104 protein-coding genes, 1 pseudogene and 1 riboswitch (1 of these 106 only partly in view) are annotated in these 114606 nt (G+C 70.5%); of the genes and pseudogenes, 31 read left to right on the top strand and 74 right to left on the bottom strand.

From position 1 onward, the window contains the following. The 3 genes in view from OOK40_RS34365 to OOK40_RS34355 are tightly spaced (each overlapping or abutting the next) and all read left to right on the top strand, a layout consistent with a single transcriptional unit that may run on beyond the window. Nucleotides 1-744, top strand: the 3' portion of a protein-coding gene (locus OOK40_RS34365) for a LamB/YcsF family protein (RefSeq protein ID WP_266489523.1). The gene continues 21 nt to the left of window position 1, outside the view; the window shows 744 of its 765 coding nt (coding positions 22-765); the start codon falls outside the window, past its left edge; its stop codon occupies nt 742-744. Then, nucleotides 741-1358 carry a 5-oxoprolinase subunit PxpB gene (gene pxpB / locus OOK40_RS34360; protein WP_266489522.1) on the top strand — a complete coding sequence of 206 codons (618 nt, stop codon included), beginning with the start codon at nt 741-743 and terminating at the stop codon, nt 1356-1358. Before OOK40_RS34365 ends, pxpB begins: the two co-directional genes overlap by 4 nt. Next, nucleotides 1355-2218 (top strand): biotin-dependent carboxyltransferase family protein, encoded by an 864-nt coding sequence (locus OOK40_RS34355; protein WP_266489521.1) that lies wholly within the window; start codon nt 1355-1357, stop codon nt 2216-2218. Before pxpB ends, OOK40_RS34355 begins: the two co-directional genes overlap by 4 nt. On the opposite strand, the gene OOK40_RS34350 is transcribed toward OOK40_RS34355, so the two are convergent. The 6 genes from OOK40_RS34350 to OOK40_RS34325 form a co-directional block, all read right to left on the bottom strand. Then, nucleotides 2219-5815 carry a hydantoinase B/oxoprolinase family protein gene (locus OOK40_RS34350; protein WP_266489520.1) on the bottom strand — a complete coding sequence of 1199 codons (3597 nt, stop codon included), beginning with the start codon at nt 5813-5815 and terminating at the stop codon, nt 2219-2221. Next, nucleotides 5812-6954 carry an SGNH/GDSL hydrolase family protein gene (locus tag OOK40_RS34345; RefSeq protein ID WP_323136145.1) on the bottom strand — a complete coding sequence of 381 codons (1143 nt, stop codon included), beginning with the start codon at nt 6952-6954 and terminating at the stop codon, nt 5812-5814. The genes OOK40_RS34350 and OOK40_RS34345 overlap by 4 nt, the downstream gene beginning before the upstream one ends. Continuing rightward, nucleotides 6951-8111, bottom strand: a complete 1161-nt coding sequence (locus OOK40_RS34340; RefSeq protein WP_266489517.1) for a glycosyltransferase — start codon at nt 8109-8111, stop codon at nt 6951-6953. The genes OOK40_RS34345 and OOK40_RS34340 overlap by 4 nt, the downstream gene beginning before the upstream one ends. Then, the gene (locus OOK40_RS34335) at nt 8108-9232 is read right to left on the bottom strand and encodes a glycosyltransferase family 1 protein (protein ID WP_266489515.1); all 1125 of its coding nucleotides are present in this window, start codon (nt 9230-9232) and stop codon (nt 8108-8110) included. The genes OOK40_RS34340 and OOK40_RS34335 overlap by 4 nt, the downstream gene beginning before the upstream one ends. A gap of 105 nt (nt 9233-9337) precedes the next feature. After that, entirely contained in the window at nt 9338-10756 is a 1419-nt protein-coding gene (locus OOK40_RS34330; RefSeq protein WP_266489513.1) for a HEAT repeat domain-containing protein, read from the bottom strand. A gap of 512 nt (nt 10757-11268) precedes the next feature. Beyond that, a complete protein-coding gene (locus tag OOK40_RS34325) occupies nt 11269-11661 on the bottom strand; it encodes an ankyrin repeat domain-containing protein (RefSeq protein WP_266489511.1) in 393 nt (130 codons plus the stop codon). A 299-nt stretch (nt 11662-11960) separates the two neighbouring features. Here OOK40_RS34325 and OOK40_RS34320 point away from each other — a divergent pair, with 299 nt between their 5' ends. Next, entirely contained in the window at nt 11961-12155 is a 195-nt protein-coding gene (locus tag OOK40_RS34320) for a hypothetical protein (RefSeq protein ID WP_142215972.1), read from the top strand. A gap of 55 nt (nt 12156-12210) precedes the next feature. Next, complete coding sequence (locus OOK40_RS34315) at nt 12211-13812, top strand: hypothetical protein (protein WP_266489508.1); 1602 nt, start codon at nt 12211-12213, stop codon at nt 13810-13812. Between the two features lie 9 nt (nt 13813-13821). Here OOK40_RS34315 and OOK40_RS34310 read toward each other — a convergent pair whose 3' ends face one another. After that, nucleotides 13822-15321, bottom strand: coding sequence for a PLP-dependent aminotransferase family protein (locus OOK40_RS34310; protein WP_266489505.1), 1500 nt, complete (start codon nt 15319-15321; stop codon nt 13822-13824). 64 nt (nt 15322-15385) lie between these two features. On the opposite strand from OOK40_RS34310, the gene OOK40_RS34305 reads away from it, so the two are divergent. The 4 genes from OOK40_RS34305 to OOK40_RS34290 all read left to right on the top strand — a co-directional run bounded on the left by OOK40_RS34305 (nt 15386) and on the right by OOK40_RS34290 (nt 18858). Further along, on the top strand, nt 15386-16078 hold the full coding sequence (locus OOK40_RS34305) for a YitT family protein (RefSeq protein WP_266489504.1): 693 nt from the start codon (nt 15386-15388) through the stop codon (nt 16076-16078). Further along, a complete protein-coding gene (locus OOK40_RS34300) occupies nt 16075-16839 on the top strand; it encodes a glycerophosphodiester phosphodiesterase (RefSeq protein ID WP_266489503.1) in 765 nt (254 codons plus the stop codon). Before OOK40_RS34305 ends, OOK40_RS34300 begins: the two co-directional genes overlap by 4 nt. A gap of 42 nt (nt 16840-16881) precedes the next feature. Further along, nucleotides 16882-18228 carry an MFS transporter gene (locus OOK40_RS34295; protein ID WP_266489502.1) on the top strand — a complete coding sequence of 449 codons (1347 nt, stop codon included), beginning with the start codon at nt 16882-16884 and terminating at the stop codon, nt 18226-18228. Nucleotides 18229-18483: 255 nt separating this feature from the next. Continuing rightward, the gene (locus OOK40_RS34290; protein WP_142215978.1) at nt 18484-18858 is read left to right on the top strand and encodes an RNA polymerase-binding protein RbpA; all 375 of its coding nucleotides are present in this window, start codon (nt 18484-18486) and stop codon (nt 18856-18858) included. 90 nt (nt 18859-18948) lie between these two features. Here OOK40_RS34290 and fxsA read toward each other — a convergent pair whose 3' ends face one another. The 4 genes from fxsA to OOK40_RS34270 form a co-directional block, all read right to left on the bottom strand. Further along, nucleotides 18949-19545, bottom strand: coding sequence for an FxsA family membrane protein (gene fxsA / locus OOK40_RS34285; RefSeq protein ID WP_266489501.1), 597 nt, complete (start codon nt 19543-19545; stop codon nt 18949-18951). Nucleotides 19546-19635: 90 nt separating this feature from the next. Further along, entirely contained in the window at nt 19636-20403 is a 768-nt protein-coding gene (locus tag OOK40_RS34280; RefSeq protein WP_266489500.1) for a polyprenol monophosphomannose synthase, read from the bottom strand. A 546-nt stretch (nt 20404-20949) separates the two neighbouring features. Beyond that, complete coding sequence (locus tag OOK40_RS34275) at nt 20950-22590, bottom strand: amidohydrolase (RefSeq protein WP_266489499.1); 1641 nt, start codon at nt 22588-22590, stop codon at nt 20950-20952. A gap of 243 nt (nt 22591-22833) precedes the next feature. Continuing rightward, complete coding sequence (locus OOK40_RS34270; RefSeq protein WP_142215982.1) at nt 22834-23274, bottom strand: Lrp/AsnC family transcriptional regulator; 441 nt, start codon at nt 23272-23274, stop codon at nt 22834-22836. Nucleotides 23275-23478: 204 nt separating this feature from the next. Here OOK40_RS34270 and OOK40_RS34265 point away from each other — a divergent pair, with 204 nt between their 5' ends. Further along, entirely contained in the window at nt 23479-23886 is a 408-nt protein-coding gene (locus OOK40_RS34265) for a hypothetical protein (protein WP_266489496.1), read from the top strand. Nucleotides 23887-23890: 4 nt separating this feature from the next. Here OOK40_RS34265 and OOK40_RS34260 read toward each other — a convergent pair whose 3' ends face one another. After that, the gene (locus tag OOK40_RS34260; RefSeq protein ID WP_266489495.1) at nt 23891-24964 is read right to left on the bottom strand and encodes a phosphotransferase family protein; all 1074 of its coding nucleotides are present in this window, start codon (nt 24962-24964) and stop codon (nt 23891-23893) included. A gap of 34 nt (nt 24965-24998) precedes the next feature. Further along, the gene (locus tag OOK40_RS34255; RefSeq protein WP_266489493.1) at nt 24999-26123 is read right to left on the bottom strand and encodes a hypothetical protein; all 1125 of its coding nucleotides are present in this window, start codon (nt 26121-26123) and stop codon (nt 24999-25001) included. A gap of 146 nt (nt 26124-26269) precedes the next feature. Between OOK40_RS34255 and OOK40_RS34250 the strand changes: the two genes are divergently transcribed. Continuing rightward, nucleotides 26270-26605: a hypothetical protein gene (locus OOK40_RS34250; protein WP_266489490.1), complete on the top strand. Its 336-nt coding sequence runs from the start codon at nt 26270-26272 to the stop codon at nt 26603-26605. Here the strand turns inward: OOK40_RS34250 and OOK40_RS34245 are convergent. Next, nucleotides 26602-27774, bottom strand: a complete 1173-nt coding sequence (locus OOK40_RS34245; RefSeq protein ID WP_266489488.1) for an acyl-CoA dehydrogenase family protein — start codon at nt 27772-27774, stop codon at nt 26602-26604. The two genes, OOK40_RS34250 and OOK40_RS34245, sit on opposite strands and share 4 nt — an antisense overlap. A 341-nt stretch (nt 27775-28115) precedes the next feature. Here OOK40_RS34245 and OOK40_RS34240 point away from each other — a divergent pair, with 341 nt between their 5' ends. After that, on the top strand, nt 28116-29369 hold the full coding sequence (locus tag OOK40_RS34240) for a glycoside hydrolase family 18 protein (RefSeq protein WP_266489486.1): 1254 nt from the start codon (nt 28116-28118) through the stop codon (nt 29367-29369). 55 nt (nt 29370-29424) lie between these two features. Here the strand turns inward: OOK40_RS34240 and OOK40_RS34235 are convergent, their stop codons facing one another. Continuing rightward, on the bottom strand, nt 29425-30105 hold the full coding sequence (locus tag OOK40_RS34235) for a TetR/AcrR family transcriptional regulator (RefSeq protein WP_266489484.1): 681 nt from the start codon (nt 30103-30105) through the stop codon (nt 29425-29427). Between the two features lie 110 nt (nt 30106-30215). Next, on the bottom strand, nt 30216-31586 hold the full coding sequence (locus OOK40_RS34230) for a peptidase C39 family protein (protein WP_266489481.1): 1371 nt from the start codon (nt 31584-31586) through the stop codon (nt 30216-30218). Nucleotides 31587-31769: 183 nt separating this feature from the next. On the opposite strand from OOK40_RS34230, the gene OOK40_RS34225 reads away from it, so the two are divergent. Beyond that, complete coding sequence (locus OOK40_RS34225; protein ID WP_266489475.1) at nt 31770-32399, top strand: uridine kinase; 630 nt, start codon at nt 31770-31772, stop codon at nt 32397-32399. Nucleotides 32400-32754: 355 nt separating this feature from the next. Next, complete coding sequence (locus OOK40_RS34220) at nt 32755-34650, top strand: AAA family ATPase (RefSeq protein ID WP_266489472.1); 1896 nt, start codon at nt 32755-32757, stop codon at nt 34648-34650. Nucleotides 34651-34783: 133 nt separating this feature from the next. Here OOK40_RS34220 and OOK40_RS34215 read toward each other — a convergent pair. From OOK40_RS34215 to ribD, 10 genes and pseudogenes are all read right to left on the bottom strand, one after another. Beyond that, a pseudogene (locus tag OOK40_RS34215) lies at nt 34784-35830 on the bottom strand (hemolysin family protein); the annotation flags it as partial. Beyond that, nucleotides 35827-37167: a hemolysin family protein gene (locus OOK40_RS34210; protein ID WP_266489469.1), complete on the bottom strand. Its 1341-nt coding sequence runs from the start codon at nt 37165-37167 to the stop codon at nt 35827-35829. The pseudogene OOK40_RS34215 and the gene OOK40_RS34210, both read right to left, overlap by 4 nt. Nucleotides 37168-37379: 212 nt before the next feature. Beyond that, complete coding sequence (locus tag OOK40_RS34205; RefSeq protein WP_266489559.1) at nt 37380-37838, bottom strand: PH domain-containing protein; 459 nt, start codon at nt 37836-37838, stop codon at nt 37380-37382. Between the two features lie 15 nt (nt 37839-37853). Further along, a complete protein-coding gene (hisG, locus tag OOK40_RS34200) occupies nt 37854-38702 on the bottom strand; it encodes an ATP phosphoribosyltransferase (RefSeq protein WP_266489467.1) in 849 nt (282 codons plus the stop codon). Between the two features lie 44 nt (nt 38703-38746). Continuing rightward, nucleotides 38747-39019: a phosphoribosyl-ATP diphosphatase gene (locus tag OOK40_RS34195; protein ID WP_142215995.1), complete on the bottom strand. Its 273-nt coding sequence runs from the start codon at nt 39017-39019 to the stop codon at nt 38747-38749. Between the two features lie 34 nt (nt 39020-39053). Beyond that, complete coding sequence (ribH, locus tag OOK40_RS34190) at nt 39054-39539, bottom strand: 6,7-dimethyl-8-ribityllumazine synthase (RefSeq protein ID WP_266489463.1); 486 nt, start codon at nt 39537-39539, stop codon at nt 39054-39056. A gap of 40 nt (nt 39540-39579) precedes the next feature. Beyond that, on the bottom strand, nt 39580-40869 hold the full coding sequence (locus OOK40_RS34185; RefSeq protein WP_266489461.1) for a bifunctional 3,4-dihydroxy-2-butanone-4-phosphate synthase/GTP cyclohydrolase II: 1290 nt from the start codon (nt 40867-40869) through the stop codon (nt 39580-39582). Beyond that, nucleotides 40866-41519: a nicotinamide mononucleotide transporter family protein gene (locus tag OOK40_RS34180; protein ID WP_266489459.1), complete on the bottom strand. Its 654-nt coding sequence runs from the start codon at nt 41517-41519 to the stop codon at nt 40866-40868. Before OOK40_RS34180 ends, OOK40_RS34185 begins: the two co-directional genes overlap by 4 nt. Beyond that, nucleotides 41516-42142, bottom strand: coding sequence for a riboflavin synthase (locus tag OOK40_RS34175; RefSeq protein WP_266489456.1), 627 nt, complete (start codon nt 42140-42142; stop codon nt 41516-41518). Before OOK40_RS34175 ends, OOK40_RS34180 begins: the two co-directional genes overlap by 4 nt. 2 nt (nt 42143-42144) lie before the next feature. Next, the gene (gene ribD / locus OOK40_RS34170; RefSeq protein WP_266489454.1) at nt 42145-43239 is read right to left on the bottom strand and encodes a bifunctional diaminohydroxyphosphoribosylaminopyrimidine deaminase/5-amino-6-(5-phosphoribosylamino)uracil reductase RibD; all 1095 of its coding nucleotides are present in this window, start codon (nt 43237-43239) and stop codon (nt 42145-42147) included. Nucleotides 43240-43393: 154 nt separating this feature from the next. Further along, a riboswitch (FMN riboswitch) is annotated at nt 43394-43524 on the bottom strand. A 229-nt stretch (nt 43525-43753) separates the two neighbouring features. Here ribD and OOK40_RS34165 point away from each other — a divergent pair. Continuing rightward, nucleotides 43754-44491: an SDR family oxidoreductase gene (locus tag OOK40_RS34165; RefSeq protein WP_266489452.1), complete on the top strand. Its 738-nt coding sequence runs from the start codon at nt 43754-43756 to the stop codon at nt 44489-44491. 19 nt (nt 44492-44510) lie between these two features. On the opposite strand, the gene OOK40_RS34160 is transcribed toward OOK40_RS34165, so the two are convergent. Further along, nucleotides 44511-45680 carry an ROK family transcriptional regulator gene (locus tag OOK40_RS34160; RefSeq protein WP_266489449.1) on the bottom strand — a complete coding sequence of 390 codons (1170 nt, stop codon included), beginning with the start codon at nt 45678-45680 and terminating at the stop codon, nt 44511-44513. An 89-nt stretch (nt 45681-45769) separates the two neighbouring features. Between OOK40_RS34160 and OOK40_RS34155 the strand changes: the two genes are divergently transcribed. Beyond that, on the top strand, nt 45770-46981 hold the full coding sequence (locus OOK40_RS34155) for an MFS transporter (RefSeq protein ID WP_266489447.1): 1212 nt from the start codon (nt 45770-45772) through the stop codon (nt 46979-46981). Nucleotides 46982-47229: 248 nt separating this feature from the next. Here OOK40_RS34155 and OOK40_RS34150 read toward each other — a convergent pair whose 3' ends face one another. Continuing rightward, nucleotides 47230-48516 carry an alginate lyase family protein gene (locus OOK40_RS34150; RefSeq protein ID WP_266489445.1) on the bottom strand — a complete coding sequence of 429 codons (1287 nt, stop codon included), beginning with the start codon at nt 48514-48516 and terminating at the stop codon, nt 47230-47232. A gap of 225 nt (nt 48517-48741) precedes the next feature. Between OOK40_RS34150 and OOK40_RS34145 the strand changes: the two genes are divergently transcribed. Then, nucleotides 48742-49446: a DUF5995 family protein gene (locus OOK40_RS34145; protein WP_266489444.1), complete on the top strand. Its 705-nt coding sequence runs from the start codon at nt 48742-48744 to the stop codon at nt 49444-49446. Between the two features lie 83 nt (nt 49447-49529). Here OOK40_RS34145 and OOK40_RS34140 read toward each other — a convergent pair whose 3' ends face one another. From OOK40_RS34140 to OOK40_RS34110, 7 genes are all read right to left on the bottom strand, one after another. Beyond that, the gene (locus OOK40_RS34140) at nt 49530-51227 is read right to left on the bottom strand and encodes an NAD(P)/FAD-dependent oxidoreductase (RefSeq protein ID WP_266489442.1); all 1698 of its coding nucleotides are present in this window, start codon (nt 51225-51227) and stop codon (nt 49530-49532) included. A 72-nt stretch (nt 51228-51299) separates the two neighbouring features. Next, nucleotides 51300-52097, bottom strand: a complete 798-nt coding sequence (locus tag OOK40_RS34135) for a carbon-nitrogen hydrolase family protein (protein WP_266489439.1) — start codon at nt 52095-52097, stop codon at nt 51300-51302. 209 nt (nt 52098-52306) lie between these two features. Then, the gene (locus OOK40_RS34130; protein ID WP_266489437.1) at nt 52307-52762 is read right to left on the bottom strand and encodes an Lrp/AsnC family transcriptional regulator; all 456 of its coding nucleotides are present in this window, start codon (nt 52760-52762) and stop codon (nt 52307-52309) included. A 10-nt stretch (nt 52763-52772) separates the two neighbouring features. Next, on the bottom strand, nt 52773-54164 hold the full coding sequence (locus OOK40_RS34125; protein ID WP_266489557.1) for an amino acid permease: 1392 nt from the start codon (nt 54162-54164) through the stop codon (nt 52773-52775). A 319-nt stretch (nt 54165-54483) separates the two neighbouring features. Next, nucleotides 54484-54852, bottom strand: a complete 369-nt coding sequence (locus OOK40_RS34120; RefSeq protein ID WP_266489435.1) for a DUF742 domain-containing protein — start codon at nt 54850-54852, stop codon at nt 54484-54486. A gap of 3 nt (nt 54853-54855) precedes the next feature. Continuing rightward, the gene (locus OOK40_RS34115; protein WP_266489433.1) at nt 54856-55278 is read right to left on the bottom strand and encodes a roadblock/LC7 domain-containing protein; all 423 of its coding nucleotides are present in this window, start codon (nt 55276-55278) and stop codon (nt 54856-54858) included. Beyond that, on the bottom strand, nt 55271-57535 hold the full coding sequence (locus tag OOK40_RS34110) for an ATP-binding protein (protein ID WP_266489431.1): 2265 nt from the start codon (nt 57533-57535) through the stop codon (nt 55271-55273). Before OOK40_RS34110 ends, OOK40_RS34115 begins: the two co-directional genes overlap by 8 nt. A 173-nt stretch (nt 57536-57708) precedes the next feature. Between OOK40_RS34110 and OOK40_RS34105 the strand changes: the two genes are divergently transcribed. Then, nucleotides 57709-58710: a GDSL-type esterase/lipase family protein gene (locus OOK40_RS34105; protein ID WP_266489429.1), complete on the top strand. Its 1002-nt coding sequence runs from the start codon at nt 57709-57711 to the stop codon at nt 58708-58710. A 33-nt stretch (nt 58711-58743) separates the two neighbouring features. Beyond that, nucleotides 58744-59127, top strand: a complete 384-nt coding sequence (locus OOK40_RS34100) for an ATP-binding protein (RefSeq protein WP_266489427.1) — start codon at nt 58744-58746, stop codon at nt 59125-59127. 132 nt (nt 59128-59259) lie between these two features. On the opposite strand, the gene OOK40_RS34095 is transcribed toward OOK40_RS34100, so the two are convergent. The 4 genes from OOK40_RS34095 to rpe form a co-directional block, all read right to left on the bottom strand. Continuing rightward, entirely contained in the window at nt 59260-60135 is an 876-nt protein-coding gene (locus OOK40_RS34095; RefSeq protein ID WP_266489425.1) for an RNA polymerase sigma factor SigF, read from the bottom strand. 368 nt (nt 60136-60503) lie between these two features. Continuing rightward, complete coding sequence (locus OOK40_RS34090) at nt 60504-61946, bottom strand: GuaB1 family IMP dehydrogenase-related protein (protein WP_266489423.1); 1443 nt, start codon at nt 61944-61946, stop codon at nt 60504-60506. 167 nt (nt 61947-62113) lie between these two features. Continuing rightward, entirely contained in the window at nt 62114-63148 is a 1035-nt protein-coding gene (locus tag OOK40_RS34085) for a sugar-binding transcriptional regulator (RefSeq protein ID WP_266489420.1), read from the bottom strand. A gap of 75 nt (nt 63149-63223) precedes the next feature. Continuing rightward, a complete protein-coding gene (rpe, locus tag OOK40_RS34080) occupies nt 63224-63910 on the bottom strand; it encodes a ribulose-phosphate 3-epimerase (protein WP_266489418.1) in 687 nt (228 codons plus the stop codon). Between the two features lie 157 nt (nt 63911-64067). Here rpe and OOK40_RS34075 point away from each other — a divergent pair, with 157 nt between their 5' ends. The 3 genes from OOK40_RS34075 (at nt 64068) to OOK40_RS34065 (ending at nt 68911) form a co-directional block, all read left to right on the top strand. Continuing rightward, complete coding sequence (locus OOK40_RS34075) at nt 64068-66281, top strand: MMPL family transporter (protein ID WP_266489415.1); 2214 nt, start codon at nt 64068-64070, stop codon at nt 66279-66281. A gap of 46 nt (nt 66282-66327) precedes the next feature. Next, nucleotides 66328-67443 (top strand): CapA family protein, encoded by a 1116-nt coding sequence (locus tag OOK40_RS34070; RefSeq protein WP_266489414.1) that lies wholly within the window; start codon nt 66328-66330, stop codon nt 67441-67443. 244 nt (nt 67444-67687) lie between these two features. Next, the gene (locus OOK40_RS34065) at nt 67688-68911 is read left to right on the top strand and encodes a branched-chain amino acid ABC transporter substrate-binding protein (protein WP_266489412.1); all 1224 of its coding nucleotides are present in this window, start codon (nt 67688-67690) and stop codon (nt 68909-68911) included. 80 nt (nt 68912-68991) lie between these two features. Here the strand turns inward: OOK40_RS34065 and OOK40_RS34060 are convergent, their stop codons facing one another. Together OOK40_RS34060 and fmt are read right to left on the bottom strand one after the other, a co-directional pair. Beyond that, nucleotides 68992-70425, bottom strand: a complete 1434-nt coding sequence (locus OOK40_RS34060; RefSeq protein ID WP_266489406.1) for an RsmB/NOP family class I SAM-dependent RNA methyltransferase — start codon at nt 70423-70425, stop codon at nt 68992-68994. 96 nt (nt 70426-70521) lie between these two features. Beyond that, nucleotides 70522-71454, bottom strand: coding sequence for a methionyl-tRNA formyltransferase (gene fmt, locus OOK40_RS34055; protein ID WP_266489397.1), 933 nt, complete (start codon nt 71452-71454; stop codon nt 70522-70524). A gap of 251 nt (nt 71455-71705) precedes the next feature. Here fmt and OOK40_RS34050 point away from each other — a divergent pair, with 251 nt between their 5' ends. Next, nucleotides 71706-72242 carry a hypothetical protein gene (locus OOK40_RS34050; protein WP_266489396.1) on the top strand — a complete coding sequence of 179 codons (537 nt, stop codon included), beginning with the start codon at nt 71706-71708 and terminating at the stop codon, nt 72240-72242. 66 nt (nt 72243-72308) lie between these two features. Here the strand turns inward: OOK40_RS34050 and OOK40_RS34045 are convergent, their stop codons facing one another. From OOK40_RS34045 to pyrR, 14 genes are all read right to left on the bottom strand, one after another. Beyond that, complete coding sequence (locus tag OOK40_RS34045) at nt 72309-74453, bottom strand: primosomal protein N' (RefSeq protein ID WP_266489395.1); 2145 nt, start codon at nt 74451-74453, stop codon at nt 72309-72311. Between the two features lie 112 nt (nt 74454-74565). Further along, nucleotides 74566-75774, bottom strand: coding sequence for a methionine adenosyltransferase (gene metK / locus OOK40_RS34040; protein ID WP_266489394.1), 1209 nt, complete (start codon nt 75772-75774; stop codon nt 74566-74568). A 242-nt stretch (nt 75775-76016) separates the two neighbouring features. Continuing rightward, the gene (gene coaBC / locus OOK40_RS34035) at nt 76017-77219 is read right to left on the bottom strand and encodes a bifunctional phosphopantothenoylcysteine decarboxylase/phosphopantothenate--cysteine ligase CoaBC (protein ID WP_266489393.1); all 1203 of its coding nucleotides are present in this window, start codon (nt 77217-77219) and stop codon (nt 76017-76019) included. A gap of 136 nt (nt 77220-77355) precedes the next feature. After that, nucleotides 77356-77628 carry a DNA-directed RNA polymerase subunit omega gene (rpoZ, locus tag OOK40_RS34030; RefSeq protein WP_005319902.1) on the bottom strand — a complete coding sequence of 91 codons (273 nt, stop codon included), beginning with the start codon at nt 77626-77628 and terminating at the stop codon, nt 77356-77358. A gap of 43 nt (nt 77629-77671) precedes the next feature. After that, on the bottom strand, nt 77672-78235 hold the full coding sequence (gene gmk, locus OOK40_RS34025) for a guanylate kinase (protein WP_266489392.1): 564 nt from the start codon (nt 78233-78235) through the stop codon (nt 77672-77674). A gap of 38 nt (nt 78236-78273) precedes the next feature. Beyond that, nucleotides 78274-78597, bottom strand: coding sequence for an integration host factor (locus OOK40_RS34020; protein WP_005319887.1), 324 nt, complete (start codon nt 78595-78597; stop codon nt 78274-78276). 277 nt (nt 78598-78874) lie between these two features. After that, a complete protein-coding gene (gene pyrF, locus OOK40_RS34015; RefSeq protein ID WP_266489387.1) occupies nt 78875-79714 on the bottom strand; it encodes an orotidine-5'-phosphate decarboxylase in 840 nt (279 codons plus the stop codon). Next, nucleotides 79711-80820, bottom strand: coding sequence for a quinone-dependent dihydroorotate dehydrogenase (locus tag OOK40_RS34010; protein WP_266489384.1), 1110 nt, complete (start codon nt 80818-80820; stop codon nt 79711-79713). The genes pyrF and OOK40_RS34010 overlap by 4 nt, the downstream gene beginning before the upstream one ends. Nucleotides 80821-80875: 55 nt before the next feature. Then, a complete protein-coding gene (carB, locus tag OOK40_RS34005) occupies nt 80876-84184 on the bottom strand; it encodes a carbamoyl-phosphate synthase large subunit (protein ID WP_266489381.1) in 3309 nt (1102 codons plus the stop codon). Beyond that, the gene (gene carA, locus OOK40_RS34000; RefSeq protein ID WP_266489378.1) at nt 84177-85313 is read right to left on the bottom strand and encodes a glutamine-hydrolyzing carbamoyl-phosphate synthase small subunit; all 1137 of its coding nucleotides are present in this window, start codon (nt 85311-85313) and stop codon (nt 84177-84179) included. The genes carB and carA overlap by 8 nt, the downstream gene beginning before the upstream one ends. Then, nucleotides 85310-85930, bottom strand: coding sequence for a hypothetical protein (locus OOK40_RS33995; protein WP_266489375.1), 621 nt, complete (start codon nt 85928-85930; stop codon nt 85310-85312). The genes carA and OOK40_RS33995 overlap by 4 nt, the downstream gene beginning before the upstream one ends. Then, complete coding sequence (locus tag OOK40_RS33990; protein ID WP_266489372.1) at nt 85927-87213, bottom strand: dihydroorotase; 1287 nt, start codon at nt 87211-87213, stop codon at nt 85927-85929. Before OOK40_RS33990 ends, OOK40_RS33995 begins: the two co-directional genes overlap by 4 nt. Nucleotides 87214-87215: 2 nt before the next feature. Then, nucleotides 87216-88202: an aspartate carbamoyltransferase catalytic subunit gene (locus tag OOK40_RS33985; protein ID WP_266489370.1), complete on the bottom strand. Its 987-nt coding sequence runs from the start codon at nt 88200-88202 to the stop codon at nt 87216-87218. A 142-nt stretch (nt 88203-88344) separates the two neighbouring features. After that, nucleotides 88345-88923 carry a bifunctional pyr operon transcriptional regulator/uracil phosphoribosyltransferase PyrR gene (gene pyrR, locus OOK40_RS33980; RefSeq protein ID WP_266489367.1) on the bottom strand — a complete coding sequence of 193 codons (579 nt, stop codon included), beginning with the start codon at nt 88921-88923 and terminating at the stop codon, nt 88345-88347. A 221-nt stretch (nt 88924-89144) separates the two neighbouring features. On the opposite strand from pyrR, the gene bldD reads away from it, so the two are divergent. After that, a complete protein-coding gene (bldD, locus tag OOK40_RS33975; protein WP_266489365.1) occupies nt 89145-89645 on the top strand; it encodes a transcriptional regulator BldD in 501 nt (166 codons plus the stop codon). Between the two features lie 171 nt (nt 89646-89816). On the opposite strand, the gene nusB is transcribed toward bldD, so the two are convergent. From nusB to rpsD, 15 genes are all read right to left on the bottom strand, one after another. Beyond that, a complete protein-coding gene (nusB, locus tag OOK40_RS33970; RefSeq protein WP_266489363.1) occupies nt 89817-90245 on the bottom strand; it encodes a transcription antitermination factor NusB in 429 nt (142 codons plus the stop codon). Between the two features lie 2 nt (nt 90246-90247). After that, the gene (efp, locus tag OOK40_RS33965; RefSeq protein WP_266489361.1) at nt 90248-90814 is read right to left on the bottom strand and encodes an elongation factor P; all 567 of its coding nucleotides are present in this window, start codon (nt 90812-90814) and stop codon (nt 90248-90250) included. Nucleotides 90815-90876: 62 nt separating this feature from the next. Beyond that, complete coding sequence (locus OOK40_RS33960; RefSeq protein ID WP_266489360.1) at nt 90877-91983, bottom strand: aminopeptidase P family protein; 1107 nt, start codon at nt 91981-91983, stop codon at nt 90877-90879. Nucleotides 91984-92061: 78 nt separating this feature from the next. Beyond that, a complete protein-coding gene (locus OOK40_RS33955) occupies nt 92062-93108 on the bottom strand; it encodes an AAA family ATPase (RefSeq protein ID WP_266489358.1) in 1047 nt (348 codons plus the stop codon). A gap of 123 nt (nt 93109-93231) precedes the next feature. Beyond that, nucleotides 93232-93672: a type II 3-dehydroquinate dehydratase gene (gene aroQ, locus OOK40_RS33950; protein ID WP_266489356.1), complete on the bottom strand. Its 441-nt coding sequence runs from the start codon at nt 93670-93672 to the stop codon at nt 93232-93234. Continuing rightward, on the bottom strand, nt 93669-94760 hold the full coding sequence (aroB, locus tag OOK40_RS33945; RefSeq protein ID WP_266489354.1) for a 3-dehydroquinate synthase: 1092 nt from the start codon (nt 94758-94760) through the stop codon (nt 93669-93671). Before aroB ends, aroQ begins: the two co-directional genes overlap by 4 nt. After that, entirely contained in the window at nt 94757-95239 is a 483-nt protein-coding gene (locus OOK40_RS33940) for a shikimate kinase (protein ID WP_266489555.1), read from the bottom strand. Before OOK40_RS33940 ends, aroB begins: the two co-directional genes overlap by 4 nt. Before the next feature lie 29 nt (nt 95240-95268). Further along, nucleotides 95269-96453, bottom strand: coding sequence for a chorismate synthase (aroC, locus tag OOK40_RS33935; protein WP_266489352.1), 1185 nt, complete (start codon nt 96451-96453; stop codon nt 95269-95271). Between the two features lie 138 nt (nt 96454-96591). Beyond that, nucleotides 96592-97431 (bottom strand): shikimate dehydrogenase, encoded by an 840-nt coding sequence (locus OOK40_RS33930; RefSeq protein WP_266489350.1) that lies wholly within the window; start codon nt 97429-97431, stop codon nt 96592-96594. Next, nucleotides 97428-99167 (bottom strand): endolytic transglycosylase MltG, encoded by a 1740-nt coding sequence (mltG, locus tag OOK40_RS33925; RefSeq protein WP_266489349.1) that lies wholly within the window; start codon nt 99165-99167, stop codon nt 97428-97430. The genes OOK40_RS33930 and mltG overlap by 4 nt, the downstream gene beginning before the upstream one ends. Before the next feature lie 104 nt (nt 99168-99271). After that, nucleotides 99272-99736: a Holliday junction resolvase RuvX gene (gene ruvX / locus OOK40_RS33920; RefSeq protein ID WP_266489347.1), complete on the bottom strand. Its 465-nt coding sequence runs from the start codon at nt 99734-99736 to the stop codon at nt 99272-99274. Beyond that, on the bottom strand, nt 99736-102405 hold the full coding sequence (gene alaS / locus OOK40_RS33915; protein WP_266489345.1) for an alanine--tRNA ligase: 2670 nt from the start codon (nt 102403-102405) through the stop codon (nt 99736-99738). Before alaS ends, ruvX begins: the two co-directional genes overlap by 1 nt. Then, nucleotides 102405-102740, bottom strand: a complete 336-nt coding sequence (locus OOK40_RS33910) for a DUF6167 family protein (protein ID WP_266489343.1) — start codon at nt 102738-102740, stop codon at nt 102405-102407. Before OOK40_RS33910 ends, alaS begins: the two co-directional genes overlap by 1 nt. A gap of 6 nt (nt 102741-102746) precedes the next feature. Then, nucleotides 102747-103175, bottom strand: coding sequence for a DUF948 domain-containing protein (locus tag OOK40_RS33905; protein WP_266489342.1), 429 nt, complete (start codon nt 103173-103175; stop codon nt 102747-102749). Nucleotides 103176-103389: 214 nt separating this feature from the next. After that, nucleotides 103390-104004, bottom strand: coding sequence for a 30S ribosomal protein S4 (gene rpsD, locus OOK40_RS33900; protein ID WP_266489341.1), 615 nt, complete (start codon nt 104002-104004; stop codon nt 103390-103392). A gap of 188 nt (nt 104005-104192) precedes the next feature. Between rpsD and OOK40_RS33895 the strand changes: the two genes are divergently transcribed. Further along, nucleotides 104193-104876 (top strand): DUF2470 domain-containing protein, encoded by a 684-nt coding sequence (locus OOK40_RS33895; protein ID WP_266489554.1) that lies wholly within the window; start codon nt 104193-104195, stop codon nt 104874-104876. A gap of 12 nt (nt 104877-104888) precedes the next feature. Here the strand turns inward: OOK40_RS33895 and OOK40_RS33890 are convergent, their stop codons facing one another. Further along, nucleotides 104889-106238: a replication-associated recombination protein A gene (locus tag OOK40_RS33890; RefSeq protein ID WP_266489340.1), complete on the bottom strand. Its 1350-nt coding sequence runs from the start codon at nt 106236-106238 to the stop codon at nt 104889-104891. A 45-nt stretch (nt 106239-106283) separates the two neighbouring features. Next, the gene (locus OOK40_RS33885; protein ID WP_266489338.1) at nt 106284-106916 is read right to left on the bottom strand and encodes a vitamin K epoxide reductase family protein; all 633 of its coding nucleotides are present in this window, start codon (nt 106914-106916) and stop codon (nt 106284-106286) included. A 137-nt stretch (nt 106917-107053) separates the two neighbouring features. Here OOK40_RS33885 and OOK40_RS33880 point away from each other — a divergent pair, with 137 nt between their 5' ends. From OOK40_RS33880 to OOK40_RS33865, 4 genes are read left to right on the top strand one after another with little or no spacing between them, the layout of a single operon-like run. Then, the gene (locus OOK40_RS33880; RefSeq protein ID WP_266489337.1) at nt 107054-107908 is read left to right on the top strand and encodes an ABC transporter ATP-binding protein; all 855 of its coding nucleotides are present in this window, start codon (nt 107054-107056) and stop codon (nt 107906-107908) included. Then, nucleotides 107905-108753, top strand: a complete 849-nt coding sequence (locus tag OOK40_RS33875) for an ABC transporter permease (RefSeq protein ID WP_266489335.1) — start codon at nt 107905-107907, stop codon at nt 108751-108753. The genes OOK40_RS33880 and OOK40_RS33875 overlap by 4 nt, the downstream gene beginning before the upstream one ends. Continuing rightward, nucleotides 108711-109952: a sensor histidine kinase gene (locus tag OOK40_RS33870; protein WP_266489333.1), complete on the top strand. Its 1242-nt coding sequence runs from the start codon at nt 108711-108713 to the stop codon at nt 109950-109952. Before OOK40_RS33875 ends, OOK40_RS33870 begins: the two co-directional genes overlap by 43 nt. Next, nucleotides 109949-110569: a response regulator transcription factor gene (locus OOK40_RS33865; RefSeq protein WP_266489332.1), complete on the top strand. Its 621-nt coding sequence runs from the start codon at nt 109949-109951 to the stop codon at nt 110567-110569. Before OOK40_RS33870 ends, OOK40_RS33865 begins: the two co-directional genes overlap by 4 nt. Nucleotides 110570-110715: 146 nt before the next feature. On the opposite strand, the gene hisS is transcribed toward OOK40_RS33865, so the two are convergent. After that, on the bottom strand, nt 110716-111978 hold the full coding sequence (gene hisS / locus OOK40_RS33860) for a histidine--tRNA ligase (protein ID WP_266489331.1): 1263 nt from the start codon (nt 111976-111978) through the stop codon (nt 110716-110718). 11 nt (nt 111979-111989) lie between these two features. Continuing rightward, nucleotides 111990-112697: an MBL fold metallo-hydrolase gene (locus OOK40_RS33855; RefSeq protein WP_266489330.1), complete on the bottom strand. Its 708-nt coding sequence runs from the start codon at nt 112695-112697 to the stop codon at nt 111990-111992. A 133-nt stretch (nt 112698-112830) separates the two neighbouring features. Here OOK40_RS33855 and OOK40_RS33850 point away from each other — a divergent pair, with 133 nt between their 5' ends. Together OOK40_RS33850 and OOK40_RS33845 are read left to right on the top strand one after the other, a co-directional pair. Continuing rightward, nucleotides 112831-113622 (top strand): peptidylprolyl isomerase, encoded by a 792-nt coding sequence (locus tag OOK40_RS33850; protein ID WP_266489328.1) that lies wholly within the window; start codon nt 112831-112833, stop codon nt 113620-113622. A gap of 177 nt (nt 113623-113799) precedes the next feature. Then, the coding region (locus OOK40_RS33845; RefSeq protein ID WP_266489326.1) for a DUF349 domain-containing protein at nt 113800-114606 on the top strand (807 nt) is incomplete at its 3' end.

The following is a 114606-nucleotide window of genomic DNA, read 5'->3' as shown; positions in this document are numbered from 1 at the left end:
CTCAACGCCGACCTGGGCGAGGGCTTCGGCCGCTGGCGGCTGACCGACGACGAACAGCTGCTGTCGGTCGTCACCAGCGCCAACGTCGCCTGTGGCTTCCACGCCGGGGACGCGTCCACCATGCGGCGCGTCTGCCAACTGGCGGCGGAGCGCGGGGTGCGGATCGGCGCCCAGGTCTCCTACCGGGATCTGGCCGGGTTCGGACGGCGCTCCATGGACGTCCCGCCGGACGAACTGTCCGCCGAGATCGCCTATCAGATAGGGGCGTTGGAGATCTTCGCCCGGGCGGCCGGGTCCCGTGTCTCGTACGTCAAACCGCACGGCGCTCTCTACAACCGGGTCGTCCACGACGAGGAGCAGGCGGCCGCCGTCGTCGACGGCGTACTGCTGTCCGGTGAGCGGCTGCCGCTGCTCGGGCTGCCGGGGTCGAAGCTGCACACCATGGCGGAGAAGGCCGGACTGCCCGCCGTCACCGAGGCGTTCGCGGACCGCGCCTACACCGCGGAGGGCACGCTCGTGCCGCGCGGACAGGACGGCGCGGTGCTCAGCGATCCGGCAGCCGTCGTCGAACGGTCCGTCAGCATGGCGCGGTTCGGGGTGCTCACCTCGCGCTGCGGACAGTCGGTCCCGGTGCGGGCCCGCTCGCTCTGTCTGCACGGCGACACCGAGGGGGCGGTCACGCTTGCCCGTCTGGTGCGGCGGCAACTGGAGACCGTGGGAGTCCGTGTGGATGCCTTCGTATGAGGACCATGCCGGTCGGTGACCGGGCGTTGCTCGTCGAGCTGGCCGACGGCGACGAGGCGGGGGCGCTCCATGCCGAACTGCTGCGCCGCCGCGCCTCGGGTGCACTGCCGCCGATCCGGGAGATCGTGCCCGCCGCCCGTACGGTGCTGCTCGACGGACTCGACAGGCCCGGGCACTTCGCACGTGAGCTCATGGAGTGGGAGATTCCGGCGCTCCACGCGAGCGTGCAGGACGCCATCGAGGTACCCGTCCGCTACGACGGGCCCGATCTGGCGGATGTCGCGGCACTGTGGCAGGTGACGGCGGAGGAGGTCGTACGGATCCATTCGGCGGCCGAATTCCGCGTCGCCTTCTGCGGGTTCGCGCCCGGCTTCGGCTATCTGACCGGGCTGCCGCAGCAGTACGCGGTGCCGCGCAGGGCCACCCCGCGCACTTCGGTCCCGGCAGGGGCGCTGGCGCTGGCGGGCCCGTACACCGGGGTGTATCCGCGCTCGTCACCCGGCGGCTGGCAGCTGATCGGGACGACGGACGCGGTGCTGTGGGACCCGGCGCGGGAGCCCGCCGCACTGCTGTCGCCGGGGACCCGGGTGCGTTTCGTTCCGGAGCGCCGATGACCGACCGGGCCTTCGCCGTCGTACGGGCCGGGGCGCTGACCACCGTGCAGGATCTGGGGCGGCCGGGGCATGCCCATCTCGGGGTACCGCGCTCGGGAGCGCTGGACCCGCCGGCCGCCCGGCTGGTCAACCGGCTCGTGGGCAACCCGCCGGAGGCCGCCGTCCTGGAGACCACCCTCAACGGCTGTGCCGTGCGTCCGCGTTGCGCGGTGACAGTCGCTGTGGCGGGGGCGCCCAGTCCCGTGTCCGTGGACGGGCGGCCGGTGGCGTGGGGATCGCCGGTGCGGGTGCCCGCGGGAGCACTGCTGGACATCGGGCCCGCGGTCTTCGGCGTCCGCAGCTACGTCGCCTTCGGCGGCGGTGTGGCCGTGGAGCCTGTGCTGGGCAGCCGGTCCACGGACCTCCTCTCGGGGCTCGGTCCCGCGCCGCTCGCGGACGGAGCCGTGCTCCCCCTGGGCGGCGCGCCCGCGGGGCACGCGCGCGTGGACGCCGTCCCGCATCCGGCCCCGCCCGCCGAGCTGGTGCTGCGGGTACGGTTCGGGCCACGCCATGACTGGTTCACCGATGCGGCGCCGACCACGCTGTCCCGTAGCGCCTACCGGGTCTCGTCCGCGAGCAACCGCATAGGTCTGCGCACCGAGGGCCCCTCCCTGGAGCGCGCGTCGAACGGCGAACTTCCCAGCGAGGGCATGGTCCTTGGGGCCGTTCAGGTGCCGCCGGACGGCTGCCCGGTGGTCTTTCTCGCCGATCACCCGACCACCGGCGGCTATCCGGTGATCGCGGTCGTCGACGAGCGGGATCTCGCGGCGGCGGCCCAGGCCGCACCGGGGATACCCATCCGCTTCGTCCCGGTTCGCTGACTACGGTTCGGGCGTGCCGAATCCCCCGCCGCCCGGGGTGTTCATCACCAGCACGTCCCCGGGGCCGACATCCACGGAATCGACGCCTTGGAGCTGCGTCACGCTGCCGTCGGCCCGCTCCACCAGGTTCTTGCCGAGCGCGCCCGGCCCGCCGCCCGCCATGCCGTACGGCGGGACGCGGCGGTGCCCGGTGAGCAGAGCCACCGTCATCGGGTCCAGGAAGCGGATCCTGCGGACCACGCCGCGTCCGCCGTTCCAGTGTCCGCGCCCGCCGCTGCCCTCCCGTACGGCGAAGGCGTCCACGCGCACCGGGTAGCGCCACTCCAGCACTTCGGGGTCGGTCAGGCGCGAGTTGGTCATATGGGTCTGGACGGCATCCGCGCCGTCGAAGCCCTCTCCCGCGCCCGAGCCGCTGGCCACCGTCTCGTAGTACTGCACGCGGTCGTTGCCGAAGGTCAGGTTGTTCATGGTGCCCGAGCCCTCGGCCTGGACGCCGAGCGCCGCGTACAGCGCGCCGGTGACGGCCTGCGAGGTCTCCACATTGCCCGCGACCGTGGCGGCCGGGTGGGACGGCGCGAGCATCGAGCCGTCGGGCACGCGGACCTCCAGTGGCTCCAGACAGCCGCTGTTGAGCGGGATGTCGTCGGCGACCAGCGTCCGGAACACATACAGAACCGCCGCCATGACCACGGACTTGGGTGCGTTGAAGTTTCCCGGCTGCTGCGGCGAGGTGCCGGTGAAGTCGATGACGGCCGAGCGCGCCTTGCGGTCCACGGTGAGGGCCACCTGGATGACCGCCCCGCTGTCGGTCTCGTAGCGGTACGCGCCGTCGTTCAGCCCGGCGACGATGCGGCGCACCGACTCCGCGGCGTTGTCCCGCACGTGGCGCATATAGGCATGGACGACATCGAGCCCGAACTGGTCGACCATCCGGCGCAGTTCAACGATGCCCTTCTCGTTCGCGGCGATCTGGGCCCGCAGGTCGGCGAGGTTGGTGTCGGGGGCGCGCGACGGGTAGCGGGCCGTGGTCAGCAGTTCCCGGGTCTCGGCCTCGCGCAGCCGTCCGTCGCGCACGAGCAGCCAGTTGTCGAAGAGCACGCCCTCCTCCTCCACGGTGCGGCTGAAGGCGGGCATGGAGCCGGGGGTGATGCCGCCGATCTCGGCGTGGTGGCCGCGCGAGGCCACCAGAAAGCGCAGCTCGTCCCCCTCGAACACGGGCGTCACGACTGTCACATCGGGCAGATGCGTGCCGCCGTGGTACGGGTCGTTGATCGCGTACACATCGCCCGGCTTCATCGCGCCCTCGTTGCGACGCAGCACCTCCTTGATCGACTCGCCCATCGAGCCGAGATGGACGGGGATATGGGGTGCGTTGGCGATCAGATTGCCGGTGTTGTCGAAGAGCGCGCAGGAGAAGTCGAGCCGTTCCTTGATGTTGACGGAGTGGGCGGTGTTCTCCAGACGGACGCCCATCTGCTCGGCGATCGCCATGAAGAGGTTGTTGAAGACCTCCAGGAGCACCGGGTCGACGTCGGTGCCCACGGCCACCCTGCCCGGGCGGGGGCGCACGCGCGTCAGCAGCAGGTGCCCGCGCTCGTCCGCGGCCGCGCGCCAGCCGGGGTCGACGACGGTCGTGGCGTCGGCCTCGGCGATGATCGCCGGTCCTTCGACCGAATCTCCGGGACGCAGATGGACTCGGTGGTACAAGGGCGTCCTGCGCCGCTCGCCGTCCACGAACATGCCGACCACCGCGCGCGGGGCGAACTCCCCCTCGCCCGCGATCTCTTCGACGACGTACGCGCCGTGCTCCCCGGCCGTGCCCACGGCCTCGACGGAGACGGCTTCCGCGACGAGCGGCTTGTCCATGGTGAACGCGTAGCGCGAACGGTGGATTGTTTCGAAGGCCTGCTTCATCGCGGCGACGGTGTCCAGCGGCACGGGCAGGGCGGCGTCCGTTCCGGCGTAACGGAGCAGCACGCGCGCGTGCGTGGTGATCGCGGCGTCGGGGACGGCGTCGGCACGCAGTTCGGCGCGGGTGCGCGCGGCGAGTTCGTCGCAAAGGGTGCGTACGCGCCCGAGGGCGGCCTCGTCCAGCTCCGCCTCCACGGACTGCTCGCGCATGGCGGTGGCGTCGGCCAGGCCGATGCCGTAGGCCGAGAGCACCCCGGCCAGCGGTGGCACGATCACGGTGTTGACGCCGAGTGCGTCGGCGACGGCGCAGGCGTGCTGGCCGCCGGCGCCGCCGAAGGAGGTCAGCGCGTAGCGGGTGATGTCGTGGCCGCGTTGTACGGAGATCTTCTTGACCGCGTTGGCCATGTTGAGGACGGCGATCTCCAGGAATCCGGCCGCGACCTCCTCGGGTGTGCGCCGGGTGCCGCTCGCCTTGTGCACGTCGTCGGCAAGCACGGCGAAGCGCTCGCCCACGGTGGCGGCGTCCAGGGGCTCATCGCCCCCGGGCCCGAAGACCGAGGGGAAGTGGTCGGGCTGGATCCGGCCGAGCATCACATTGGCGTCGGTGACGGTGAGCGGACCGCCGCGGCGGTAGCAGGCCGGTCCGGGCACGGCGCCCGCTGAGTCGGGGCCCACGCGGTAGCGGCGGCCGTCGAAGTGCAGGACGGAGCCGCCGCCGGCGGCGACTGTGTGGATGTTCATCATGGGTGCGCGCATCCGTACACCGGCGACCTGGGTTCCGAGTTCGCGCTCGAACTCGCCCGCGTAGTGCGACACATCGGTGGATGTGCCGCCCATGTCGAAGCCGATGACCCGGCCGAATCCCGCCTGTTCGGCGGTACGGGCCATACCGACGACGCCGCCCGCAGGGCCGGAGAGCACGGCGTCCTTGCCGCGGAAGTGGGCGGCTTCGCGCAGCCCGCCGTTGGACTGCATGAACATCAGCCGGATGCCGTCGAGTTCGGCGGCGACCTCGTCCACGTACCGCCGCAGGATGGGCGAGAGATAGGCGTCGACGACCGTGGTGTCGCCGCGCGGTACGAGTTTGATCAGCGGGCTGACCTCGTGGGAGCAGCTGACCTGGGTGAAGCCGAGCGCGCGGGCGGCTTCGGCGACGCGCTTCTCGTGGTCGGGATGGCGGTAGCCGTGCATGAGGACGACCGCGGCGCTGTGGATGCCGTCGGCGTGGGCGGCCTTCAACTGCTCGGTGACAGTGTCGAGATCGAGGGGCCGCACGGTCTCGCCGCGCGCGTCGACGCGTTCGGGGACCTCGATGACGCGCTCGTACACCGCCTCGGGCAGCACGATCCGGCGGTCGAAGAGGCGGGGGCGGTTCTGGTACGCGATGCGCAGCGCGTCCCTGAAGCCTTCGGTGATGACCAGGACGGTCGGCTCGCCGCGCCGTTCCAGAAGGGCGTTGGTGGCAACGGTGGTGCCCATCTTGACACTGGCGACCCGGTCGGCGGGAACGGGGTCGTCCGGGCCCACACCCAGGAGCAGCCGGATCCCGGCGACGGCCGCGTCCCGGTAGCGCTCGGGGTTGTGCGAGAGCAGCTTCCGGGACACCAGCCGTCCGTCGGGTCGTCTGCCCACGATGTCGGTGAAGGTGCCGCCACGGTCGATCCAGAATTCCCAGAGCCCGCTCATTCCCCCATTCTGGCAAGGGGAACGTCCAGGGACACGGCAGCCAGCGCCGCCGACAGCGCGTGCTCGGCGCTGCGGTCCAGGCGTTCGCTGGTGCCGCGGGCCCAGTGGCGTGCCTCCGCACCCGCCAGCCGCATCAGCTGCGGCAGCAGATCGGTGCAGCGGCGCGCCACCCAAGCGGTCCCGGCCGTGGCGAGCCACAGGGCGGCCGCGGCACGGCTCGGCGGGGCCTGCTCGGGGTCGCTGCCGGGCGCGGTCCCGTGGGCGAGCCCGCGCTCGGTCAGCAGCTCGTGGAAACGCCGCGCGATCATCCGGTGCCCGCGCTCGCCCGGATGCAGCCGGTCGGCGCTCCACATGGTCCGGTCGGCGACCCAGGACGCCTCCGCGGCATGAAGATGGATGGCGCCGTATCGGTCGGACAGGGCGTGGACGACCGTGTTGACCGCCCGCTGACGTCTCGCGAGGGGGCGGGCGAGCGGCAAAGGCAGCCCGAGCATGCTGCCGGGGTCGGGCAGGCAGGCGGTCAGCAGCACGGTGCCGCGCGCGGTGAGCCGGGCGCACACGGAGTCGAGCTGCCTGGCCATGTCCTCGATGTCGAAGGTGCGGCGCAGGGTGTCGTTGACCCCGACGAGCACGGACGCGATGTCCGGTGCGAACGCCAGTGCCTCAGGGGTCTGCCGTTCGGCGACGTCCCGGGTGAGGGCGCCACTTACGGCGAGCTTGCGGAACTCCGCGGGCTCCTGGAGGCAGCCGAGCCCGTCGGCGAGCAGGGCGGCCCACCCGCGCCACCCGTCCGCGACCCGGTCCCCCACACCTTCGGTGAGGGAGTCCCCGAGCGCGACGAAGCGCAGAGGCCTCGTCGTGGGTACGGGAGCGAGCCCGGCCGCGCCGACACCTGTGGTGTGGTCGGTGCCGCCACATTCGGTGACCTCGGCGATGCCGTGCTCCTCGACGGGCTGGGCGAGGCCCCGCTCCAGTACGCCGCCGTGGCCGCCCAGGCGCACGATGCCGGCCTCCGGAGAGCGCGGTGCGTGCAGCGTGCTGCCGGTGGCCAGCACGACTGCCGGGACGTCGTGGGCGCCGGAAGCCCCGCCCTGCGACTCCGACTCGTCCGCGAGCGCGGTCGCGGGTGCGGACGTCATGCCGCCACTCCCTCTCCGTGTGCCCGCTCGCGCAGCCGGGGAGCGTCGTGCGCGGCGAGGAACGCGTCCACCGACCGCTGCCAGTCGAAGAGTTCGGCCCGGGCCCTGGCCGCCTCGCGGCGTTCGCCCTCGGGACGGGCCAGCAACTTCTGCAGCGCGTCCGCGAAGTCCGTCGGCGTGTCGAGCGCGGCGGCTCCCGCGTCCCCGATCACCTCCGGCAGCGCGGACGAGGCGCTCGCGACGACAGGGGTGCCGCAGGCGAGCGCTTCGAGTGCCGAGAGACCGAAGGTCTCGGCCGGCCCCGGCGCCAGGCAGATGTCCGCCGCCGCCTGCAGATCGGCCACCGCCTCGCGGTCGCCCACATAGCCGAGGAACTGGGCAGGCAGCCGCTCGGCGCGTGCCCTGCGGATCAGCGCGGCCCGCAGCGGACCGTCGCCCGCGACGACGAGGGAGGCACGTACGCCCCGCTCCCGGAGCTCGGCGAGCGCGTCCAGAGCCATGCCCGGGCGCTTCTCCACCGACAGCCGGGAGCAGAGCAGCAGCAGCACCTCGGCGCCTGCGGCGTGCTTGGCGCGCAACACCGTGCTGCGCCGCCCCGGCCGGCAGCGGCGCAGGTCGACGCCGAGGGGCGCTCGTACGACATTGCGCGCCCCGATGCGGATGAACTCCCGCTCGGCCCATTCCGTGGTGCACACGATCCGCGAATACGCCCAGGCGGTGCGGCGGTTGAGCCGGTCCGCGGTCCGGGCGGCGACGGACTCGGAAAGACCCCAGGTGCGCAGCACGCCGTCGGCCGTCTCGTGGGAGACCATCACCGAGGGGATGCGGTGGCGCCGCGCCCACTCGCCCGTCCAGCGCAGGGTGGTGCGGTCGGAGACCTCGATCCGGTCGGGCTCCAGGAGCTCCAGGACGTCCCGCAGCCGCCGCCGGGCGGCCAGCACTCGGTATCCGCCGGTGCCGGGCAGCTCGGGCCCCGGCAGGGTGACGACGCGCCCTTGTGGCGTCATCCGGTCGCTCTCCACGTCACCGGGCACGATCAGCACGGGCTCGTGGCCCGCGGCGGCGTAGCCCTTGCCGAGCTCGCGCAGCGCGGTACGCAGCCCGCCGGAGGCGGGGGTGACGAAGTTCGCGAGCCGTACGATCCGCAGGGCGCTCATGCCGCCACCGCCGTGCGTGCTCCGAGCACCTCGGCGTAGTGGTCGAGGAGCAGATCCCCGATCACGGCCCAGGTCCTGCCCTCGACGGCGGCCCGTCCCGCCAGCCCGTAGGCGGCCCTGAGCCCAGGGTCGGCCGCCAGCGTGGCGACGGCCGTGGACACCGCGTCCACGTCCCTCGGCTCGACCAGCATGCCCGTACGCCCGTGGTCGACGAGGTCGAGCGGCCCGCCCGCGGCGGGGGCGATGACCGGAACACCGCTGGCCATGGCCTCCTGCACGGTCTGGCAGAAGGTCTCGTACGGACCGGTGTGGGCGAAGACGTCCAGCGAGGCGAAGATCCGGGCGAGGTCGTCGCCCGTCCTTCGGCCGAGGAAGACGGCCCCGGGCAGCGCCCCGCGCAGGGTGGTCTCGCTCGGCCCGTCGCCGACCACCACGACGCGTACGCCGGGCATGGCGCAGGCCCCGGCGAGCAGCTCCACGTGCTTCTCGGGGGCGAGGCGGCCGACGTAGCCGACGATCAGCTCGCCGTTCGGCGCGAGTTCGCGACGGAGTTCCCCGTCCCGCAGTTCCGGCCGAAAACGTGCGGTGTCCACGCCGCGCGGCCACAGCCGCACCCGTTCGACACCGTGCTCCTCCAGATCGCGCAGGGCGGCGCTGGAGGGGGCGAGCGTGCGGTCCGCGGCGCTGTGGACCGTACGGATGCGCCGCCACGCGGCGCCCTCGCCGGCGCCCACATAGGTGCGCGCGTATCCGGCGAGGTCGGTCTGGTAGACGGCGACGGCCGGCAGGCCGAGCCGTGCCGCCGCCGCCATGCCCCGCACGCCGAGGACGAACGGGCTGGCCAGGTGGACGAGGTCGGCCCGGTGGGCAGCGATGGTCGCCGCGACGCGGCGGCTGGGGAGGGCCACCCGTACTTGGGGATATCCGGGCAGGGGCAGGGAGGGGACGCGCACCACGGGGCAGGGTGCGGTTCGGTCGGAGTCGTCGGCCCCGGCGACTGCCGGGGCTATGACGAGCGGGTCATGACCGCGCGCGGCGAGGTGCCGGGCGGTCTGCAGGGCGCAGTGCGCCACACCATTGACGTCTGGCGGAAAGGATTCGGTGACGATGACGACTCGCATACCCGTGTTGTCGTCGCACCCGGGGTGGCTGACCCAACGTGGATCTTTCCGCTCGGGAAACGTCCCATGAGCGTTTGTGGCCGACGCCGTTCCGCGCCCGGAATGTCACACCGCGGGCATGTCCGGGCCAATTCTGCTGCGTACGGCGGTTTGCACCTCTGCTTCTTCGGCGGGATCCGCGGCCAGGCGGCGCAAACGCTCGGCCACGCGCACATCGCCGGTCTCGGCGTGCAGTGCCGCTACTTCTCGGGTGGTCTCCTCGCAGTCCCACAGGCATTCGACTGCGAATCCGGTGGGGAAGGAGGGGTCGGTCGCGGCGAGCGCGCGGGCTGCGCGGCCGCGCAGCTGCGAGGACGTGGTCTCGCGGTAGACATGGCGCAGTACGGGTGCCGCGCAGGCGATGCCGAGCCGTCCGGCTCCGTCGACGAGGGTCCACAGCAGGATGGCGTCGGGCCCGTCGGCCCGTACGGTCTCGCGCAGCGCGCCGAGCACCAGCGGGGCGTCGCCCGCCGTACCCCTGCAGGCGAGCACGCCCGCCGCCGATGCGCCCAGCGCGTCGGGCCGGTGGACCCAGCCGCGCGCCCGGTCGACGGCTTCGTCGCCGCACATTCGCTCGAACGCGGAGACCGCTGCCTCGGCGACGGTGTGGGAGCCGCCGGACACGGCGGCCTCGATGAGGTCGAGCACGACGGTGTCGCGTGACTCGGCGAGATAGTGCAGCGCGGCGCAGCGCGCGCCGTCGGATCCCGCGCGTGCGGCTTCGACGATGGCGGGCCGGTCCTCGGGTCCTGCGACGGCGGACAGACAGCGGGCTGCGGGCACGTGGAGGGCGCTGCCGCGCTCCAGGCCCTGGTCGGCCCAGTCGAAGACCGCCTGGACGCTCCAGCCGGGGCGGGGCCCGCTGGGCCGCATCTGGCGCTGCCAGCGGTCGAAGGAGCCCGCCTCCTGGGCGGCGCGCACGCGGGCGGCGATCGCCTCACGCCGGTCCTCGGCCCACAGCCGCCACGGCCGCGGTTCGAAGGCGTCGCGTACGGCTACGGCCAGTTCGGCGTCGCCCTCCGGGGTGGCCGGGAAACGGGCCAGTACGGAGGTGGCCAGCGCCCGCAGGCCGGAGTCGTTGTCGCGCAGGGCGAGCTCGTCGAGCGCCCAGGCCCAGTTGGCGCCGTTCGCGGCGTAGCGCCGCAACAGTGAAAGGGCGTCGCCCCTTCCGTACGAGGCGAGATGCCCGAGCACAGCGAGCGCGAGGCCCGTCCTGGCCTCGTCGGTGTCGAGGTGGTCGTCGGTGTCGCACAGGTGGCGCTCGATCTCCTCGAGACTGCCGTGGAGATCCAGGTAGAGGCGCGCGTAGTACAGGGAGCGGTTCTCGACCTGCCAGTCGTGGCGGGGGTCGTTCAGTACGCAGTGGTTGAGTGCGGCGAGCGCTTCGGCGCGCGGCGCTGCCAGCGCGTGCAGCGTGCCGTCACCGCGGCCCCTCTGCAGCAGGCCGAGCAGCGTGCCGCTCGGCGCTATGACTGGATCGAACATGGGAAAAGCCTCACATCAAGCTGTCGACGCAACCGGGGAGTGGAGATGCCTGGGGAGTGTCGTCGAAGTAGCGTCGTCCACCCGAAGGGCGGGCCCGGCGGCGTCTGGTACGTGCGATCGCAGGCCGGAGGATGGGGGTCCCCCCGCCGAAGGCAGGGGGAGAGCCCACGCGGAGCGTCGGCGACTGCCGCAACGCAGCATGGGGGCACCTCCCGTGCCCGTAGGGCTACGGGGGAGTGCGTGCCTAGGCGTCGCCGGGCAGACGGGACTTTGACGACACGAGCTAGGCCGCGCAGCAACATGTCGGGCCGCCCGTTGTCTTCCGCTTGGTGTAGACCATCTTCCTCTGCCTCTCGTCGGTGGCCCCAGGGGAACTCCCGGATGAAATCCGGGGTAGGGCCCGACGTCATGATGACCCACCCATATCGCCACCGCGACCACATTTACGGCGTCCCTCCCGGCGACCTGTCGGCGTCCGCTCAGCAATCCCTCAACGGCCTTACGGCGACCGCTCATTGGTCGCCGAACAGCTCCAGGAGGTCTGTCTTCCCAAACATCCGCGCTGTATCCACGGCGGACGGGGTCCCTGCCTTTGGGTCGGCTCCGCCGGCCAGGAGTACACGGATGACGGCGTCCTCGCTCTTGAAGACGGCACCGGCGAGCGGCGTCTGGCCGCGGTCGTTGGCCCGGTCCGGCTCGGCGCCGCGGGCGAGAAGCGCCTCCACGGCCGGGGCGTGCCCGTGGTAGGCGGCCAGCATCACGAGGGTGTCGCCGCGGTCATTGGTGAGGTTCGCGGGCACTCCGGCGTCGATGTACGCGGCGAGTGCCTCGGTCTCTCCCTGGCGCGCCAGGTCGAAGACCTTGGTGGCGAGCTCGATCACCTCGGGATCCGGGGCTTCGCTCATCGGGAGGACCGCCTTTCGCTGCGTTGGCCTGGGGCGCACGGCAGGAGTAGCCGTACGAGTGAATCGACAGGGTACTGCCCGCACTCCGACAGGAGGCGGTCCGGCCGCGGCAAAGGATCACCGCGAGAGAGGCACTGTGCAGCGCAACCGCGCAGTGTGCCCCCCGGCCGGAGGTCCGGCGTCCGCCAGTGGAGTGAAATCAGGGGAATTTCACCCATTTGCACCTTTTATCACATAGATGCTTCCTGTGAGCATGGAAGTACTCATGGTGACTGTCCCCTCAACCAGGAGAACCACTCATGATCCTCTCCATCTCAGGCGTCGTGCTGCTCGGCATCATCGTCTTCCTCTTTTTCAGGAAGGACGGGCTCAAGGGCTCCCACGCATTCGTCTGCTCGCTCTTCGGCTTCTTCATCTCGGGCACGGCGATCGCGCCGAGCATCAAGGCCGGCAGCGCGAGTCTCGCCAGCCTCCTGGGCGGGATCAAGTTCTGACTCCCGCAGTACCGGCCGACACCATGTGCACCCCCAGCACCTTCAGGAGACCGATGTGGCCCGGCGACCACTCCCCCGCATTCTCAGCAACGGCAGCGCACAGATCGCCCGGAGCCGGGAGATCGCGCGCACGGCCGCCGACAGCGCCACGGACGTCCTCCATCCGCTGATCACCATCACCCGCGGTCTGCGGCAGCTGGCCGTCATGGCCCGGCACAGGTGGGCCGCCACGCCCAAGGAACGGCGTGGACCCACGCTGTTCCTGGTCGCGTCCTGCGTCCTGGTGGTCGCGCTCATCCCGTACGGGCCGCTGGTCGCCCTGATCTCGGTGATGGCCGCGGCCGCCTGGAAGGGCCGGGTGCGTACACCGGTGAAGAACGGACCGGACGAGGCGGAGGCCGGCCGGCTGCGAGCCCTGTACGAGGCGCTCGTGCCGCACTTCTCCGTCGCCGAAGACCCCGCTCCGCTGTTCGCCCACGGCGGCGACTGGAGCAAGGCCTTCAGCGACTACGAGTTCGACGGCAATGGACGCCTCACCCGGCTCCGGGTGGCCTATCCCGCGTACTTCACCGACGGCGAGGCCGAGTCCCGGGCCCGCATCGAGCAGCTGCTGCACGCCAAGTCCGGGCGCGGCCGCGAGTATCTCTTCACCTGGGACGAGGAGGGCAACCGGCTCGTGATGAGCGTGCTGCCCGCCCTGTCCACCGCCATCGCCGCCCAGCGTTTCGTCACTGTCCCCGGCGAGACCGTGCTGGGCTTCACCGATGCCGACGCCGTGCGGCGCACCGTGCCGGTGTCGGAGGGCGAGGAGACCCATGACGTCCCTCCGGTCCTCTGGCGCACCGGACCGCGCTCGACGGAGCCGCATCTGCTGGCGGTCGGCGAGCCCGGCAGTGGCACCACGACCCTGCTGCGTTCGATCGCACTCCAGGCCCTGCAGCACGGCGACGTACTGATCGTGGAGGGCAGCGGCACCGGGGAGTACGCCTGTCTCACGGGGCGGGCGGGCGTGCTGGCCGTCGAGTGCTCTCTCGCCGGTGCGCTGGCGAGCCTGGAGTGGGCGGCGCACGAGACCGAGCGGCGGCTGATCGCCGCCAACCGTGCCCGGCAGGCCGGGCATCCCGCGCCCGACGACACCAGGCGCCCGCTGTGGATCCTGCTGGACAGGCCGAGCATCTTCGGTCATCTCGCGGCGGCCGACGGGGACACCGATCCGCAGCAGCTGCTTCAGGTGCCGCTGCGTCACGGCAGGGCCGCGCAGGTCACGGTGGTGGTGACTGAGCAGTTCGACAGCCTGGACTCGCTCACCGAGACCCTGCGGACGCACACCCGCGCGCGGATCGTGCTGGGCCGGGCCACCTTCGAGCAGGTCGAGTCCGTCCTCGGGACCCGGCCGCACACCACGCCGACGCCCGAGGTCCCGCCCGGGCGCGGCTACGCCCGGCTCGGTACGGGTCCGGTGCTCAGGATTCAGGTACCGGCGACCCCGGACCCGTACGACGAGGCGACGAGCGAGGCACAGCGACGTGCTGTGCTGGCGCTGCTGCCGGAGCGGCAGGACCAGGCCGCGACCGGAGCCGTACCCGATCCGGTCGCGGATCCCGTGGCGAATCCCGTGGCAAGTCCCGTGGCAAGTCCCGTACCGGCCGAGAGCTGACGAGTCCCGTCAGGCGACGAACGTCCTCGGCGCTTCCGTCCCGGTCGTCGCGCCCGTCGCGACCAGCCGGGCCGCGGCCGCCAGCCGTGCCGCCGCCTCGTCCGCGACCGGTCCGCCGACCGTGAACGGCAGCCGGACATAGCCCTCGAAGGCCCCGTCGACTCCGAAGCGGGGCCCGGAGGGCACCCGCACACCCACCCGTTCGCCGACCTCGGCGAGCCGGGAGCCGGAAAGACCGCCGGTGCGCACCCAGAGGGTGAGCCCGCCGCTCGGCACGTCGTACTCCCAGTCGGGCAGCTCCCTGCGCAGCGCCGCGACCAGAGCGTCGCGGTTCTCCCGCGCCTGCCCCCGCCGGATGGCGACCGCTTCCTCCCAACCACCTGTCTGCATCAGCCAGTTGACCGCGAGCTGTTCCAGTACGGGCGTGCCCAGGTCGGCATACGCGCGGGCCGAGACCAGCGAGCGGATCACATCCGGGGCCGCGCGCACCCAGCCGATGCGCATCCCCGCCCAGAAGGCCTTGCTGGCCGAGCCGACCGTGAGGACCGTGCTGCCCGCCGGATCGAAGGCGCAGACGGGCCGGGGCATGTCGATGCCCTCGTCCAGATGGAGCTCGGACATGGTCTCGTCGACGACGAGCACCGTGCCGGCGGACCGTGCCGCGTCGACGAGACGGCGGCGCTGGTCCTCGTCGGCCAGGGCGCCGGTCGGATTGTGGAAGTCGGCCACCACATAGGCGAGCCGGGGTGCGGCGTCCCGCAGCACCTGCCGCCAGCGCGGGATGTCCCAGCCGGTCAGCCCTTCGGCCATGGCGACCGGCACGAGCCGGGCGCCCGCTTCCCGCATCAGCTGAAGGATGTTGGCGTAGGAGGGGGACTCGACGGCGATGCGCTCCCCGCGTCCGGCGAAGAGATGACAGATGGCGTCGATCGCGCCCATCGCACCCGTGGTGACCATGATCTGCTCGGGCATGGTCGGGATGCCGCGCTCGCTGTAGCGGTCGGCGAGCATCTGCCGCAGCGCGGGCAGCCCTGCCGGATAGTCGCCATGGGTGTGGGCGTACGGCGGCAGTTCTTCGAGTGCACCCTGGACACTGCGGGTGAGCCAGGGTTCGGGGGCGGGCAGGGCCGCGCAGCCGAGGTCGATCATCGAACCGAGCGACTCGGGCGGCAGAGGTTCCAGGCCGCGTGCCGGCAGCGGGTTCCCGGCGGGCACAGCCGTCCAGCTGCCCGCTCCCCTGCGGGATTCGAGGAAGCCCTCGGCGCGCAGCGCCTCGTAGGCGGCGGCGACGGTCGTACGGCTGACGGACAGCGACAGCGCGAGCTCGCGTTCGGCGGGCAGCCGGGCGGCGACCGGGACGCGGCCTTCGAGGACGAGCAACCGGATGCCGTCGGCGAGTGCGCGGTAGGCGGGCGGCTTGCGAGCACCGGGCCCGGCCGGGCGGGGCTGCTGGGAGGTGAGCTGCCGGGCGAGCTGCGCCGCCCCCACCGCAGAGGTCCACTGCGTCATGGAAGTCAGTCCACCTTCCTCGAATTGGCCATGGTTGGCATCTGTTCCGTAGCCACAGAGTGTCATGAGCCAGTCCACACCCACCACCAGGGGGCGTCAAGTGACCGCCGTGTCCACTCATCTCACCCGCAGGCTGCTGCAGCTCTACATCGGCCTGGCCCTCTACGGAGTGAGCTCGGCGCTCCTGGTGCGCGGCGGTCTCGGGCTCGAACCCTGGGGGGTGCTCCATCAGGGTCTGGCCGAGCGGACGGGTCTGACGATCGGGGTCGTTTCGATCATTGTCGGCGCGGCCGTGCTGCTGCTGTGGATCCCGATCAGACAGCGGCCCGGGCTCGGCACGGTCTCCAATGTCTTCGTGATCGGTATCGCGATGGACGGCACGCTCGCCCTCGTGCCGGACGCCCACGGACTCGCGGTGCAGATTCCGGTGCTTGTCGGCGGCATCGTGCTCAATGGCGTGGCGACGGGCCTGTATATCGCGGCGCGCTTCGGCCCCGGGCCGCGTGATGGTCTGATGACGGGTCTGCACCGGGTCACGGGCCGCTCGATCCGGCTGGTCCGTACGGCCATCGAGGTGGCCGTGGTGGCGACCGGTTTCGTGCTCGGCGGCACGGTCGGCGTCGGCACGGTCGCCTACGCCCTGGCGATCGGTCCCCTGGCGCAGCTGTTCCTGCGCGTCTTCGCCATCTCCGATCAGGGCACTGTCAGCACGGTCGTCGCCGCGGGGACACCGGAGCAGGCGATACTGCCAAAGTGACGCGCGTACTCCACCCCTATCTGGACCATCCCTCCACGATCGCCTTCGCCCATCGCGGCGGTGCGGCCGACGGGATCGAGAACACCGCGGCCGCCTTCCGGCGAGCCGCCGATCTTGGTTACCGCTACTTCGAGACCGATGTGCACACGACCGCGGACGGCAGTCTGGTCGCCTTCCACGACACCACGCTGGACCGGGTGACGGACGCGAGCGGCAAGATCGCCGCGCTGCCCTGGAGCGAGGTGCAGCAGGCCAGGGTGGGCGGCAGGGAGCCGCTGGCGCTGTTCGAGGAGCTGCTGGAGGAGTTCCCGGACGCCCGCTGGAACGTCGACATCAAGGCCGAGCCCGCGCTGGTCCCGCTGGTCGATCTGATCCGCCGGGCGGGTGCCTGGGAGCGGGTGTGCATCGGCTCGTTCTCCGAGGGCCGGGTGGCGCGTGCCATGCGGCTGGCAGGTCCGCGCCTCGCGACGTCGTACGGCGTGCGGGGTGTGCTGGGCCTGCGCCTGCGCTCGTACGGAATTCCCGCCGCCCTGCGGATGGGCGCGGTGTGTGCGCAGGTCCCCGAGTCGCAGAACGGCATCCGGGTGGTGGACCGGCGCTTCGTGCGGGCGGCACACGAGCGCGGTCTGCAGGTCCATGTCTGGACCGTCAACGACCCGGATCGGATGGCAGCGCTCCTCGACCTCGGCGTGGATGGCATCATGACCGATCATCTGGAGACGTTGCGCACGGTACTGACCGACCGGGGAGTCTGGGTCTGAACCTCGAACGTCTGCACAACGGGACGAGCGAGGGGGCGCGGCGTGACGACCGACACCGCGGGCCGGACGACCGGGACGAATGAGCGCAGACGCGAGCAACGCGGCTGGTACTTCTACGACTTCGCGTGCTCCGTCTATTCGACGAGTGTGCTGACCGTCTTTCTCGGGCCCTATCTGACCGCGGTGGCGAAGGCCGCCGCGGACGCCGACGGGTTTGTGCATCCGCTGGGCATCCCGGTGCGCGCGGGCTCGGTCTTCCCGTACGCGGTCTCGGTCTCGGTGGTGGTCGCCGTACTGGTGATGCCGCTGGCGGGCGCGGCCGCGGACCGTACCGGGCGCAAGAAGCCGATGCTGGCGGTGGCTGCCTACGTGGGGGCGGCCGCGACGACGGGAATGTTCTTCCTGGAAGGCGAGCGGTATCTGCTCGGCGCGTTCCTGCTGATCGTCGCGAACGCCTCGCTGTCGGTGTCGATGGTCCTCTACAACGCGTATCTGCCGCAGATCGCGGAGCCGGAGGAACGCGATGCGGTCTCCTCGCGCGGCTGGGCCTTCGGCTACACGTCCGGGGCGCTGGTGCTGGTACTGAATCTGGTCCTCTACTCGGGCCACGATTCCTTCGGCCTCTCGGAGTCGGCGGCGGTGCGGATCTGTCTGGCGTCGGCGGGACTGTGGTGGGGCGCCTTCACACTCGTACCGCTGCGGCGCCTGCGGGACCGGCGGGTGGCGCCGAGCGGCGAGGGCGCGGTCGGGTCCGGCTGGCGGCAGCTGCTGGCCACGCTGCGCGACATGCGCCGGCATCCGCTGACGCTGTCGTTCCTGCTGGCGTATCTGATCTACAACGACGGGGTCCAGACGGTGATCTCGCAGGCGTCGGTCTACGGCTCCGAGGAGCTGGGCCTCGACCAGACGACCTTGATCACCGCGGTGCTGCTGGTACAGGTGCTCGCGGTCGTGGGCGCGCTGGGCATGGGCCGGCTCGCCCGTACCCACGGGGCCAAGCGGACGATTCTCGCCTCGCTCGCCGTCTGGACCCTGATTCTGGCGGCGGGGTACTTCCTGCCGGCCGGGGCACCGGTCTGGTTCTTCGCTCTGGCGGGGGCGATCGGTCTGGTGCTGGGCGGCAGCCAGGCGCTGTCGAGGTCGCTGTTCTCACATCTGGTGCCGCGCGGCAAGGAGGCCGAGTACTTCTCCGCGTACGAGATGAGCGACCGGGGGCTGAGCTGGCTGGGACCGCTGGTGTTCGGCCTCGCGTACCAGCTGACCGGCAGTTATCGGGACGCGATCATCTCTCTGGTGGTCTTCTTCGTGCTCGGTTCCGTACTGCTCGCGCGGGTACCGATCAAGCAGGCGGTGGCCGCTGCGGGCAACCCGGTGCCGGAGCGAATTTAGACGTTGAAGTGAAAGGCCGGTAGTGTACGCCTTTGGCTTGCCAGGCGGACCGTTACTGCGCGCTGAAGAAGTGAATTCACTGGGTGACACTTTCTATCAGATGTGACAAACCGGGCACTGGTGGGTACAACAAGGGGCGGCACGACGGGCGACGCATGACCCGGAACGGGAATCTTTACCGCCGACCGGACGTTGACCGGATGACGACGACAGCGACACCTGTCCTGTGGGCGACAAGCCCGGGAGGCACGATTCATGAGTGAGCGAGCTCTCCGCGGTACGCGACTCGTGGTGACCAGCTACGAGACGGACCGCGGCATCGATCTGGCCCCGCGCCAGGCGGTGGAGTACGCATGCGAGAAGGGCCATCGTTTTGAGATGCCCTTCTCGGTTGAGGCGGAAATTCCGCCGGAGTGGGAGTGCAAGGTCTGCGGGACCCAGGCACTCCTGGTCGACGGGGATGGCCCCGAGGAGAAGAAGGGCAAGCCGGCGCGAACGCACTGGGACATGCTCATGGAGCGGCGCACTCGCGAGGAGCTGGAGGAGGTGCTGGCCGAGAGGCTGGCGGTCCTTCGTTCCGGCGCCATGAACATCGCCGTGCACCCGCGGGACAGCCGGAAGTCCGCCTGACCGCGTAACACCGCACGAACAGCGTCATCAATACACAACAGCCGCGGGCCGTCTCACAGTGATGTGAGACGGCCCGCGGCTGTTGTGATCTCAGGGCGTCAGCGGGGGCCGGGGCCCCTCGTCCTCGTAACCGCGCGAAGGCCGTGTCGCGTCCGGCCGGATGACCTCACCCTGCACAACCTTTCCGTCCGGCCGGTGAATTCTGGCCTGCTGGAAGGCGTCGCCCAGGCTGCCGGGCGATGCGGCACGCACACGGCGCTCCAGCGACCGCTCCGCGTACCGGCCGAGCGCGGTGCGGACCGGCCGCACCAGCAGCGCCAGTCCCACGACGTCGGAGATCAGGCCGGGCAGCATCAGCAGCAATCCGCCGAGCATGAGGAAGCCATTGCCCGTGGTGCCGGTGCCCGTGCCGTTGCCGTTGCTCGCCGCGGGGCTCTGCCCCTGCTGCTGTTGCTGCAGGGTCTCGGTGAGACTGCGGAAGGCCCGCCGGCCGGCGCGCTTGATGACGACGGCGCCGAGCACGGCGCCGCCGACGAGCAGAGCCAGCACGGTCAGCCCGCCCGCCGCCGAAGCGACGAGGGTCAGGAGCCAGACCTCCAGGACCACCCAGGCGGCGATGCCGAGCGGGACGAAGGTGCGGGCGCGTGAGCGCTTGGGGGCCGTCGGGGTGGGTGAACCGGTCGTCATGCTCCCAGTGTGCCTGGGCGTCCGCCCGAGCGGCGTAAGGGGCCGGTCAGTAAGAGCCCGGTCAGCTAGGGCTGGTCAGCTAGGGGCCGGTCAGGACGGCTTGCGGCCGAGGAGGCGGTTCGCCCGGTCGCCCACTCCCCACGCGGTGACCCTCCACAGCGCCTCGACGACGATGTCCCTGCTCATCTTGGAGTCGCCCAGCTCGCGCTCGACGAAGGTGATCGGCACTTCCACGACGTGATACCCGGCGGCGACGGCCCGGCGGGCGAGGTCGACCTGGAAGCAGTAGCCCTGGGAGGCGACTTCGGTCAGCCCGAGACCCTGGAGGGTCTCGGCGCGGAAGGCGCGGAAGCCGCCGGTGACATCCCGGATGGGGACGCCGAGCAGCAGGCGGGAGTAGGTGCTGCCGCCGCGGGAGAGGAACTGGCGGTGCTTGGGCCAGTTCACCACGCGCCCGCCGGGGACCCAGCGCGAGCCGAGGACCAGATCGGCGCCCTTGAGCGCGGTCAGCAGCCGCGGAAGCTCCTCCGGCTGGTGGGAGCCGTCGGCGTCCATTTCGACGAGTACGCCGAAGCCGTGCTCGATGCCCCAGGCGAAGCCCGCGAGATAGGCCGCACCGAGACCTTCCTTGCCCTTGCGGTGCAGGACGTGCACCTTGTCGTCCTGGGCCACGAGTTCGTCGGCGACCTTGCCGGTTCCGTCGGGGCTGTTGTCGTCGGCGATCAGGATGTCCGCCTCGGGCACGGCTGCGCGCACCCGGGAGACGATCGGCTTGATGTTCTCGACCTCGTTGTAGGTCGGGATGATCACCAAGGCTCTGCCGAGCGGGCCGTACCGCCGCTGACCGCCGTCGTTCACTGCTGCCCCTTAAAGTCCGTGCACAGAGCCCCACCATAGCGAGCGCTCGGCGCGCGGATGCAGCGGCACGGACCTGGGGGGCAGGGGGCCCGGCGAAGCCCGCGCGAAGGGCACGCGGATAGCGGCCGGAGGGGTAGGCAGGCCTGCGGATCGGGGCCCGGCGTCCTTCGGGCCGACCTGGGACCCGCTGGCTGCGGGTCGACCGAGAGCCGTTGTCTACTGAACGCCGGACCCCACCCGGGTCACACCTGCCAACCGGCTGAAACCTTCCCTCGCCCCCGAGGCGCGGGCGCTGAACCTGGCTCCCAGTGGCAGTGCGCCGGTGCGGCACGCTGCCCCATGGCCCAGCGGCGTTCGAAGACTGCGTGGAAGTCGCCGGTAGGACGTCCCGTGGTGGACTCGGCCGAACCTACCCGCCGGTGGGCGCTCCATGTCAACAGTCGTCTGATCTGCGAGCTTTGCCCAAATCACCAGGTCAGCGCCGAAGATCCGCAGGTCGCGGCCGAGCGCCCGGAACTTCGATCGGCGGTACGAAATGTCCGCACGTCACTCGTTCGGCCGCTCAAAGACGGTTCGTCCGAAGACCACTGTCCGCAGGCAGACCGGGAGTTCGCCGCCAGGGGTGAGATCGGGCAGGCCCGGGGTGCCGGAACGCGGGTCGGTGGACCAGCGGGCGACCCGGTCGTCGGGGGCCTGGACGACCAGTTCCCCGGTGCGCCACAGGGCGTAGTCCGCGGGCGCGCCCGGGACCAGAACACCTGCGTCGTCGCGCCCGACGGCCCGCCAGCCGCCGCGCGTATGAGCGGTGAAGGCGGCGCGGACGGAGACCCGGTGCTCGGGAGTGCGGTGGAAGGCGGCCGCCCTGACGGTCCCCCAGGGATCCAGCGGCGTCACCGGGCTGTCGGAGCCGAAGGCGAGCGGGACTCCGGCGCGCAGGAGTGCGGCGTACGGGTTGAGCGTGCGGGCCCGGTCGACGCCCAGACGCTGCGCGTACATGCCCGTATCGCCGCCCCAGGCCGCGTCGAAGGCGGGCTGGACGGAGGCCGTGAGGCCGAACTCGGCGAAGGCGGCGATGGTTTCGGGGGTGAGCATCTCGGCGTGCTCGATGCGATGGCGGGCGGCCCGGACGCGGGCGAGGCCGAGCGAGTCCGCCGCGGCCCTGATGCCTTCGGTGACCGCGGTCAGCGCGGCGTCGCCGATGGCGTGGAAGCCGGCCTGCAGCCCGGCCTCGGTGCAGGCGGCGACATGGGCGGCCACGTCGGCGGCGTCCAGGTGCGCGGTGCCGGTGTGCGCGGCATCGGCGTAGGGGGTGTGCAGGCAGGCGGTGTGCGAGCCGAGGGAGCCGTCGGCGAAGAGGTCCCCGGCCGCGCCGATCGCGCCGAGTTCGCGGATGCGCTGGGCGTCTTTCGCATTCGCGACCCGTTCGGCCCAGTAACCGACGACCCTGGGCCCGGCTTCCGCCTCGGCCAGGGCCAGCAGGGACACGAAGTCGTCCTCGTCGGAGATGTCGGGTCCGGCGCATTCATGGACGCTTCCGATGCCCAGTGACGCGGCCCGGGCGAGTGCGGCCCGCTGGGCCGCGGCGCGCTGCTGAGGGGTGATCGCGCCATGGGCCGCCGCGCGCACGGCGTGGTGGGCGGCCGCGGTGAGCGGCGCGTCCGGGTGGTAGCCGGTGCGGCCGGTGACACCGGGGACCAGGTCGAGCAGGGCGGTGGTGACGACCGCGGAGTGGACGTCGATCCGGGGCAGATAGAGGGGGCGTCCGCCGGTCGCCTCGTCCAGTTCCGCGCGGGACGGCGGACGCTGCTCGGGCCAGCGCGTGGCGTCCCAGCCATGGCCGAGGAGCACCGTGTCGGCCCGGTGTGCGGCGCTGTGCTCCCGTACGAGACGAAGCGCGTCGGCCAGGCTGTCCGCCCGGGACAGGTCGAGCCCGGTGAGGGCGAGGCCGGTCGCCGTGGTGTGCACATGTGCGTCGGTGAACGCCGGGGTGACCAGCGCCCCTTCGAGGTCGATCACTTCGTCGACACCGGCGGCGAAGGCGTCGGCTGCGCCCTCGGAGCCCACCCAGGCGACATGCCCTCGTTCGACGACCATCGCGGTGGCGAAGGGGTCGGCGGGGCTGTGGACTTCTCCACCGCGCAGCAGCACGGTGCGGTGTTCGCTCTGGGGGGCGGTGCTCTCGGTCATGAGACCAGCCTAGAGAGTGTCTTCAAAGTAGCGACGTCCGCCCGAAGCGCGGGCCCGGCGGCGTCTGGTGCATGCGATCGCAAGGCGGAGGATGGGGGTCCCCCCGCCGAAGGCAGGGGGAGAGTCCATGCGGAGCATCGGCGACTGACGACAACGCGGCATGGGGGCACCTCCCGTGCCCGAAGGGCTACGAGGGAGTGCGTGCCAGACGCCGCCGGGCAGACGGGACTTTGAAGACACGACCTAGATACGCGGCGGGCGTGCCTCGTACGGGGTGGAGAGCACGACGGTCGTACGTGTGGAGACCCCGGACAGCGAGCGGATGCGGGTGAGCAGATGCTCCAGCTCCAGCGGGGTCGGGACGCGCACCTTGAGGATGTAGTTCTCGTCGCCCGCGACGCTGTGGCAGGCCTCGATCTCGGGCACGTCGGCGAGACGTTCCGCGATGTCGTCCGGCGCACTCGGGTCGAAGGGCTTGACCGAGATGAACGCGGTGAGCGGCAGCCCGACCGCCTCCGGGTCGACGACCGCGGCATAGCCGCGGATGACACCACGCTGCTCCAGGCGGCGGACGCGCTGATGAACCGCCGATGTGGACAGGCCAGTGGCCTTGCCCAGATCGGTGTAGCTCATCCGTCCGTCCTTGACGAGCAATTCCACGATCTGTCTGTCCAGCTCCTCCATGCGGATCAACCTATTGCCCCGGGCAGCTTCCGGCACAGTCGGCGGAGGCACCCGGAGGCACCTGCGGCGGGCATGTGACGAATGCCACAGGTTCGCGGGCCGCTCCCTCGTGACCGCACGGTTACCTCCCGGGCCGGTGGGGAATTGCTTGCTGTGGTCGAGGCCGCACGTGGCTGGTCGGCCCACCCGAGGGGGAGATTCACCATGCAGAGTGTCAAGAACAGCGGACGTACCGAACCGGAGCCCGTCGATTCGGCCGAACCGGCCGAGATCGACGAGCTCGACGCGTACGACACCTTTGAGATGTACCGGGTCATCTGCCCGGACTGCGCACAGCCGATCGCGCTGCTCGCGGACGAGGACGTCCTGCCGGAGCACGCGCTGTGCCCCACGCCCTGGAATCCCTTCGGGCTCACCGTGTGCGCCGGGACCGGCCGCTCCGCCTCGCAGGCGCGACCCGCGGACGAGAGCCTGGAGGTCCAGGAGCAGGACACCGCACTCCTGTTGACGCTCCCTCAGGGACTCGACTGGCGGACGCAGCCCTTCTCGCACGTCGGCGGTCCGGGCTCGCGTCCCCTGCGCGTGCCGCACATGCGGCGCGACGCGGCCTGACCTCCTACATCCAGTAGCTTCCCTGCACCATGGCGGCGAGAGTGCCGTGGTGCAGGATCAGGCTGTCCGGGTCTTCGGGGATCCGGGCCTCGCCGAAGTGGACCTGGCGGTAGGCGACGCGCAGCATGACGATCGCGTGCCGCAGCGCCGCGTACAGCGTGTAGAAGTCCATGTCGCGCGGTGTGTGGCCGGTGAGTTCGGCGTAGCGCCGCTCGATGGCGTCGCGGCGCAGGAAGTCCGGCAGGCCCGGCTGGCCGAAGCGCACGGTCAGGTCCTGGAAGAAGCGGTGGAGGTAGACCGTCCAGCCGAGGTCCACCTCGCGCGGGGCCTGTGCGGCCATCTCCCAGTCGAGTACGGCCGCGGGCTCGAAGCCGTCGTAGATGATGTTGCCGATGCGGGCGTCGCCCCAGTTCTGGACGGGCGCGCCCTCGTCGGCCGGCCAGTCGGCGTCGAGCCGGTCGAAGCCGGACTCGATGAGCGGTGAGCGCGGCAGCCCGTTCACCACCCAGGCGTAGTACGCCCGTTGGGCATCGACATGGCGGCTCAGCGCGCTGCCGTCGGCGGCTTCGACGGGGTGCTGGTCGTGCAGCCGGGCAAGCAGCGAAATCGTGGCGGCTTCGAGGTGGGCGCGCTCGGCGTCGCTCGCGGCGTGCAGCCAATTGCCCTCGTACGTATAGGGCATGACGTCGGGCGGCACCCGGCCCTCCACGCGCTCCATCACGAAGAAGGGCGCGCCCAGGGCTCCGGGGTCCTCCTCCAGCCACAGCACGCGCGGGACGGGGAGGTCGGTGTGCTCGGCAATGTCCCGCATGGTGCGGTACTGCAGCGCCATGTCGTACACGGGGAAGATCGTGTACGCGTCGGGGTCGGCGGCGAGCCGCAACGCGCAGGCCCTGACGGGCGGTTCGGGGTGCTCAATGTCGAAGAGGAGCGTCTCGCTGGACATGCCGTTGGACTCGGGGACCCGGATGCCGCCGACCTTCGCGCCGGGCAGCCGGGCGTCCAGCCAGGCGGTCAGACGACGGGCCAGCTCCTCGGGGTCGCGGGTGGTGGTGCGGGGGCGGGGTGCCGTTGCCATCTGCCGGTTCCTCTCGGAAGGTCCTCTCGGGAGGTCAGGGGGCGACCGATTCGTATCCGGTGAAGCCGCTCGGGTCGTGCCGGCCGAAGCTGCCGTGCTCGAAGATCCCGTGCCCGGTCCGGCCGTCCAGTGTGAAGCGGGCGGAGTGGTCGGTGACGCCGTAGGCGGCCATGGGGTGGGCCGCCGGATCGGCGAGGTCATAGACGTGCCGGTCGGTCCAGCCGCGGCCCTGCCAGGTGCCGTGCTGCCAGTCGGCGGCGGGCGGATAGCCCGCGCCGACGGCCAGCGGCGAGGAGGCGAGGATCTCGACGCCGAGTTCGAGGGGTTTGCGGGCGGGGTCGGTGAGATGCACGACGGCGCCGCGCGGATCGCGGGTGCCGGGCCGGTAGGTGATGTCGGTGTTGGGCCAGCCGAGCTGGACGTCGCGCTCCCCGTCACGTACGAGCACCGCCTCGTTCAGGCTGCGGTGGCCGTCGGCGTCCTCCTGGACGATCACCATGAGGAAGCGGTCATCGAAGCGGACGGGGATCCAGAGCCAGTGGAAGCCCTCCGGCCGCAGCTCTTCGGCGGCGCGGCCGCCTTCCTCGCCCGGTATGGACCGCACGCCCCAGCTGCGGTCGCGGGTGCCGGTCCACTCCCCCGCTGTCACCTGTATCTCTTCCCCGGCCACCCGGATCACACCGGTGCAGCTGCCCGCCTGGACGAAGCGGCGGCCTTCGAGCATCAGCCGGTCGCCGCGGCGCTGGATGTGGTGCGGCTCCCACACAGCGGGGAAGTCCGCGCTCCAGGTGAGGTCGTACGAGAGCGATCCCGGGTCGTCCGGGTCGGGGTCGCAGTTCAGGGTGAGGCGGCGCAGCGGCTCGTCGACGGTGATGCGCAAGGGGCCGACGGCGAGGTTCATCCGGTCGTCGGTCAGGGCGTCGGACGCGCGTACGGCATGCAGCCGGTCGCCGACGCGCAGGGTGGCGTAGGCGTCGATGACCCCGGTGTTGGGGTAGACCCCGAGACCGGCGATGAGCAGGGCGCGGCCCTGGTGGTCGAAGACCTGGAAGATGCACCGGTCGTAGGCGTTGCGGTCGCCGGTGACCAGGTGCTTCATCGACAGGGGAGCCTGGTGGACGGGGTATTCGTCGAGGGCGATCGGGCGGTCGTCGGACACGGCTGACCTCCTGGGCGGCAGGGAATTGACGGTACGTCAGAAACCCTGCCGAAGACCAGATGCGGGTGCCCACGGGGTGCCCCCGCGAACAGGGGGCCGATTTGCCGGGGTGGTAACCCGTCCCGGACCGGGGGCGTTGGCCAGGCATGACCCTGCTGTACTCGAAGCCCGCCCACGACCGGCGCCGACTGGCGACACCGGCACCCGAAGAATCGGTTCCGCACCCGGCCGATCCGCCGATCTACCGGGAGCTGCTCCAGCTCTGGGCGAGCAGAGGAAGAACCTTGCCGGGGCGCCGCGACCCTGAGTGGAGCAGGCTCGCGGCGCCGCCGGCTTTCGCGTCGGCGCGGGCGACTCGGGTGCGAGCCTCCGAGACCACCTACCGGACGGCAACGATCAGCCCGCCCTGGCCCACGGCGCCCACGAACCCGGGCGACAAGGGCCTGCCCAGCCGACCAGGCCGGACAGGCCCTGCGAATTAGCGCGTCTCGGGGCCGGCCAGGTGACGGGCGATGACCATGCGCTGGATCTGATTGGTGCCCTCGACGATCTGCAGCACCTTCGCCTCGCGCATATAGCGCTCGACCGGGAAGTCCAGCGTGTAGCCGTAGCCGCCGAGTACCTGGACCGCGTCGGTCGTGACGCTCATCGCCGTGTCGGTGCAGAACAGCTTCGCCATCGCCGCCTGCCGGGAGAACGGCCGTCCCGCGTCGCGCAGCCGCGCGGCGGCGAGATAGAGCGCGCGGCCCGCCTCGATCCGGGTCGCCATGTCGGCGAGCATGAAGCGCAGCCCCTGGAAGTCGGCGATCGGACGGCCGAACTGCTGCCGCCCGGTCGCGTACGAGACCGCCTCGTCCAGGGCCGCCTGGGCCACCCCGATGGCGCAGGCCGCGATGCCGAGCCGGCCGGAGTCGAGGGCGGAGAGCGCGATCGCGAAGCCCTGGCCCTCCTCGCCGATCCGACGGGAGTCGGGGACGCGTACGCCGTCGAAGTTCAGCTGGGCGGTGGGCGAGCCCTTCATGCCCATCTTCTTCTCGGGCGCGGCGGCGTTCAGGCCGGGGGTGTCCCCGGGGACGAGGTAGGCCGTGATGCCGCGGGCACCCTCGCCGCCGCTGCGGGCCATGACCGTGTAGAAGTCGGCGATGCCGCCGTGTGTGATCCAGGACTTGGTACCGGTGATCACCCAGCTGTCGCCGTCGCGCACCGCCTTGGTACGCAACGAGGCGGCGTCCGATCCCGCGGCGGGCTCGGACAGGCAGTACGCGCCGAGCAGGCCACCGCCGAGCATGGCGGGCAGATGCTCGCCCTGCTGCTCCTTGGTGCCGTAGCCGGCCAGCGCGTGACAGGACAGGGAGTGGACGCTGACGCCGAGGCCGACGGTGAGGCGGGCGGCGGCGAGCTCTTCGAGAACCTGCAGGTAGACCTCGTACGGCTGGTCTCCGCCGCCGTACTCGGAGTCGTACGGGAGGCCGAGCAGCCCGGACTCGGAAAGGAGCGAGAAGACCTCGCGCGGGAAGTGCCCGGCGTCCTCCTCCTCGGCCGCCCTGGGGGCGATCTCCCGCTGGACGATGTCGCGTACCAGGGTGATCAGATCCCTGGACTCCTCGGTGGGCAGCTGACGTTCCACCGGCTGCGGGGCGCGGTCGGGCATTGCGGCGCTCTCCTCCCTGTCGGGCGCTGCGGCGTCGCGCGCGAAGGGTGTGGGCGCGCCGCCGGTCTTCCTGCCAGGCCGATGCTGCCCTTCCGGATCACGGAAGTGGCTGACGGCGGCTGTTGGCGCGTCGAGTATGCCTGATCAGCTCAGTTCCGTCACGGGGCGGCATTCCCAGCTCCGCATCCCGGCCACCGCCGGCGAGATTGGTCCGAACCATTGACCAAATGGTCTAGTCCTTCTACCGTTTCCCCCCAGCGCATGACCGCGTTCATGCCAAAGAAGCCCGACGGCCGACCGCACATCCCCCACCCGATCTCCCTCCCCCACGAGGAGACCTGATGCCCGGATCACACCGTCCCCGCGCCCGCTTCCGGGCGCTCGTAGCCGCCGCCTGTACCGCAGCCCTCGGCGCGACCCTGTTCACCGGCGCCCACCTCGCCTCCGCCGGCGAATCGGCCCCCGCCGCCAAGGCAGCCGCCGCCCCGAAGGCCGGGAACAAGGTGATCGGTTACTTCACCGAATGGGGCGTCTACGACCGCAACTACCACGTCAAGAACATCCAGACGTCCGGGTCGGCGAACAAGCTGACCCATATCAACTACGCCTTCGGCAACGTCTCCGGCGGCAAGTGCACGGTCGGCGACTCCTTCGCCGACTACGAGAAGACCTACACCGCCGCGCAGAGCGTCGACGGCGTCGCCGACACCTGGGACCAGCCGCTGCGCGGCAGCTTCAACCAGCTGCGCAAGCTGAAGAAGCTGCACCCGAACCTCAAGATCCTCTGGTCCTTCGGCGGCTGGACCTGGTCTGGCGGCTTCGGCCAGGCCGCGGCCAACCCGGCCGCCTTCGCCCAGTCCTGCTACAACCTGGTCGAGGACCCCCGCTGGAAGGATGTCTTCGACGGCATCGACATCGACTGGGAGTACCCCAACGCCTGTGGTCTGAGCTGCGACACCAGCGGCCGGGAGTCCTTCAAGAACCTGATGTCCGCGCTGCGTTCGAAGTTCGGCAGCTCCAACCTGGTGACGGCGGCGATCACGGCGGACGCCTCGTCCGGCGGCAAGATCGAGAAGGCGAACTACGCGGGCGCCGCCCAGTACGTCGACTGGTACAACCCGATGACGTACGACTTCTTCGGCGCCTGGGCGGCACAGGGCCCCACGGCCCCGCACTCCCCGCTCACCTCCTACACCGGCATTCCGCAGCAGGGCTTCAACACCGATGCGGCGATCAAGAAGCTCAAGAGCCTCGGTATCCCCTCCTCGAAGCTGCTGCTCGGGATCGGCTTCTACGGACGCGGCTGGACCGGTGTGACCCAGAAGGCACCCGGTGGCACGGCGACCGGGCCCGCGCCGGGCAAGTACGAGCAGGGAATCGACGACTACAAGGTGCTGAAGTCCAGGTGCCCGGCCAACGGAACCGTCGCCGGGACCGCGTACGCGCACTGCGGCAATCAGTGGTGGAGCTACGACACCCCCTCCACCATCGCCGGGAAGATGACCTACAAGAACCAGCAGAACCTGGGCGGCACCTTCTTCTGGGAGCTCAGCGGTGACACCTCGAACGGAGAGCTGATCAAGGCCATCAACTGACGCGCGGGTGAGACGAGTCGAGGGCGGGCCGCCCGCACGGCGGCCCGCCCTCGCCTCACGCCTCTACCGGTGTGGGGACGGAACCGGTGCCGGTGAGCGCGGCGGGCCAGGGCTCCCTGGGCGGTTCCGGGCACTCCGGCTCGAACTCGGCGATCGTATGGAGCGTGCCGCGCAGACTCCGCATCAGCAGCGCGCACACGGTCTCCCGCGGGAGCTCCCGGCGGCCCAGCCAGTCCAGGGTGATGCCCTCCACGCTGCTGAGCCAGCCCAGCAGTGCGAGGCGGGCGAGCACGGGGATGTCGCGCCTGCCGTACGCGCCCTCGGCGATGGTCGCGATCAGCTCCTCGCGCACCGCGTCACGTATCGACTGCACCTGGGTGTCGAAGCCGACTCCGCCGGTGACGATGGTGCGGAACGCCGCCTGGTGATGGTGCGCGTAGCGCAGATAGCCGTCGACCGTGCGGTACACGCGCTCGGCGCGCGGCAACTCGGTCTCGCCCGCAGCGCGCGAGACGAGGTCGGCCACCGAGTCCTCGATGATGGCCAGGTAGTAGCCGCGTTTGCTCTTGAAGTAGTAGTAGATCAGGCCCTTGGCGACCCCGGCGTGTTTGGCGATGTCATCCATCGACAGCGCGTCATAGGAAGTGTCGGCGAACAACTTCCGCCCGGTTGCGATGAGTTCACCGCGGCGCACCTGCGATCGTTCGGTCGCGCCGCGCTGTTGACTATTATTCAAATTGAGCCCTAGTCTCCAACTGCCACAGGATCTCCGCAGTATGGCAGACCTGTGCACGCGCTCCCCTTACGCGCCGGGGCGCGGGAGTCCCCCAGCATCCGCTCGTCCTGTCAGCGGATGCCGAAGCCCGCCAGAGCCAGACGCTGCGCGGCCGTCGGGCGCGCGGGCCAGTACAGGTAGCAGACGCCGCCTGTACCCGAGACCACCTTGCCGCTCGCGTTGTAGCGCTTGGTACGGAGCCAGATCTTCTCCCACTCGGCGCGCTTGTAGACGCGGCGCACGGCGGCGTTGCTGGGCGAGGCGGGGTCGTTGGCGATCACATCGCCCCCGGCGGTGAAGCCGATCACGGTCATCAGATGGCCGGATGTGCCGTAGCCCGCGCCGGTCAGCTCCTCCTTCAGGAAGGACTGGGACGTTATGGCCGGGATCCCGACCCGGATCAGTGTCTCCAGGTCGGTGAGCGAGGACAGCCGGGTGACGACGGCGCTCATGTCCGGGTAGCTCGCCGCGTAGGCAGCGTTGAAGGGCCAGTTCCCGCAGCCGCTGTACTGGTAGTCGAAGGTGAAGCGGGCCGCGTGGCAGACCTGGGGGTCGGCGAAGGCGGGATTCACCCAGGCCAGGTCGGCGGCGCCGGGCCTGCGCCCCCAGTACTCGATGATCATCTGCGAGGAGGTGGGGCTGCACCAGGCCTCACCGCCGTTGTCGTACTCCGGGTACTGGCCGATGTGCGTGTTCTGCGAGTAGCGCGGCACCCCCAGCTCGCGCGTGAGCCCCGGCGCCGACGCCGGCACCGTGAAGCGGTCCGGGATGTCCGAGGCCATCGCGCCGAGCCGCCAGACTGTGGGCGTGAGGCTCGTTCCCGGCTTGCGGTAGAGCGTGAGGCGCAGCTGGTACGAGTTCAGTCGCAGACCGCTCGCCGCATCGTCGATCGAGAAGGTGTCGGTCCAGATGGTGGCCTTGCCGTCCGTCTGGTCGTCCAGCGAGGTACGCCTGATGTCAGCGTCACCCGCCGCCCAGCGGCCCATCACGAACCAGGGCGTCGCGGTGCCGTCGGAGTAGCGGCCACGCAACTCGACCTGGAGCCAGGTCCCGGCCGGGGTATGTGCGTTCCAGGAGGCGATGACCTCGGTCGCGGGCACCGGGGAGACGTGGACGGGCGAGGTCCAGGTGGCGTACTCCCAGGTGGCGCTCTTCCCGGTGTGCGGGTCGATGTAGACGCGGCGGCCCGCGGCGGCGCCGATGACCAGGCCGGGGCGGGGGCCCGCGACGGCTTGAGTTCCATTGGCGGCGCCACTGCGCCAGTCGGTGTACGAGGTCCAGAAGTGGTTGTCCACCGGCGGCAGCGGCTTGCCGAGTCCCGTCGGCTTCGAGGCGGGGGCGGCAGGCGCGGCGGCGGCGACGGCGACGGACGATAAGGGTGCGCCCGCCGCCGCGGCGATCGCGGCGCTCAGCACGGTTCTGCGCGAAGCATGTCTGGACATGGGACCCCCAAGTCAGGTGCGCGACAGTGAGGCAACTATCGCGGGTCACGGTGGCCTTCTGCCAGCGCCCGGGGCCGAGTCGGCTCCACTCGATATGGGTGGAGCCGACTCGGCCTCGCCCTTCCCCGGATCTGATCCATCTGGCCGAGCCGGGGCGGGTCGCGCGCCTCGTAGGCTGGCCGGATGAGCGACCTCGATCGGCGGGCCCGTGCGCTGCGCGCGCTGCCGCCCTCCTGCGGACCGGTGCGGCTGATCGCGGTCGACGGCCACGCGGGCTCGGGGAAGAGCACCTTCGCCGCCCGGCTCGCCGCGGCCGTCAGCGGCAACATCGATGGCGACGGCGTGCCGGTGCTGCATCTCGACGATCTGGCCAGCCATGAAGAGCTCTTCAGCTGGACGCACCGGATGCTGGCCGAGGTGATCGAACCACTCTCGAACGGCAGAACCGCACACTTTCGCCCGTACGACTGGAATCTGCGCCGCTTCGGGTCCCCACGTCCGCTGGCAGCGGCTCCCGTCGTGCTGATCGAGGGGGTCGGTGCCGGGAGACGGGTGTTGCGCCCGTATCTGGCGGGGCTGCTGTGGATGGAGAGGGATGCCGAAGAGTCCTGGCGGCGGGGCCGTCAACGCGACGGAAGCGAACTCTCCGCCTTCTGGGACGACTGGACGGTGGCGGAGACACGCCATTTCGCGGCGGACCCGTCTCGTCCGTTCGCGGATGCCCTGATACGGGAGTGCCACGAGGGATACGAGTGGCTGCCGGGACCTGCAGCGACAGCACGACCGAACCGGTTCATTACACAGGGTGACTGACATTCCCCCGCATACTGAGCAGTCGGAAATGAGACTGGAAGAGGGCTCCAACCCTTCTTGACCGACGGGGCGTACAGGTCTTACGTTCTCAATGTGCGGCTTTCCGGAGCCGCCGCAGACGCGAAGCCCCCGGTTGTTCCCCCGTGATCGGGGGCTTCGTTCTGCCCTCTCCCCACTTCACCGGCATGGCGACCCGAGTCCGCTTACCCAGGGTCACGGCCACCGGTTCCCTTGTGCGCCCTTAGTGGCGACCCCTTTGCGCAGGTACGATGCACGTCGGTGGGGTCAATTCCCGTCCACGGCAAGGCGGTTCAGTGCGTCGGCTCAGCACACGTGCACGTTTGTGGGGGACCTGATGGACATCGGCACGCAGGGCGCACCGGCCCCCGCCGACCTCGCCTGGGTGCGCGGCGTGGACGCCTACACGATGGGCGCCTATCCGCAGGCGGAGGAGGAGTTCCGTACCGCCGTGAGGCTCGATCCCGCGATGGCCGACGGCTGGCTCGGACTGCACGCGCTGCGCGTCGACACGACCACCGCGCTGCTGCGCATGTACCGCGCACGCGAACGCTTCGGCGAGCAGCGCGCCCGCCACCGCCGCACCCTCAACTCCTGGTACTGGCTGGGCTGGTGGGTCCAGCCGGTCCTCGAGAGCCCGCGCGATCTCCTACTCGCCCACGCCTCCCACTGGCTCGACGGCCGGCATGTGCCGGAGCTGGACCGGGCGCTCGCCGGGCTGCCTCCGGTGGACGCCGACCCGCAGGTGCGTTTTCTGCACGCCTGCCGGGCCTATCTGGTCAAGGACTGGGAGCAGCTCGTACGCCACACCGAGCCGCTGGTCAGCGATCCGCTGCTGGGCATCGAGGCCGGCCTCTTCGGCGGTATGGCCCGCGTGCGCCTGGAGATGTACGGGCAGGCGGAGCCGCTGCTCTCCTCCGCCCTGATGCGCTGTCGCAGCGAGCAGCCACAGCGCAAGGAACTGCGGTACTGGCTGGCGCGGGCGCACGAGGGCACCGGCCGCAGTGCCGCCGCCCTGCCGCTGTACCGGGCGGTGCACCGGATCGACCCGGCCTTCATGGACACCTCGGCGCGCCTCGCCGCGATCGCGGAGTACGACGGCATCGACGGATACGACGACTCGGCGGGGCTCGCGGCCGTGTCCATCGCCGGGGTCGGGCAGGATGTCGCCGACGCGCAGGCCGACGGGGACGGACCGCTGGCGGCGGAGGCGCGGAGCGGCCCCGATCCGCAGACCCAGCTCCCGGGGTCGGTGCCGAGCGTCCCGCCCGAGGGGGTGCGGCGCAAGGCGGTGGTTCCCGTACAACCGTCGCCGCCGACGTTCCCGGCGGGCCCCACCGATCCGGTACTGCTCGCCGAGGCGCTCGCCGAGCTGGAGCGGATGGTGGGCCTCGAGCCGGTCAAGCGGCAGGTCAAGGCCTTGTCGGCACAGCTGAAGATGGCCCGGCTGCGGGCCGGCCAGGGCCTTCCGGTCCAGCCTCCGAAGCGTCATTTCGTCTTCTCGGGCCCCTCCGGCACCGGCAAGACCACCGTCGCGCGTATCCTCGGCCGGGTCTTCTACGCCCTCGGGCTGCTCGGCGGCGATCATCTGGTGGAGGCCCAGCGCTCCGATCTGGTGGGCGAGTTCCTGGGCCAGACAGCGGTGAAGGCCAATGAGCTGATCGACTCGGCGCTCGGCGGCGTGCTGTTCGTGGACGAGGCGTACAGCCTCTCCAACTCCGGCTACTCCAAGGGCGACGCATACGGCGACGAGGCCCTTCAGGTCCTCCTCAAGCGCGCCGAGGACAACCGCGACCATCTGGTGGTCATCCTGGCCGGCTACCCCGAGGGAATGGACCGCCTCCTCGCCGCCAACCCCGGTCTTTCCTCCCGCTTCACCACCCGCGTCGACTTCCCCTCGTACCGCCCTCTCGAACTGACGGCGATCGGTGAGGTGCTGGCCGCCGAGAACGGCGATCTGTGGGACGACGAGGCCCGCGACGAACTGCGCTCCATCAGCGGGCATGTGGTCGACCAGGGCTGGATCGACGAGCTCGGCAACGGCCGCTTTCTGCGCACCCTGTACGAGAAGAGCTGTGCCTACCGCGATCTTCGGCTGTCCGGATATCCGGGCACGCCGACCCGCGAGGACCTCTCGACGCTGCGGCTGCCCGATCTGATGCAGGCGTACGGCGAGGTCCTGTCGGGCCGCGGTCCGGTGGACCGCGGCCCGCAGGATCCTCCACCTGCGTGAGCGGGTCCCCAGGGAGTGTCTTCAGCGGCGTCAGCGTCGCCCGCCCGAGGGAAGCGGGCAGGCCGGGCACGAACACGACCTGCACGACCTTGCGACCTGACCAGGGCGCCGTCCAGGGACGGCTACGAGAAAGCTTCCTGGGCACCGTGACCCGGTGGGACGGGTCACGGACCTCGCCGACCAGCATCTCCAGGACGTCCTCCAGCGCGACCAGACCCAGCACCCGCCCGGACGCGTCGGCGACCTGGGCGAGGTGGGTGGCCGCGCGGCGCATCACGGTGAGGGCGTCGTCCAGGGGGAGCTCGGCCCGCAGGGTCGCCATGGGGCGCCAGATCTGCTGGGGCACGGCCCGCTCGCCGTCCTCCAGGTCGAGTACGTCCTTGACGTGGAGGTAGCCCATGAAGGGTCCGGCGCCCTCGGCGCAGACGGGGAAGCGGGAGTAGCCGGTGCGTACCGTCAGCTCCTCGATCTGGCGGGGGGTCACCGACGGCGGGACCGTCACCAGGATGGAGCGGTCGATGAGCACATCCGTCACCGGTCGGCTGCCCAGCTCCAGCGCGTCCTCAAGACGTTCCTGCTCGGCGGGCTCGAGCAGCCCCGCCTGGCCCGAGTCCTCGACCAGCCGGTTGAGCTGCTCGCTGGTGAAGACCGCCTCCACCTCGTCCTTGGGCTCGACCCGGAAGGCCCGCAGCACCAGCCGGGCACAGGCGCCGAGGCCCACCGTGACCGGGCGGCAGAGCCGGGCGAAGCCGACCAGGCCCGGGCCGAGCCAGATCGCGGTCTTCTCGGGCGCGGCCATCGCGAGGTTCTTCGGGACCATCTCGCCGATGACGAGATGCAGGAAGACGACCACGGCCAGGGCGATGACATAGCCCAGCGGATGGATCAGCCCCTCGGGCACATGGGCCGCGTGGAAGACCGGTTCCAGCAGATGGGCCACGGTCGGCTCGGCCACCGCGCCGAGGGTCAGCGAGCAGATGGTGATGCCGAACTGTGCGGCCGCCATCATCTGCGGCAGGTTCTCCAGTCCGTGCAGCACCTGCCGGGCCCGCGACGAGCCCTCGGCGGCACGCGGCTCGATCTGGCTGCGGCGTACGGAGACGAGGGCGAACTCGGCTCCGACGAAGAACCCGTTCGCCAGCACCAGCAGCAGCGCGAACAGCAGTTGCAGGAGGCTCATCGCGCGGCCTCCGTCAGGGCCGGAACGTCGGTGGTGCGCACCAGACGTACCCGCTCGGCGCGATAGCGGTCCACCTGGCGCACGGAGAGCCGCCAGCCGGGCAGTTCTGCCCGGTCGCCGGGGGCGGGGATGCGCCCCAGCAGATCGGCGACGAGGCCGGCCACGGTCTCGTACGGACCGTCAGGCACATCGAGGCCTATCCGGCGCAGGGTGAGGACGCGGCAGCTGCCGTCGGCCTCCCAGGCGGGATGGCCGTCCTCGGCCGCCACCGGAGCGAGTTCGGGCCGGGCGTCGGCCTCGGCGTCGTGCTCGTCGCGGACCTCGCCGACAAGCTCCTCGATGATGTCCTCAAGGGTGACCACCCCGGCGGTGCCGCCGTACTCGTCGACCACCACGGCTATGGGCTGCTCGCTGCGCAGCCGCTCCAGGAGCTGCTGCACGGGCAGCGTCTCGGGCACCAGCAGCGGAGCGAGCGCCACCCGGTCCACCCGGGTGCGCAGCCGCTCGTCGACGGGCACCGCGAGGGCGTCCTTGAGATGCACCATGCCGACGATCTCGTCGATGCGCTCCCGGTAGACGGGAAAGCGCGAAAGGCCGGTCGCCCGGGTGAGGTTGAGGACGTCCTCCGCGGTGGCGTCGGACTGCAGGGCGCTCATCTTCACCCGCGGGGTCATCACATGCTGGGCGGTGAGATGCCCCAGGGACAGGGTCCGTACGAACAGATCGGCCGTGTCCTGCTCCAGCGCGCCCGCCCGCGCCGAGTGGCGCGCGAGCGAGACCAGCTCGCCGGGGGTGCGGGCGGACGCCAGCTCGTCGGCCGGTTCGACGCCCAGCAGCCGTACGAGACGGTTGGCGACGGTGTTGAGCAGGGTGATGACGGGGCGGAAGGCGGTCGAGAAGAGATGCTGCGGTCCGGCGACGAAGCGCGCGACCTGCAGCGGCCGGGAGACAGCCCAGTTCTTGGGGACGAGCTCTCCGATCACCATCTGGACGGCGGAGGCGAGCAGCATCCCGATCACCACCGCGATGCCGGGGACGGCCCCTTCGGGCAGCCCGGTCGCGGTCAGCGGCCACTGGAGCAGCCGGGCCGTCGCGGGTTCGGCGAGCATGCCGACGACGAGCGAGGTGATGGTGATGCCGAGCTGGGTGCCGGAGAGCTGGAAGGACAGCTCACTCAGCGCCGTGACGACGCGGCGGGCACGGCGGTCGCCGTCGGCGGCCGCGCGTTCGGCGTCGGGCCGCTCCACCGTGACGAGGCCGAATTCGGCCGCCACGAAGAAGCCGTTGGCGAGGATCAGGAGGAATGCCGCGGCAAGCAGCAACAGGGCGATGATCATGCCGCCGCCTCCAGGGAGGGGGCGGCGCAGGTACTACCGGACGATCCGTCCATTGCTGGAGGGAGTCACTCCTCGGGTCGCAGGTGTCCCGCGGGCCGGGGCCGGCCGGGTGGTGCGGGAGGGGGCGCACTCGGCGCCACCGTCATCAGAGTAATCACGACAGGCGCGGACGCGGCAGGGGCATCGCCGCACGGCTCGCCGTGGTCCTCGTCTCAGTCCTTGTCCGGGCGGGTGCCGCGGCTCTCCGCGAGGGCCCGCAGCGCGCGGGCGTCACGGATGGCGTGTGCCCTGGCGATGCCGGGCTGGATGCCGAGCACCGGCAGGCTGGTGCCGTCGCTGAGGTCGAGGAAGACCCACGGGTCACCGGGCCGCAGATTCACCCGCACAATCTCGGCCCACTCGAGACGGCGCGTACGGGTGAGGTTGACGACGGTGACGCCGCTCTCGTCGGCGACGACCTTGGGCCTGCTCAGCAGGGCCAGTACGCCGAAGAAGAGCAGCGCGGTGAAGATGAAGCTGCTCCGCTCCCCCGCGCTGAGCTTTTCGAGCAGCAGGGCGACCGCGGTGATCACGGCGAACATCAACGCGCCCACGGTCAGCAGGACGACCCGGGTGCGGGTCGGCCTGAACGTGACCGGAAGCGCGGGGACTTGGGGCGCGTCGGCGGACATGGTCTCCGGCATTTCTCAGAGCCTGCAGGCGTGGATGGCCGTGGTGAGGATCGCCCGCGCGCCGAGCTCGTACAGATCGTCCATGATCCGCTGCGCCTCCTTGGCGGGGACCATGGCACGGACCGCGACCCAGCCTTCGTTGTGCAGCGGCGAGATGGTCGGGGACTCGAGGCCCGGGGTGAGGGCGACGGCCTGCTCCAAGTGCTCGGCGCGGCAGTCGTAGTCCATCATCACGTAGCTGCGGGCGACCAGGACGCCCTGGAGACGGCGCAGGAACTGCTGCACCTTGGGGTCGTCCGCCTCCGCGCCCGTGCGGCGGATGACGACCGCCTCGGACGTCATGATCGGCTGGCCGATGACCTCCAGCCCCGCGTTGCGCAGGCTGGTGCCGGTCTCCACGACGTCCGCGATGATCTGCGCGACGCCGAGCTGGATCGCCGTCTCGACAGCCCCGTCGAGGTGGACGACGGAGGCGTCGATGCCCTCATCGGCCAGGTGCTTGGCGACGATGCCCTCGTAGGAGGTGGCGATGGTCATCCCGCCGAAGTCGCCGACGTCCTTGGCCGTGCCGGGCTTGGTGGCGTAGCGGAAGGTGGAGCGGGCGAAGCCGAGCTGGAGGATCTCCTCGGAGTTGGCCCCGGAGTCCAGCAGCAGATCGCGGCCGGTGATGCCGATGTCGAGCTTGCCGGAGCTGACGTAGATAGCGATGTCGCGCGGGCGCAGATAGAAGAACTCGACGTCGTTCTCGGGGTCGACGAGAACGAGCTCCTTGGACTCCTTGCGCTGCTGGTAGCCGGCCTCATGGAGCATCGCCGACGCAGGTCCGGACAGTGAACCCTTGTTGGGGACGGCGATGCGCAGCATGAGACGGGCTTCCTTTGTTCGTGCGTATGTGACGGGGGCGGTGCTCAGAGGTGGGCGTAGACGTCGTCGAGGGAGATCCCGCGGGCGACCATCATCACCTGGACGTGGTACAGCAGCTGGGAGATCTCCTCGGCGGCGGCTTCCTTGCCCTCGTACTCGGCGGCCATCCACACCTCGGCGGCCTCCTCGACGACCTTCTTGCCGATGGCATGCACACCCTTGTCCACCAGCTCGGCGGTGCGTGAGGTGGCAGGGTCGCCGTTCTTCGCCTTGAGCTGCAGCTCGGCGAAGAGCTCTTCGAAGGTTTTGTTCGCCATGATGGTCACCACCCTACGACGAAGGGCCTTCTCCTCAGCGCCAGGGTTCAGATACTGAACGCAGGATGGCCGCGGTGGAGAGTGCGGCGGTGACCGCCTCGTGGCCCTTGTCCTCGTTCGATCCCTCAAGACCGGCTCGGTCCAGCGCCTGCTCCTCGGTGTCGCACGTCAGCACACCGAAGCCGACGGGGACGCCGGTGTCGATGGAGACCTGGGTGAGGCCCTGGGTGACGCCCTGGCACACGTACTCGAAGTGCGGGGTGCCGCCGCGGATGACGACACCGAGCGCGACGATCGCGTCGTAGCCGCGGCCGGCCAGCACCTTGGCGACCACCGGGAGCTCGAAGCTGCCGGGGACACGCAGCAGCGTCGGCTCGTCGATACCCACCTCGTGCAGGGCGCGCAGCGCGCCGTCGACGAGGCCGTCCATGACCTTCTCGTGCCACTGGGCCGCGATCACCGCCACCCGGAGGTCGCCGCAGTTGCGTACGGACAGTTCGGGTGCACCCTTGCCGCTCATTTTTCTCCCTTGACGCTTTCTGTCGTGCTTCTCGCGCTGGTTACTGGTTGCCGCAGGCGGACGCGGTGGAGGCGTCGAGCCAGGGCAGGTCGTGTCCCATCCGGTCCCGCTTGGTGCGCAGATACCGGAGGTTGTGCTCGCCCGCCTGGACGGGCATCGGCTCGCGGCCGTGGACCGTGAGTCCGTGCCGGACGAGCGCGGTGATCTTGTCGGGGTTGTTGGTCATCAGCCGGAGGCTGCGTACGCCGAGGTCCTCGAGGATCTGGGCGCCCGCCGCGTAGTCGCGGGCGTCGGCGGGCAGGCCGAGTTCGAGATTGGCGTCGAGGGTGTCGCGGCCGCGTTCCTGGAGTTCGTACGCGCGCAGCTTGGACAGCAGGCCGATGCCGCGGCCCTCGTGACCGCGCAGATAGACGACGACACCGCGGCCGGTCTTGGTGATGTGCTCCATGGAGGCCTGGAGCTGGGGGCCGCAGTCGCAGCGCAGCGAGTGGAAGATGTCGCCGGTCAGGCACTCGGAGTGGACGCGGACGAGGACGTCCTCGCCGTCGCCGATCTCGCCGTGTACGAGGGCGACATGCTCTATGCCGTCGACGGTGGAGCGGTAGCCGTATGCGGTGAACTGCCCGAAGGACGTGGGCAGATTGACCTCGGCCTCCCGCTTGACGGTCGGCTCGGAGGAGCGGCGGTAGGCGATCAGGTCCTCGATGGAGATGATCGTCAGGCCGTGCTTGCGGGCGAACGGAATCAGCTCGGGCAGCCGCAGCATGACCCCGTCCTCGCCCGCGATCTCCACGATCGCACCGGCCGGGCGCAGGCCCGCGAGCCGGGCGAGGTCGACGGCGGCCTCGGTGTGGCCGTTGCGCGCCAGGACCCCGCCGGGCTTGGCGCGCAGCGGGAAGACATGCCCGGGGCGTACGAAGTCGGAGGCCTCGGCCTTGCCGCCGGCCAGCAGCTGGAGGGTGGTGGCGCGGTCGGCGGCGGAGATACCGGTGGTGACGCCGAAGGCCGGGCCCGCGTCGACGGAGACGGTGAAGGCCGTCCGCATCGACTCGGTGTTGTGCTCGACCATCTGCGGCAGGTCGAGCCGCTCCAGCTCCTCGCCCTCCATGGGGGCGCAGATCAGGCCGCGGCACTCGCTCATCATGAAGGCGACGATCTCGGGTGTGGCCTTCTCGGCGGCGATGACGAGGTCGCCCTCGTTCTCGCGGTCCTCGTCGTCGACGACCACGACGGGCCGTCCCGCCGCGATGTCTCGGATGGCGTGCTCGACCGGGTCGAGGGCGAAGTCCTCGACGTTGTCGGTGGAGTACCAGGTGGGCTGAGCAGTCATGCTGCCGCTCCTTCCAGGGAGGGCTTGGCGCTCGTACGGGAGCGCAGCCACCAGTCGCGCATGCCCCACAGGACGAGCGCGCCGTAAATGACGTAGACGAATCCGGAGAAGGCGAAGCCGTTGGCGAAGTTGAGCGGCACGCCGACGAGGTCGACGAGCAGCCAGGCGAACCAGAACTCGACCATGCCGCGGGCCTGGGCGTACATGGCGACCAGCGTGCCGACGAAGATGTACGCGTCGGGCCAGGCGTCCCAGGACAGCGACGGGTAGAGGGTGAACAGGCCGCCGACGGCGAGCGTGCCGACGGCCGCGGCGGCGGCGAGGACTCCTCGCTCGTGCCAGGTGGCGAAGCGGACGGCGATCGAGCCGTCCTGCGCCTGTTGCCGGCCGCGGGTCCACTGCGACCAGCCCCAGGCCGCGACGACCATGACCACGACCTGCTTGCCGGCACTGCCGGTGAAATGCGCGGAAGCGAACGCGACGAGGAGGATGAGACCGGAGGCGAACTGCGTGGGCCAGGTCCAGATCGAGCGCCGCCAGCCGAGCGCGAGGGCGGTCAGGCCGACCAGGTTGCCGATCATGTCGGCCCACTTGATGTGCTGGCCGAAGGCCGTGAAGGCCTCGCTGTTCAGCCAGTCGACGGCACTCACTTCGCGCTCTCCTCGGCGTCCGCGGCGTCCGCCGACCGCGCGCCGAGCAGCCGCTCGACGTACTTGGCGATGACGTCGACCTCGAGGTTGACCGGGTCGCCGGGCTGCTTGATGCCGAGCGTGGTCAGCGCGAGGGTGGTGGGGATGAGGCTGATGGTGAAGTAGTCGGGTCCGGCGTCGACGACCGTGAGGCTGACGCCGTCGACGGTGATGGAGCCCTTCTCGACGACATAGCGGGTGAGGTCGGCGGGAAGGGAGATCTTCACGATCTCCCAGTTCTCGGAGGGCTTCCGCTCGACGATGCTGCCTGTGCCGTCGACATGGCCCTGGACGATGTGCCCTCCGAGCCTGCCACCGACGGCCATGGGCCGCTCCAGATTGACCCTGGAGCCTGCCTGGAGCGCGCCGAGGCTGGAGCGGTTGAGCGTCTCGGCCATCACATCGGCGGTGAACTCGCCGTCGCCGAAGTCGACGACGGTGAGGCAGACGCCGTTGACGGCGATGGAGTCGCCGTGCTTGGCACCTTCGGTGACGACGGGGCCGCGCAGTCGGAAGCGGGAGGAGTCGCCGAGGTTCTCGACGGCGGTGACCTCACCCAGTTCTTCAACGATTCCGGTGAACACGCTCAGCGCTCCTTCGGGGCGGTTTGGGGTACGGCAGTGATGCGCAGATCGGGGCCGATGCGTACGGTCTCGGTCAGCTCGAGCCGCAACGCTTCGGTGATCGTGGAGATTCCTGCGTCGGCGAGGGCGGCGGGGCCCGCGCCGAGGAGTACGGGGGCGAGATAGCCGACGACCTTGTCGACGGCGCCCGCGGCGACGAAGGCTCCGGCGAGCGTCGGGCCTCCTTCGAGGAGTACGGAGCGGATGCCGCGCTGGTGGAGGGCTTCCAGCAGAGCCGCCACGGACAGGCCGCGCCCGGCGCGAGGCAGCCTCACGACCTCTACGGCGTCGGCCAGTTGGGGCTCGGCGTCCTCGGCGACCGCGATCAGCGTGGGCGCGGCGTCGTCGAGGACACGGGCGCCGGGCCGGACCGCTTTGGCCTCGGTGTCGAGAACCACCCGCAGGGGCTGGACGGCGCCTTCGATGCCGCGCACCGCGAGATGCGGGTCGTCGGCGCGGGCGGTCCCGGACCCGACGACCACGGCGTCGGCCTCGGCGCGCAGCCGGTGGACGTCGGAGCGCGACTCGGGCGAGGTGATCCAGCGGCTGCTGCGGTCCTTGGCCGCGATGCGGCCGTCGAGTGTGGCCGCGTACTTCCACAGGACGAAGGGGCGGCCGAGTCGTACGGAGGTGAGCCAGGCGATGTTGCCCGCTTCGGCCTCGTCGGCGAGCAGGCCGGACTCGACCCGGACTCCGGCGGCGCGCAGGGTGTCGCCTCCGCCGGTGGCCTGCGGGTTGGGATCGCCGACCGCGTAGACGACCCGGCTGATCCCGGCCTCGATGAGCGCCTGGGCGCAGGGGCCGGTGCGGCCGGTGTGATTGCAGGGTTCGAGGGTGACGTACGCGGTACCGCCGCGGGCCCGATCGCCCGCGTCCCGCAGGGCGTTGACCTCGGCGTGCGGGCCGCCGACGCGCTGGTGGTGACCCGCACCCGCGGGCTCTCCGGAGGAGTCGAGAATGACGCACCCGACGACCGGGTTGGGGCTGGTGGAGCCGAGTCCGCGGGCGGCGAGCGTGATGGCTCGGCGCATGGCGTCCACGTCGGCTGCGGTGGCCACCGGGTCCTCCTGCCTCTTCGGGCACGGACTCCGGGGCCTGTCGATGACGACAGAGAGCGGAACAACATTTCACGGCAGTCGCCGAGGCCGAGCACACCGACCGCCGCAGAGCGGCGATCAGCCACTACGGCCGGCGTACCGGAAAGGTCGCCCGCCGCGCACTGCCTCCCATCCGGACTTTCACCGTCGGTCCAGGAATTTCACCTGGTCAACCGGCCGCTGGATGCGGACGGGTCGCGGACTATAACCGCCGGTTCGGAATTACACCGACCCCGGAGTGCGCTGCTGCTGATACAGGGCCAGTGTGCCATGCCGGGCATGGGCTGTACGAGTGACCAACTGTGGACTGGCTCACAAGGTCCCGTCCGGTCGGCCGGTTCTGACCTATTGACCGCCCTGGTCTAGTCCTTTTAATCTCGGCGGCACCTCCGCTGTACGTGGAGTGTCGACCGCCCGGCGGCGGAGAACCGGCCCTTGCCGCCGCCGGGTCTTCGGCCTCTGACAGGCTGAGGCCATGACAACGATCCTGGTGACAGGTGGTACGGGAACGCTGGGCAGCCTGCTGTGCGAGCGGCTGCGCGGGCGCGGACACGAGATACGGGTGCTCAGCCGTCACGCGAAGCCGTACGCCGTCGATCTGCGCGAGGGTACGGGCCTGGACGCGGCGGTCGAGGGCGTGGACGCGATCGTGCACTGCGCGACCAGTCCGCGCGGCGGTGACGACAGGGCCGCCGGGCAGCTGCTCGCGGCCGCGCGCAGGGCCGCGGTGCCGCATCTGGTGTACGTCTCGATCGTCGGCGTGGACCGGCTGCCGCTCGGCTATTACGGCGTCAAGCACAAGGTCGAGCGGATGATCGAGGAGTCGGGTTCCGGCTGGACGGTGCAGCGGACCACGCAGTTCCACGATCTGGTGTTCCGCCTGATCGCGGGCGCGGCCCGGCTGCCGGTGCTTGCGCTGCCCTCGGGGGTGAGTGTGCAGCCGATCGACGCGGGTGAAGTCGCCGACCGGCTGGCCGAGTTGGCCCTGGGCGCTCCGGCGGGCCGGGTCGCGGACATGGGCGGCCCGGAGGTCCGCCCGCTCGCGGATCTGGCCCGCGCCTATCTCCGCGCGACGGGCAAGCGCCGCCCGATCCTGCCGGTGCGGCTGGCCGGGAAGGCGTACGCGGGCTACCGCGACGGCACGCACCTGGCGCCCGAACGGGCCGTCGGGAAGGTCACGTTCGAGCAGTTCCTGACGCGACGGCTCGGCTGAGGCGCACCTCGCGTGCAGTTCAGCCCCGTGGAGAGAAGAGCTCGTTCTGTGCCGCCTCGCGTGCCGTGAGCAGCGCGCCGCTCAGGACGGCCGTGCCGCCCAGCTCCCCGGCACGTACCTCAGTACGCAGCGGCGAGAGCCCGGCCAGCCGGGACTCGACCCGGGCCGCCAGCTCCGCGCCGCCGGCGTGGCCGACCTCGCCGCCGAGGACCACGCAGCCCGGGTCGAGTACGGCGGCGACCGCGGCCACGCCGAGGGACAGCCGGTGGGCCAGGGCGTCGAGGAAGTCGCCCTGCCCGGCCGCCACTGCCGACCGCACCAGCGCCGCAGCCGGGGGCTCCCCGCGCCGGTCGGCCCCGATGCCGTGCTCGGCGGCGAGCTCGCAGATCGCGGCGGATCCGGCCAGTGAATGGAAGCCGCCGCCGCAGTCGACCGCGGAGGGGGTGCCCGTCGTGCCGGGCACCGGCAGGAAGCCGATCTCCCCCGCGCCTCCGGAGGCACCCTTGCGGAGCCTGCCGTCGAGGAAGAGAGCCGCCCCTACGCCGTGTCCGAGCCACAGGAGGACAAAGGTGTCGCGGTCGCGGGCCGCGCCGAGGCGCTGTTCCGCGACGGCCGCCAGATTGGTCTCGTTCTCGACGAGCACCCTGGCAGGCAGCCTCTCGTGGAGGGCGGCGACCAGACGGCGGTGCCAGGCGGGCAGGCCCGAGGTGTCGCGCAGTTCGCCGGTGACCGGGTCGATCAGGCCGGGCGCACCGATGCCGACGCTGTGCAGCCGGGGCGCGCCCGCCTCGCGTGCGGTCCGTTCCAGCAGCGCGACCGCCTGCTCTACCGCGGGCTCGGTGCCGGTGTCGCTGCCGATCGGGAGCGAGGCTTCGGCCAGGGTGACGCCGAGCAGATCCGCGACGACGACGCTCACGCTCTGGGTCCGTACGTCGAGAGCGGCCAGGTGCGCGCGGTCGGCGACGATCCCGTACACCCTGGCATTGGGGCCACGGCGCTCCGTGCCCGCCTCGCCGACGACCTGGATCAGGCCGGAGCCCTGCAGGCGCTCCACCAGGTCGGCGACGGTGGGCCTGGAGAGTCCGGTCCTGGTCTTCAGCTGCCCTGCCGTCAACGGCCCTTCCTGCTGCAGCAGTTGCAGGGCGTGCCGGTCGTTGATGGCACGGGCGGTGCTCGGTGATGCGGGCATGCCGGAATCCTTCCAGATCCCCGCCCTCACTATTTATCAGGCAGGGTCCCTGATAGTTTACGCGGCACGACGACGGGGAGGGGCAGGGCATGGCGAACGAAGTGGTCTTCGGTCACCAGAGATTGAGGCGGGCGCGCTATGCCATCGCCGCCGTCTTCTGCGTGCACGGCGCGGTCACCGGCAGTTTCGCCACCCGGATCCCCTGGATCCAGGACCACGCGTCGGTCGGCGCCGGGCAGCTCGGTCTCGCGCTCGCCTTCCCCGCGCTCGGCGCGTCCGTGGCAATGCCGCTGGCCGGAAGGGTCAGCCACCGGTTCGGCGCGCGCAACGCGCTGCGGGGGCTGATCGTCCTGTGGACCCTCTCGCTGACCCTGCCGTCCTTCGCCCCGAACGTGCTCGCGCTGTGCGCGGCGCTCTTCGTGTTCGGGGCGGCGGCCGGGATGTCCGACGTGGCCATGAACGCCCTCGGCGTCGAGACCGAGAACCGGCTCGACCGGTCGATCATGTCCGGGCTGCACGGCATGTGGAGCGTGGGCGCGCTGATCGGCTCGGCGGGCGGCACGCTCGCGGCACACCTGGGCAGCGACGCCCGGCTGCACCACGCGCTCGCCGCCCTGACGCTCACCCTGCTCGGGCTCGTCGCCTGTCAGGGCGTACTGGACCTGCGCAGCGCGCCCGACGAGGCACCGCCGCCGCGCTTCGCGCTGCCGCCCAGATCGGCGCTGGTCATCGGCGCGATCGGGTTCTGCGCGGTGTTCGCGGAGGGTGCGAGTCTGGACTGGTCGGCGGTGTATCTCCGGGACGAGATGGACACATCGGCCGGTCTCGCCGCCGCGTCCACCACCGCGTTCGCGCTGACCATGGCGGTGGCGCGGCTGGCCGGCGACCGGATCGTGGACCGCTTCGGGCCGGTGCGCACGGTACGAGTGGGAGGCGTGCTGGCGACGGCGGGCGGACTGCTGGTCGTCTTCGCGTCGCATCCGGCCGTGGCAATGACCGGCTTCGCATTCATCGGGCTCGGGGTCGCCGTTGTCGTACCGCTGGCCTTTGCGGCGGCGGGGCGCAGCGGGCCGAACCCGAGCCAGGCGATCGCGGGCGTCGCCACGATCACGTACACCTCGGGGCTGATCGCGCCCTCGGCGATCGGGGCGGTGGCCGACGCGACGAGCCTGGTGGTCTCCTTCGGCCTGGTGACGCTGCTTGCGTCCGGGCTGATCGCGGGCGCGGGGGTACTGCGGTCGGCGGGGCGGGACAGCGTGAAGTCCGGCATCGCGGACGCGGTGGTCGAGCGGCTGCCCTGACGCGAGGGCGTGTTTTAGAAGTCCCTCCCCCAGAGCTTCGCCTGGGAGGTACCCCCACCCCGCGACGCCTGGCACGCGCACTCGCGATGTTGTCGGAGTCACCCAAGTACGTCCAGTACGAGGGCGATCTCCCCCAGACTTCGTCCGGGGGTGCCCCCACCGCCTTGCGATTGCACGCACCAGACGCCGCGGGGCCCGCCCTTCGGGCGGACGGCGCTACTCCCAAAACATGCCCTCGATCGAAGCGCTCAGCCCGCGATCGAGTCCAGCTGTTCCGCCGCCGGCCGCAGCGCCCACAGGTCACCGCCCGGCGGCGTCTGAAGCCGCCGCACCGCCGCCCTCGCCCTGGGGTCACCCGCGTCCGCCGCCGCGTGCACCACGTCGCTGGCCGCGTACCGGTAGAACTCGAGCTCGGGATGCGGCCAGGCCGATGCCCCCGTCGCCGCGGGCAGCAGATAGTCGACCGCCTTGAACAGGCTCTGTCCCTGCGGGCCCCGGTACGCCCACAGGTCCACGCCCACCTGCCTGCCGATGTCGGCGAGCCGGGTGTACGCGACGAGGGCGAAGGTCGAGTAGTGCCAGCTACGGGTCCGCGCGAGCTCCTGCGGCTGGCTGCCGTCGGCGGCTATCTGCGAGTCGATCCGCTTGCCGCGCGCGTCGAGGACGACCTTGCGTGCGAGGTCCCTGTCGCCGGTGGCGAGCGCCAGGGCGGCCACCTGCATGTCGTGGAACGTGCCGTGGTTGTTCTTGGCCGCCGACTCGTCCTTGCCGAAGCGCGAGTTCACCAGCCAGTCCAGGAAGGACGCGTTCCAGTCCCGCATGGCGGTCCGGTCGCTCTTGGACCAACCGGGCGCCCCGCTCTGAAGGATCGCGACGGCGTCCAGGACGCTGGTGTACTGCTGCGAGAAGTCGATGATGCCGATCGCCCGGCCGTCGTATTTGCAGGGGATGAACTGCCCATGGTTCAGATGGGGGTTCATCCGGGTCGCCGGGTCCAGGAACCAGGTGCGCAGGATCCTCGACGCGTGCTCGGCGTACTGCTTCCTGCCCGTGTAGTACCAGGCGAGGCTCAGCGTGGTGACCGAGTTCACGACCTTGCCGATGTCGGGGCGGTCGGTGCCGGTGTCGACCTCGGGGTTGCGTTCGCCGTCGCGCTGGACATACGGGCAACCCCACGGATTCTCGGGCGTCTTGGGCTGCGAGGGCCACCAGTAGGGCGCCTGGCTCAGATAGTCGTGGACGTCGCCGCTCGGTGCGGGCCTGGGCTTGTCGACGACGGTCCAGGGCCCTTGTCCGAGCCAGCCGTCGGCGCGTACGACAAGGGCCTGAGCCGCCTTGCGCAGTGCCGGATCGCCGTGGTCGAGCCGCGACTTGGCCGCTGTCAGCCGCTTGCCGTCGATCACCACCGTCTTCGGCACCGGATACGAGCCGGGCGTGGCCGCGGCCCGGGACGACGCGATCGGCACGAGCACGGTGACACAGGCGGCGACGGCGGTGAGCACAACTCCCAGGCGCCGTCGGGGTCTTCCGGCCATCGCATGCTCCCATCAGATATGTGAACGCGATTCAGGAACGGGACCGTGTGAGCGTAGGGCCGCCAGGTACGGGTGACAATGCCGTGCGCACGATTCACAGATGGGACCCCGGCGCGGGCGGCCCCCGTGAACCCCGGCGTACGACGCCCCTGCGCGCGTCCTCCGTTCTGGGGAAGCCCCGGCCCGTCACCGCACCATTTCGCCGCCGGCTGGGACGCTGCCTGCATGGCGCTGATGGAACATGTCGCGACCCGGGCCGACCGTCACCCCTCTCCGGTCGACTCCGTGGTGGAACGGATGCACGCGCTGCGCGACGACTGGCCCGCCACGGACGGCGTCGCCGTCTTCAACCGGGTCTATCTGGCCGTCACGCAGGAGATCGACCGGCACATCGACGGCGGCGGCTTCCCGGACCGGCGGGCCGCCGCCACGCTGGACGTGCTCTTCGCCCGCCGCTATCTGGCAGCCGTGGACGCGGCGGCGGAGGGACGCCGTCCGCCGGCCTGCTGGCGGCCGCTCTTCCAGTACCGGCGCCACCCCGGCGTACGGCCGCTGCAGTTCGCGCTCGCAGGCATCAACGCGCACATCGGGCACGATCTGGCACTCGCCGTGGTCGACGCCTGCCGGGCGCTCGACTGCGAACCCGCCGGTCTCGAGGCCGAGTTCGACCGGGTCGGCGACATCCTCACGCTCCTCGAGGAGCGCATCCGCGAGGATCTGATGCCGGGCCCCGATCTGCTGGAGATCGCCGATCCGCTCACCCACCTGGTCGGCTCCTGGAGCCTCGACCGGGCTCGCGAGGGCGCTTGGTCGGCGGCGCGACTGTTGTGGGAAGTACGAGAACTCCCCGGCCTGGCCGAGGAGTTCACGGAGCGACTCGACACGGGTGTCGGTCTCGTCGGGCGCTGTCTGCTCACGCCCTGGCGCTGACAGGGCCGCCGCGCGGCAGGCGCCCGAGCAGTTGAACACCGTCCGGGGCCGGCCGGATCGCGGCCGGCCCCGGACGGTCGCTTTCAGTCCTCCGGCAGTTCGACCGGAGCGATCTCGTCGTACAGGTCGCCGGGGCCCGGGTTGCTCGGGTCGGTCGCCCCGCCGAGCTGGTGCATCACGCCCCACACCGCGTTCAGCGCGGTCTGCACGGCGCCCTCGGCCCAGCCCGCCGTCCAGGAGATGTCGTCGCCCGCGAGGAAGATGCCGCGCTTGTCCTCGGGCAGCCCGTCCTGCATGAAGTGCGTGAACAGGCGGCGCTGGTAGCGGTAGTGGCCCGGCAGGTTCGCCTTGAACGCGCCCATGAAGTACGGCTCGTTCTCCCAGGACACGGTGACCGGGTTGCCGATGATGTGGCTGCGGATGTCGACGTTCGGGTAGATCTCGCCCAGCGACTTGAGCATGACCTCCATCCGCTCGTTCGCGGGCAGCGGCAGCCACTTGAGGCTGTCGTCGCACCAGGTGTACGAGAGGCAGATGACGGCCGGCTTGTCGGGCCCGTTGTCGAGCAGGTACGTGCCGCGGGTCATCCGGTCGGTGAGCGTCATCGACATGACGTCACGGCCCGTCACCTCGTCCTTGTCCAGCCAGAACGGCCGGTCGACCGGGACGAACAGCTTGGACGACTCCATGTAGTGGGTGCGCTCCATCGCCGTCCAGTGGTCGATGGGGAAGAGCGAGTCGTCACAGGCGATCTTGGAGAGCAGCATCCAGGACTGCGCGGTGAAGATGGCCGCCCTGTACGTACGGATGTCGCCGGAGGCGTCAGTGACGGTGATCCGGTTGCCCGCGGTGCGGTGCATCCGGGTCACGGCCGGCTTCGGGTCGCCCTCGTGCAGGGAGGACAGCGAGGTACCGGGCGCCCAGTAGGTGATCTTGGCGGGCTCGCGGTCCCAGAGCCGCAGCGGCAGCTGCTGGCTGCCCTCGACGATGCCGCGGTGGTGGTCGTCGGCCTCGGAGTAGACGACGCGCAGAATCTCCAGGATGGAGTTGGGGAAGTCGGTGTCCCAGCCGCCGGTGCCGAAGCCGACCTGGCCGAAGATCTCGCGGTGCCGGAAGGACTTGAAGGCCTCGGACTCGCAGAGGAAGCCGTAGAAGGTCTGGTTGTCGAGCTTCTCGACCAGCTTCGCCCAGATCTCGCGGATGCGCGGCACATCGCGCTCCCGCATGGCGCGGTTCATGTCGGAGAAGTCGGCGCCCTCCTCCAGACAGGCGTTCCAGGCCTCCATCACATCGCGGTAGACCTGCGGCAGGTCGTCGATGGTCTCGGCGTAGTGGGACTCGCCCTTGAGGTCGACGACGGTCGACGGGGTGCTCGGCGCAAGGGGGTTGGGGAAGGGCTGCGTGGTCAGACCGACCAGGTCGATGTAGTGCTGCAGCGCGGTGGAGGAGGGCGGGAAGCGCATCGCGCCCATCTCGGCCGACAGCTCGTTGGTGCCGGTGCCCTCGAAGCCGACGGTGCGCAGCCGGCCGCCGATCTGGTCCGCCTCGTAGACGACCGGCTTGAGGCCCATCTTCATCAGCTCGTACGCGGCGACGATGCCGGAGAGCCCGCCGCCGATGACGGCGACCTCGGTGCCGTGCTCGGTCGCGGGTATCTGGCCCAGGCCCGCCGGGTGGGCGAGGAAATCGTCGTACGCGTAAGGGAAGTCCGGACCGAACATGGTGATCGGCGGCTGCTCGTCGGTGTGCTGGACAGCAGTGGTGGGCACCGTGGACGTCATGGGGTACGGACTCCTTGCGGGGAAAGCGTGTGCGGCGAGCGGGGAGAGGTTCAGATCCGAGCGGGGAGAGGTTCAGATCAGGGAGCCGTAGAGGCCCGGGCGGCGGTCGCGCAGATAGGGATTGGCCTCGCGGGAGGCGCTCAGCAGGGCCGGATCGACCTCGCCGACGACCAGTTCCTCGCCCCGCCCGGCGCGGACGCGGGTCGTGCCGTCGGGGCTCGCCAGGCAGCTGAGTCCGACGAACTCGAACTCCCCTTCCGGGCCTGTCCTGTTGACGTACGCGATGTACATCTGGCTCTCGAAGGCCCGCACCGGGACGACCGACTCGGCCACGAACTGGAAGGGGTGCATCTGGGCGGTGGGCACCAGCAGCAGATCGGTGCCGGCGAGCGCGTGCGCCCGGACGTTCTCCGGGAACTCCACGTCGTAGCAGATCAGCATGCCGATCCGGATCCCGCCGAGCTCGGCCTGGACAACCGGCTGCTCGCCCGGGGTGAACCACTGCTGCTCGAAGCAGCCGAAGAGATGGGTCTTGCGGTAGTTCGTGAGGCTCTCGCCGTCGGGACCGATCAGCTGCGCGGAGTTGAAGATCTTCTCGCCGTCCCGCTCGGGATAGCCGTACATCACCGCGATGCCGTGGCGGCGGGCGATCTCGGCGACGGACCGGGCGGCGGGGCCGTCGGCGGGCTCGGCCAGCACGGGCACCTGGTCGCCGATCGCGTACCCCGTCAGAAACATCTCGGGGCCGATCAGCAGTCCGGCACCGGCTGCCGCCGCACGGGCCGCGGCCTCGTCGAGCACCTTGAGGTTCTCGGCGACCGAGCCCGGTCGGCCGGAGCTCTGGAGCAGGGCGGTGCGCAGCGGGGGCATCGGCAACCTCTGGGCGATGTATGCGGGGTGAAGAAGACATTAAAACGGTACGGTCCGGACTCCCGCCGGGACAACCCGCGACCGTTGCGTGTCGATGGCCGATCCATTGCGCTGTGCCCGCCCGGGGCAGCGATTCGTTGCGTGCCACCACATCAGAGCGGCGTCGCACGTCGGAGGGGAGTCGCGGAAACAGTCCGGGATCCGCCCGCTCAGGCGGGCGCGCCCGAGGAGAAGCGCCGCAGCAGCGGGGAGAGCACCAGCACCGATTTGGTGCGCACCACGAACGGCTCGCCCGCGATCCGCTCCAGCACCCGCTCGAAGTGGCGCATGTCGGAGGCGAAGACCTGGACGATCGCGTCCGCCTCACCGGTGACGGTGGAGGCGGACACGACCTCTGGGTAACGCTCCATGCCGCGGCGGATGGCATCGGGCGAGGTGTTGTGACGACAGTAGATCTCGACGAAGCCCTCGGTCTCCCAGCCGAGCGCCGCCGGGTCCACCCGGACGGTGAACCCGGTGATGGCGCCTTCGGCGCGCAGCCTGTCGACCCGCCGCTTGACGGCGGGCGCGGAGAGGCCGACCTCGGAGCCGATGTCCGCGTAGGAGCGGCGGGCGTCCTCGGCGAGGGCGTGGACGATGCGTTCGTCGAGTTCGTTCAGTCGCACTGCGGGTGGATCACTTCTCTGCCGTGGCCAGTCGGGAGCGGCGCATGCCGTATCCGAAGTAGAACACGAGGCCGACGATCATCCAGCCACCGAAGACCATCCAGGTGGTGCCCGGCATCGTGTACATCAGATAGGCGCAGAAGGCGAAGCCGAGGATCGGGGTGAGGGGGAAGAGCATCACCCTGAAGGTGCGGTTCATGTCGGGGCGCTTGTAGCGCAGGATCACCACGGCGACGTTGACCAGTGCGAAGGCGAACAGCGTGCCGATGCTGGTGGCGTTGGCCAGTTCGCCGAGCGGGATGAAGGCCGCGAGGGCTCCGCAGAAGAGCGAGACGATGACGGTGTTGGCGCGCGGGGCGCCGGTGCGCGGGTTCACCTTGGCGAACAGCTTGGGAACCAGGCCGTCGCGGGACATCGCGAACAGGATGCGGGTCTGGCCGTAGAGCACGGCGAAGACGACCGACGCGATGGCGACGACCGCGCCCGCGGCGAGCACGACGCCCCAGATGCTCTGGCCGGTGACGTCCTTCATGATCTGGGCCAGGGCCGCCTCGGTTCCCTCGAAGTCCTGCCACGGCATGGCGCCGACGGCGACGAGCGCGACCAGGCAGTACAGCACGGTGACGATCAGCAGCGACAGCATGATCGCGCGCGGCAGGTCCCGCTTGGGGTTCTTGGCCTCTTCACCGGCGGTGGAGGCAGCGTCGAAGCCGATGTACGAGAAGAAGAGGCTGGCCGCGGCGGCGCTGATCCCGGTCACGCCGAGCGGGGCGAGCGGGGTGTAGTTGCCGGCCTTGATGCCCATGAAGCCGATGCCGATGAAGAGCAGCAGCGTCACGATCTTCACGCCGACCATGATCGTGTTGATCCGGGCGCTCTCCTTGGCGCCGCCCATCAGGAAGACCATGGCGAGCAGCACGACCACCAGCGCCGGCAGATTGATGAGGCCGCCCTCGCCCAGCGGTGCGGAGACCGCGTCGGGGATGGTGACACCGATGGTGCCGTCGAGCAGCTCGTTGAGGTATTCGCCCCAGCCGACGGCCACGGCGGCGACCGAGACGCCGTACTCCAGGATCAGACACCAGCCGCAGATCCAGGCGACGATCTCGCCCATGGTGGCGTACGAGTACGAGTACGAGGAGCCGGAGACGGGGATGGATCCGGCCAGCTCCGCGTAGGAGAGCGCCGAGAACAGCGCGGTCAGGCCGGCGATGACGAACGAGATCGCGACCGCCGGGCCGGCCAGCGGGGTGGCCTCGCCGAGCACGACGAAGATGCCGGTGCCGAGCGTCGCACCGATGCTGATCATGGTCAGCTGCCACATGGTGAGCGAGCGGCGCAGTGAGCCGCCCTCGCCCTGGCCGCCCTCGGCGACCAGCTGCTCGACGGGCTTACGCCGCATCAGCCGGGCGCCGAGGCCCGGGCTTTGGGCGGTGGACGGCTCGGGGGCGGGTGGGGCTGCGCCGGCGTCAAGCACTGCGGGGCTCCTTCTTGGCTGCGGGTCGGCGGCAGGTGACCGGCGGCCCGCGGGCATGGCGAAGAAGCCCGCGCATGAGGGGAGGGAACCGCCGAGCAGACGGTCACCGCCACTCCTGGTACGGAGAGTGAGCCTACGAGCCGCACGCTCGTGCCCGTAATGCAGGGTTGTTGCGCATCTGCGAACGATCATTGCGCGATGACGGGCACCACGGGGAAACATTGCGCCCCGGTGAACGAAAGCCTCACAGCTCCCGAAGACGGTCGACGATCTCGCGCAGCAGCCCGGGGTCGTCGAGACCCTCGTGGGTGACCGGTGCGGAGACCCTGACGAGTCCGGCTTCGACCAGATCGGCGAGCAGGACGCGCACGACGGTCAGCGGCAGATCCGCGTCGGCGGCGATCTCGGCGACGGGGCGCGGCTCGCGGCGTACCAGTTCGAGCAGCGAGCTGCGGGCATGGTCGAGCGGCGGCGCGGCCCCGTCGAGGTCGAGGGCCGTGACCTGGGACATCAGATCGATGCCGTGCTCGGAGACGGGACGGGTCCGGCCCTGGGTGACGGTGTACGGCCGCACCAGAGGACCGGTCTCGTCCTCGTACCAGTGGTCGCTCACGGGTCAGGCGTCGGTGGCCTCGGCGGCCGAGCGCGTGGGGACGGCCATGTGCCGGCCCACCCGCTTGACCAGCAGTGCCATCTCGTGGGCGAGCTGCCCGACGTCGGTCTCGATGTCGGAGAGCACCGCGAGCCTGCTGCCGTCGCCGGCCGGGGTGATGAAGAGGAAGGCGTTGTCGAGCATGACCATCGTCTGGCGGACGCTCCCGGCCTCGAAGCGGTCGCCCGCTTCCTTGGCGAGGCTGTGGAAGCCCGCGCACACGGCGGAGAGATGCTCGATGTCCCGCCTGACCATACCGCGGGACGCGCTGCTGACCAGACCGTCGGCCGTCAGCAGTACCGCCTGGCGGACGTGGTCGGTCCTGGCCAGCAGATCGTCCAGCAGCCAGCCGAGGCCCGACTGATCGCCGGTGCTTGTCTCAGCCATCGTCGTCCGTCCCTTCATCTGTCGTGCGGGGGCGCCGTGCGGCGCTCGGCGACGCGGGGCCGACGCTATCGCCCTTGCGGCCACGGTCGAGGCCGGCCTGGAAAGCTCCGAAGATCGAGCGCATCTCTTCCGGGGACACCTCACGTTCGGGTCCGCCGGCAGATGCCGGGGGCGTCTCGCGCAGCGGGGCGGCGAGCGAGGCCTGGCGGACCCGGGTGGGCAGCCCGCCCAGCGGCGGACCTGCCGTGGCCGGTGGCGCGGGCTCGGGTTCCTCCGGGGCACGGTCGTGCACCGCGGGCACGGCCTCCAGCGTCCTGGGAGCGGGCACGGCACGCACGGGCCGGGGCCTGTCCCGGGGCTCGGCGGCGGCCGGCTCGTCGACGGGGGCGAGGATCGCGTGCGGCAGGAGCACCACGGCGGTGGTGCCGCCGTAGGGCGACCTGGTGAGGGTCACGCCGATCCCGTGCCGCTCGGCGAGCCGCCCGACGACGTACAGGCCGAGGCGCTCGTCCTGCGCCGGGTCGAAGTCGCCGGGATGCGCCAGTGTCCGGTGCGCCTGCTCCAGTTCACCGGCGTCCATGCCGAGCCCGCGGTCGTCGATCTCCAGCACGAAGCCGTTGCGGGCGTCCGAGGTCCGCATGGTGACCTGGGTGTGCGGCGGGGAGAACGCGGCGGCGTTCTCCATGAGTTCGGCCAGCAGGTGCACCACGTCGGCCACGGCCTCCGCGCTGATACCGACGGCGGGCATCGGCGGCACCACGACCCGGGTGTAGTCCTCGATCTCACCGGCCGCCGCGGACACGATGTCGGCCACCGGCACCGGCCGGCGCCAGCGGCGGCCCGGCGTCGCGCCGGAGAGGATGATGAGCCCTTCCGCGTGGCGTCGCATCCGGGTCGTCAGATGGTCGATCCGGAACAGGTCCTCCAGCGTGTCCGGGTCGCTGGTGCGCCGCTCCAGCGTGTCGACCAGCTTCGACTGACGGTGGACCAGTGCCTGGTTGCGGCGGGCGATGTTGAGCAGTACCGCGAAGATTCCGCGGCGCAGCGTCGCCTGCTTGACGGCGGCCTCGACGGCCGCCAGACGCGCGGCGTTGAGCGCCTGCCCGACCTGGCCGATCTCGTCCGGGCCTCGGTGGTCGTCGCCGAAGTCCAGTGGCGGGGCGACCGCTGCCGCGTCCACCTCCTCGCCCGCGCCGAGCCGCTCCATCACGTCGGGCAGCTGACGGGTGGCCAGCACATCGGCGGCGTCGCGCAGCTCCTCCAGACGGCGCGAGATGCGCCGCCCGCTGACCATCGAGAACCGGATCGACAGACCGACGGCGACCAGCCCCAGCACGCCGACGACGGCCGCCTTGACCATCTCGCGGTAGGCGAAGGCCCGCCCGCGGTCGGCGGTGTTGAGCGCCGAGTCGGTGCACAGCAGCATGTACCGCTTGACCGCGCGGTCCGTCGTGGTCCGCCAGGACTCGGCTGCCATGGCCTTGCCCGCGCCGGAAGCGCCCGCGCGCAGCAGGGCGTCCTCGCCCGCGATCAGCGCCCGGTACTCCTCGCCCTTCTCGAAGTCGGCGAACAACTGCCGGGAGTCGTCGGGGAGATCGGCGACGTACGTACGGTGGAAGACCCGCCGGTCCTCGATGGTCGCGGTGAGCGTGTCGTACTGCTGGTCGGTGAGGCGGCCCGAGGCGCGCGCCCCGGCCACGAGCGCGTCCTCACGGGAGACGAACTCCCTTACGCGCACCAGCTCGACGACGACCTGGCTCTCACGGGCCATCTGACCGGCCTGCAGGGCGGTCAGCGTGGACTGCACGTCGAAGGTCGGCTCGACCATGGCCGTGTACGCGTCGACGGCGCCGTCCCAGGAGATCGTCCGCGCCATCACCTTCTCCCGCAGGTCTTCGAGACCGTCGACGGAACGGGCCATCGCGTCGAGAGACTGCCGCTGACGTCCGGACAGATCCTCGCGCCGGTCCCCGTCACCGATGGCTTCGCGCATGGCGCGCACGGCCCGGTCGGTCGAGCGCTGCTGCTGAGTCAGAGCGGCGACGGCCGCGGAACTGTCCTTGCGCCCGGCTCCCAGATACTCGGCGGAGATCCGGCGTTCGATCTGGATCTGGCCGATGGCGGTGTCGACGGGCGTGCCGAAACTCTCGTACACACCCTGTACGCGGATCAGGGCCCGCAAGTCTCCCGTCACCGACACCATGGCGAAGGTCCACAGCGCCATCAGTGCGATGACGGGTATGACCGTCAGAGTCACGATCCGTCCACGGATCGTGGGGCGGCGCAATCGCCGGCGCATGGTCTCCCCAGAGCAATAGGACAACTGAAAAGCGGTGGTTACCCCCCGGTAGGGGCAGTCAAGCTACGCGACGGGACAGGGACAACGCAATGTTCCTGGAGGTAACCGCCCCCAACCCCTGGAGGTCCCCGGTGAGCTGGCTCGATCCCCGCCCCTTTCTGTGTGGAGTGGCCTGGCTGGAGGACGGACGCGCGGTGCGTGCGGACCCCTCGGATCTGGGCAGGCTGCCGTGGGACACCGTGCAGCGCGCGGCGCTGCCCATCGGCGTGCGGCTGGAGTTCACCGCCGAGGGCGCGCAGGCGGTTCAGATCCGCTACCGCGCTTCGGTGCCGGGAGAGACCGACGCCCTGCGCACCGTCGCCCACTGCTTCGCCCTCTGGCAGGACGGCAGCCTCGTCTCCGAGACGATCGCCGAGCCCGCCGAGGAGACGGTGGTCACCGTTCCCCTCCCCGCCGGTGCCCGCGGCCGGTTCACGGTCCATCCACCGGAAGCCCAGTCCCCCGTGATCCTCGGTCTGCGCGGCATCGGAGGTGCCATCGTGCCCGCGCCCCGTCAGCCGCGCTGGCTCGTCCACGGCGACTCCATCACCGAGGGCTGGTGGTCCACCCGCCCCGCCCACTCCTGGCCCGCCACCGCAGGCCGGATGCTGGGCCTGGACACGGTGAACCTCGGCTACGCGGGCACGGCCCGCGGCGAACTTGCGACCGCGGAGCAGCTGTCGGCCCTCCCGGCCCATGTGATCACCCTCGCCTTCGGCACCAACTGCTGGACCGGCGTTCCCTGTTCGGCCCCGCTGCTGTACGAGACGACGCGCGCCTTCATCGCGCTCGTACGCCAGGGACATCCGCGGATCCCGCTGCTGGTCCTCTCCCCCGTGCTGCGGCCCGAGGCCGAGCGGACCCCCAACCGGCTGGGCGCGACGCTCGCCGACCTGCGTACGGCGATGGAGCGGGCAGTCCTGGACAGCGGGGAGGCCACCGGCGACGGGCGGCTCTTGCTTCTGCCGGGACGGGATCTGATCGGCGCCTCCCAGCTGGCCGACGGCGTGCACCCCGACGACGAGGGCCATGCCGCGATGGCGGCCGCGGTCGCCGGCGTACTGCGCACGAAACTTGTCCGAGGAACCGACTGATAGAAGTGCGACAAGTGGGGTAGGCGAGCCGAGATGGACGCGGAACCACATGTGGTGATCGACCACTCGCCACAGACAGACAGCGCGGGGGCCCGAGGGGCCGCCGCGGACTTTCTGCTGCAGCACTGCCCCTGGGCCGACCTGGACGCAGTGCTGCTGGTCGTTTCCGAACTGGTCTCCAATGCGGTACGGCACACCGCCGGCTGGTGGCAGCTGCATCTGAGGGCGGGACAGGACACGCTGGTGGTCGAGATGGACGACTCCAGCCCGCTGCCTCCGGTACCGCGCGAGCCCGACTTCGCCGGTGGCGGCGGTTTCGGCTGGCACATGGTGATGAGTCTCGCCGCGCAGGTGGAGGTCTGCCCCCTGCCGTACGGAAAGCGGGTGCAGGCGACCTGGCTGCGGCAGGCGCACTAGTGGGGGTGTCCGGTGGATCAGGCTGGGCTCGCCTGATCCACCGGACACCCCCAACCGCGCACACGGGAAAGCGGCGTCCCGGACGGCCGGGACGCCGCTTCTCCCGTGGGGGGTCCTCGGGCAACGGGTGGATCACTCCACGACGAGCAGGCCCTCACGCAGCCGCTTGGTGATCCGCGTCAGCAGCCGCGACACATGCATCTGCGAGACGCCGAGCTCCACGCCGATCTCCGACTGGGTCATCTCCTCGCCGAAGCGCATGCGCAGGATCCTCTTGTCCCGGTCGTCGAGCTCCTCGATGAGCGGCTTGAGTGCCTGGACGTTCTCCGCGATCTCCAGATCGGCGTCCGGCGCGCCCAGCCGGTCGGACAGCGGCACCGGTGCGTGATCGGAGGCATCGTCCATGGGCATGTCGATCGAGCCCGCGGTGTAGCCGTTGCTGGCGACCACGCCCTCAATGATCTCTTCCTCGTCGAGCCCGAGATGCCCGGCGAGCTCGGAGGTGGTCGGCGCCCGGTCCAGCTCCTGGGAGAGCTCGTCGGTCGCCTTCGCCAGATCGATCCGCAACTCCTGCAGCCTGCGCGGCACATGGACGGCCCAGCTGGTGTCGCGGAAGAACCGCTTGATCTCTCCGACGATGTACGGAACGGCGAACGTCGCGAACTCCACCTCGCGGCTCAGCTCGAACCGGTCGATCGCCTTGATCAGGCCGATGGTGCCTACCTGGACGATGTCGTCCATCTGCTCGGCCCGGTTGCGGAACCGGCCCGCCGCGTACCTGACCAGCGCCAGGTTCAGCTCGATGAGCGTGTTTCGTACGTACTGGTGCTCATGCGTCCCCTCGTCCAGCGAGGCCAGCCGTACGAAGAAGAGCTTTGAGATCTCGCGCGCGTCTCTGGGTGCTACCTCTCCAGGATTCGGCACAGACGGAAGATCCAGCTCCGCCATGTTCGGGCGCTGTGTGCCAGGCTGTGTGAGTTCGGTCGTGACCGTGCTCGCCGTGGACACTTCGTCCTCCCCTGCTCGTGGTCAGTGCAGGGCGCGTATACCCAGGGATGCGCCACGCATGCCTGCGCGATCGGGAGTTGAGGAATTACCGCGTCCGGCCGCCGCGAGCTTCGCGAGGGCCGGACGTGGTGTGGTCGATCCTGAGCCCTGTCGAGCCGATCTTGCCGGACAGGGCCCAGGTCCTGTCCGGTCGATCAGGCCGGATCAGTGAGCGGGTCTGGTGCGTGCAGTTGCAAGGCGGAGAATGCAGCCCACGCGCAGCGTAGGCGACTGACGCAACGCAGCGTGGGGGCACCTCCCGTGCCCGAAGGGCTACGGGGGAGTGCGTGCCAGGGCACGCGAGCCCGGCAGGATCGGCCGGACAGGGCCTAGTTCCAGCTGGCGTGCAGCGCCTTGCCCTCGGCGTAACCGGCGGCGCTCTGGATGCCGACGATCGCCTTCTCGGCGAACTCCTCGAGCGAGCCCGCACCGGCATAGGTGCAGGACGAGCGGACGCCCGCGATGATCGAGTCGATCAGGTCCTCGACGCCCGGACGGGTCGGGTCGAGGAACATCCGCGAGGTGGAGATGCCCTCCTCGAACAGCGCCTTGCGGGCGCGGTCGTACGCCGACTCCTCGCTCGTACGGTTGCGCACGGCGCGCGCGGACGCCATGCCGAAGGACTCCTTGTACAGGCGCCCGTCGGCGGCCTGCTGGAGGTCGCCCGGGGACTCGTAGGTCCCGGCGAACCAGGAGCCGACCATGACGTTGGAGGCACCGGCGGCCAGCGCCATGGCGACATCGCGCGGGTGGCGCACACCGCCGTCGGCCCAGACGTGCTTGCCGTACTTCTTCGCCTCGGCGGCGCACTCGAGCACGGCCGAGAACTGCGGGCGGCCGACGCCCGTCATCATGCGGGTGGTGCACATGGCGCCGGGGCCCACACCGACCTTGATGATGTCCGCGCCTGCCTCGATCAGATCGCGTACGCCCTCGGCGGCGACGATGTTGCCCGCGACGATGGGCACCTGCGGGTCGAGCCCGCGGACCGCCTTGATCGCGCTGATCATCGACTCCTGGTGGCCGTGCGCGGTGTCCACCACGATGGTGTCCGCTCCGGCGTCGAGGAGCTGCTTGGCCTTGCCGGCGACATCGCCGTTGATGCCGACGGCGGCGGCGATGCGCAGCTTGCCGTTGGCGTCGACGGCCGGGGTGTAGAGGGTCGCGCGCAGGGCGCCCTTGCGGGTGAGGATGCCGGCGAGCCGGCCGTCCTTGTCCACGGCGGGGGCGTAGCGGCGGTTGGCGTGGTCGAGCTTGTTGAAGGCGTCGCGCGGGTCGATGTCCGCGTCGAGCAGCAGCAGGTCCCGGGACATGACCTCGGACAGTTGCGTGAAGCGGTCGACGCCGGACAGGTCGGCGTCGGTGACAACACCGACGGGCCGGTGGTCGGCGTCGACGACGACGCCCGCGTCGTGAGCCCGCTTCGGCAGCAGGGACAGCGCGTCGGCGACGGTCTGGCCGGGGGCGAGCACGATCGGGGTGTCAAGGACGAGGTGACGCGTCTTGACCCAGGAGATGACCTCGGTGACGACGTCGATCGGGATGTCCTGGGGAATGACGACGAGGCCGCCGCGGCGGGCGAGCGTCTCGGCCATCCGGCGGCCCGCGATGGCGGTCATGTTCGCGACGACCAGCGGGATGGTGGTGCCGGTGCCGTCGGGGGAGGACAGGTCCACGCCCTGGCGCGAGCCGACGGCCGAACGGCTCGGCACCATGAATACGTCGTCGTACGTCAGGTCGTACGGCGGCTTCAGGTCATTGAGGAAACGCACGTGCAGAACATCCCAGTCGATCGGAGTTGGCCCCCGGGCATCTCAGCCGGGGAAATCGCACGTACTTCATTGTCCCATGGCCGTACGCATGTGATGCCCGGGCAAAAACTCCAGCTCACGGGCATGGCCCCCGGCAGATCCTCCAAACGATCCCGTCCCCGCGTGCGTCAGTCGTCCGGGTCCGCCCGGTCCAGCGCGGGCCGCGGCCCCGGGGGCGCCGCCAGCAGATGGTCCGCGGCAGCGGTGTCCGTCACCAGGCTGGTGACGAGCCCGGAGCGCAGCACAGCCGCGATCGCCTCCGCCTTGCGCTGACCGCCCGCGATCGCCACCACCTCGGGGATACGGCGCAGCCGGTCGGCCTCGACCGTGATGCAGCGTTCGCCCAGGTCACGGCCGACCCGGCGGCCCTCCGCGTCGAAGAGGTGCGCGGACATCTCGGCGGCGACGCCGAGCGAGGCGTAGTGCGCGCGCTCCTCGTCGGTGAGCATGTCGTGCACGGTCGAGATGCCCGGCTCCCACGAACCGATGGAGACGGCGGCGACGGTGACCTTGTCGAAGTACTCGAAGGCACGGGCGATGCCGGTCTGGTTGCGCAGTGCCGCGGCGGTGGCCGGGTCCGGCAGCAGCATCGGGGCGTAGATGGGGTGGGCCTCGCCGCCGGAGACCTGCGCGGCACGCCGGACGGCCTCGACCGAGCCGCGCTCGGCGGTCCCCGCGTCGTACACGCCCGTGAGCTGCACGACCGTGCACGGTGGCAGCCGGTCGAGCGCTGCGGCCATGTGGATGGTGGACCGGCCCCAGGCCAGCCCCAGCACATCGCCCTCGTTCACCAGCTCGCCGAGGAGGTCGGCGGCCACTTCGCCGAGGTTCTCCGGGTCGGGCGACTCCTCCTCGCCCTCCGCCGGGGATTCGACGACGACCGCGTGCCGCAGTCCGTAGCGGGCGCGGAGCGCGTCCGAGCGCTCCGCGTCCAGCTCTGCGGGTACGCGGATCTCGATCCTTACGAGATCACGTTCGAGTGCGGTTTCCAGGACCCGGGCGACCTTGAAGCGGCTGACGCCGAACTCCTCAGCGATCTGGATCTTGGATTTGCCCTCGAGATAGAAGCGGCGGGCCATGGCCGCCGCCTGCACCAGCTCAGCGGGTCCCATCCGCATGGCTGACCGGCCCGTCGACACCGCGATCTCCTCACTGCTGTACACACTCCGGATCCGTCATCCTGTCAGATCCGGCGGTTCTTGATCAGCCCTGTTGGGTTGAGTTCACTTGCTTGTGGCTCAGTGGTTGCAAGCCCACGCCGCCGAGGAGATGGTCTCCTCGGCCTTGGCGCGCAGCGAGAGCACCGCCTGCGCCGGGTCCTTGGCCCCGTAGACCGCCGAACCGGCGACGAACACATCCGCGCCAGCTTCGGCACACCGTTCGATCGTCGCGTCCGATACGCCGCCGTCGACCTGGAGCCAAAGCTCGAGGCCGTGCTTGGAGATCAGCTCACGGGTGCGGCGGATCTTCGGCAGCATGATGTCGAGAAAGGCCTGACCACCGAAACCGGGCTCCACGGTCATGATCAGCAGCATGTCGAGTTCGGGGAGCAGGTCTTCGTACGGCTCGATGGGCGTCGCGGGCTTGAGCGCCATCGAGGCGCGGGCGCCCTTGGCCCGGATCTCCCGCGCGAGGCGTACCGGCGCGGCCGCCGCCTCGACATGGAAGGTGACGGATCCGGCCCCCGCTTCGACGTACTGCGGAGCCCACCGATCGGGGTCATCGATCATCAGATGGCAGTCCAGCGGGGTGTCCGTCGCCCGGCTGAGAGATTCCACGACCGGCACGCCGAGGGTCAGGTTGGGCACGAAGTGGTTGTCCATGACATCGACATGCAGCCAGTCGGCGCCTTCGACTGCCTTCGCCTCCTCCGCCAGGCGCGCGAAGTCGGCGGAGAGGATACTGGGGCTGATCTGTACGGCCATGGGCCAAGCCTGCCACGTTCTGGAGCGCTTCCCTTCCGCGGTACGACTCCCGGTACGGACCAAGGACTCCCCGGATCAGCACACTTCGTGCAATCCTGACGATTCGGCCCACAAGTAAGGGCGATGCGGCCCGTCGCGAGGGGTAATTGGGGGCGTCATGCCGGACGCAATCAAGGGACAGGAGCGGCCCAAGAAGGGTGTCGCCCATTTCGTCTGCGGGCGGCGCAGCAAATGGGTCGTCGTGGTGCTGTGGCTGGCGGTGATGGTGCTCGCCTTCCCGCTGGCATCGAAGCTCGGCGACGCCCAGGACAACGACGCCGCGTCCTGGCTGCCGGGCAGCGCCGAATCCACCCAAGTGCTCGAGGAGTCCAAGGGGTTCAGGCCCGAGGTCATCCCGGCGGTGGTCATCTACGCGCGCGACAGCGGGCTGACCCCGGCCGACCGGCAGCAGATCAACGAGGACGTCGCGGAGATCAAGCAGCTGCGGGACCACGGAGTGCGCGGCAACGAGACCCGCGGCCCCATCTTCGACCGGCCGGTCGACCCGCGGGCCGCCCAGGTCTTCGTGCCGATCACGATGGACGAGAAGGGCTGGGACCGGATCGCGCCCGCCGTCGACTCCATCCGCGACATTACGGGCAAGAGCAGCACCGGGCTGGAGGTGCACATCACCGGCCCCGGCGGCACGGCCGCCGACTTCTCCGAGGCCTTCGAGGGCATCGACTCGACCCTGCTGTTCGCGGCCATGGCTGTCGTGATCGTGATGCTGCTGATCACCTTCCGCAGTCCGACGCTGCTGGTGGTCCCGTTGATCTCGGTGATCGTCGCGCTCTCCGCCGCGCAGGCGCTGATCTATCTCCTGGCCACCCATGCCGATCTGACCGTCAACGGGCAGAGCGCGGGCATTCTGACCGTCCTCGTCTTCGGCGCGGGGACGGACTATGCGCTGCTGCTGGTCGCCCGCTACCGGGAGGAGCTGCGCCGTCACGAGGACCGGCACGAGGCCATGGCCCTGGCGCTGCACCGCGCCGGGCCCGCCGTGCTGGCCAGCGGCGCGACCGTGGTGCTCGGCATGCTGGTCCTGCTGTTCGCCGAAATGAACTCCACCAGCGGTCTCGGCCCGGTCGCCGCGATCGGCGTCGCGGTCGCCCTGGTGTCCATGCTGACGCTCTTCCCCGCCCTGCTGGTGATCTTCGGCCGGTGGATCTTCTGGCCCGCGATCCCGCACCTCGGTTCGCCCGAGCCCACCGAGCGGGGCTTCTGGGCCCGTACGGGACGGCGTATCGCCGGCCGCCCGCGTGCGACATGGAGCATCACCGCCGTCATCCTCGCGGCCTTCGCCCTGGGGCTGACCCAACTGCGGGCCGAGGGGATCAGCAACGCCGACGCCTTCACCGGCGAACCCGATTCGATCGTCGGACAGTCCGTCCAGGCCCAGTACTTCCCCGCGGGCAGCGGCGACCCCCTGGTGATCATCACCAATGCGCCACAGGCACGGACGGTCGGCGAGACCGTCGCCACGACCTCCGGCGTGGTTCCCCGGTCGATCACCATCCCGCCCGGCACCAAACCCCTCAACGACGGCCGCGTGCTGTTCGAGGCGACCATGACGGATCCCGTGGACAGCCAGGCGGCCAGGGCCACGGTCGAGCGGGTACGGGACGCCGTGCACGCGGTCCCGGACGCCGATGCCCAGGTGGGCGGCGGCACGGCAGCGGTGCTGGACGCGGAGACCGCCACCACGCGGGACAACTATGTGATCATTCCGCTGGTCCTGGTCGTGGTGCTGTTGGTGCTCACGCTGCTGCTGCGCGCCGTGGTCGCCCCGCTGCTGCTGATCGGGACGGTGGTGCTGTCCTTCGCGGCAGCGCTGGGCCTCAGCGCGCTGGCGTTCCGCTACATCTTCGACTACGCCGGCGAGGCGACGGACTTCCCGCTGTTCGTCTTCGTCTTCCTGGTGGCCCTGGGCATCGACTACAACATCTTCCTCACCACCCGTATCCGCGAAGAAGCGGGCCGCCAGGGCACCAGACGGGGCGTGCTGACCGGCCTGGCGGCGACGGGCGCGGTCATCACCTCGGCGGGCCTGGTCCTGGCGGGCACCTTCGCGGCGCTGGGCACACTCCCGATGGTCGCCTTCGCGGAGATCGGCTTCGCGGTGGCGCTCGGCGTGCTGCTCGACACCCTCGTCGTACGGTCCGTGCTGGTCACAGGTCTGTTCCTGGACGTGGGGCCGAAGATCTGGTGGCCGCACCGAATGGCCCGGGAGGACGAGCCACGGACACCGGAGCCCGCGGTGGCGGGCAGCGGGGTGTCGGGCAGCGGGGTGTCGGGCGGGGGTTCCTCGCCGAACGAGCCCGAAGGGTCCTGAGACTCGGTCCTGTCCGGTCGATCGCGCCCGGCTTTAGCCTGAGGGAGTGCCCGGCGAACCGGTCACCCTGTTTCTCAGCGGTGACGTGATGCTCGGCCGCGGTGTCGACCAGATCCTTCCGCACCCCGGTGATCCGACGCTGCCGGAGATCTGGCTCCGGGACGCCCGCGCCTACGTCGAGCTCGCGGAGGCGGCTCACGGCCCGATTCCACGGCCCGCCGACTTCACCTGGCCCTGGGGCGACGCGCTTCCGGTACTGGACGAGGCCGCGCCCGACGCACGGATCGTCAATCTGGAAACCAGCGTGACGCAGCACGACGAGATCGCACCCGGCAAAGAGGTCCACTACCGGATGCACCCGGCCAACCTGCCCTGCCTGGCCGCCGCCCGTCCTGACGTGTGCGTACTGGCCAACAACCATGTCCTGGACTACGGCCGCCCCGGGCTGGAGGAGACCCTTGACGCGCTGAGCGCCGCCGGGCTGCGTACGGCAGGCGCGGGACGCAACTCCGGCGAGGCCCGGCGACCCGCCATCGTCCCGGCGGGACACGGCCGGCGTGTCCTGGTCTTCTCCTTCGGGATGGCATCCAGCGGCATCCCGCGGAGCTGGGCCGCAACGGAGGACCGGAGCGGGATCGACTTCACGACCCCCTCGCTCACCGCCGCGGCCGACGTGGCCGCACGGGTACGGCGGGCCAGACAACCGGGCGACATCGCGGTCGCCTCGATCCACTGGGGTACCAACTGGGGCTACGACGTCCCGCGCGACCAGATCCGCTTCGCCCACGCACTCGTCGACGGCGGCGTGGATGTCGTGCACGGGCACTCCTCGCACCATCCCAGGCCGCTGGAGGTGTACGGCGGGAAGCTCATCGTCTACGGCTGCGGCGACCTGATTGACGACTACGAGGGCATCGGCGGCTACGAGCAGTACCGGGACGACCTGCGGCTGCTGTACTTCGTCTCGCTGGACCCCGGGACCGGCAGGCTCCACGACGTACGCATCACACCGATGCAGGCCCGGCGGATGCGTCTGCGGCACGCCTCGCCCGAGGACGCACGGTGGCTGCACGGCGTCCTCGACAGGATCAGCCGCCGCTTCAACTCCCGCGTCGAGTCCGGGCCGGACGACACCCTCGTCGTCCGGCCGTCCCGGGAATGAGCGGCCCGCAATCCGCCGCGCCCGGCGTCCCCTGACACGCCAGACCGCCACATCGTGACCGCGGAACCGGCCCCCATGAGGCGAAGTCCTTCGCGTGAGGAGCGCCATCACAAGAGAATCACATCGGTTCGTCCCCACTGCTCACTTCGGTGGACGCCATCTAGAGTCACGCCAGCCGCCGTGCCAGAGGACCGATCTTCGGTCCGGCAGCGCGGTCAAGCGCCTCGAAGGGGAAGGACCGAACGTGCGCAACCGTTCTCTCATAGCTGTCACCGCCGCGCTCGCCGCCGGAGCACTCTCGCTCACAGCGTGCGGCTCCCGTGACACAGGCAAAGCCAACGACGCCGCCGGCGACGGCACCGTCGTCACCATCGGTTTCGACGCGCCGTTGACCGGGGAGCTCTCCGCTCTCGGCCTCGGCATGAAGAACTCGGTCGACCTCGCCGTCAAGCAGGCCAACAAGAACAAGGAGGTGCCGGGCGTCACCTTCAAGATCGAGGCTCTCGACGACCAGGCACAGCCCTCCTCCGGCCAGCAGAACGCAACCAAGCTCGTCGCCGACAAGAGCGTCCTCGGAGTCGTCGGCCCGCTGAACTCCTCCGTGGCCCAGTCCATGCAGAAGGTCTTCGACGCGGCCCAGGTGGTCGAGGTCTCGGTCAACACCAACCCCGCCCTCACCCAAGGCGACAAGTGGGACAAGGGGGAGAAGGCCCGGCCGTTCAAGACGTACTTCCGGACCGCGACCACGGACGCCATCCAGGGCCCGTTCGCCGCCGAGTACCTGTACAACACGGCCAAGAAGAAGAAGGTCTTCGTCGTCGACGACAAGAAGACCTACGGCGCCGGCCTGGCCGCGACCTTCTCCGCCCATTTCAAGAAGCTCGGCGGCGCGGTCGTCGGCACCGAGCACGTCAACCCGGAGGCCAAGGACTTCGGGTCCGTAGCCACCAAGATCAAGAACTCGGGCGCGGACGTCGTCTACTACGGCGGTGAGTACCCGGTGGCCGGCCCGCTCAGCGCGCAGGTCAAGAAGTCGGGTGCCACGATCCCGCTGATCGGTGGCGACGCGATCTACAGCGACGAGTACCTCAAGCTCACCGGCGCCCGCGGCGAAGGCGACATGGCCACCTCCGTCGGCGCACCCGTCGAGGACCTGCCCTCCGCCAAGAAGTTCATCGAGGACTACAAGGCGGCCGGGTACAAAGAGGCGTACGGAGCCTACGGCGGCTTCTCCTACGACTCGGCCTGGGCGATCATCCAGGCGGTCAAGGCCGTGGCCAAGGACGGCAAGCTGCCCTCCGACGCCCGTGCCCAGGTCACCGAGTCCCTGCAGAAGGTCTCCTTCGACGGAGTCATGGGCAAGGTCTCCTTCGACGAATACGGCGACGCCACCAACAAGCAGCTCACCGTCTACGAGGTCTCGGGCGGTGCTTGGAAGGCGGTCACCACCGGCACGTTCGGAGGCTGACCACCGCAGAGGCGTCACGGGGCCGGGCTGCTCCCTCCGTCCAGGAGGGAGCAGCCCGGCCCCGCCACATACGCCTCGTCTCAGGCCGTACGACGCAGCAGCGCGAGGTACATCGCGTCCGTGCCGTGCAGATGCGGCCACAGCTGCACATCGGGCCCGTCACCCAGCGCGGGAACCCCCGGCATCAAGGGCCTGGCGTCCACCAACTCGGCCTCCACGGCTTCGCCGCCGCGGCCCTTGAGTACGTCGTCCACGACCACCCGGGTCTCGGCAAGGTGCGGCGAGCAGGTCGCGTATCCGACCACTCCCCCGACCCGTACGGCCTTCAACGCCTCGCGCAGCAGCCCGCGTTGGAGCGGCGCGAAGCCCTCCAGGTCCTCGGGACGGCGACGCCAGCGGGCCTCGGGACGGCGGCGCAGCGCGCCGAGGCCGGTGCACGGGACATCGACGAGTACGCGGTCGAAGCAGCCCTCACGCCACGGCGGACGCGTTCCGTCCGCGGCAATGACCTGGTACGGGCCCGGGTTCCCGGCGAGCGCCCGCTCGACCAGACGGGCGCGGTGCGGCTGCTTCTCGGAGGCCAGGAGCGATGCGCCCCGCTGCGCGGCGAGTGCGCCCAGCAGCGCCGCCTTGCCGCCGGGTCCCGCGCAGCCGTCGAGCCAGCGCTCGTCGGGTCCGTCGAGCGGCGCGTTCGCGAGGGCGATCGCGACGAGCTGGCTGCCCTCGTCCTGGACACCGGCCCGGCCGTCGCGTACGGCCTCGATGGCGCCGGGTTCGCCGCCCTCGGCAAGCCGCACGGCGTAAGGCGACCAGCGCCCCGGCAGCCCGGACTCCTCGCCCAGCACATCGAGCAGTTCGCCGGTGGTGGAGCGGCCGGGCCGGGCGACGAGGGTCACCTCGGGCCGCTCGTTGTCGGCCTCCAGCAGGTCCTCGATCCCGGCGCGGGGGCCGCCCAGCGAGTCCCACAGCGCGGAGACGACCCACCGCGGATGCGAGTGCACCACGGCCAGGTGGTCCTCGGCGTCGTCCTCGTACGGCGGAGCGACCCGCTCCAGCCAGGTGTCCAGATCGTCCTGCGAGATCTTGCGCAGCACGGCGTTGACGAACCTGGCGCGCCCGTCGCCGAGCACGACCCGCGCCAGCTCCACGCTCGCGGAGACCGCCGCATGTGTGGGGATCCGAGTCCCGAGCAACTGGTGGGCGCCGAGCGCCAGCACGTCGAGCACGGGCGGGTCGACCTCGCGCAGCGGCCGGTCGATGCACGCCGAGATGATCGCGTCGTACGTGCCCTGGCGGCGCAGCGTCCCGTACACCAGCTCGGTGGCGAGCGCCGCGTCACGCGCGTCGAAGTCGTCCTTCTCCCGGGCCTTCCTCAGCAGGGGCGGCAGGACCAGGTTGGCGTACGCGTCCCTCTCGTCGACGGCCCTGAGCGCCTCGAAGGCGAGGATCCGCACGGGATCCTTCTTGGGGCGGCGGTACGGCTTCGGGGGACGGCGATGTGCCTGCTCGTTCAAAGGTGCTCCGCGATCGAAAGGGTCGAACGCCCTCAGCCTACTTCCGTCGCGCCCACCTTCCCGCCCGTCTCCCACCACCGCCCTTGCACGACGGCGCTACGCGCCGACTCCTTCTCCCGGGACGATGCGCACCCCGCGCGCCCAGTCGGCCGCGCGCATCGGCTTCTTGCCCTGCGGCTGGACCCAGAGCAGCTCGACGGCGTGCGATCCGGTGCCCACGTACACATTGTTCTTGCCGGCCGAGAGCTCGCCGGGCTTGAGCGCTGTGTGGTCCGGCACCAGTGCCACGTGGATCAGCTTGAGCCGCTCCCCACGGAAGACCGTCCACGCGCCGGGCGCCGGGGTGCACCCGCGGACGAGGCGGTCGACGCGCAGCGCCGGGGCCCTGAAGTCCACATGGGCATTCTCGACGTTGATCTTCGGCGCGAGCGAGATGCCCTCGGCCGGCTGCGGCACGGCCTGCAGGGTGCCGTCCTCGATCCCGTCCATGGTCGCGGCGAGCAGCCCGGCGCCCGCGAAGGCGAGCCGGGTGAGCAGGTCGCCGCTGGTGTCGGTGGACCGTACCTGCTCGGTGATCACGCCGTAGACCGGCCCGGAGTCGAGGCCTTCCTCGATCAGGAAGGTCGACGCGCCGGTCATCTCGTCCCCCGCGAGGATCGCGTGCTGGACGGGTGCGGCACCGCGCCAGGCGGGCAGCAGCGAGAAGTGCAGATTGACCCAGCCACGGGCGGGCACGTCGAGGGCCACCTTGGGCAGCAGCGCGCCGTAGGCGACGACCGGGCAGCAGTCGGGCGCGATCTCGCGCAGCCGCTCGATGAACGCCTCGTCGCGCGGCCCGGCCGGCTTCAGCACCTCGATCCCGGCCTCCTCGGCACGCTGCGCGACCGGGCTGGCCACCAGGCGTCGACCGCGCCCCGCGGGCGCGTCGGGCCGGGTGACGACCGCGGCGACTTCATGCCGGTCGGAGGCGATCAGGGCGTCCAGGGCGGGTACGGCGACCTCGGGGGTGCCTGCGAAGACGAGCTTCATCGGTGGCTGACTGCCTCTCAGGCTGATGCGTGCCGGCAACTGCTCGTCTGTGCGGTGACGAGCAGCACACCAGTCTATGGGGCGGGGCTGCAGGGGGCGTACGGGCGGCCGTGCGCCCCGCGCACATACGCATACGCCCCTGCCCCGTGACCACATCGCCGGGTGGAGCGTTGGTCAAGAGAGATTGACCGAAGCGGGCCGCCCCGGATGCGGCCCGGCCCCTTTTCAACGCCGGTTCGAGAGGCTTGTCAATGGCCGACCACGCAACCCACGACGCCCAAGCCCGGGCAAGTCTGCACCTGTTGGTGCGTGACATCGAGCGGGTCCGCCGGCAGGTGGACGCCTTGCGCACGCTCACCGCCCAGCTGGGCAATGTCTACCGCCCGCGCCGCTCAGGCCCCTCCACGGGCTTCGTCGTCTACGGCAGAGCCCCGGCCCCGACCGTCCGTCTGGCGCAGGAGCTGCGGGACAGTGTCGAGACACTGGTGACCGCGGCAGTGGACTTCGACCGTTCGCTGGGCTTCTCGTGGGACGCGGTCGGCTCGGCCCTGGGAGTCACCAAGCAGGCGGTGCACCGCCGGTACGGAGCACGGCGGGCCGCGCAGCAGGCGGGCACCGCTGATGTGGACCACGGCGGGGAGACTGCGGCGACCCGCACGCTGCCGGTGGGCCCGAGCCTGTCGGCCGTCCCCGCAGCCCGCACGATGCCGCCGCAGTCGGCGGCCCCCGGCCAATCCCACCGCGAGGAGGCCCGCCCGAGCGCCTTCCCCGGCCCGCGCAACGGCTGACCTCCCGCCCGGCTGCCCCTGCCCCGACGGGTGGGGGCAGTCGCTTGCTGTGCGGACCGGCGCGCCTCAGCCGATGTCCGGCGGGTCGACCCTGATCCGTACCTGCTCGGTGCCCCCGCGGGCCATCCGGGCCGCCTGGGCCGACTTCAGCGCCGCGGCCAGTGCCGCTCCGCTGCCCGGCGGCACCCGGAGCAGCACCCGCTCCCATGTCTCGCCCACCGGAGGATCACCCGGCCTGCGAGGCCTGCCCGAGTCCGTGACCCGGAGCGGGACGGGGCCCAACACCTCGGTGTCGCCCGGCAGTTCGGCACTCGCCACAAACGCGGCGACCGCCTCCGCACGCCCCGACACCGCCGCCATCCGCGACACCGGCGGGAACCCGAGCTCCGCCCGTTCGGCCAGCTCGCGCTGTGCGTGCCCGACCGGGTCCCAGCGCACCAGCGCCTGTACGGGACGAAGCGTCGGCTCGGCGACCACCACCAACGTGCCGCCCTCGCTCTGCCCGCGTACCAGCGAGGCCGCGTCTATCCAGCGCCGCAGCGCGTCCTCACCCGCCCGCAGATCGGGTCGCCCCAGCATCGCCCAGCCGTCGAGCAGCAGCGCCGCCGCGTATCCGCCCTCGGCGACGGGCTCCGCACCGGGCGTGCTCACCACGAGCGCGGGCCGATCGGGCACGCTGTCCAGCACATGGTCCCGGCCCGATGTGCGCACCTGGACGGCGGGGAAGGCGCGGCCCAGCTCCTCCGCCGTGCGCCGGGCGCCGACGATCTGGGCGCGCAGTCTCGTACTGCCGCACTCGACGCAATGCCAGTCGGGCGCACCGCGTCCGCACCAGCCGCAGTTCAGATCGCGCTCGTCCGGCGCCTCCAGCGGGCCCGCACAGTGCCGGCAGCGTGCGGGCGTACGGCACCGCTCGCAGGCGAGCCTGGGCACATAGCCGCGCCTCGGCACCTGGACCAGCACCGGTCCGCTCTTCAGCCCGTCCCGCACGGTCTGCCAGGCCAGGCTCGGCAGCCGGGCCGCCCGCGCGGCCTCGTCGCGCGCCAGCTCGCCGTCCCCGACCGTGCGCACGAGGGGCGCGCTCTTGCGCACCTGCTCGCGGTCGGCGATCAGCGGCAGCGCCCAGCCGCTCTCCACGAGCTGGGCCGCCTCGACCGTGCAGCTCGTACTCCCCAGCAGGAAGCCGCATCTGTCGTGGGCGGCCCGCAGCTCCAGTACCTCGCGCACATGCGGGAACGGCGCGTTCTCGTCGCTGTGGCTGGAGTCGCCGTCGTCCCAGATCGCGACCAGGCCGAGGTCCTGTACGGGGGCGAACATCGCGGCCCGGGTACCGACGACGGCGCGCACGGACCCGCGTCGCACGGCGAGCCACTGCCGGTAGCGCTTCTCGGGGCCGGACTCGGCCGTGAGCAGGGCGTGGCGCCCCTCCCCCAGCAGCGCGGTGAGCGCGGCGTCGACCCGCGCGGCGCGCCGCCCGTCGGGCACCACGACCAGCGCGCCCCGCTCCGAGGCGAGCGTCGCGGCGACGGCCCGCGCGAGCTCGTCCGGCCACTGGGGCCCGGGCAAGGCGGTCCACACCGCCCGCGGCGCACCCCCGGTCGCGAGCGCCTCCAAAAACGCCGCCCCCCGCCCGTACCGCACCCAGCTCCCGGGCTCCGGCGCAGCGGGCGGCGGCAACGGCTCCGGCGAGGGCTTCGCCTCGGCCCGCCCGTTCCTCGGCGGAACGGCGAGCTGCAGCACATCCGCCAGGCTCCCCGCATAGCGATCGGCGACCGCACGCGCCAGGGCGAGCATCTGAGGGCTGAGCACCGGCTCGGGCGAGACCACATAGGCGAGCGCGGCCAGCGCTCCCCCGTAGTCCGACTCGGCCCGCCGCTCGATGAGAAACCCGTCGATCAGGCCGCCGCCTTCACGCCGTCCTTCCCGCACCCGGTGCCCCCCGGCCCCGAACCGCACGCGGACCCGCACCCCGGGCTGCGCGTCCGCGTCCAGCTCCTCGGGCACGGCGTAGTCGAAGTACTGATCGAGATGCAGCACGCCTTTGTTGACCATCACGCGCGCCACGGGCAATTCCTTGGCGAGCGCGGCCCCTCGCCAGGTCCGCGGTTTCGCCTTGGGCACCTTGGCCTTGCGCACCGTCTCCCGAATGAGCGCAAGCTGCTCCGGCCCACAGGCGGCGGGCTCTTCGGGCTGCTTGTTGTCGCTGCTCACAGCCAAATTCCTACCAGACGTCACTGACAGTGCGACCAGGACCGACGCTGCGACCGGGACGCACGACGGCCCCGGACCGTCACGGTCCGGGGCCGACAGGCATGCTCCTCGCTTACAGACCCGCGGCCTTGCGCAGCGCGTCCACGCGGTCCGTGCGCTCCCACGTGAAGTCCGGCAGCTCACGGCCGAAGTGGCCGTACGCCGCGGTCTGCGCGTAGATCGGGCGGAGCAGGTCCAGGTCGCGGATGATCGCCGCCGGGCGCAGGTCGAAGACCTCTCCGATGGCCTGCTCGATCTTCTCGACGTCGACCGCGGCGGTGCCGAAGGTCTCGACGAAGAGGCCCACCGGCTCGGCCTTGCCGATCGCGTATGCGACCTGGACCTCGCAGCGGGCCGCGAGGCCGGCGGCCACGACGTTCTTCGCGACCCAGCGCATCGCGTACGCCGCCGAGCGGTCCACCTTCGACGGGTCCTTGCCGGAGAAGGCGCCGCCGCCGTGGCGGGCCATGCCGCCGTAGGTGTCGATGATGATCTTGCGGCCGGTGAGGCCGGCGTCGCCCATCGGGCCGCCGATCTCAAAGCGGCCGGTCGGGTTGACCAGCAGCCGGTAGCCGTCGGTGTCCAGCTTGATGCCGTCCTCGACGAGCTGCTTGAGCACGTGCTCGACGACGAACTCGCGGATGTCGGGCGCGAGCAGCGAGTCCAGGTCGATGTCCGACGCGTGCTGCGAGGAGACGACCACGGTGTCCAGGCGCACGGCCTTGTCGCCGTCGTACTCGATGGTGACCTGGGTCTTGCCGTCGGGGCGCAGGTACGGGATGGTCCCGTTCTTGCGGACCTCGGACAGACGGCGCGAGAGCCGGTGTGCCACGTAGATCGGCAGCGGCATCAGCTCGGGAGTCTCGTCGCAGGCGTAGCCGAACATCAGGCCCTGGTCGCCGGCGCCCTGCTTGTCGAGCTCGTCCTCGTCGCCCTCGACACGCTTCTCGTACGCGGTGTCGACGCCCTGCGCGATGTCCGGCGACTGTGCGCCGATGGAGACCGAGACGCCGCAGGACGCGCCGTCGAAGCCCTTCTTCGAGGAGTCGTAACCGATCTCGAGGATCTTGTTGCGCACCAGCGTGGGGATGTCGGCGTACGCCTTGGTGGTCACCTCGCCGGCGACATGCACCAGACCGGTGGTGATCAAGGTCTCCACGGCGACCCGGGAGGTCGGGTCCTCCCGCAGAAGGGCGTCGAGAATCGTGTCGCTGATCTGGTCAGCGATCTTGTCGGGGTGACCCTCGGTCACGGACTCCGAGGTGAACAGACGACGGGACACAATGCTCCCTGGGGTTGCAGCGGCTGCTGGCTGATCATTGGCGGACCGGCCGGGGGCTGCGCCCCGCGACGTTCCATGAGCAGTTTATCCGGCGCTCTCCCATCGTGGTCCACCCGTCTCGCTCCGTGGGAGCTGTGTGACGTGTGTTCCGACGCGGGGCTGCAGAGCGACAGACCGGGTTCCTGGGTCAGTATGCCGGACTTCTTGGGATTTCATCCGTACATCGAAGCGAACCCAAGAATTCACCCAAGGCGCGGCACGACCAGGTCCCAGACAATGTCCGCCAAGGACTCCTTGGGTCCGTACGGAACCGGCGTCTCACCGCCGTCCGCGGCGAGCACCACAGCCTCGTTCTCCTCCGAGCCGAAGGTCTTGCGCTCCCCCACCTCGTTGACCACCAACAGGTCACAGCCCTTGCGGCGCAGCTTCTCGCGGCCGTTGGCGAGCACGTCGTCGGTCTCCGCGGCGAAGCCGACGACCACCTGGCCCGGGCGGGCCCGCTCGGTGGAGATCTCGGCGAGGATGTCCGGGTTGCGGACCAGCGCGATGGGCGCGGGCTCCTGGCCGTCCTTCTTCTTGATCTTGCCCTCGGCGTACGCGGCGGGACGGAAGTCCGCGACCGCCGCGGCCATCACCACGGCGTCGGCGTCCGCCGCGGCTTTGAGCACGGCCTCGCGCAGCTGGACGGCCGTGCCGACGTGGACGACGTCGACGCCCGCCGGGTCGGCGATGCCGGTGTTGGCCTCGATGAGCGTGACGCGGGCACCGCGGGCCGCGGCTGTACGGGCCAGGGCGTACCCCTGCTTGCCCGAGGAGCGGTTGCCCAGGTAGCGCACCGGGTCCAGCGGCTCGCGCGTGCCACCGGCGCTGACGACCACATGGCGGCCCGCGAGATCCGGGGCCGCCATGCCGCGGGCGAGCACCCGCCGGCAGACCTCGAAGATCTCGCCGGGCTCGGGCAGCCTCCCCTTGCCGGTGTCGACGCCGGTGAGCCGGCCGACCGCGGGCTCGATGACGACGGCGCCCCGGCGGCGCAGTGTGGCGACATTCTCCTGGGTCGCGGGGTGCTCCCACATCTCGGTGTGCATGGCGGGCGCGAAGACCACCGGACAGCGGGCCGTGAGGAGCGTGTTGGTGAGCAGGTCGTCGGCGAGGCCGTGGGCCGCCTTGGCGAGCAGGTCGGCCGTGGCCGGGGCGACGACGACCAGGTCGGCCCCCTGCCCGATCCGTACATGCGGAACCTCGTGGACATCGGACCAGACCTCGGTCGACACGGGGTGACCGGAGAGCGCGGACCAGGTCGCGGCGCCGACGAAGTGCAGCGCCGACTGGGTCGGCACCACCCGTACGTCGTGGCCCGACTCCGTCAGCCTGCGCAGCAGCTCGCACGCCTTGTACGCGGCGATGCCTCCGCTGACCCCCAGAACGACCTTCGGCCTGTCCACCACGGAACTCCCCGCTCCCGACGATTCGTACATGCCCATGCTGCATCAATCCGGGGGAACGACCCCCGTGGGGACCCCGAACAGACCACAGGCCCGGCGGACGCGCCGCCGGGCCTGTGGTGAAAAGCGTAAAACGCTACTGAGCCGGGCCCTCAATGGCCTCCGAGGTCAGCAGACCCGCGTTGATCTCACGCAGGGCAATCGAGAGCGGCTTCTCGTGGACGTGGGTGTCCACCAGCGGACCGACGTACTCGAGGAGACCCTCGCCGAGCTGCGAGTAGTACGCGTTGATCTGGCGCGCGCGCTTGGCCGCGTAGATAACAAGGCTGTACTTCGAGTCGGTGGCCTCGAGCAGCTCGTCGATCGGCGGGTTGATGATGCCCTCGGGCGCAGTGATGGAAGAGGACACTCTCTAGCCTTCCGAAGAACTTGCACAAATGATCGGACAAAGATCAGACAACTGCCATCAAGGCTAGCAGCTCACGCGCCACGTCCTCGACGGAGGTATTGACCAGGGTGACATCGAACTCCGACTCGGCGGCCAGCTCCACCTTCGCGACCGCCAGCCGGCGCTCGATGACCTCGGCGGACTCGGTTCCGCGGCCAGTGAGCCGACGGACCAGTTCCTCCCAGCTCGGCGGGGCCAGGAAGACAAGTTGCGAATCCGGCATGGATTCCTTGACCTGCCGCGCACCCTGGAGATCGATCTCGAGCAGCACCGGCTCGCCCGCGTCCAGGCGTTCGAGGACCGCACGGCGCGGCGTGCCGTAGCGATTGCCCGCGAACTCCGCCCATTCCAGCAGCTCGCCATTGGCGATCAGCTTGTCGAATTCCTCGTCGGTGACGAAGAAATACTGAACGCCGTGGCGCTCGCCGGGGCGCGGCTTTCTTGTGGTGGCCGACACCGAGAGCCATACCTCGGGGTGGACCTTGCGCATATGGGCGACGACCGTGCTCTTGCCGACCCCGGAGGGGCCGGAGAGCACGGTCAGCCGCGGACGTACCTCTGCTGCCATGCAGCGATTATCCAGGTTCCCGGGAGTGCCCGGGAACGTCAGGCGGCACCGCCGCCGAACTCGCGCTCCAGGGAGGCGATCTGGTTCGAGCCGAGACCGCGCACACGACGGCTCTCGGAGATGCCGAGCCGCTCCATGATCTGCTTGGCGCGGACCTTGCCCACGCCAGGCAGGGACTCAAGGAGAGCGGAGACCTTCATCTTGCCGATGACGTCGTTCTCCTGACCCTGCTTGATGACCTCGTGGAGCGAGGCGCCGGAGTGCTTGAGTCGATTCTTGACCTCGGCCCGCTCCCGGCGAGCCGCGGCGGCCTTTTCGAGCGCGGCTGCGCGCTGTTCAGGGGTAAGGGGCGGAAGAGCCACGCCTACGTCACCTCGGATGTCGAACTGTCGGATACGGACCGGTGAGGAACCTTGGCGCGCCTCACCAGGCGAGCAACGGGCAACGCAGTGCACGTTCGCTCTTCGACGGAGACTAGCGGCCAAGACCGCTCCAGTCAGCGAGAACAGACGAAAAGTCCTGGTCAGCATCGACCGACTAGGACATTTCCGACATATCGTCCAGGTTTTGAGCCAAGTTTTCGTCAACGTGGTCGATGCAGGGACTTTCGCCGACGTGTTCGAGGCCCCCTGCCAGGGGCTAAACGCCGGAGACCGCCGCGCGCACCTCGTCCGCGAAGCGCGTCGCCGACTCCCTCAGCGCGGCCACGTCCGGACCGTGCCGCAGGACGCCCCGGCTGACGCTCGGCACGACATTCCCGACTGCCCGGCCGAAGACTCCGGGAAGGTCCGCGGGGGTCGCGCCCTGTGCTCCGATTCCGGGTGCCAGGAGCGGCCCGTTGATGTCGAGGTTCACCCCCGCGTCGCCCAGCGTCGCGCCGACGACCGCGCCCACGGACCCCATCGGTGTGGCGCCCGCGTTCTCCGCCGCCATGTGGTCGAGCATCAGCTGCGCCAGCGACCGGCCGTCCGCGGCTGTGGAGCGCTGCACCTCCGCGCCCTCCGGATTCGAGGTGAGGGCCAGGACGAAGACGCCCGCACCCGAGACAGCGGCCGCGTCCAGCGCCGGACGCAGCGAGCCGAAGCCCAGATACGGCGAGAGGGTCACCGCGTCCGAGAAGAGCGGCGAGTCCTTGTCGAGGTAGGTCGCCGCGTACGCGCCCATCGTCGAGCCGATGTCGCCCCGCTTGGCGTCCATGAGCACCAGCGCGCCCGCGGCCCGTGCCTCCTCGACCGCCTTCTCCAGCACGGCGATGCCGCGTGAGCCGAAGCGCTCGAAGAACGCCGACTGCGGCTTGAGGACGGCGACCCGGTCGGCCAGCGCCTCGACGGTCGTACGCGTGAAGCGCTCCAGGCCCGCGATGTCGTCGCTCAGGCCCCAGGCGCTCAGCAGGGACGCGTGCGGGTCGATCCCGACGCAGAGGGGGCCGCGGGTGTCCATGGCGTGGCGCAGGCGTGCGCCGAAGGGTGCGAGGGTCACGTGGTCGCCTTCCGGGTCTCGGCGCCGACGGCGTCGGCGAGGGTTGCGTACGGGGAGGCCGCGAGCCGGGCCGCGAGGCCCTTGTGGATCGCACGGGCGTAGAAAGGGCCCTCGTAGATGAAGGCGCTGTAGCCCTGGACGAGCGTGGCGCCCGCCAGGATGCGCTGCCAGGCGTCCTCGGCGTTCTCGACGCCGCCGACGCCCACCAGGGTGATCCGGTCGCCCACGCGCGCGTAGAGGCGCCTGAGGACCTCCAGGGAGCGTTTTTTGACCGGTGCGCCGGACAGACCGCCGGTCTCCTTGATCAGCGCCGGGTCGGACTTCAGGCCGAGGCCCTCGCGCGCGATGGTCGTGTTGGTGGCGATGATGCCGTCCAGCCCCAGTTCGAGGGCGAGGTCGGCGACGGCGTCGACGTCCTCGTCGGCGAGATCCGGGGCGATCTTGACCAGGAGGGGGACGCGGCGGTCGGTGACCGTGCGGTCGGCCGCCTCGCGCACGGCGGTCAGCAGCGGGCGCAGCGACTCGGTGGCCTGGAGGTTGCGCAGGCCGGGCGTGTTCGGCGAGGAGACATTCACGACGAGGTAGTCGGCGTACGCGGCGAGCCGCTCGGTCGACTTCACGTAGTCGGCGGCCGCTTCGTCCTCCGGGACCACCTTGGTCTTGCCGATGTTGACGCCCACGACGGTCCTGAAGACCGGCACGCGCGCGTGCAGCCGCTCGGCGACGGCGGCAGAGCCCTCGTTGTTGAAGCCCATGCGGTTGATCAGCGCGCGGTCCGGAACGAGGCGGAAGAGGCGCTTCTTGGGGTTGCCCGGCTGCGCGTCGCCCGTGACCGTGCCGATCTCGATGTGGTCGAAGCCGAGCATCGACATGCCGTCGACGGCGACGGCGTTCTTGTCGAAGCCGGCGGCGAGGCCGAAGGGGCCGTGCATCCGCAGACCGAACGCCTCGGTGCGCAGCGACGCGTACCGGGGCGCGAGCACGGCCGCGACGAACGTACGCAGCACGGGCACCCGGACCGCGAGCCGGATCCAGCGAAAGGCCAGGTAGTGGGCCTGCTCCGGGTCCATCCGCTTGAAGACGAGGCTGAAGAAGAACTTGTACATGCTGGTGTCCTCACGAAGAGGGGGACACCGTTTCCGGTGTCCCCCTCGCCGTTTGCTAGTCGCGGGCCGCGGTCAGGTGTTCCGCGTGTTCCTGGAGTGAACGCACGCCCACATCACCGCGGTTGAGCGCGTCGATGCCCTGGACGGCGGCGGCGAGCGCCTGGACCGTCGTCAGGCACGGCACGGAGCGCGCCACGGCTGCCGTGCGGATCTCGTAGCCGTCGAGACGGCCACCCGTTCCGTACGGGGTGTTGACGATGAGGTCGACGTCTCCGTCGTGGATGAGCTGGACGATGGTCCGCTCCCCGTTCGGGCCCTGGCCCTCGCTCTGCTTGCGCACGATCGTGGCGTTGATGCCGTTGCGCTTGAGCACCTCGGCCGTGCCGGACGTGGCGAGCAGCTCGAAGCCGTGCGCCACCAGCTCGCGCGCCGGGAAGATCATCGAGCGCTTGTCGCGGTTGGCGACCGAGATGAACGCGCGGCCCTTGGTCGGCAGCGGTCCGTACGCACCCGCCTGCGATTTGGCGTACGCCGTGCCGAAGACCGAGTCGATGCCCATGACCTCGCCGGTGGAGCGCATCTCCGGGCCGAGGACGGTGTCGACACCGCGACCGTGGATGTCGCGGAAGCGCGACCACGGCATCACGGCCTCCTTGACGGAGATCGGTGAGTCCATCGGCAGGGTGCCGCCGTCACCGTTCGCCGGGAGCATGCCCTCGGCGCGCAGTTCGGCGATCGTCGCGCCCAGCGAGATACGGGCCGCGGCCTTCGCCAGCGGTACGGCGGTCGCCTTCGAGGTGAAGGGAACGGTCCGCGAGGCCCGGGGGTTGGCTTCGAGGACGTACAGGATGTCGCCGGCCATCGCGAACTGGATGTTGATCAGACCGCGTACGCCGACACCCTTGGCGATCGCCTCGGTCGAGGCCCGCAGCCGCTTGATGTCGAAGCCGCCGAGCGTGATCGGGGGCAGCGCGCACGCCGAGTCGCCGGAGTGGATACCGGCCTCCTCGATGTGCTCCATGACGCCGCCGAGGTAGAGCTCGGTGCCGTCGTAGAGCGCGTCGACGTCGATCTCGATCGCGTCGTCGAGGAAGCGGTCGACCAGGACGGGACGGGTGGGGCTGATCTCGGTCGACTCGGCGATGTACGCCTCCAGGCGAGCCTCGTCGTACACGATCTCCATCCCGCGCCCGCCGAGCACGTACGACGGGCGTACGAGGACGGGGTAGCCGATCTCGTCGGCGATGGCCTTGGCCCCGGCGAAGGTGGTCGCGGTGCCGTGCTTGGGGGCCGGGAGACCGGCCTCGGCGAGCACCTGGCCGAAGGCGCCGCGGTCCTCGGCGGAGTGGATGGCCTCGGGCGAGGTGCCGACGATCGGCACGCCGTTGTCCTTGAGGTCCTGCGCGAGACCCAGCGGGGTCTGGCCGCCGAGCTGGACGATGACGCCGGCGATGGGCCCGGCCAGCGATTCGGCGTGGACGATCTCCAGGACGTCCTCCAGCGTGAGCGGCTCGAAGTAGAGCCGGTCGGAGGTGTCGTAGTCGGTGGAGACGGTCTCCGGGTTGCAGTTGACCATCACGGTCTCGTAGCCCGCGTCGCTCAGCGCGAAGGAGGCGTGGACACAGGAGTAGTCGAACTCGATGCCCTGGCCGATCCGGTTCGGACCCGAGCCGAGGATGATCACGGCGGGCTTCTCGCGCGGCGCGACCTCGCTCTCCTCGTCGTACGAGGAGTAGAAGTACGGGGTCCTGGCGGCGAATTCGGCGGCGCAGGTGTCGACCGTCTTGTAGACCGGGCGGATGCCCAGCGCGTGCCGGACCTCGCGTACGACGTCTTCGCGCAGCCCCCGGATCTCGGCGATCTGGGCGTCGGAGAAGCCGTGGCGCTTGGCGTCCGAGAGCAGCTCGGGGTCGAGCTTCTCGGCGGCGGCGAGCTCGTCGGCGTGCTCCTTGATCAGGAAGAGCTGGTCGACGAACCACGGGTCGATCTTGGTGGCCTCGAAGACCTCCTCGGGGGTGGCGCCCGCGCGGATGGCCTGCATGACGGTGTTGATCCGGCCGTCGGTGGGGACCTTGGCGGTCTCCAGCAGCTCCGCCTTGTCGCCCGGCTCCGAGGTGAAGGAGAACTGGCTGCCATTCTTCTCCAGCGAGCGCAGCGCCTTGTTCAGCGCCTCGGTGAAGTTCCGGCCGATCGCCATGGCCTCGCCCACCGACTTCATGGTGGTGGTGAGGGTGGCGTCGGCGGACGGGAACTTCTCGAAGGCGAACCGCGGCACCTTGACCACGACGTAGTCGAGCGTGGGCTCGAAGGACGCCGGGGTCTTCTCGGTGATGTCGTTGGGGATCTCGTCCAGGGTGTAGCCGACGGCGAGACGGGCGGCGATCTTGGCGATCGGGAAGCCGGTCGCCTTCGACGCCAGCGCCGAGGAGCGCGAGACGCGCGGGTTCATCTCGATGACGATGATCCGGCCGTCTTCGGGGTTGACCGCGAACTGGATGTTGCAGCCGCCGGTGTCCACCCCGACCTCGCGGATGATCGCGATACCGATGTCGCGCAGCCGCTGGTACTCACGGTCCGTCAGGGTCATCGCCGGGGCGACGGTGATCGAGTCACCGGTGTGCACGCCCATGGGGTCGAAGTTCTCGATGGAGCAGACGACCACGACGTTGTCGTGCTTGTCGCGCATCAGCTCCAGCTCGTACTCCTTCCAGCCGAGGATGGACTCCTCCAGGAGCACCTCGGTGGTCGGGGAGAGCGTGAGGCCCTGTCCGGCGATGCGGCGCAGCTCGTCCTCGTCGTGCGCGAAGCCGGAGCCCGCGCCGCCCATCGTGAAGGAGGGGCGGACGACGACCGGGTAGCCGCCGAGTTCGTCGACGCCCCCCAGGACGTCGTCCATCGAGTGGCAGATGACCGAGCGCGCGGACTCGCCGTGGCCGATCTTGGCGTTGACGGCCTCGACGACGCCCTTGAACAGTTCGCGGTCCTCGCCCTTGTTGATCGCCTCGACATTGGCGCCGATGAGCTCGACGCCGTACTTCTCCAGCACACCCTGCTCGTGCATGGAGATGGCGGTGTTCAGCGCGGTCTGGCCGCCGAGGGTGGGCAGCAGCGCGTCGGGGCGCTCCTTGGCGATGATCTTCTCGACGAACTCGGGGGTGATCGGCTCGACGTAGGTGGCGTCGGCGATCTCCGGGTCGGTCATGATCGTCGCCGGGTTGGAGTTCACCAGGATGACGCGCAGGCCCTCGGACTTGAGGACGCGGCAGGCCTGGGTGCCGGAGTAGTCGAACTCGGCGGCCTGCCCGATGACGATCGGGCCGGAGCCGATGACCAGGACGGACTGGATATCGGAGCGCTTAGGCACGCTGGCCCTCCATCAGGGTTACGAAGCGGTCGAACAGGTACGCGGCGTCGTGCGGGCCCGCGGCCGCCTCGGGGTGGTACTGGACGCTGAAGGCCGGCTGGTCGAGCAGCCGGAGGCCTTCGACCACGTTGTCGTTGAGGCAGACGTGGGAGACCTCGGCGCGGCCGTAGGGGGTGTCGGAGACCTTGTCGAGCGGCGCGTCGACGGCGAATCCGTGGTTGTGCGCGGTGACCTCGACCTTGCCGGTCGAGCGGTCCTGCACGGGCTGGTTGATGCCGCGGTGGCCGTACTTCAGCTTGTACGTGCCGAAGCCGAGGGAGCGGCCGAGGAGCTGGTTGCCGAAGCAGATGCCGAACAGGGGCGTCCTGCGCTCCAGGACTGTCTTGACCACGGTCAGATCGGCGGTGGCCGGGTCGCCGGGGCCGTTGGAGAGGAACACGCCGTCGGGGTTGACCGCGTACACGTCCTCGACCGTGGCCGTGGCTGGCAGGACGTGCACCTCGATGCCTCGCTCGGCCATCAGCTGCGGGGTCATGCCCTTGATACCGAGGTCTATTGCGGCGACGGTGAACTTCTTGGTACCGGTCGCGGGGACGACGTACGTCTGGGTGGTGGCCACCTCGGCGGACAGGTTCGCGCCCTTCATCTGCGGGGAGGCCTGCACCTTGCCGAGCAGCGTGGCGTCGTCCATCACCGCCGCGCCGGAGAAGATGCCGACGCGCATGGCGCCGCGCTCGCGCAGGTGGCGGGTGAGCGCGCGGGTGTCGATGCCGCTGATGCCGACGACGCCCTGGGCGACGAGCTCGTCGTCGAGGGAGCGGCGTGAGCGCCAGTTGGAGGGCACGCGCGCGGGGTCGCGTACGACATAGCCGGCGACCCAGATCCGCCCGGACTCGTCGTCCTCGTCGTTGACGCCGGTGTTGCCGACGTGCGGGGCGGTCATCACGACGACCTGGCGGTGGTAGGACGGGTCGGTGAGCGTCTCCTGGTAACCGGTCATGCCGGTGTTGAACACCGCCTCGCCGAAGGTCTCCCCCACGGCCCCGTAGGCACGGCCGCGGAAGGTACGGCCGTCCTCCAGGACGAGTACGGCGGGAACCTTGGCGGCTCCCCGGGTGGAGGTCGTCATCGTGCGCCTTCCGTCGTGCTGTTCTGGTTCAGGTTGTTGATCGCCCCGACCCAGGCGGCGTGCTCGGCCGCGTGGTCGGAACGGAAGCCGGAGTCGATCAGCGTGTCGCCGTGCGCCCAGGTGACGATCAGCAGTCCGCCCTCGGCAAGGACCTTGCCCGCGATGGCCTTGTCGAGCCTCGCCTCGCGCAGGGCCGCCGTGGGGATGAAGAAGTCCTGCGCCCCGGGACGTACGACGTCCAGTCCCGAATCGGTGAGCGTGAGCTCGACGCGGCTGCGGGTGCCCAGACCATGGGCCACGATCCGGTCCAGCCACTGCCCCGCGGTCGTGGAGCCGTGGTAGCGGCCGCTCATGCTCAGTGTCGCCTCGCCGGGCGACTCGGGCATTCCAGGCAGCGGCGACTTGCCGTCTCGGTTGAGGGTGGTGGTGGGAGACGGGCGGGCAGGCAGCTCGGGAAGGTCCGACTGGAGGCTGGCGCGCCACTTCCACCCCTGGCGCATCAGCCAGTAGACGAGGGCGATGAAGAGCAGCAGTCCGACCACCCAGCCGATGCGTCCGGCCCAGTTGGTCACCTCCGCCGACTTCTCCCCGGCGGCCAGGACGATGAGTGATGTCACGCGAGCTTCCCGTCGACGACCGTGGCCCTGCCCCGCAGGAAGGTGTGGGTCACGCGTCCCGGCAGCTCGCGGCCCTCGTAGGGGGTGTTGCGGCTGCGGGAGGCGAAGCCCGCGGGGTCCACGGCTCCACGGTATGCCGGATCGACGAGCGTGAGGTTCGCGGGCTCACCTGCCGAGACGGGGCGTCCGTGACCCTCCAGGCGGCCGATGGCGGCCGGGCGGAAGCTCATCCGGTCGGCGACGCCCGCCCAGTCGATGAGGCCCGTGTCGACCATCGTCTGCTGGACGACGGACAGAGCGGTTTCCAGGCCGACCATGCCCATGGCGGCCGCGGCCCACTCGCAGTCCTTGTCCTCGTGCGGGTGCGGGGCGTGGTCCGTGGCAACGCAGTCGATGGTGCCGTCGGCGAGGGCCTCGCGCAGGGCCAGGACGTCGGCCTCGGTGCGCAGCGGCGGGTTGACCTTGTAGACGGGGTTGTACGTGCGCACCAGCTCGTCGGTGAGGAGGAGGTGGTGCGGGGTGACCTCGGCGGTGACGTTCCAGCCCTTGGACTTGGCCCAGCGGACGATCTCGACCGAGCCCGCGGTGGAGAGGTGGCAGATGTGGACGCGGGAGCCGACGTGGGCGGCGAGGAGGACATCGCGGGCGATGATCGACTCCTCGGCGACCGCGGGCCAGCCGCCGAGGCCGAGCTCGGCGGAGACGACGCCCTCGTTCATCTGGGCGCCCTCGGTGAGGCGGGGCTCCTGGGCGTGCTGGGCGACGACGCCGTCGAAGGCCTTCACGTACTCCAGGGCGCGGCGCATGATCACGGCGTCGTCGACGCACTTGCCGTCGTCGGAGAAGACCTTCACGCCCGCTGCCGAGTCGTGCATGGCGCCGAGCTCGGCGAGCTTCTTGCCCTCCAGGCCGACCGTGACGGCGCCGACGGGCTGCACGTCGCAGTAGCCGGACTCCTTGCCGAGGCGGTAGACCTGCTCGACCACACCGGCCGTGTCGGCGACCGGGAAGGTGTTGGCCATGGCGTGGACGGCGGTGAACCCGCCGACGGCGGCAGCCTTGGTGCCGGTGAGGACGGTCTCGGAGTCCTCGCGGCCGGGCTCGCGCAGATGGGTGTGCAGGTCGACGAGACCGGGCAGCAGGATCCGCCCAGCGGCCTCGATCACCGTCGCACCCTCGGCCGGCAGGCCCGTACCGACCGCGGCGATGGTCTCGCCGTCGATCAGGACGTCCTGGGCCTCGCCGCCCAGCACCTTCGCGCCGCGAATAAGGATTTTGCTCATGGTTACTTGTTCTCCTCGGTGCGCGCGTGGGTGGGGCTGACGGCGGGCTCATTGCCGCCCAGAAGCAGGTACAGGACGGCCATCCGGGTCGAGACGCCGTTGGCGACCTGCTCGACGGCCGTGCAGCGGTCGGAGTCGGCGACCTGAGCGGTGATCTCCATGCCGCGGTTCATCGGTCCGGGGTGCATCACGATGGCGTGCTCGGGCATCCGCGCCATGCGGTCGCCGTCCAGGCCGTAGCGGCGCGAGTACTCGCGCTCGGTGGGGAAGAAGGCGGCGTTCATCCGCTCGCGCTGCACACGCAGCATCATCACCGCGTCGGACTTCGGCAGCACCTCGTCGAGGTCGTACGACACCTCGCACGGCCAGTTCTCGACACCGATGGGGACCAGGGTGGGCGGGGCGACCAGGGTGACCTGGGCGCCGAGGGTGCCCAGCAGCAGGACGTTGGAACGGGCGACGCGGCTGTGCAGGATGTCGCCGACGATCGTGATCCGGCGGCCGTCCAGGCCACGCCCGAGCCCGGCGTCCGCTCCGACGAGGCGGCGGCGCATGGTGAAGGCGTCGAGCAGCGCCTGGGTGGGATGCTCGTGGGTACCGTCACCGGCGTTCACGACGGCGCCGTCGATCCAGCCGGAAGTGGCCAGGCGGTAGGGGGCTCCGGAGGCGCCGTGCCGGATGACGACGGCGTCCGCGCCCATCGCCTCCAGCGTCAGCGCGGTGTCCTTGAGCGACTCGCCCTTGGAGACCGACGAGCCCTTGGCGGAGAAGTTGATGACATCGGCGGAGAGGCGCTTGGCGGCGGCCTCGAAGGAGATCCGGGTCCGCGTCGAGTCCTCGAAGAAGAGGTTGACGACGGTACGGCCGCGCAGGGTGGGCAGCTTCTTGATCGGCCGGTCGGCGACCCGGGCCATCTCCTCGGCGGTGTCGAGGATCAGCACGGCGTCGTCGCGGGTGAGGTCGGCGGCCGAGATGAGGTGGCGCTTCATCTGGGTGTGCTCCGTTGTCTGAAGGTCGTGGGTCCGGGCCTGCGGCCGAGCCGCAGGTGGGGTGCGGTCCCGGACAGGCTCAGCGGCATGCGGGCGCGCAGGTGGCACGTCCGTACGGGACTGGTGGGCGTACGGAGGGGTGCTACTGCTCGCCGGCCGGGGCGGTCTCACGCACACCGAGCAGCACGGTGTCGCGACCGTCCTCCTCGGAGAGCAGGACCTTGACCGTCTCCCGCAGCGACGTGGGGAGGTTCTTGCCGACGTAGTCGGCACGGATCGGGAGTTCGCGGTGGCCGCGGTCGACGAGGACCGCGAGCTGTACCGCGCGGGGCCGGCCAATGTCGCCGAGCGCGTCGAGCGCGGCGCGGATGGTGCGGCCGGAGAAGAGCACGTCGTCGACCAGGACGACCAGGCGGCCGTCGACGCCGTCACCGGGGATGTCGGTGCGGGCCAGCGCGCGGGCGGGCCGCATCCGCAGGTCGTCGCGGTACATGGTGATGTCGAGCGAGCCGACCGGGATCGTGCGGCCGGTGATCTCTTCGAGCTTGTCGGCGAGCCGGCGGGCGAGGTACACACCGCGGGTCGGAATGCCGAGAAGCACCACGTCGTCGGCGCCCTTGGCGCGTTCGACGATCTCGTGGGCGATGCGGGTCAGTACCCGCGCGATGTCGGGGGCCTCGAGAACGGGGCGTGCCGCATCGGAACTGCCAGGCGTGTCCATATGAAACGGACCTCCTTCTCCGCCTCACGGGACGGATCTTAAAGGACGTCGAAATTGCGCTCCTACGCTACCAGGGCCGCCCCGCGCCCCGGGTCCCGCCCCCGCGGGAGATCCGGACGGACCTTTTCGGCTTGACGCATCCAAGTAACGCTGCGTAACCTCACAGTGAGTTACCAGCCGCGCGGCGGAGCCGCACGTTGTCTCAGCGTCCGGGGAGCTATATGTCCAGCGAATACGCAAAACAGCTCGGGGCCAAGCTCCGCGCCATCCGCACCCAGCAGGGGCTTTCCCTCCACGGCGTGGAAGAGAAGTCCCAGGGCCGCTGGAAGGCCGTTGTCGTCGGCTCGTACGAGCGCGGCGACCGCGCCGTGACCGTACAGCGACTTGCCGAGCTTGCGGACTTCTACGGCGTCCCGGTGCAGGAGCTGCTTCCCGGCACCACGCCGGGCGGGGCCGCCGAGCCGCCGCCGAAGCTCGTCCTGGATCTGGAGCGGCTCGCCCACGTGCCGCAGGAGAAGGCAGGCCCGCTGCAGCGCTATGCCGCCACGATCCAGTCCCAGCGCGGCGACTACAACGGCAAGGTGCTGTCGATCCGTCAGGACGACCTGCGCACCCTGGCCGTGATCTATGACCAGTCGCCGTCGGTCCTGACCGAGCAGCTCATCAGCTGGGGCGTGCTCGACGCGGACGCGCGGCGCGCGGTCACCCACGAAGAGGGCTGACGCCACTTCAGGAGAAACGTCACGTCGGAGGGCGAACCCGTCATGTACGGGTTCGCCCTCCGCTGCGTTGACGAGGCCCGGCGGCTACAGCCGAAACGCCGACGGGGCTGGAAGATCCAGCCCCGTCGGCGTTCGGTGCGCGGTGGGAAACCAGCCCCGGCAGCCCCTCGGCTAGTCGCGACGCAGGCTCGGCTTGAGGTCCTTGAAGCGGCCGAGCATGCCGTTCACGAACGACGGCGACTCGTCGGTGGAGAACTCCTTGGCGAGCTGCACCGCCTCGTCGATCACCACCGCGTCCGGCGTCTCGTCCACCCACACCAGCTCGTACGCGCCGAGCCGGATGATGTTGCGGTCGACGACCGGCATCCGGTCCAGGGTCCAGCCGACCGAGTAGGTGGCGATGAGATCGTCGATCCGGTCCGCGTGCTGCGCGTACCCCTCGACGAGCTCCATGGTGTACTCGCCGACCGGCGGCTGCCGGTCGTCGGACCGCGAGTGCCGGATCCAGTCCGCGAGGACCGTCTGCACGGACGCCCCGCGCTGGTCGGCCTCGAAGAGGATCTGGAAGGCGCGCTTGCGGGCCTTGTTCCGGGCAGCCACGGTTAGCTGTTCACCCGGCCGAGGTACTCACCGGAGCGGGTGTCGACCTTGATCTTCTCACCGGTGGTGATGAAGAGCGGGACGCCGATCTCGAAACCGGTCTCCAGCGTGGCGGGCTTGGTGCCGCCGGTGGAGCGGTCGCCCTGGACGCCCGGGTCGGTGTGCTGGATGGTCAGCTCGACGGCGGCGGGCAGCTCGACGTAGAGCACCGCACCCTCGTGCTGCGCGACGCTGGCGGTGAAGCCCTCGATCAGGAAGTTGGCGGCGTCACCGACGGCCTTGCGCTCGATGTGCAGCTGGTCGTACGTCTGCATGTCCATGAAGACGAAGTACTCGCCGTCCATGTACGAGAACTGCATGTCTCGGCGGTCGACGGTGGCCGTCTCGACCTTCACGCCGGCGTTGAACGTCTTGTCGACGACCTTGCCGGAGAGCACGTTCTTCAGCTTGGTGCGCACAAAGGCGGGGCCCTTGCCGGGCTTGACGTGCTGGAACTCGACGACGGACCAGAGCTGGCCTCCGTCGAGCTTGAGCACCATGCCGTTCTTGAGGTCGTTCGTGGAAGCCACGGTTGCGGAATCTCCTGGACTGACGCTGGTGGACGACCGAGGAAGCGCGCTGCAGCGAAAAGCTAGAGCGCGAGCAGCTCCTTGGTCGTGATGGTGAGTAGCTCGGGTCCGCCGTCCGCCTCCTGGCGCACGACGAGCGTGTCATCGATCCGGACACCGCCCCGGCCCGGGAGGTGGACCCCCGGTTCGACGGTGACCGGCACACAAGCGTCCAGTTTACCCATGGCCGCAGGGGCGAGCTGCGGGTCCTCGTCGATTTCGAGTCCGACGCCGTGCCCGGTGCGGGGTGCGAGGCCCTCTCCATGGCCCGCCGCGTCCAGGATCTGGCGGGCCGCGTGGTCCACGTCGCGGAACCCGGCTCCCGGTGCGAGAGACTCACGGGCGGCCCGCTGAGCGGCGAATACGAGATCGTACAGGTCGATCTGCCAGTCTGCCGGGGTCGTCCCGATGACGAACGTACGGCCGATCTCGCAGCGGTAGCCGCGATAGTTCGCGCCGACGCAGACCGAGAGGAAATCACCCTCCTCGACGCGGCGGTCGCTGGGGCGGTGACCCCCTCGGCCTGAATTCGGACCGGTGGCGACCGAGGTCGGGAAGGCGGGACCGTCGGCGCCGTGGTCGACGAGCCGCCGCTCCAGCTCCAGCGCGAGATGCCGCTCGGTGCGGCCGACCAGGATCGACTCCAGCAGTTCGCCGAGGGCCTGGTCGGCGATCTCGGCCGCGATCCGCAGGCAGGCGATCTCCTCCTCGTCCTTGACGAGGCGCTGCTGTTCGACGGCGAGGCCGAGGTCGGCGAGACGCAGCCGCGGCGCGACCGAGGCCAGGGCGCGGTGGCGGGCCACGGTCAGATGGTGCTCCTCGACGGCGAGCGACTCGACGCCCGCCGTGCGCGCCTGCTCGGCGGCGGCGACCGCCGGATCGCCGGCCGAGGTGGGCAGTACGGTCAGCCGGAGCTGTTCGTCGGGGCGGCCGTCGGCGGGATCACTGGTGGGCGTGCCGGGGCAGAGCAGGACGTCCTCGCGGGGGGCGAGCAGCAGTACGGCGCCGAGCGGTGCGACGCCCGCGAGGTAGCGGACGTTCGCGGGGCGGGAGACAAGAACCCCGGCGCTGCCGGTGGCCGCGCACCGGTCCCGCAGCCGGCCGCGGCGGACCCCATACACCTCTGACATGTTCCGAGCCTACGAGCGGTCGCGCGGTCCGGCCTGGTCAGCGCGTCCGACCGGGGGTGGGCTCGGCCGGCCCGCGGGCTACCAGTTCGGCGGGCTGGCGATGGACCGGGCCAGCACATCGTCGAGCACCCGGGCCGTGGTCTCCACGTCGTACTTGGAGTTGTCGATGATCGGCAGCCCCGATCCGTACCAGCCGGCCATCCGGCCGTGGATGCTGGCCACTTCCTCGTCCGAGAGGCGGCGGTTTCCGCTGCGCTCGGCGTTGCGCTCCAGCACGACCTCGAGGCCGGGAAGCAGGACCACGGGCAGCAGCCCGGGGCCGACGTGGCGCTTCCAGCCGCCGAGGCCGACGACCGGGCGGTCGGGGAAGACGGCGTCGTCGAGGATGCAGGAGATGCCGTTGGCCAGGAAGTTCCGGGCGGCGAATCCGCAGGTGCGGCGGGCGAGGCGGTACTGCGCCTCGGAGTGGTCGTTCCAGCCGGACTGGGGGTCGGCGAAGCCGGAGCAGACCCATTCGCGTACGTCGTCGAGGCTGATGTGCGCGGTGGGGACGCGCCGGGCGGCGGCCCAGTGCCTGGCCACGGTCGTCTTGCCCGCGCCGGCCGGGCCGATGAGCAGCACGGCGAGCGTGGCCGTGCCGGTGCCGCTGTCGGCCGGGGGCGGCGCGGGCATGGGAACCGGTCCGCCGGGTGGCAGCTGGATGTGGCCCGTGGTCTCACGGGAGGGCGGGGCCGAGGCGTGCCGCGGGGTGGGACCGGTCCAGCCGGGGGCGGGGTGCCCGCCGTGCGTGTGCGGGGGCCCGGCGGGGGCCGCCGGTGGCGGTCCTGCGGGGTGCTGTCCCTGCGAGTGCGGCGGGCCGCCCGGCGCGCCGGGCGGAGGCCCGGCAGGGGCGCCCGGGTGAGGCCCGGCAGGCGGCCGGCCCTGCGGCGGCACGGCAGGATGCGGCGGCGGGGGTCCGGCGGGTGCGCCGGGAGGTGGTCCGGCGGGGGGCCGGCCGTGCGGCGGCGGGGGTCCCGCGGGAGCGCCCGGCGGCGGCCCCGGGTGCTGGGCGCTGTGTGTCCATCCGGCCGGTCCCTGCCCCGGTTCCTGGGGCGGAGGCAGCGGACCCCCCACTGCGTGCTGCATCCGGTGCCACTCCGTCTCGTACGACTCACGCTGGTCAGGCGCCCTCCAGGCCGCCTTGCTACCGAACGGTACCTTCCCGTTCGCCCCCCGTGGGAACGGCCGGGAGCCGTCCGAAGTGCCCTGTCAGCCAGTCAATTCCTCGGCCAGCGCCCGCAGAGCGAGCCGGTACGAGCCGATGCCGAAGCCCGCGATCGTGCCGCTGGCGACCGCCGCGACCACCGAAGTGTGCCGAAATGCCTCGCGGGTGTACGGATTCGAGATGTGGACCTCGATCAGCGGGGCGGTCCGCTGGGCGGCCGCGTCGCGCATCCCGTACGAATAGTGCGTAAAGGCACCGGGGTTGAGAACGACCGGAATTGAGCCGTCCGCGGCCTCGTGCAGCCAGCGGATCATCTCGCCCTCGTCGTTCGTCTCCCGCACGTCGACGTCGAAGCCGAGCTCCTTGCCGAGCTCCTGGCAGGTCTCCACCAGACCCGCGTAGGAGGTCGCGCCGTAGACGTCGGGCTCGCGCGAGCCCAGCCTTCCGAGGTTGGGGCCGTTGAGTACCAGCACCTGACGCGTCATGCGGACACCTCTCCGTACGCGGCGAGCAGCACCGCCGGGTCAGGGCCCTCCAGCACGGTCGGCTTGGCGAGGCCGTCGAGGACGATGAACCGCAGCAGATTGCCACGGGACTTCTTGTCGACCTTCATCGTCTGAAGGAGCTTGGGCCACTGGTCGCCGCGGTAGGTCAGCGGCAGCCCGACGGACTCCAGGACCGAGCGGTGCCGGTCGGCGGTCGCGTCGTCCAACCGGCCCGCCAGGCGGCCCAGTTCGGCGGCGAAGACCATACCGACCGAGACGGCCGCGCCGTGCCGCCACTTGTAGCGTTCGTTCTTCTCGATGGCGTGGGCGAGCGTGTGGCCGTAGTTGAGGATCTCCCGCAGGCCCGACTCCTTGAGGTCGTTGGAGACGACCTCCGCCTTGACCCGGATGGAGCGCTCGATCAGCTCGGCGGTGTGCGGTCCTGCGGGACTGCGCGCGCCCTGCGGATCGGACTCGACGAGGTCGAGAATCGCGGGGTCGGCAATGAAACCGGCCTTGATGATCTCGGCCATGCCGCTGACGTAGTCGTTGACGGGCAGCGAGTCGAGCGCGGCGAGGTCGCAGAGCACCCCGGCGGGCGGGTGGAAGGCCCCGACGAGGTTCTTGCCCTCGGCGGTGTTGATGCCGGTCTTGCCGCCGACCGCCGCGTCGACCATGGCGAGCACGGTCGTGGGCACGGCGATCCAGCGCACCCCGCGCAGCCAGGTCGCCGCGACGAACCCGGCGACATCGGTGGTTGCGCCGCCGCCGACGCCGACGATGACGTCGGAGCGGGTGAATCCGGTCTGGCCGAGCGCCTTCCAGCAGTACGCCGCGACCTCGACGGTCTTGGCCTCCTCGGCGTTGGGCAGCTGAATCGCGATGGCCTCGAAGCCCTGGGAGGCGAGGTCCTCGCGGATCGCCTCACCCGTCTCGGCGAGGGCCTCCGGGTGCAGCACGGCCACGCGCTGTGCCCGGCCGATGAGCCCGGGCAGCTCGTCGAGCAGCTGCCGGCCGACCAGCACCTCGTACGGATCGGAGCCTTCCGTGCCGCCGACCTGGATACGGGTCACAGCCTGGTCCGTCATACGTCCTTCAGCTCCAAAGCGTCGAGGACCGCCTGGGCGACCTCTTCGGGGGTGCGGTCGTCGGTGGCGACGACGACGCGCGCGACTTCCGTGTACAGATGGCGGCGTGCGTCCATCAACTCGCGCCACTGGCGGCGCGGGTTGACGGCGAGCAGGGGGCGCGCCTGGTTGAGGCCGACCCGCCGTACCGCCTCCTCGACGTCCAGCGACAGATAGACGACGGGCAGCCCGGCGAGCAGTTCGCGGGTCGAGTCGTCGAGGATCGCGCCGCCGCCGAGGGCGAGTACGCCCGGGTGCTCGGCGAGCGCGGCGCGTACGGCCTGCCGTTCGAGCTCACGGAAGTACGGCTCGCCCGCGTCGACGAAGATGTCCGAGATCTCCCGGCGCTGCGCCGCGACGATATCGGCGTCGGTGTCCCGGTACGGCACGCCAAGACGCTCGGCGAGCAGTCCGCCGACCGTGGACTTGCCCGAGCCCATGGGCCCGACAAGGACGATCAGGGGGACGCTCACCGGATGTGGAGGTTGTCGAGGTACGACTGGACGTTGCGGCGGGTCTCGCCGACGCTGTCGCCGCCGAACTTCTCCGCGACCGCATCGGCGAGGACGAGCGCGACCATCGCCTCGGCGACGATCCCTGCCGCCGGTACCGCACAGACGTCGGAACGCTGATGGTGAGCCGCCGCGACCTCGCCGGTGGCGACATCGACGGTGGCCAGCGCACGCGGAACGGTCGCGATCGGCTTCATCGCGGCCCGTACGCGCAGCAGCTCGCCCGTGGACATGCCGCCCTCGGTGCCGCCGGAGCGGCCGGTCGAGCGCCGGATCCCGTCCGGTCCCGGCACGATCTCGTCGTGCGCCTGGGAACCGGGCACCCGGGCGAGCTCGAAGCCGTCGCCCACCTCGACGCCCTTGATGGCCTGGATACCCATCAGCGCGGCCGCGAGCCGCGCGTCGAGCCGCCGGTCCCAGTGCACGTGCGAGCCGAGGCCGACCGGCACCCCGTAGGCCAGCACCTCGACGACACCGCCGAGGGTGTCGCCGTCCTTGTGGGCCTGGTCGATCTCGGCGACCATCGCCTTCGACGCGTCGGCGTCGAGGCAGCGCACCGGGTCGGCGTCGAGCTTGTCGACGTCTGCAGGGGTCGGGTACACGCCGTACGGGGCCTTGGCCGAGGCCAGTTCGATGACGTGGGAGACGATCTCGATCCCCGCCGTCTCCTTCAGGTACGAGCGGGCCACCGCGCCCAGCGCGACCCTGGCTGCCGTCTCGCGGGCACTGGCGCGCTCCAGGATCGGCCGGGCCTCGTCGAGTGCGTACTTCTGCATACCCGCCAGGTCGGCATGACCGGGACGCGGCCGCGTCAGCGGGGCGTTACGGGCCAGCTGGGCGAGCTCGTCGGGGTCGACCGGGTCCGCGGCCATGACCTTGTCCCATTTCGGCCACTCGGTGTTGCCCACCATGACCGCGACGGGCGAGCCCATCGTCAGGCCGTGCCGTACGCCACCGAGGAAGGTGACCTCGTCGCGCTCGAACTTCATCCGGGCACCGCGGCCGTAACCGAGGCGCCGACGCGCGAGATGGTCCGCCACCATCTCCGTCGTGATCGGCACACCGGCGGGAAGACCCTCCAGCGTCGCCACCAGTGCGGGTCCGTGCGACTCCCCCGCCGTCAGCCAACGCAACCTGCTCAACGGTGCTCCTCCTGCTCGCGCCTGGGACTGCGACGGCGCGACCGGGTGCGCGGCCCTGGCCCGCCTCCCCCGATCCTCCCACGTCCGCGTCCGTGACCCGTTCTCCGGTCCATCACCCGGACGCCTGCGCCCGCCGCCTCACGCGGCTGTGCCGCCGCTCAGCGCCTGCTCCCCGGCGGCCCGCATGGCGGCGAGCGGCGCGGGTGCGCGGCCCGTCATCTGTTCGACCTGGAGAACCGCCTGGTGGACCAGGAGGTCGAGGCCGCCGACGACGTCCCCGCCGTGCCCCGACCAGGCGGCGGCCAGGGCCGTGGGCCACGGCTCGTACAGCACGTCGAACAGCGTTCCCGGCCGCTCGGGCACCTCGGCCGCCAGCACGTCGGTCGCACCCGCCGGGGTGGTGGCGATGACCAGGGGTGCCTCCAGCACCGTCGCGGCCTCGGCCCAGTCGGCGATGACGACATCGACACCGAGCCGCTCGCCCCAGCCGCGCATCTCCTCGGCCCGGGCCTGGCTGCGTACGCAGGCGACGACCGGTCCCGTGCAGATCCGGGCGAGCGCGGCGAGCGCGGACGACGCCGTCGCGCCGGCACCCAGCACCGCGGCCGATGCGACCTTGTCGACCCCCCGCTCACGCAGTGCGGCGATCATGCCGGGGATGTCGGTGTTGTCGCCGAGACGGCGGCCGTCCTCGGTGAAGACCACCGTGTTGACGGCTTCGACGGAGGCGGCGGTGTCACTGATGCCGTCGAGCAGCGGCAGGATCGCGCGCTTGAGCGGCATGGTCAGCGAAAGTCCGGCCCAGGAGTCGTCGAGTCCCTCCACGAATCCCGGCAGCCCGGCCTCATCCATCTCAAAGCGGTCGTACGACCAGTCGTCGAGGCCGAGTTCGGCGTAGGCCGCACGGTGCAGCACCGGGGAGAGCGAGTGGGCGATCGGCGATCCGAGAACCGCCGCACGCCGCTTCGTGGTGCTCACTGACCGTTCTTCTCCTGCTGCTCTTCGTATTTCTTGCGGTTGCGCTCGTGTTCCGCGTTGGTGACCGCGAAGAGCGTCTTGTCCTCGGTGATCGACACGAAGTAGTACCAGGGACCGGGGGTCGGATTCAGAGCCGAGCCGAAAGCGTCAAGACCCGGATTCCCGATCGGTCCTGGCGGCAGCCCCTTTATGTCGTACGTGTTGTACGGATCCTTTATCTGCCGCAGATCGTCGACTGCGCCGGTGTCGAGCTTGCTCTCGCTCTTGATGTAGTTGATCGTCGAGTCGAATTCGAGGCGTCCGACGGTCTCGATGTTGTTCGGCTTCAGGCGGTTGTAGACGACCCGCGAGACCTTGTCGAAGTCGTGCTTGTACTTGCCCTCGGCCTGGACGAGGCTCGCGACGGTGAGCACCTGGAGCGGCGACTTCAGGCCCAGCCTGGCGGCCTCGGCCTTGAGGTTCTTCTTGCCGAACTCCTGGTTCGCCTGGGCGACCATCTTCTGCAGGACGGCCTCCGGCTTCATGCCCTTGGCGACCGGATAGGTCGCGGGGTAGAGGAATCCTTCCAGCGGGTCCTTGATGTTCTTGTTGTCATTTGCCCACTCGGGCAGGCCAAGGGTCTTCGCCTTCGCCTTGGCGACGGCCTTGGTGGTCCCCGCCTTGATGCCGAGGCGCGCGTCGATCTGCTCGTAGACCCAGGAGTTGCGCTTGCCCGGAACAACGATCAGGTTGTTGCGGCTGGCCGGGTCGAGCATGCGGGCCACGGCGTTCTTGCCGGACATGCCCTTGGGGAGCAGGTAGACGCCGGCTTGGATGCTCTTCCCGTCGGCGGCGACGACGAAGGCGCCCGCGCTCTTGACGACACCGGCCGTCTTGAGGATGTTGCCGATCTCCTGCAGGCCCGCGCCCTTGGGGACCTCGACCTGCGTCTGCCCGGTTCCGGCACCCGCATAGTCCTCGGCCGGGCCGAAGCGGCCCTCCCAGAACTGGTAGCCGAAGTAGCCGACACCGCCGAGGCCGCCCGCGAGCACCAGTGAGACGACCAGGCACGCACAGCCGTTGCGGCTCTTCTTCTTGGTCTTGCCACGGCGCTCACGGCCGCCGCCCCGGCGCGACTCCCCCGGGTCGTCGTCGTACTCGCCGTCGTCGTCACGGTCGTCGTCGCCGGTGAAGAAGGGGTGGGTCTCCTCCTGCTGCGCCTCGGCGTCCCAGTCGGTGGGAGCGGGCTGCGGCTGGGCCTGGCGCCGGCCGGGGGGCTGCGGCGGCGGATAGGCCTCGGGAGTGGCGTAGTAGTCGGCTTCCTGCGGGTTTCCGTAGCCGGGCTGCTGGCCACCGTAGGTGTCGGCCGGGCCCGCTCCGTACGGCATGGCGGGCTGCTGGCCGGTGTCCCAGCCGCCGTTGTACTGCTGCTGGTTGTACTGCTGTTGCTGTTGTTGCTGTTGCTGTTGTTGCTGTTGCTGTTGCTGTTGCTGTTGCTGTTGTTGCTGTTGCTGTTGCTGGTTGTACTGCTGCTGTTGCTGCTGGTTGTACTGCTGTTGCTGTTGCTGTTGCTGCTGGTACGGGTCCTGCTGCTGGTTGCCGTACTGCTGCGGCTGCTGCGGGTACTGCTGCTGCGGCTGGCCGCCGTACGGAGTCTGGCCGGCTGCGGCCTGCTGTCCTCCCCACCCCTGGTCCCCGTACAAGGGGTCCTCGGGATGCCACGGTTCGGAGCCAGAGCCCCGGCCATACTCAGTCATCGATCCCCTAGGGCCGCGAGGCAGACGCGGAACGTGCCGACCTCTTTTCTGTGCGGCAGCTGTTCGAACACCACCGCATCGCGCGGAACGTTACCGTATCGCGATCAGACAACCACTTCGACGCCCTCGCCCGGCGCAGTCCCGGACGCCCGTTCGGACTCCAGAGCGTTCTGAAGGATCACCACAGCGGCAGCCTGGTCGATGACGGAACGGCCTTTTTTGGACTTCACGCCCGAAGCACGGAGCCCCTGACTGGCCGTCACTGTGGTCATCCTCTCGTCTACCAGTCGGACCGGAATGGGGGCGATGCCGTTGGCGAATTCCTGGGCGAAGCCGCGGATCTTGACGGCGGCCGGGCCTTCCCCGCCGCTGAGCGAGCGGGGCAGGCCGACGATGACCTCGATGGGCTCGTACTCCTCGACGAGCTGCTTGAGGCGCCGGTGGGCGGCCGGGACATCGCGTCCCGGCACGGTCTCCACCGGAGTGGCGAGGATCCCGTCGGGGTCGCACGAGGCGACCCCGATGCGGGCGTCCCCGACATCGAGCGCGAGGCGGCGGCCTCTGCGCATCAGGCGGTCTCGGTGACGAGGCGCTCGACGGCGGCCACGGCGTCGCCGATGGCGTCCGGGTTCTGTCCGCCGCCCTGGGCGACGTCCGGCTTGCCGCCACCGCCGCCGCCGAGGGTCTTGGCAGCCGTACGGACCAGGTCGCCGGCCTTGAGTCCGCGCTCGCGGGCAGCCTCGTTGGTGGCGATGACCGTCAGCGGGCGGCCGTTGGCGACGGTGAACAGGGCCACGACGGCCGGGCGGTCGCCCTGGATGCGACCGCGGACGTCGAGGACCAGCTTGCGCAGGTCGTCGGCGCCGGTGCCGTCCGGCACCTGGCCGGTGACCACCGCGACACCGCGTACGTCCTTGGCGCCCGAGGCGAGACCGGCGGCGGCCTGCAGGACCTTCTCCGCGCGGAACTTCTCGATCTCCTTCTCGGCGTCCTTGAGCTTGGCGAGCATGCCGGAGATCTTCTCGGGAAGTTCCTCGGGACGGCCCTTGACCAGCTCCTGGAGCTGGGCGACGACCGTGTGCTCCCGGGCGAGGAAGTTGTAGGCGTCGACGCCGACGAGGGCTTCGATACGGCGCACACCGGAGCCGATCGAGGACTCGCCGAGCAGCTTCACCAGGCCCAGCTGGGCGGTGTTGTGCACATGCGTGCCGCCGCACAGCTCCTTGGAGAAGTCGCCGATGGTGACGACGCGGACCCGCTCGCCGTACTTCTCGCCGAACTCGGCGATGGCGCCCTGCTTCTTGGCCTCGTCAATGCTCATGACCTCGGCCTGGACGTCGAGTTCACGGGCGAGCACTTCGTTGATCTTCTGCTCGACGTCGGTGAGAACCGTGCCGGGGACGGCCGAGGGCGAGCCGAAGTCGAAGCGGAAGCGGCCCGGGGAGTTCTCCGAACCGGCCTGGGCGGCCGTCGGGCCGAGGGCGTCGCGCAGCGCCTGGTGGGTCAGGTGCGTGGCGCTGTGGGCGCGGGCGATGGCGCGACGGCGCCTGGTGTCGATGGCGGCGTAGGCGGAGGCACCCACCGTCACCTCGCCGACCTGCACCGAGCCCTTGTGCACGGAGACGCCGGGGACCGGCTGCTGGACGTCGCGGACCTCGATGACGGCGCCCGTGTCGAGCTTGATGCGGCCCTGGTCGGCGAGCTGGCCGCCGCCCTCGGCGTAGAAGGGGGTGCGGTCGAGGACGATCTCGACCTCGTCGCCCTCGGTGGCGGCGGGCGAGGGGACTCCGTCGACGAGCAGGCCGACGATGGTCGACTCGCCCTCGGTGGAGGTGTAGCCGGTGAACTCCGTGGCGCCGGACGTGTCGGCGACCGAGCGATAGGCGGAGAGGTCGGCATGGCCGGTCTTCTTGGCCTTGGCGTCGGCCTTGGCCTGGTCCCGCTGCTGCTTCATCAGGCGGCGGAAACCGTCCTCGTCCACGGAAAGGCCCTGCTCGGCGGCCATCTCCAGGGTGAGGTCGATCGGGAAGCCCCAGGTGTCGTGGAGCAGGAAGGCCTTGTCGCCGGCGAGGACCGTGCCGCCGCCGGCCTTGGCCTCGGTGATGGCGGTGTCGAGGATGTTGGTGCCCGCCCTGAGCGTCTTGAGGAAGGCGGCCTCCTCGGCGAGGGCCACGGCCTCGATCCGCTTGCGGTCGGTGATCAGCTCCGGGTACTGCTCGCCCATGGTTTTGATGACCACGTCGGCCAGCTCGGCGATGACGGGCTCGGTGGCGCCCATGAGGCGCATGTTGCGGATGGCGCGGCGCATGATGCGGCGCAGGACGTAGCCGCGGCCCTCGTTGCCGGGGGTGACTCCGTCGCCGATGAGCATCACGGACGTACGGATGTGGTCGGCGACCACGCGCAGGGAGACGTCCGAGCCGTGCTCGGCGCCGTAGCGCACGCCGGTCAGTTCGGTGGCCTTGTCCATGACGACGCGCAGGGTGTCGGTCTCGTACATGTTCTGTACGCCCTGCAGGATCATCGCGAGGCGCTCGAGGCCGAGGCCGGTGTCGATGTTCTTGGACGGCAGGTCGCCGAGGATCGGGAAGTCCTCCTTGCCCTCGCCGGCGCCGCGCTCGTACTGCATGAAGACCAGGTTCCAGATCTCCACGTAACGCTCGTCGTTGACGGCCGGGCCGCCGTCTTCGCCGAACTCCGGGCCCCGGTCGTAGTTGATCTCGGAGCAGGGTCCGCAGGGGCCCGGGACGCCCATCGACCAGAAGTTGGGGCCCATGCCCAGGCGCTGGATGCGCTCGGCGGGCACACGGATCACGTCGCGCCAGATCTGCTCGGCCTCGTCGTCCTCCTTGTAGACCGTGATCCACAGGCGCTCGGGGTCAAGGCCGTAGCCACCGTCCGCGACGGAGCTGGTCAGCAGCTCCCAGGCGAACTTGATGGCGCCTTCCTTGAAGTAGTCACCGAAGGAGAAGTTGCCGCACATCTGGAAGAACGTGCCGTGCCGGGTGGTCTTGCCGACCTCTTCGATGTCCGGCGTACGCACGCACTTCTGCACGCTGGTGGCGCGCGGGGACGGCGGCTTGGCCTCGCCGAGGAAGTACGGCTTGAAGGGAACCATGCCGGCGGGGACCAGCAGCAGAGTCGGGTCGTCCGCGATGAGCGACGCCGAAGGCACGACGGTGTGCCCGCGCTCCTCGAAGAAGCTCAGCCAGCGGCGGCGGATTTCAGCCGACTCCATCAGTGGTCCTCATTCCGGTTGTACGAGTTGTAGGAGTGCTTGTCGTGTGAAGGCCCCGGCCGGTCGATCGCGGCGTAGCGGCGCTGCGTGGGCAGTTCGGGGTCGACCGGTGCATCGATGCCGAGTGCTTCACCCAGTTCGGCCTCGCGCTGGACCATGCCCGCCCGGACGTCGAGTGCGAAGTCCTTGAGCTTGTGGCCCGCGTCGATCGCCTTGTTCGCGGCCTGCGCCGCAAGGCTTTCGGGGGTCAGCTGCCTGAGCTTGCGATTGACCTTGGTGGTGGCCCAGATGCCGGCTGCGGCGCCGGCGGTGAACCAGAACGTGCGGCGGAACATGGTGCGTCAGCCTTTCCGCTTACGCCGGGGCGACGGCACGGTACGCCCGGCGATCACCGTTCGACGCGACGGCGCGGCAGGGGCGTCGTCGCTCTTGCGGCTCATGGCCCGGCGCACGCCGTAGCCGAAGGCTGCGACCTTGACCAGCGGCCCGCCGAAGGTCGAGGCGACCGTCGTGGAGAGCGCCGATGCGTTCGATGTGACTTCCTGGACGTCCGTCGCGATGGCGTCGACCCGGTCGAGCTGGGTCTGTGCGGAGCGCACCGTGGCGGAGGCGTCGGCCAGCAGGGGCACCGCCTGCTCGGTCACGTCCGCCACCAGCTTGGTGGTCGCTCTGAGCGTCTGGGCCAGCCTCACCAGCACCACGGCGAGGAAGGAGACCAAGATCGCCCAGAAGACGGCCACCAGGATCCCGGCAACCTCTCCACCGGTCACGCTGCACCGCTTTCTGCTCGTCGATGGACACCACGGAAATCGTCCTCCGACCCTATCGCGCCCAGGGTCGCACCCCATACCGCATTCCTGCCGGGGAGAAAGGGAACGGCTCCGGAAACGCGAGAGCCCGCCGGCTCCCCCACCTGTAAGGGGGGAGCGGCGGGCTGAAGCTGTGTGAGCTACTCACCCAGCTACCGCTGGGAGGGCCCCCAGATCAGCGGGCGTAGTACTCGACGACCAGCTGCTCGTCGCAGATGACCGGGACTTCCTTGCGGTTCGGGTCACGGTCCAGGCGGAACGCCAGGGCCTTCAGGTTGACCTGCAGGTAGCGCGGGGTCTCGCCGTCGGCGGCGAAGCCACCCTCACGCGCGACCTGGAAGAGCGGCTTCTCGCGGCTGCGCTCGCGGACCATCACGACGTCGTCGGGACGGACGCGGAACGACGGCTTGTCGACCTTGCCACCGTTGACCTCGATGTGGCCGTGGACGACCATCTGGCGGGCCTGGTAGATGGTGCGGGCGATGCCCGAACGCAGGACCAGGGCGTCGAGGCGGCGCTCGAGCTCGATGACCAGCGCCTCGCCGGTCTTGCCCTCGGCCTTCTTGGCGCGGTCGTAGGCGCGGGCCATCTGGCGCTCGCTGATGTCGTACTGGGCGCGCAGACGCTGCTTCTCGAGCAGACGGACCTTGTAGTCCGAGTTCTGCTTGCGGCCACGGCCGTGCTCGCCCGGCGGGTAGGGGCGGGCTTCGAAGTACTTGACGGCCTTCGGCGTCAGCGCGATACCGAGCGCACGAGACTTCTTGACCTTGGGACGCGACTGGTTAGGCACGTTCTCCAGACCTCCGTTGTAGGTTAGGTTAGGCTCACCTTACTCAAGGAGATCGCATGTCTCGCCCTGGGAACACCAAGCGCATCACGGACAGCACGAAGAACGTCGACGCATCCAATGGCGTCGAGGCGACGGAGGTCCGATCAGCTCATGGTCAGCCGCGTCCCAGCGGGCTTGAAATCGCGCGGATGCCGTCAGCAGCCGAGCGCACACGAACTCTCGTACAGAGTACATGCTCAGCGGTGCTGCTCATCCCGGGGGTGGACGCCGCACGCCCCGAGCAGCTGACCCCGCAGGCGCGGGTCGTGGGAACCGACGGTGAGGTGTTCCTGCTGTTTCCTGCCGATTCCCCGGCCGTGCGCGCCGCCACGCACGCGCAGGACGACGAACTCTCCGCTGTGCTGGAGATCACCGATGTCGCGCCGGTCTCGGTGCCCCACCGTATCCGCGGCCGGGCCTGGATCTACGGCTGGCTCACCTGCGCACCCGGCCTGGCCGCGCCCGGCGCCATGATGCTGCGCCTCGAAACGGGCGAGGCGTGGGTGGACGATCTGTGGGGTGCGGAGGGCGTCGAGCCGGAGGACTTCGCGCAGGCGTCCGTCGATCCGCTCGTCGCGCACGAGACCGAGCTGCTGCAGCATCTGCACTCAGCGCACAGCGAGCAGGTGCAGGAGCTGTGCGGGCTGCTCAGCGAGAGGACGGGCGCGAAGGGGCAGCGGGCGGTGCCGCTGTCGCTGGACCGGTTCGGGCTACGGGTGCGGTTCGTCGGCGGGCGCAGCTTCGACGCGCGCTTCGACTTCCCCACGCCGGTGCGCGATGTCGCGGAACTGCGCCGGGCCATGTACAGGCTCTTCGAGGCCGCGTCGCATTGAGGTCCTGTCCGGTTACTCGCCGCGCAGGCGTTCGCGGACCTTCTCGACCACGTCGGCGTACCGCGCCTCCGCGCCGTACCTCGTCGGTTCGTAGTAGCGCTTGCCCTGCACCGCGTCCGGGGCGTACTGCTGCGCGGCGATTCCGCCCGGGACGTCGTGCGGATACACATAGCCCTGCGCATGGCCGAGCTTGGCCGCGCCCTTGTAGTGGCCGTCGCGCAGATGCGGCGGGACAGCTCCGGCCAGACCGGCGCGCACGTCCGCGAGCGCCGCGCCTATCGCGGTCGTCGCTGCGTTCGACTTGGGGGCCAGCGCCAGCGCGATCGTGGCGTGGCTGAGGGTGAGCGCGGCCTCCGGGAAACCGATCATCGCCACCGCCTGGGCCGCGGCGACGGCGGTGGGCAACGCCGTCGGGTCGGCGAGGCCGATGTCCTCGCTCGCCGAGATCATCAGCCGGCGGGCGATGAAACGGGGGTCCTCCCCCGCCTCGATCATGCGGGCCAGATAGTGCAGCGCCGCATCCACGTCGGAGCCCCGGATGGACTTGATCAGGGCGCTCGCCACGTCGTAGTGCTGATCGCCGTCGCGGTCGTACTTCACCGCCGCGCGGTCGACGGTCTCCTCCAGCGTCTGGAGGCTGATCTCGCTCTCGCCCTTGTCGATCGCCGCGCCCGCGGCCGCCTCGAGCGCGGTCAGAGCCCGGCGGGCGTCGCCGCCCGCGATCCGCCGCAGATGGGCCTCGGCGTCCGCGGGAAGACCGACGGCTCCGCCCAGGCCCCGCTCCTCGGTGAGCGCCCGGCGCAGCAGTGCGCTCAGGTCCTCGTCGGTGAGCGACTCCAGGGTGAGCAGCAGGGAGCGGGAGAGCAGGGGCGAGATGATCGAGAAGTACGGATTCTCGGTGGTGGCGGCGATCAGCGTCACCCAGCGGTTCTCCACGGCGGGCAGCAGGGAGTCCTGCTGGGCCTTGGAGAAGCGGTGGATCTCGTCGAGGAAGAGGACGGTCTCCTTGCCGAAGCCGCCCGCGGCCCGGCGGGCACCGTCGATGACCGCCCGTACTTCCTTGACTCCGGCCGTGATCGCGGAGAGTTCGACGAAGCGCTTGTTGGTCGCCTTGGAGACCACGTACGCGAGGGTCGTCTTGCCGATGCCCGGCGGACCCCAGAGGATCACCGACGAGGGTCCGGCGGGGCCTCCGCCGCCCTCGCCGACGAGGCGGCGCAGCGGTGATCCTGGCTTCAACAGGTGCTGCTGGCCGACGACTTCGTCGAGGGTACGCGGGCGCATCCGAACGGCCAGGGGGCTGCTGGACGGATCCTTCTCCTGGCGTTCCTCGGCTGCGGCGGTAAAGAGGTCGGGCTCCACGCTGTGCAGCCTATGTCAGCGGTCTGACAGTCCCCCGTGGCCGGGTCAGCTGGTCCAGAAGTCCCACCAGCGGGTCAGGACGAGCATCCCGATGATGCCGATCCAGAGCACCGGCGGCAGCCAGTGGAACTCCAGCAGTCCCTTGCGCAGCCCCTCCGGCACCTTGATGATCCGGTGCTCGATGTTGTGCAGCGTGACGTAGCAGAACATCACGATGGTGGCGATCCAGGCCAGCGAGCACCACAGGCACAGCGCGTTGATCTCGTACAGCGACTGGTACTGCAGCCAGGTGCAAAAGCCCACCCCGAACAGACACCCGGCATTGAGACCCAGCCAGTACCAGCGCCGGTAACGCGCCCCCGCCAGCAGCGCCACACCGATCGCGATCACCATCGAGTACGCCACAAGCCCCAGCATCGGATTCGGGAACCCGAACGCCGACGCCTGCTCGCTCTTCATGATGTTCCCGCAGGACACCACCGGATTCAGACTGCACCCCGGCGTGAAACCCGGATCCTCCAGCAGCTTGAACTTGTCGATCGTGATCACCCACGACGCCAGCAGACCCGCCGCACCCGTGATCACCAGAAGCCAGGAGAAGGCACGACTGCCGCCGATCGTGCCCTTGGAGCCGTTCTCCCGCTCGGAGGACACGTCGTCAACCGCTGCAGTCGTCATATCCCGTTCCATCGCTCAGTGGCCTGCTGGGGGCACGGTCATTCTGCCGCACCCGCACCTGTGTCCACCGTTCGATGGACATAAGGATGTACGGACGGTCGTCCCCCGGGGCTCACTTCGGCGAGAAGCTCATTGCCATGACAGAACTCGCGGTGAACGTGCGCGGACTGCGCAAGCGGTACGGCGATGTGACAGCGGTGGACGACCTGGACCTGGGCATTGACCGGGGCGAGGTCTTCGGCATTCTCGGCCCCAACGGCGCGGGCAAGAGCACCACGGTGGAGATCCTTCAGGGTCACCGCTCCCGGGACGCGGGCGAGGTGACCGTACTCGGCTCGGACCCTGCGACCGGAAACCGCCACTGGAGGTCCAGGATCGGCATCGTCTGGCAGGACGAATCGGCGCCCGCGGAGTTGACGGTCCAGGAGACGGTGTCCCATTTCGCCAGCTACTACCCGAAACCGCGCGACCCCGAAGAGGTCATCTCGCTCGTGGGTCTCGAGGAGAAGGCGTCGAGCCGGATCAAGGCGCTCTCCGGCGGGCAGCGGCGCCGGCTGGATGTGGCGCTGGGCGTGATCGGCGGTCCCGAGCTGCTGCTGCTCGACGAGCCCACGACAGGCTTCGACCCCGGCGCCCGCCGCCGGTTCTGGGAGCTGATCCGGCGGCTGGCGGACGAGGGCACCACCATCGTCCTGACCACGCACTACCTGGAGGAGGCCGAGGTCCTCTCCGACCGGCTCGCGGTGATCGCCGCGGGCAAGGTGGTCGCCGAGGGCACCCCGGCCGGCCTGCGCGAGGAGTACGGCACGCAGGCCACGGTCACCTGGACGGAGCGGGACGGAGCGCCGCGCTCCGAGCAGACGGCGACCCCGACCCGTACCGTCGCCGAGCTCACGCGCCGATTCGACGGCGAGATCCCGGGCCTGCTGATCAGCAGGCCGACCCTCGAAGACGTCTATCTGCGGCTCACCGGACAGGAGGCGGCGCGATGACCACGGTCACGGACCTGAAGATCGGCGTACGCAGCACATCACCCCAGCTTCCCGGGGCCTGGCGGCTGGGGCTGCTGCGCGGCCGCCTGGAGGTGCTGGCGTTCTTCCGCCAGCGCGAACAGGCCATCTTCACCTTCGCCTTCCCGATCGTCTTCCTCTTCCTCTTCGCGTCGATCTTCAGCGACGACGTGAAGGGCGCGGGCATCACCGCGTCCCAGCTCTATGTGCCGGCGATGATCGCGGCAGGCATCATGTCGACCAGCTTCCAGTCGCTGGGCATCTCCATCGCGATCGAGCGGGACGAGAAGCAGCTCCGGCGGCTGCGCGGAACGCCGATGCCGCCTGCCGCGTACTTCCTCGGCAAGGTGTGGCTGGTCCTGGTCACCGGGCTGCTGGAGACGGCGGCGCTGCTGGTCGTCGGCACGGTGTTCTACGATGTCGATCTGCCCACCAGCGTGGGCAAGTGGCTCACCTTCGGCTGGATATTCGTCCTCGGTCTGACCGGGTGCGCGCTGCTCGGTATCGCCATCAGCAGTGTGCCGAAGTCAGGGCAGAGCGCCACCTCCGTGGTCGTACTCCCCTTCCTGGTACTGCAGTTCATCTCCGGGGTGTACATCGCGATCAACACCATCCCGGACTGGATGCTGAACGTCGGCGCGATCTTCCCGCTGAAATGGATGTGCCAGGGTCTGCGCGGGGTGTTCCTGCCGGAGTCGGCCTCCGTGCTGGAACAGGCGGGCAGCTGGGAGTACGGCCGTATCGCCCTGGTACTGGGCGCCTGGTGCATCGGAGGACTGGTGCTGTGTCTGCTGACCTTCCGCTGGAAGAGCCGGCGCGACGGCTGAGCGGGCCGGCCGGGGCGCGCGACTCCGACGCCTGGGACCGCAGCTTCCTGCCCTGGGACGTGTACTTCGCGGTCGTATGGACGGCGACGCTGATCTTCACGCTCGCCACCCCGAGCTCCGGCTGGCCGGTCCGTCTGGTCGCGGCCGCGCTGTTCGTGCTGCTCGCTCCCTGGTACGTGTGGGTCGGACGGGCCGAGCTGATGGCCCGGGCCGGGGCCGAGCGGTACCCGGTGCGCTATGTCGCCGGGTCGGTGCTGCTGTTCCTGGCACCGGCGATCCTGGTGGGCGAAACCCGCATCGCCGCCTTCGCGCTCGTCCCGCAGTGCTTCATGCTGCTGCGGATGCGGCTCGCCCTGATCGCCGTGGCGGTCATCAACATCGCCCCGGTGGTCGGGTGGGCCGTCCTGTGGCGGCCCGACGCTCAGACCGTCTTCTTCCAGTCCCTGTTCGCACTCGTCAGTCTGGCCTTCTCGGCAGTACTCGGCAGCTGGATCATCCGGATCATCGACCAGAGCAGGGAACGGGCAGCGCTGATCGCCGAGCTGGAGGCCGGCCGGGAGGAGATCGCGCGCCTCTCGGCGGACCGCGGGGCCCTTGCCGAGCGGGAACGGATGTCCCGCGAGATCCATGACACCCTCGCCCAGGGGTTCACCAGTGTGCTGATGCTGCTGCAGGCGGTGGACTCGGAACTGGAGCGCGATCTGCCGCAGGCACGCCGCCATCTGGAACTGATGGCGGACACGGCACGGCAGAACCTCGCCGAAGCACGCGCCCTGGTGGCCGGTGGCGCACCGGCGGACCTGGACGACAACTCGCTGCCGGACGCGCTGCGCAGGCTCGCCGCGCGCCAGGACACGGCCGCGTCCGTCGAAGTGACGGGCACCGCACGGCCGTTGGCCCCGGCGCTGGAGGTGGTGGCGCTGCGCACCTGCCAGGAAGCCCTGGCCAACGCCGCCAAGCACGCCGGGCCCGGGACGACGGTGGCCATCGCGCTCGCGTACACCGATGCCGCCCTGTCCGTGTCCGTACGCGACACGGGCTGCGGCTTCGACGACTCGGTGCCGCTGGGGGGCTACGGGCTGAACGGGCTGCGGGCCCGGGCCGCGGAGGTCGGCGGCTGCGCCGACGTACGCAGCGCGCCGGGCCGGGGCACGACTGTCACCGTACGACTGCCACTACCCGATAGGAGCGGTACGTGATCCGCATTCTGCTCGCCGACGACCATCCCGTCGTACGGGAGGGCCTGCGCGGGATGCTCGGCGCCGAGCCCGACCTGACCGTGGTCGGCGAGGCGTCGAGCGGGCCGCAGGCGGAGGCGCTGAGTGCCGAACTCCAGCCGGACATCGTGCTGATGGACCTGCGCATGCCGGGCGGCGGGGGCGTCGAGTCGATCAACCGGATGCGGGCGGCAGGACTGCCCTGCCGGGTGATCGTGCTGACGACGTACGAGACGGACACGGACATCCTGCGTGCCGTGGAGGCGGGGGCGGCGGGCTATCTGCTCAAGGACCTGGCCCGCGGCGAACTGGCCGACGCGGTACGGGCGGCGGCCCGCGGCGAGACCGTACTGGCCCCCTCGGTGGCCGCGCGCCTGGTCGACCAGCTGCGTCGGCAGCCGGAGCGGCCGCGGCTGTCGGAACGCGAGACGGCGGTGCTGCGGCTGGTGGCGGAGGGGTGCACGAACGCGGAGATCGGACGTCGGCTGTACATCGGGGAGTCGACGGTGAAGACGCATCTGCTGCGGATCTTCGGGAAGCTGGGGGTGGACGACCGCACGGCGGCGGTGACGAGCGCGATGCGGAACGGGTTGCTGTGACCTGTTCCCCACCCGCCCTTTCCCGTAACTGGGGCTTCGCCCCAGACCCCGTATGCGACCTTCGGCCGCATGTCCTCAAACGCCGGACGGGCTGAAATTCAGCCCCGCCGGCGTTTGAGGCGCGGGGGTCCGGGGGCAGCGCCCCGTCAGGCCAGGCGTTCGCGGATCGCGTCGACCGCATCCGCAAGCGCCACCGGCGACTGCTCGCCGGACTGCATGTCCTTCAGCTGGACGACCCCCTCCGCGAGGTCCCTCTCACCGGCGACCAACGCATACCGCGCCCCCGACCGGTTCGCACTCTTCATCGCGCCCTTGAGCCCCTTCCCGGCGTACGAGAAGTCCGTCGCGACACCCGCCCTGCGCAGCTCGGTGACGAGACCGAACAGCACGCGCCGCGCCTCCTCGCCGAGCGGGACCGCGAACACACTCGTGGTGGCGGGCAGTTCGAGCTCGATGCCCTCCGCCTCCAGCGCCAGGACCGTACGGTCCACGCCGAGCGCCCAGCCGACCGACGGGAGCGCCGGGCCGCCGATCATCTCGGAGAGGCCGTCGTAGCGGCCGCCGCCGCCCACCGCGGACTGCGAGCCGAGACCGTCGTGGACGAACTCGAAGGTCGTACGCGTGTAGTAGTCGAGGCCGCGCACCAGCTTCTCGTCGTCCTGGTAGGCGACACCCGCCGCGGTCAGCAGCTCGCGCACCTCTTCGTGGTACGCCTTGCACGCGTCGCACAGGTAGTCGCGCAGCAACGGCGCGCCCACCAGCTGCTTCTGGACCACGGCCCGCTTGTCGTCGAGGACCCGCAGCGGGTTGATCTCGACCCGGCGCCGGGTGTCCTCGTCGAGCTCCAGCCCGCGCAGAAAGCCCTGCAGCGCGTCGCGGTAGACGGGCCTGCACTCCTTGTCGCCCAGGGAGTTGAGCAGGATGCGGAACTGGCTCAGGCCGAGCGTGCGGTACGCCTGGTCGGCCAGGATGATCAGCTCGGCGTCGAGCGCCGGGTCCTCGGCCCCGATCGCCTCGGCGCCGACCTGCGAGAAGTGCCTGTAGCGGCCCTTCTGCGGGCGCTCGTAGCGGTAGTACGAGCCGGAGTACCAGAGCTTGACCGGCAGATTGCCGAGCTTGTGGAGATTGGCCTGCAGCGCCGCGCGCAGTACGGACGCGGTGCCCTCGGGGCGCAGCGCCAGCTTGGTGCCGCCCTTGGTCTCGAAGGCGTACATCTCCTTGGAGACGATGTCGGTCGACTCGCCGACGCCACGCGAGAACAGCTCGACGTTCTCGAAGCCGGGCGTCTCGATGTAGCCGTAGCCGGAGTTCTTCAGCGGCGCGGCGATGGCCTCACGTACCGCGAGGTACTTCGCCGACTCCGGCGGGATCAGGTCGTACGTGCCCTTGGGGGCCTGAAAGGTGCTCACGGAAACTCTCGTCACATTCCTCGTCGAGGAGCGGGTTCCGCTCCCAGGCCGGCGGCCACGTCCCGAAGGTACGGGTTGGCGGCACGCTCGCGGCCGATGGTCGTCTGGGGGCCGTGGCCGGACAGCACCACGGTCGAGTCGTCGAGCGGCAGGCACACACGCGCCAGCGACTCGAGGATCTCGGCGTGGTCGCCGCCGGGCAGGTCCGTGCGTCCGATGGAGCCGGCGAACAGCAGATCGCCCGAGAAGAAGACCGACGGGATGTCGTCGGCCTCGGGCATCCGGAAGGTCACCGACCCCTTGGTATGGCCGGGCGCATGCGCGACCGAGAAGTCGAGTCCGGCGAGGCGCAGCTGCGCGCCGTCGGCCAGTTCCTTGACGTCGTCCGGCTCCCCCACGGTCAGCTCACCCATGAGCGGCATGCCGATCGACATGCCCAGGGCCTTTTCCGGGTCGCTCATCATGTACCGGTCCGCGGGGTGGATCCACGCGGGTACGTCATGGGCCCCGCACACCGGGACGACGGAGGCGACATGGTCGATGTGGCCATGGGTGAGGACGACGGCGACGGGCTTGAGCCGATGCTTCTTGAGTGCTTCCTCGACGCCTTCGGTGGCCTGGTGACCTGGGTCGATGATCACGCACTCCTCACCTGCGGCGGGGGCGACCAGGTAACAGTTGGTCCCCCAGGCCCCGGCGGGGAACCCGGCAATAAGCACGATCGTCCTCGGTGTGGTGGTGGAGAGCAGCAGATCAGAGCCTACCGGCGCTGCTCGTCCCACAGCCAACCCGTATACGGTACGGGGCACACTCGACCGGTTGGCATCACGCGACGTACAAGGAGAACACCCGGTGGTCACCAGCGATCAGCGGCGGCGGCAGCTCGCCAGGGAGAAGTTCGAGCGCCAGCAGCAGCGTCGGGCCCAGTCCCGCAAGAAGAACCAGCGGTACACGATCGTCGCGGCGGTGCTCGCCGTGGTGCTCGCCGCGGGCGCCGCCGCCTATGCCTCGATCGGGCTGTCCGACGGGGACACCAAGGCCGACGGCGCGGCGGGCGACAGCCAGTCCCCCAGCGCCGCCCCTTCCCCGAGCGAGAGCACCTCCCCCGAGCCCGCCATGTCGATCGACAAAAAGGCGAAGTACTCGATGGAGCTCGCCACGAACCAGGGCGCCGTCAAGATCGCCATGGACGCGGCCAAGACCCCGCACACCGTGAACTCGTTCAAGTCCCTGGCGGACAAGGGCTACTTCAACGGGACGAAGTGCCACCGGCTGACCACGGAGGGGATCTTCGTGCTGCAGTGCGGAGACCCGAAGGGCGACGGCACGGGCGGGCCGGGGTACACGATCCCGGACGAGAATCTGACCGCACTGGGCAAGGCGGGCGCGGACGGCACCGTGACCTATCCGGCCGGGACCGTGGCGATGGCGAATACCGGCCAGCCGCACTCCGGAGGCAGCCAGTTCTTCCTCGTCTACAAGGACTCCAAGCTGCCGCCGAGCTACACACCGTTCGGAACGATGGACGCCGCGAGCCTCAAGGCCGTACAGACCGTGGCGAAGGACGGAGTGGCGGGCGGAGCCAAGGACGGGGCCCCCAAGAAGGCTGTCACCATTGAGAAGGCGGTCGTCCCGAAGGCGTGAGCCGGGGAATTTCGGCCGCGCTGAGTGCGGACAGCCGGGCGGCCGGTCGCCTAGATTGGGCGTTGTGCAGCGCGGCCCGGATTGTTGCGTTGTGGAGGGCGGGCGCGGCCCGTCCAGGAAACTGTGGACGATGCCCGGGGGCGAACCCCCTCGCAGGCATCAGGTGGAGGAGGCGCTGTGAGCAGCGACCCGTGGGGCCGTGTCGATGAGACGGGCACCGTGTACGTGCGTACTGCCGATGGCGAGAAGGTCGTCGGATCGTGGCAGGCAGGGACTCCCGAGGAGGCTCTGGCCTACTTCGAGCGCAAGTACGAGGGCTTGGTGGTCGAGATCGGCCTCCTCGAGCGGCGGGTGAAGACCACCGATCTCTCGGCCAAGGACGCCCAGACCGCCATCGACCATCTGCGCCAGCAGGTGGACGAGCATCACGCCGTCGGCGACCTCGACGCACTGAGCAAGCGCCTCGACGGGCTCGTGGCGACGGTCGAGAAGCGCCGCGAGGAGCGCAAGGTCCAGAAGGCGAAGCAGAACGACGAGGCGCGCCACTCCAAGGAGGCCCTGGTCACCGAGGCCGAGGAGCTGGCGCAGAGCGAGCAGTGGCGGGCGGCCGGTGAGCGGCTGCGGGCGCTGGTGGACACCTGGAAGGGCCTTCCCCGGCTCGACCGGAAGTCCGACGACGAGCTGTGGCACCGCTTCTCGCACGCCCGCTCGGCGTTCTCCAAGCGCCGCAAGGCGCACTTCGCCTCGCTGGACGCTCAGCGCGAGGAGGCCCGCAAGACCAAGGAGAAGCTGGTCACCGAGGCCGAGTCGCTGTCCGGCTCCACGGACTGGGGCACGACGGCCGCCCGCTACCGCGAGCTGATGACGGAGTGGAAGGCCGCGGGCCGCGCCCAGCGCGAGGCCGAGGACGATCTGTGGAACCGTTTCCGCGGCGCCCAGGACGTCTTCTTCGCCGCCCGCAGCGAGGTCTTCGCCGAGCGGGAC

The sequence above is a fragment of the Streptomyces sp. NBC_01481 genome, assembly GCF_026339995.1.
Classification (GTDB): domain Bacteria; phylum Actinomycetota; class Actinomycetes; order Streptomycetales; family Streptomycetaceae; genus Streptomyces.
Note: the sequence above shows the minus strand (reverse complement) of the source record. Positions and strands in the feature narration are given on the sequence as shown.

Bases quoted from the DNA above. Each gene is read 5' to 3' on its own strand.
- pxpB (WP_266489522.1), top strand. From the start codon at position 741: ATGAGGACCATGCCGGTCGGTGACCGGGCGTTGCTCGTCGAGCTGGCC.
- OOK40_RS34355 (WP_266489521.1), top strand. From the start codon at position 1,355: ATGACCGACCGGGCCTTCGCCGTCGTACGGGCCGGGGCGCTGACCACC.
- OOK40_RS34350 (WP_266489520.1), bottom strand. From the start codon at position 5,815: ATGAGCGGGCTCTGGGAATTCTGGATCGACCGTGGCGGCACCTTCACC.
- OOK40_RS34345 (WP_323136145.1), bottom strand. From the start codon at position 6,954: ATGACGTCCGCACCCGCGACCGCGCTCGCGGACGAGTCGGAGTCGCAG.
- OOK40_RS34340 (WP_266489517.1), bottom strand. From the start codon at position 8,111: ATGAGCGCCCTGCGGATCGTACGGCTCGCGAACTTCGTCACCCCCGCC.
- OOK40_RS34335 (WP_266489515.1), bottom strand. From the start codon at position 9,232: ATGCGAGTCGTCATCGTCACCGAATCCTTTCCGCCAGACGTCAATGGT.
- OOK40_RS34330 (WP_266489513.1), bottom strand. From the start codon at position 10,756: ATGTTCGATCCAGTCATAGCGCCGAGCGGCACGCTGCTCGGCCTGCTG.
- OOK40_RS34325 (WP_266489511.1), bottom strand. From the start codon at position 11,661: ATGAGCGAAGCCCCGGATCCCGAGGTGATCGAGCTCGCCACCAAGGTC.
- OOK40_RS34320 (WP_142215972.1), top strand. From the start codon at position 11,961: ATGATCCTCTCCATCTCAGGCGTCGTGCTGCTCGGCATCATCGTCTTC.
- OOK40_RS34310 (WP_266489505.1), bottom strand. From the start codon at position 15,321: ATGACGCAGTGGACCTCTGCGGTGGGGGCGGCGCAGCTCGCCCGGCAG.
- OOK40_RS34305 (WP_266489504.1), top strand. From the start codon at position 15,386: ATGAGCCAGTCCACACCCACCACCAGGGGGCGTCAAGTGACCGCCGTG.
- OOK40_RS34290 (WP_142215978.1), top strand. From the start codon at position 18,484: ATGAGTGAGCGAGCTCTCCGCGGTACGCGACTCGTGGTGACCAGCTAC.
- fxsA (WP_266489501.1), bottom strand. From the start codon at position 19,545: ATGACGACCGGTTCACCCACCCCGACGGCCCCCAAGCGCTCACGCGCC.
- OOK40_RS34275 (WP_266489499.1), bottom strand. From the start codon at position 22,590: ATGACCGAGAGCACCGCCCCCCAGAGCGAACACCGCACCGTGCTGCTG.
- OOK40_RS34270 (WP_142215982.1), bottom strand. From the start codon at position 23,274: ATGGAGGAGCTGGACAGACAGATCGTGGAATTGCTCGTCAAGGACGGA.
- OOK40_RS34265 (WP_266489496.1), top strand. From the start codon at position 23,479: ATGCAGAGTGTCAAGAACAGCGGACGTACCGAACCGGAGCCCGTCGAT.
- OOK40_RS34260 (WP_266489495.1), bottom strand. From the start codon at position 24,964: ATGGCAACGGCACCCCGCCCCCGCACCACCACCCGCGACCCCGAGGAG.
- OOK40_RS34250 (WP_266489490.1), top strand. From the start codon at position 26,270: ATGACCCTGCTGTACTCGAAGCCCGCCCACGACCGGCGCCGACTGGCG.
- OOK40_RS34245 (WP_266489488.1), bottom strand. From the start codon at position 27,774: ATGCCCGACCGCGCCCCGCAGCCGGTGGAACGTCAGCTGCCCACCGAG.
- OOK40_RS34240 (WP_266489486.1), top strand. From the start codon at position 28,116: ATGCCCGGATCACACCGTCCCCGCGCCCGCTTCCGGGCGCTCGTAGCC.
- OOK40_RS34230 (WP_266489481.1), bottom strand. From the start codon at position 31,586: ATGTCCAGACATGCTTCGCGCAGAACCGTGCTGAGCGCCGCGATCGCC.
- OOK40_RS34225 (WP_266489475.1), top strand. From the start codon at position 31,770: ATGAGCGACCTCGATCGGCGGGCCCGTGCGCTGCGCGCGCTGCCGCCC.
- OOK40_RS34220 (WP_266489472.1), top strand. From the start codon at position 32,755: ATGGACATCGGCACGCAGGGCGCACCGGCCCCCGCCGACCTCGCCTGG.
- OOK40_RS34210 (WP_266489469.1), bottom strand. From the start codon at position 37,167: ATGATCATCGCCCTGTTGCTGCTTGCCGCGGCATTCCTCCTGATCCTC.
- OOK40_RS34205 (WP_266489559.1), bottom strand. From the start codon at position 37,838: ATGTCCGCCGACGCGCCCCAAGTCCCCGCGCTTCCGGTCACGTTCAGG.
- hisG (WP_266489467.1), bottom strand. From the start codon at position 38,702: ATGCTGCGCATCGCCGTCCCCAACAAGGGTTCACTGTCCGGACCTGCG.
- OOK40_RS34195 (WP_142215995.1), bottom strand. From the start codon at position 39,019: ATGGCGAACAAAACCTTCGAAGAGCTCTTCGCCGAGCTGCAGCTCAAG.
- ribH (WP_266489463.1), bottom strand. From the start codon at position 39,539: ATGAGCGGCAAGGGTGCACCCGAACTGTCCGTACGCAACTGCGGCGAC.
- OOK40_RS34185 (WP_266489461.1), bottom strand. From the start codon at position 40,869: ATGACTGCTCAGCCCACCTGGTACTCCACCGACAACGTCGAGGACTTC.
- OOK40_RS34165 (WP_266489452.1), top strand. From the start codon at position 43,754: ATGACAACGATCCTGGTGACAGGTGGTACGGGAACGCTGGGCAGCCTG.
- OOK40_RS34160 (WP_266489449.1), bottom strand. From the start codon at position 45,680: ATGCCCGCATCACCGAGCACCGCCCGTGCCATCAACGACCGGCACGCC.
- OOK40_RS34155 (WP_266489447.1), top strand. From the start codon at position 45,770: ATGGCGAACGAAGTGGTCTTCGGTCACCAGAGATTGAGGCGGGCGCGC.
- OOK40_RS34150 (WP_266489445.1), bottom strand. From the start codon at position 48,516: ATGGCCGGAAGACCCCGACGGCGCCTGGGAGTTGTGCTCACCGCCGTC.
- OOK40_RS34145 (WP_266489444.1), top strand. From the start codon at position 48,742: ATGGCGCTGATGGAACATGTCGCGACCCGGGCCGACCGTCACCCCTCT.
- OOK40_RS34140 (WP_266489442.1), bottom strand. From the start codon at position 51,227: ATGACGTCCACGGTGCCCACCACTGCTGTCCAGCACACCGACGAGCAG.
- OOK40_RS34135 (WP_266489439.1), bottom strand. From the start codon at position 52,097: ATGCCCCCGCTGCGCACCGCCCTGCTCCAGAGCTCCGGCCGACCGGGC.
- OOK40_RS34125 (WP_266489557.1), bottom strand. From the start codon at position 54,164: ATGCGGCGTAAGCCCGTCGAGCAGCTGGTCGCCGAGGGCGGCCAGGGC.
- OOK40_RS34115 (WP_266489433.1), bottom strand. From the start codon at position 55,278: ATGGCTGAGACAAGCACCGGCGATCAGTCGGGCCTCGGCTGGCTGCTG.
- OOK40_RS34100 (WP_266489427.1), top strand. From the start codon at position 58,744: ATGGACGCGGAACCACATGTGGTGATCGACCACTCGCCACAGACAGAC.
- rpe (WP_266489418.1), bottom strand. From the start codon at position 63,910: ATGGCCGTACAGATCAGCCCCAGTATCCTCTCCGCCGACTTCGCGCGC.
- OOK40_RS34075 (WP_266489415.1), top strand. From the start codon at position 64,068: ATGCCGGACGCAATCAAGGGACAGGAGCGGCCCAAGAAGGGTGTCGCC.
- fmt (WP_266489397.1), bottom strand. From the start codon at position 71,454: ATGAAGCTCGTCTTCGCAGGCACCCCCGAGGTCGCCGTACCCGCCCTG.
- OOK40_RS34050 (WP_266489396.1), top strand. From the start codon at position 71,706: ATGGCCGACCACGCAACCCACGACGCCCAAGCCCGGGCAAGTCTGCAC.
- gmk (WP_266489392.1), bottom strand. From the start codon at position 78,235: ATGGCAGCAGAGGTACGTCCGCGGCTGACCGTGCTCTCCGGCCCCTCC.
- OOK40_RS34010 (WP_266489384.1), bottom strand. From the start codon at position 80,820: ATGTACAAGTTCTTCTTCAGCCTCGTCTTCAAGCGGATGGACCCGGAG.
- carA (WP_266489378.1), bottom strand. From the start codon at position 85,313: ATGACGACCTCCACCCGGGGAGCCGCCAAGGTTCCCGCCGTACTCGTC.
- OOK40_RS33990 (WP_266489372.1), bottom strand. From the start codon at position 87,213: ATGAGCAAAATCCTTATTCGCGGCGCGAAGGTGCTGGGCGGCGAGGCC.
- OOK40_RS33985 (WP_266489370.1), bottom strand. From the start codon at position 88,202: ATGAAGCGCCACCTCATCTCGGCCGCCGACCTCACCCGCGACGACGCC.
- pyrR (WP_266489367.1), bottom strand. From the start codon at position 88,923: ATGGACACGCCTGGCAGTTCCGATGCGGCACGCCCCGTTCTCGAGGCC.
- bldD (WP_266489365.1), top strand. From the start codon at position 89,145: ATGTCCAGCGAATACGCAAAACAGCTCGGGGCCAAGCTCCGCGCCATC.
- OOK40_RS33960 (WP_266489360.1), bottom strand. From the start codon at position 91,983: ATGTCAGAGGTGTATGGGGTCCGCCGCGGCCGGCTGCGGGACCGGTGC.
- OOK40_RS33955 (WP_266489358.1), bottom strand. From the start codon at position 93,108: ATGCAGCACGCAGTGGGGGGTCCGCTGCCTCCGCCCCAGGAACCGGGG.
- aroQ (WP_266489356.1), bottom strand. From the start codon at position 93,672: ATGACGCGTCAGGTGCTGGTACTCAACGGCCCCAACCTCGGAAGGCTG.
- aroB (WP_266489354.1), bottom strand. From the start codon at position 94,760: ATGACGGACCAGGCTGTGACCCGTATCCAGGTCGGCGGCACGGAAGGC.
- OOK40_RS33940 (WP_266489555.1), bottom strand. From the start codon at position 95,239: ATGGGCTCGGGCAAGTCCACGGTCGGCGGACTGCTCGCCGAGCGTCTT.
- mltG (WP_266489349.1), bottom strand. From the start codon at position 99,167: ATGACTGAGTATGGCCGGGGCTCTGGCTCCGAACCGTGGCATCCCGAG.
- ruvX (WP_266489347.1), bottom strand. From the start codon at position 99,736: ATGCGCAGAGGCCGCCGCCTCGCGCTCGATGTCGGGGACGCCCGCATC.
- alaS (WP_266489345.1), bottom strand. From the start codon at position 102,405: ATGGAGTCGGCTGAAATCCGCCGCCGCTGGCTGAGCTTCTTCGAGGAG.
- OOK40_RS33910 (WP_266489343.1), bottom strand. From the start codon at position 102,740: ATGTTCCGCCGCACGTTCTGGTTCACCGCCGGCGCCGCAGCCGGCATC.
- OOK40_RS33895 (WP_266489554.1), top strand. From the start codon at position 104,193: ATGCCGTCAGCAGCCGAGCGCACACGAACTCTCGTACAGAGTACATGC.
- OOK40_RS33885 (WP_266489338.1), bottom strand. From the start codon at position 106,916: ATGACGACTGCAGCGGTTGACGACGTGTCCTCCGAGCGGGAGAACGGC.
- OOK40_RS33880 (WP_266489337.1), top strand. From the start codon at position 107,054: ATGACAGAACTCGCGGTGAACGTGCGCGGACTGCGCAAGCGGTACGGC.
- OOK40_RS33875 (WP_266489335.1), top strand. From the start codon at position 107,905: ATGACCACGGTCACGGACCTGAAGATCGGCGTACGCAGCACATCACCC.